Consider the following 96,827-nt stretch of genomic DNA (forward strand, 5'->3'; position numbering starts at 1 on the left):
GTCCCCCACTGCTCCGCGAGCGCGGACGTGGTGAACTCGCCCGACTCGTCCGGCAGATCACCGCCCGCGACAGGTACGGACCAGTGCCCGGTGACGTCGTGCCCGGGCGCGGGCGGCTCCTCGACGGTCCAGTGCTGGTCGGCGGCGGGCTGGTGGGGAGCGGTGTGCGGGGCGGCGTGCTGCTCGGGCCCCTGGTGCTGGGCCATGCCGTGCTGGTCGGCGCCCGGGTACTGGCCGGTGCCGGAGTAGTCGGCACCGGGGTGCTGACCCGTGTCGTGCTGCCCGGGGTGCGCGTCCTGCGGGTACGGCGTCAGCTGCGGGTCGTACGTGAAGCGGTCGCCGCCACCCTGCTCGCCCGGTACGGGCCACTGGTGGGCGTCGGCGGACGCGCCCCAGGCGCCCGGCGCGGCGGGCGGCGCCTGTCCCTCGGCCTGCGGGGCGGGGTCGATCCGGGGCGGCACATAGCCGTGGCCCGGTGCGGCCAGCGGGCTGTCACCGGACAGCAGGGCGTCGATGCCGCCCTCGGGGAGCTGGACGAAGGCGGTGGCGCCGTCGTCGTACTCGCCCTGGGGCAGCGGGTTCCACCGGCCGCCGCCCTGGGGCGTGCCCTCTCCGTGCTGGTCGTCGGTCACGACAGCGCCCTCCCCAGTGCTCGTCGGGCCAGCGCGGCGACGGTGCGCCGCAGGTGCAGTACGGCGGGTGGCAGCGCTGCCACCGTGCCGTCCGGCCCGGGGGCCGGGTCGGGGATGCAGGCCGCGGCGACGTACTCCCCGAAGGCGTGCAGCGCCTCGGGGACCAGCGCGCGGTCGTTGTCCCAGTCGATGAGCTGCGCGACCCACTGCTCCGCCTCCAGCGGGCGCAGCGGCATCGGCGCGATGGCGCCGACGGCGCACCGCACCCCGCGCCGGGCGGGGTCGAGCACGAGCGCCACGGAGGCGACGGCGCGGCCGGGCCCGGTACGGCCCGTGGCCTTGAGGAAGACCTGGGGAGCGTGCAGCAGCGGTACGCGGACGTAGCCGATGAGTTCGCCGCCGTTCAGCATCTCGACCCCGGCCAGCAGATGGGAGACCGGGATCTCGCGGCGGGCGCCGTTCAGCCCCGCGATGATCAGCGTGGCCTCCAGGGCGGCGAGCACCGGCAGCGCGTCGCCGGTCGGCGCGGCCGAGGCGATGTTGCCGCCGAGGGTGCCCGCGTTGCGGATGTGCGGCGGGCCCGCGGCGCGCGCGGCGGCGGCGAGCGCCGGGATGAGGGCGGCGAAGTCGGGGCGGCCCATGCGGGCGTGGGTGAGTCCGGCGCCGAGCAGGGCGTGGCCGTCCTGGTACTGCCAGCCGCGGATCTCGCTGATCCGGCCGAGGCCGACGAGCGCGGCGGGCCTGAGCCGCCCGGAGTTGACCGCGTGCATCAGATCGGTGCCGCCCGCGACGGGGACGGCGGTCGGGTGGGCGGTCAGGGCCGCCACCGCCTCGTCCAGTGTCGTGGGCAGCGTGACGGTCTGCGCCGCCTGCGGTGCGTGCGTGGTCAAACCGGCTGCCCCTTCCCGCTGCCCCACCTGGTCCCCGCCTGTGCTGCCGTACGGTACGGCCTGACAGGGCGGACGTGGCAACTCTGGCACATCTTCGCAAGCCCCGGACGCCGGGGTCCGCCAGGGGTGTTGAGCCGCGCCCCCGGCCGTACGACCCGGTTTCCACCGCCATCGGACACCTGGTCCGATTGACCCGCTTCGATGCCCCTCGGGGTCTTTTTCCATTACGTGTTCGTCGGCAGGTCGTTCGAGACGGCGGGGGCCGGGACCGCCGGGGCGACCGGGGCCGTCGGGGACGGCGCCGTCGGCGGTGGGCCCGGGAACGGCTTGCCCGGTACGCCCGGGCGGCGCTGCCAGGGGTGAGGGCCGGTGGGCGGCCGGTAGGCGACGCCGAGGGCGTCCAGGCGGGGGTAATGGGCGCTCATGCGGCGCTCGAAGCCCGCGAAGTCCCGCTCGGCGGGCGCGGGCAGCGGGCTCCAGGCGACCTCGGCGAAGGCAGCGAGCCGGGGGAAGACCTGGTAGTCCACGCGTCCGGCGTCCTCCATCGCCTCGGTCCACACGTTGGCCTGGGTGCCGAGGACGCGGCGAGTCTCGGCGGGGGTGAGGCCGGGCGGCACGGGCTCGAAGCGGTAGACGTCCTCCAGGGTGCGCACGTAGCCGATCGGGACCGGTTCGTCGGCGCCGGGCGCCTGGCGGTGGTCCAGGTAGACGTGCTGCTCGGGGCACATCACCACGTCGTGCCCGGCCCGTACGGCGTCCGCCCCGGCCGCGTGGCCGCGCCAGCAGGAGACGACCGCGCCGTCCGGTACGGGGCCGTCCAGGATCTCGTCCCACCCGGCGAGCACCCGCCCGCGCGCGGCGAGCCACGCCCCGAAGTGGCCGGTGAACCACGAGCGCAGCGCCTCCGCGTCGGCGAGCCCGAGTTCCCGGACCCGGGCCCGCGCGACGGCGGAGGCCCGCCACTCGTCCACCGGGCACTCGTCGCCCCCGAGGTGCACGATCCGCGCGGGGAACAGTTCCAGCACCTCTTCCAGCACGCCCTCGTAGAAACGCAGTACGGCTTCGGTGGGCGCGAGGACGTGCGGCGAGATCCCCCAGTCGTCCCGGACGGTGAGCGCGGCGGTGTCGACGGCGTCGGTGTTGCCGAGTTCCGGATACGCGGCGATCGCGGCCTGGGAGTGGCCGGGAAGATCGATTTCGGGGACGACGGTGATATGCCGTTCGGCGGCGTAGGAGACGATCTCCCGGATGTCGTCCTGGGTGTAGTGGCCGCCGTGCGGTTTGTGTTCCCACAGGGGCGAGGCGCGGTGGCCGAATTTGGTGCGGGCCCGCCAGGAGCCGGTCGCGGTGAGTCCCGGATGACGGCGGATCTCGATACGCCAGCCCTGATCATCCGTCAGATGCAGGTGCAGCACGTTGAGTTTGTGCGCGGCGAGCAGATCGAGCAGCCGCAGTACGCCTTCCTTGGGCATGAAGTGCCGGGCCACATCGAGGAGCAGTCCGCGCCAGGGGAAGCGGGGGGCGTCCTCGACACGGACCGGCGGGAGCAGCCAGGTGCGGCCGGGCAGCGGGGCGCGGCGGAAGGCGTCGGGGCCGAGCAGCTGCCGCAGGGTCTGGGCGCCCCAGAACAGCCCGGCGGGACCGCCGCCGCGCAGGTCGGCGCTGGTGGGGGTGACGGTGAGCCGGTAGCCCTCGGGACCGAGGCGGGCGGTGACGGCGGGGTCGACGGTGAGCCGTACGGTGTCGGGCCGGTCCGCGGCGGCCGGGGGCAGCGGGAGTCCGGTGGCGGCGCCGAGGGTGGTCCTCAGCCAGCGTGCGGTGCCGTGCGCGCCGTCTCCGGCCGCGATGGCGGTGCCTTCTCCGAGGGGGAATCCCCGGGTGCCGTTCTCCGCCGTGGCGACGGGCGCGGGAATCACATCCGTCACTTCTGTCCACCCCTTGTCTCTCGTCACAGGGGGGACGGTGCCCAGGGGCGGGGCGAAAAACTCGGGGAGCCGGGGAACGGCTCGGCGGGAAAGCGCGGAAACACGCGGTCCGACGATCTTGCGAACGTGCGCGCGAAACCGGTGGGGCGGGGGCGAATGGTGTTCACACGGGGCTCGCGTGAAACGTCGGGGTGCGGGGGCTCGGGTGTGAACCGGGTCAACACGTAATACGTGCGAAACATGCGGGGACGGGGGTGCGCGGGTGTTCCGGGGAAACACGAAGGCTCCCGGGGAAACGCGTTCACACGCGCGCCGGGAGCCTTCGTGAAGTCAGGTGGGAGGGAACCCCTGCTTCTTTACTTCTTGTCGCCGCCCTTGTCGTCGCCGCCGCTGCTCATGGATTCGTAGATCTCCTTGCACATGGGGCAGACGGGGTACTTCTTGGGGTCGCGGCCGGGCACCCAGACCTTGCCGCACAGCGCCACGACGGGCGTGCCGTCGAGGGCGCTCGCCATGATCTTGTCCTTCTGGACGTAGTGGGCGAAGCGCTCATGGTCGCCGTCGCCGTGGGAGACCTGCGGCGTCGGCTCGACGAGGGTTCCCGTACCAGTCCCGCGCTCGGGCTCGAGAGTGCTCATACCGCCAAGGGTACTGAAGCCGGACCGCTTCAGTTGAGCGACGGGTCGTCCGGATAGGTGGCCACCATCGCGAGTTCGTTGCGCTGCCGGCGCAGCACGTCCCGCCACAGCTTCTCGGGGGCCGGGGCGGAGATGTCCCCCGGCTCGGACTCCACCACGTACCAGGCGCCCTGGTCCACTTCGTCCTCCAGCTGGCCCGGGCCCCATCCGGCGTACCCGGCGAAGATCCGCAGCGAGCCGAGCGCGGCGGCGAGCAGTTCCGGCGGCGTCTCCAGATCCACCAGGCCGATCGCCCCGTGCACCCGCCGCCACCCCAGCGGCGCGCTCTCCCCGCTCGCCCCGCCCGGGAACACCGCGACCCCGAGCGCGGAGTCCAGCGAGACGGGCCCGCCCTGGAACACCACCCCGGGCTCCCCCGCGAGCGTCTCCCACCCCGCCAGGATGTCCCCCACCCCCACGGGCGTGGGCCGGTTCAGCACAACCCCGAGCGACCCCTCCTCGTCGTGGTCGAGGAGCAGCACCACCGCACGATCGAAATTCGGATCCGCCAGGGCAGGCGTGGCCACGAGCAACCGCCCCGTGAGCGAGGACACCTCGGTCATGCCGCCATGATCCCGCATCTCACCGCGGCATGGGGAGCGTGAGCGGGTGAATCTCCACCCCGAAAGCGGCTACGGGACATGCCCGGACACGGGCACCGCGAGCGGCCACGGGACGGGAACGGACACAGACGGAGCGGAGGTGAAGGGGCGCTGCGGCACGGAACGACCCTACGAAGCGAAGAAGCCACGCCGGACCATCCGGGCCGCACACAACTGCGACGCGCCCCCGGGACCGGGCTGGGACCGGGACCAGGGCTGGGACCGGGGCTGAGGCCGGGGCCGGGGCCGGGAGGCGGCGGCCAGAGACCGGGAGCCGGGACCAAGTGCCGGGGGCCGGGGGAGCGGTGGGCCAGGGCCGGGACCGGGGCCGGGGCCGGGGCCGGGGCCGGGGCCGGGGCCGGGGCCGGGGCCGGGGCCGGGGCCGGGGCCGGGGCCGGGGCCGGGGCNCCGGGGCCGGGGCCGGGGCCGGGGCCGGGGCCGGGGCCGGGGCCGGGGCCGGGGCCGGGGCCGGGGCCGGGGCCGGGGCCGGGGCTGGGGCTGGGACCGGGGCCGGGGCCGGGGCTGGAACCAAGGGCCGGGGCCGGTGGCCGGAGGCCCGGAGGCCCAGGGGGGGCGGAGGCCCGGAGGCCGGAGACCATGCCTCGGATCGGGCTCGATCCCGGTCCCGGTCGCGACGACCCCGTCCCGCCCGGCCGCCAGGCCGAGGCCGACGACGCCCGCGACCCGGCCCCGGCTGCCAGGCCGTCGACGCCCAGACCCCAGCCCAGGCCGCCAGGTCGACGTCCGCACCCCCGCCCGGCCACCAAGCCGACGTCCACACCCCCACCCCGGCCGCCAGGCCGACGGCCCCGCCGCACTCCCCGCCCCCCTGGCCGACCGCCAGGCCGACGACCCTCGCCACCCAGCCGGGCCGCCACGCCAACCCTCCCCGCCCCGCCCCCGGAGGGAACCGCCGTCCAGTAACCCCCCGTACCCACCAGGAAACCGTTCGTGTTGTGACACGGCGGTAGCGGGCTCGGGCTTACGGATGGGGGGTGATCGGCGATTACCCTGTCTCTCCGGCCCCTGCGCAAAGTGATCGGCCGACCCCTGCCCGACACTCATCGGAACGCGAGATACATGACCGTCAACGACGATGTCCTGCTTGTCCATGGCGGAACCCCGCTGGAGGGCGAGATCCGTGTCCGCGGTGCGAAGAACCTCGTGCCGAAGGCCATGGTCGCCGCCCTGCTGGGCAGCGAGCCGAGCCGCCTGCGCAACGTCCCGGACATCCGCGACGTACGGGTCGTCCGCGGCCTGCTCCAGCTGCACGGCGTGACGGTCCGTCCGGGCGACGAGCCCGGCGAACTGGTGCTCGACCCGACCTACGTCGAGAGCGCGAACGTCGCCGACATCGACGCCCACGCCGGTTCCAGCCGCATCCCGATCCTCTTCTGCGGCCCCCTGCTGCACCGCCTGGGCCACGCCTTCATCCCGGGCCTGGGCGGCTGCGACATCGGCGGCCGGCCGATCGACTTCCACTTCGACGTGCTCCGCCAGTTCGGCGCGACCATCGAGAAGCGCGCGGACGGCCAGTATCTGGAGGCCCCGCAGCGCCTGCGCGGTACGAAGATCGACCTGCCGTACCCCTCCGTGGGCGCCACCGAGCAGGTCCTGCTGACGGCCGTGCTGGCCGAGGGCGTCACCGAGCTGTCCAACGCGGCCGTCGAGCCCGAGATCGAGGACCTCATCTGCGTACTGCAGAAGATGGGCGCGATCATCGCGATGGACACCGACCGCACCATCCGCATCACCGGTGTGGACAAGCTCGGCGGCTACACCCACCGCGCGCTCCCGGACCGCCTGGAGGCCGCGTCCTGGGCCTCCGCGGCCCTCGCGACCCACGGCAACATCTACGTGCGCGGCGCCCAGCAGCGCTCGATGATGACGTTCCTGAACACCTACCGCAAGGTCGGCGGCGCGTTCGAGATCGACGACGAGGGCATCCGCTTCTGGCACCCGGGCGGCCAGCTGAAGTCCATCGCGCTGGAGACGGACGTCCACCCCGGCTTCCAGACCGACTGGCAGCAGCCGCTGGTGGTGGCGCTGACCCAGGCCACCGGCCTGTCGATCATCCACGAGACGGTCTACGAGTCCCGCCTCGGCTTCACCTCCGCGCTCAATCAGATGGGCGCGCACATCCAGCTCTACCGCGAGTGCCTGGGCGGCTCGAACTGCCGCTTCGGCGCGCGCAACTTCCTCCACTCGGCGGTCGTCTCCGGCCCCACCAAGCTCCAGGGCGCCGACCTGGTCATCCCCGACCTGCGCGGCGGTTTCTCCTACCTCATCGCGGCCCTGGCCGCCGAGGGCACCTCCCGCGTCCACGGCATCGACCTCATCAACCGAGGCTACGAAAACTTCATGGACAAGCTCGTCGAGCTGGGAGCGAAGGTAGAACTCCCCGGCAAGGCCCTGAGCTGATCCCAGGCCAATGGCCTCAAACGCCGGCCGGCATCTTTCAGCCCGGCCGGCGTTTGAGGCCATTGGTGAGAACAACCACGATGGGGCGGCACCCGAATCAATCCGGGTACCGCCCCATCGGCGCTTTTTACGGCTCTACAGCCAAGACACCCATCTCCACACCCCGTCATCCACGGACCGGAGAGACAGATGGCAAGGTCACTTGCCCTTGGCGGCTTCCTTGAGCTTCGAGCCCGCCGACACCTTCACGCTGAAGCCGGCCGGGATGTTGATGGGCTCACCGGTCTGCGGGTTGCGCGCGGTACGAGCGGCACGGTGGGTGCGCTCGAAGGTCAGGAAGCCGGGGATGGTGACCTTCTCGTCGCCCTTGGAGACGATGTCGCCGACGACCTCGGCGAACGCGGCCAGCACGGCGTCGGCGTCCTTGCGGGTCACCTCGGCGCGGTCGGCCAGCGCGGCCACCAGCTCACTGCGGTTCATGTTGTTACTCCCGTGTTCTTCTTGCCATTGAGGCGTGAGGTGAGATCGATGCCGATGCGCTCGCGCCCAGGGACGCATCCTGCCCCTACCTGCGGCGGGAAAGCCAATCCGGCACCCGCAGGGAGTCAGGAGAGCACCCAGGGGTGTCACGCGGACACGCCTGCCCGGCCGTCACCCTAGAGGGCGCCGGGCAAAGGACTTCCCACGACTCGCCGTGCGAGGGCCGTGTCGATCATCACAGCCCCCGCACCCTACGGTACCTGCGGTGACGCCGACGCCCCGGCGGCCTTGGCCGCCTCGCGCACCGCTCCGGCGACCGCGCCCGCGACCTTGTCGTTGAAGACGCTGGGCACGATGTAGTTGGGGTTCAGCTCGTCCTCGGTGACGACGTTCGCCAGCGCGTGCGCGGCGGCGAGCATCATCTCCGTGTTGACGGTACGGGACTGGGCGTCCAGGAGCCCGCGGAAGACACCCGGAAAGACCAGCACGTTGTTGATCTGGTTCGGGAAGTCCGAGCGGCCCGTGGCCACCACGGCGGCCGTCTGGCGGGCCACCGCCGGGTCCACCTCGGGGTCGGGGTTCGCGAGCGCGAACACGATCGCGCCGTCCGCCATGGCGGCCACGTCGTCGCCGTCCAGGACGTTCGGAGCGGAGACGCCGATGAAGACGTCCGCGCCGCGCACGGCCTCCTTCAGGGTGCCGGTCAGGCCCTCGGGGTTGGTGTTGTCCGCGATCCAGCGCAGCGCGGAACCGGCCGGGGCGTCCACCAGGTCCTCGCGGCCCGCGTGCACGACACCGTTGATGTCGGCGACGACCGCGTTCTTCACCCCGGCGGCGAGCAGCAGCTTGAGAATGGCCGTACCGGCCGCGCCCGCGCCGGACATGACGACCCGGATGCTCTCCATGGAGCGGCCGGTGACGCGCAGCGCGTTGGTGAGCGCGGCGAGCACGACGATCGCGGTGCCGTGCTGGTCGTCGTGGAAGACGGGGATGTCCAGGGCCTCGCGCAGCCGGGCCTCGATCTCGAAGCAGCGGGGCGCCGAGATGTCCTCCAGGTTGATGCCCGCGAAGCCGGGGGCGATGGCCTTGACGATCTCCACGATGGCGTCGCTGTCCTGGGTGTCCAGGCAGATCGGCCAGGCGTCGATGCCCGCGAAGCGCTTGAACAGGGCGGCCTTGCCCTCCATGACGGGCAGCGCGGCCTTGGGGCCGATGTTGCCCAGGCCAAGGACGGCGGAGCCGTCCGTCACGACCGCAACCGAGTTGCGCTTGATGGTGAGGCGGCGGGCGTCCTCGGGGTTCTGCGCGATGGCCATGCAGACGCGCGCCACACCGGGCGTGTAGACCATGGAGAGGTCGTCACGGTTGCGGATGGGGTGCTTGGACTGCATCTCGATCTTGCCGCCGAGGTGCATCAGGAACGTACGGTCCGAGACCTTGCCGAGGGTGACGCCCTCGATGGTGCGCAGCTGCTCGACGATCTGCTCGGCGTGCGCGGTGGAGCTCGCGGCGATGGTGACGTCGATCCGGAGCTTCTCGTGCCCCGAGGCGGTGACGTCGAGGCCGGTGACCGAGCCTCCGGAGGACTCCACGGCGGTGGTGAGCTGCGATACGGCCGTTCCGCTCGCGGGCACCTCCAACCGGATGGTCATCGAGTAGGAGACGCTGGGCGCCGTTGCCATGGCCGACTTCCTCTGCTTTCACCGTGTCGCGTGTTGTGCCGTCCGATCGTCGCACCTACCGACGGGTACGTGGTAGTCGCCCCCGGTTGCGGACATTGTGTTCTCCAAGACAAGAGGCCCACGTCACAGGGACGTGGGCCTCTCGCTCACTTTCATGACACCGACCCGCCATGCTCGCCTCGCGGCAAGTGGTCGCTCGTAGCGACGAAGGTTGGGCCCGGGGGCTTGGATCGAGCCGGTGTCACGACAAGGCTAACAAACAGGTGCCGAGGGGCATTCCCGTGTCCACACGGCTCGCCGGAATCAGCCGTGCGGCGGGTCGGGATCAGTCGCGCAGCAGGTCCGGCACCCCGGCCGCGTCCGGCACGTCCCGCTCGCCGGAGACCACCGTGAGCTGCTGGGTGGCGCGGGTGAGCGCGACGTAGAGCACCCGCAGGCCCGCCGGGGACTCGTCGGCGATCTCGGCCGGGGAGACGACGACCGTCGCGTCGTACTCCAGGCCCTTGGCCTCCAGGCTGCCGAGGGCCACCACGCGGTCGCCGAGCCCGGCCAGCCAGCGGCGGGCCTCCTCGCGGCGGTTCATGGCGACGACGACGCCGACCGTGCCGTCGACCAGGCCGAGGAGGCGTTCGGCCTCCTCGCGGACGGTGGTGCCCAGCGCCTGGTCCACGACGCGGAAGCGGGGTTCGACGCCGGTGGAGCGTACGGCGGAGGGGGGCTCGGCGCCGGGCATGGCGAGGGCGAGGACCCTGGAGGCCAGCTCGGCGATCTCGGAGGGGTTGCGGTAGTTGACGGTCAGCTCGAAGCGGCGGCGGGGGCGGCTGCCCAGGGCCTCGTCGCGGGCTTCTGCCGCCTCGTCCGGGTCGGACCAGGAGGACTGGGCGGGGTCGCCGACGACCGTCCAGGTGGCGTGCCGGCCGCGGCGGCCGACCATGCGCCACTGCATGGGGGTGAGGTCCTGGGCCTCGTCCACGATGACGTGGGCGTACTCGGTGCGCTCCTGGGCGAGCCGTTCGGCGCGCTCGCGCTGGGTCTCCTCGCGCACCGGCATCAGCTCCTCCAGGCCGGTGAGGTGCGCCAGGGGGTCCAGTTCGCGCTTCTTGCGGGGGCGGGTGGGGGCGCCGAGGATCGCCTGGAGTTCGTCCAGGAGGGCGATGTCGTGCACGGAGTACCCGTCGCGCTTGAGCGAGCGGGCGACCTTGCGGACCTCGCCGGGGTTGAACACGCGGCGCGACCAGCGGCCCAGGCGCTTCTCGTCGGCCATGGCGGTCAGGACGCCCTTGGGGGTCAGCTCGGGCCACCAGGCGTCCAGGAAGGCGAGGAAGGAGTCCTCACCGGTCACGTCGTCGTCGAAGGAGGCGCGCAGTTCGGCGGCCAGTTCGGGGTCGGTGTGCCGTCCCGCCGCGCCGGACTTGGCCCACAACGCGTCCAGGAGGAGTTTGCGGGCACGCGGGCGGAGCAGGTTGACCGGTGCGGTGCCGCTGAGCGCGGTGCGGCGGACGTGCTCCAGTTCCCCGGCCTCCAGTTCGAGGCGGCGGCCGAAGGCGACCACGCGGAGCCGGTCGGGCGGGATGCTGCCCGGGGTGCCGAGTTCGAGGGCGCCGCGCGCGGCCTTCCGCAGCACCTTGAGCATCCGGTACGAGCCCTTGGCGCGGGCGACGGCCGGGGTGTCGTGGAGCGTGGCCTCGACACCGTCGACCAGGGAGCCCAGCGCGCGGATGGCGACCTGGCCCTCCTCGCCTAGCGAGGGCAGCACGCCCTCGGTGTAGGCCACGAGCAGCGGGGTGGGCGAGACGATGAGGATGCCGCCCGCGTAGCGTCTGCGGTCCTGGTAGAGCAGATAGGCCGCGCGGTGCAGGGCGACGGCGGTCTTGCCGGTGCCGGGTCCGCCCTCGACGTAGGTGACGGAGTTGGCGGGGGCGCGGATGACCAGGTCCTGTTCGGCCTGGATGGAGGAGACGATGTCCCGCATGGTGTGCCCGCGCGCCTGACCGAGGGCGGCCATCAGGGCGCCGTCGCCGATGACCGCCAGCTCGTGGCCGTCCAGGCTCGCCGTCAGCTCGGGGCGCATGAGGTCGTCCTCGACGCCGAGGACGCGGCGGTTGCGGGAGCGGATGACCCGGCGGCGTACGACGCGGCCGGGGTCGACCGGGGTGGAGCGGTAGAAGGGCGCGGCGGCGGGCGCCCGCCAGTCGATGACGAGCGGGGAGTAGTCCTCGTCGAGCACGCCGATGCGCCCGATGTGCAGGGTCTCGGCGATGTCGGCGGTGTTGTCGGGGCGTACGGCGCCCTCGGCGGGCTCGACGGCGGTGTAGGCGCCGTCGGGGCCCTTCTTGCCGTCCTTGCCCTGGAGCAGGTCGATCCGGCCGAACAGGAAGTCCTCGAACTCGTTGTTCAGCCGGTTCAGATGGATGCCCGCCCGGAAGACCTGCGCGTCCCGCTCGGCCAGCGCGCCGGGTGTGCCCACCTGGCCGCGCTGGGCCGCGTCGTGCATCAGGAACTCGGCCTCGTGGATCTTCTCCTCGAGCCGCCGGTACACCCGGTCCAGGTGTTCCTGTTCGACGCGGATCTCTCGGTCACGTGCGGAATCGTGTGCGTCGTGTACCGAGCCGACCGCGGACTGCTGAACCTGAGCGGCCACCGGGCCCCCTTCTGACGTGCTGGGCAGCCGTCAACCGTACGCGAAGAGGGCCCGTCAGGGCTACGTGGCGGCTCGGTCAGGCCTTCACCTGGACCAGTTCCTTCCCGTCCAGGGTGGACACCACGAAGTGGTCGATGTCGCCGGGCTTGAGCGCGGTGCCGCCGCCGATGTACAGCGGGTTGCGGGCCTGCTCGGTCTTGGCGTCCGGGTTGCCGTACCCCCATTTGCCGACGGTCCAGGTGCCGAGCGTCTGGCGCTCGCCGTTGGTGCCGACGGCGATCAGGGAGCAGGTGAGCGGACCCTTGACGTTCTTCAGCTCCATGACCGTGTCGGTGCCCCAGTCCTTGCCCGCCATCGCGATGGTGGCGGAGACGCCGGTGCCGGAGTCGGTGCCGGAGACCTTGTGGGACAGCTGGGCGAAGTGGTCCTTGGCGGTCGCGGCGAGCGGGGTCGCGGTCTGGGTGGTGCCCGAGTTCGACACGGCCATGACGCCGACGGGTGCCGCGACGATGAGCGCTGCCGCGGCGGCGATCATGTAGAAGCTCTTGCGGCGCTTGCGAGCGCGGCGCTCGGCGACCTCGTCGACCATGCGCTCGACGATGCGCGGGCTCGGCCGGGCGGACAGCGACTCCCCGATCGCGGGGGTGCTTCCGGTGCCGGGCAGGTCCGCGAGCGCGGCCAGCATCGGCTCCATTCCGGCGAGTTCGTCCAGCTGCTGGGCGCACCACTCGCAGCCCGCCAGATGGGTCTCGAAAGCCGTCGCCTCGGTGTCGTCGAGAATTCCGAGGGCGTAGGCGCCGACGGTCTCGTGCTCGTTCGGCACCGGAGATCCCTGCATGGGGCCAGACATACCCGTACCGCTCGCTCCGAATCCCCCGTACACACTCATCACGCCGTCACCCCCCGCTCCTCCAGCGCCAGCTTCATCGACCGCAGGGCGTAGAAGACCCGGGAGCGGACCGTACCGCTGGGTATCCCCAGGGTCTGGGCCGCCTCGTTGACGGTACGCCCCTTGAAGTAGGTCTCGACGAGGACCTCCCGGTGGGCCGGGGTCAGGTCGTCGAGCGCGTCCGTCAGCGTCATCAGCCACAGCGCCTTGTCGATCTCGTCCTCCGCGGGGATGACCTCCAGCGGCGACGGATCGACCTCCTGCGGCCGGGCCTGCCGACTGCGGTGGCCGTCGATGACGATGCGCCGGGCGACCGTCACCAGCCAGGGGCGTACCGAACCGGTCGCCCGATTGAGCTGACCGGCGTTCTTCCAGGCACGGATGAGTGTTTCCTGCACCACGTCCTCGGCTCGCTGCCGGTCTCCGGCGACCAGTCTGAGGACATACGCAAGGAGGGGTCCGGCGTGCTCGCGGTACAGAGCACGCATCAGCTCCTCATCGGGTTCCGAGGGCTGCGAGGACATGCGATGTCGGGCCCTCGATCCACTTTCATTGGCCACGGCCGCATCCTTGCGCACGCCCACCTCCGGTGTCCGGGGCTTCTCCCCGTCGGTCGCTCGCCCACACGTACGCGGCACAGGGCCGGAATGTTCAAGGGGAGTTGGCGGTTTTCCCGGGGGTGACGTGACGAGCGGGACATGCGCACACATTCCCCCCGCTCGTTCTTTACATTTCCGACACGCCGTCAAGATCGGCTTGGCTGCCCGTGCTTGGCCAGAGGCAAACGCGGTGTAACGGATCTCACAGGGGGGCGAGTTCGGGCGCGTCCCGGCACAACTCCCTTACCGGACACTCAGGATCGGGCGAGCGCGGCGCGCCTGCGGTGCCGGGCGACGCGTTCGCGGTTGCCGCAGGTCTCGCTGGAGCACCAGCGGCGGCGCCTGCCGCGCGAGGTGTCCAGATAGACGAGCGGGCAGTCGTCCCCGGCGCATTCGCGCACGGCCGCGCGGGCCACCGGGTCGGTGAGCAGTTCCACCGCGTCCCGCGCGACGACGGCGAGCAGCGCGGCACACTCGGGCCGTCCGGCCAGCTCCCGTGCGAGAGAGCCGTTCTCCTGGCGCACCGCGCGCGGCACCGGAGGCGCGGCGGCGGCCAGTTCGTTCAGGCGCCCGAGGGCGCGGGCACGCGCGCGCGGGTCGGAATCGCCCTCCGCGCGCACCAACGTCCCTATATGGGCGCGCAGTTCACGGAAGCGGAGCGGCCAGGCCGGATCGGCGTGGCCGAGCGGGGTGCCGGGCGGGACGAGCCCGGCACCCGTGATCCAGGCGCACAACGGGGCCACGGCATCGAGGTGTTCGTGGGGATGCGAGGTCGCCAGGAGGTCCAGGCAGCATCGCCCGGCGTCGAAGCGCAGCTCGTACGGGGCCGTATCCCGTGCCATGTGACCGTCACCGCCTGGGCAGGAACCGTTGCGTCGCTGCCTCTCACAGTGCCTGTCCGAGGGCCCGGCCGGAACCCCTCGTACCGCTCTTCGCGCTCCGGCCGTCCGGCCACAGGCGGGGGCGCCGCTTGGCCGCCAGGTCCTCCACCCAGCCGAAGGCCAGCACGCACAGGGCGACGAGGGCCCAGGTGACGGCCAGCTCGGGCCAGGAGCTTTCCAGGAGCCAGGGGCAGTCCCGCTCCAGCGTCTCGAAGCGCCACAGCTGGTCCCACAGGGTGGAGGCGATCAGGATGCAGATGTTGTGCCACAGATAGATGGTCACCGCGCGGGAGTTGAGCAGGGTGATCAGCCGGTCGAAGGGGCGCAGCAGCCGGGGCCACACCGGCCAGGACGGGCTGAGGTGCAGCAGGAGCAGCACGGTGGCGAAGGACCACAGGGACTGGGCGAAGGGGATGTCGTCGAGGTCGTGGCCCTGCCGGAAGCCGTGCGTGAGCGCGTACCAGAGGCCGACGGCGGCGATGGCGGGCGCGACCGAGGGGACGACATAGCGCGGGATACGGCGCAGCACGCCCTGCTGGTGGGCCATGCCGAGGATCCAGCAGGCGCCGAAGGTGGTGAAGTCGGTGAGGGCGGAGGGGAAGCGGTCGCCGGGCAGGGCGGGGTGCCCGAACTCCAGGACCGCGGCGAGCGCGAGGGGCATCAGGATGGTCGCCCAGGGCAGCCTGCGCAGCGCGCGCAGCAGCAGGGGCGAGAGCAGGACGAACCAGAGGTAGGCGCGCAAGTACCAGAGGGGCCCGGCGAGTTCACCGCCCCAGTCGGCGCCGAGCACCCCGTGCACCCCGCGCAGTCCGTCCGCGTACGGCGGGTCGCTCAGCGGCAGGATCCAGTACCCGAGGTGCAGCCACCACCAGCCGGGGTGGCCGTCGGCGTCCGGGCGCCAGCCCTGGAGCACCATGCCGGTCACGCCGATGGCGCCGAGCAGCCACAGGGGCGGCAGCAGACGGCGGAGCCTGCCGCGGACGACGTCGAGCGCGGGCCGTTTCAGCGAGCGGGCCATGAGCGTGCCCGCGAGGGCGAACATCACGCCCATGGAGGGGAAGACGACGGGCAGCCAGGACCAGCCCATCAGGTGGTAGAAGACGACCCGGAACAGGGCGACGGCCCGCAGCAGGTCGAAGTAGCGGTCGCGGGCGGGTTTCCGGGGCCCGGCCGCGTCGGTTAAGGCGGTGGGCGGCCCGGGCGGCGCCTCCGCGACGGCCGTGACGGCCGTGACGGCGGGCGGTGCCGAGGGTCCGGGCAGCGGTGGCACGGTCGGGGGCGCCGCCGGGGCGGTCGGCTCCGGGCGGCGGGCGTGCCGGGCCGGGCCCTGGGGACCGGTCGTCATCGGGCCACCCTTCCGTCGGCCGCGGCGACGGCGTCCGGCTGCGGGACGCCGACCCCGCCCTTGCGGCGCAGCTTCTGCCAGCGCAGCCGGCCGCCGGTCAGGGCGGTGATCCAGGACTGGAGCAGGACGACGTACATGAGCTGGCGGTAGAGGATCTGCTGGAGCGGAAGTGAGATCAACGGAGTGAGCCGTTCCCGGTCGAGGAAGAAGGCGTACGCCGCGCAGGCCGCCTGGATGGCGAGGATCGCGAACCAGGACCCGATCGTCCTGCCCGTGGGCCCGAAGACCAGGCCGTAGACGAGGAAGATGTCGATCAGCGGGGCCAGGAGCGGGGCGAGCACCATGAACAGGGACACCAGCGGCAGGCCGATGCGGCCGAACCGGCCGGAGGGGCCGCGCTCCACGACGGCGCGGCGGTGCTTCCAGATGGCCTGCATGGTGCCGTAGGACCAGCGGTAGCGCTGGGACCAGAGCTGCTGGACGGATTCGGGCGCCTCGGTCCAGGCGCGCGCCTTCTCGGCGTAGACCACGCGCCAGCCGTCGCGGTGCAGCGCCATGGTGACGTCGGTGTCCTCGGCGAGGGTGTCGTCGCTCATGCCGCCGACGTGTTCCAGGGCGGAGCGGCGGAAGGCGCCGACCGCGCCGGGGATGGTCGGCATGCAGCGCAGCACGTCGTACATCCGGCGGTCCAGGTTGAAGCCCATCACGTACTCGATGTGCTGCCAGGCGCCGATGAGGGTGTCCTTGTTGCCGACCTTGGCGTTGCCCGCGACGGCGCCGACGCGCGGGTCGGCGAAGGGCTGCACCAGTTCGCGCACGGTGGACGGCTCGAAGACGGTGTCGCCGTCCATCATCACGATCAGGTCGGAACTCGCGTTCGCCAGGCCCCGGTTGAGGGCGGCGGGCTTGCCCGCGTTGAGCTGGCGCACGACACGTACGCCGGGGAGTCCGAGCCCTTCGACGATGCGGGCGGTGCCGTCGGTGGAGCCGTCGTCGATGACGATGATCTCCACCGGATGGTCGCTCTCGGTCAGTGAACGCACCGTGCTCTCGATGCACTTGGCCTCGTTGTAGGCCGGGACCAGCACCGAGACGGGCCGTGTCACGGGCTCGGGGCCCCAGTGAAAGCCCCGGCGGCGGGTGCGGCGGGCGTGCGCGGCGGAGAGCAGCAGCATCAGCCCGAACCGCCCGATGACCAGCACGCCGACGACCGCGAGGCCCGCCACCAGCACGTCGGTCGCGCTGTCGGCCGCCTTGATCAGCATGATCCAGGCCCGGCCCTTCCACAGCGCCGCCCCGGTGACCGGGGTGTCCGCGCTCGGCGCGTCCAGGGCCTCGGTGAGGGTCTGGAACCGGTAGCCCTTGGCCTGGAGTTCGGGCAGATAGCGGTCCAGGGCGGCGACGGTCTCGCTGCGGTCGCCGCCGGAGTCGTGCATCAGGACGACCGCGCCCTTGCCGCCCTCGGGCGTGGCCCCGCGCACGATCGCGTCCACCCCGGGCTTGCGCCAGTCCTCGCTGTCGCGGTCGTTGAGGACGGTCAGATAGCCCCGGCTGCCGATGTACTTGGTCACCGGCCAGGACCGGTCGTCCATGGCGGAGGCGAAGGAGGAGTACGGCGGCCGGAACAGCGAGCTGCGGATACCGGCCGCCCCGGCGAGGGCCAGCTGCCCCTGGGACAGCTCCCAGTCGGCGCGGCTCCTGGAGTGGTAGGAGAGGTCGGGGTGGTTGAAGGTGTGCAGCCCGACCTCGTGGCCCTCGTCCACCATGCGTTTGACCAGCTCCGGGTAGCGCGAGGTCATCGTGCCGGTGACGAAGAAGGTCGCGTGGGCGTGGTGCTTCTCGAGGATGTCGAGGACCTTCGGGGTCCAGGTGGGGTCCGGGCCGTCGTCGAAGGTGAGCACGAGCCGGTGCTCGGGCACCTTGAGGCTGTCGGTGCGCCCGCCCCGGGTGTCGATGACCGGGCCGCCGTCGAGGATCTTGCGGGGCACCTGGTCGGTCGCGGCCTCGGGGCGTACCCGGAAGTCGGCGAGGATCTCGTTGTGCACATAGCCGTGCAGGATGAGCATCGCCAGGGTCGCGAGCAGCAGCAGGAACGCGAGCGCGTAGCGCAGCGGGAAGCGGCGGCGCTCGGCGCGGGCCCTGCGGGACGGGCGGGCCGCCTGGTCGGTGCTGCGGGCTGATCGGTCGGTGCGGCGGCGGGATCGCGAAGGCATCAGAGGGCGGTTCCCGCGCGGTGGGGGCCGAGGGCGGCGGCCGGGGCGGCCGAACCGTGCGGCTCGGGGCCGCCGCCGCCCGCCGGGGAGCCGCTGGGCTCCGGGTCCGGGCTGTCGGCCGGGGCGGAGGTCGTCGGGGAGGAGCCGGTCGTGGGCTCGCCGGTGGGCGTGGGCTTCCCGGGCGGGCTGGAGACGCGGGGCGTGGTGGACGTACGCGCGGTCGGGCTCGTGCTCGGCGACGCGGGCGGCCCGCTGGTCCCCGCGGCCGGGGCGGACGGCGCGTCCGGGGCGCCGGGCGCGTCGGTGGCGGAGGTCGGCAGCGGCTCGGCGGGTCCGGTCGCGCCCCCGGCGTCCGCCGCCGTCGGCGCGGTGGAGACGGTGGGCACCGGCGAGGTGTGCACCCGCCCGGCGGGCTTGTCCTCCTTGTCCGGCACGGGCAGCCAGGGCGCGTCCGAGCTGCCGGACAGCAGTGTGGCGACGATGACGACGGCGTACGCCGCGCAGGCGACGGCGACCGCGAGCCCGATCCGCCGGACGGTACGCCCGCGACGGCCCGACTCGTCCACGAAGACGGGCCCGTCCGGACGGGCCTCCGCCTCCGCCTCGCCCCGCACGGAGTCCAGCTGGACGGTGACCTCGTGCGGATCGTGCGCGGGGTCGGCCGCGCCGCCGGTCCCGGCCGCCTCGGGGGCGGTGGGCGTGGCGGCGGCGCGCGCGTCCCAGGGGTCACGCGGCGCGGCGGGCCGCCCGGTGTCCCGTACGACGGGCCAGCCGGGGGCCGTTCCGCTCGTACGGGCAGTGGGCCGGGGCGTGTCGGTCGGCTGGACCGGTACGGAGGTCCGCTCGACGGCGGAGGCGGCGGAGGTGGCGGGCCCGGTGAAGCCGGGGGTGCCGGTGGACGCGGCGGGCAGCACGGTGGTGCGGTCCCCGGTGCCCGTGGCCTTCGGCAGGACGGCGGTGGGGTCCGCGTCCGGCGCCGTCGGCAGCACGGCCGTCGGCTCGGCGTCGGGGGCCGTCGTGCGCCGGAAGTCGGAGGCGGCGCGCGCGTTGCGCGGGCGCGGGACGACGGCCGTCTCGTCGACGCCGGTCGGGGCGGCCCGTCCGCCCCGGGGTATCGAGCCGGTACCGCTCACGGTGCCGGTGTGCGTGCCTCGTACGGCGGGCCATCCCCCACGGCCGGTCCCCGCGCTCCCCCGGCCGAGCGTCCCGGTCTCGGCGACCGTTCCGCTCTCCGGGAACGCCTGGGTCCTGCTGCCCTCGGTCACCGGCGGCTCCGGGGTCGCGGATGCGACAGCGGGCCATTCCGGTTGGGCGTCTTCTCGCCACTGTTTCACGCGTGCACATCCCCCACGGAACCGTTCGGGGGGCTACGACCCCGAGCATCACGCCGACGAACCAGGCCCCCACCAGGTCCGTGCGCCCCCTTTATCACAGTGTGCTCGGGCCCCGAATGTAGCGCATGTGAAGGTTTCGGGGTCATGATGCGTCAGATAGGACCGTTCATCACATCTTCATCGGTGGCTGGAATCCATCCATCGACAGGCCGGTCGAGCCAGCCCTCGGCGCGCGAGATCTCGGCGGCGGCCGTGCGGAGCGCGTCCAGCGCCGGATGGACCAGGCCCTTCCGCCACACGAGCGAGACGGGCGAAAGCGGGACAGGGTCGACAAGCGGTCTCAGCACCGCGCCCGGCATGGCCGAAAAGTCCACCACCGCGAGGACGGGAACACGCGTTCTCCCCATGACCCGGGCGAATTCCTCACGCCCCACAGCCATCGGAACGGGTGACGCCGGAAGGATGCCGTGTCGCTCGAAGAGCTGACGCGCCAGCCCGGTCCACTCCCTCGTCCCGGCGTTGCCCGCGCCGGCGTACACCGTCGCACCCGCCAGCGCGCGCACCGGCACCGCGGGCAGTGCGGCCAGCGGGTGGTCCTCGGGGAGGAAGACGGCCATCGGCTCGTAGCGCACGGGCTGGTGGCCGAGGCGGGCGCGGGTGGCGGGGCCGAGTCCGGCGAAGCGGCCGAAGGAGGCGTCGAGCCGTCCGGCGAGCATGTCCTCCGCCGCCCCGGTGAGCCCGCTCTCGTAGCGGGCCGTCAGCTCATGGGCGGGGGCCAGCTCCCGGGCCCGGGCGAGCACGCGGCGGGTGGTGCCCAGGCCCTCCGAGTTGAGGTCGACCAGCAGGGGGCGGGCCTGCCCGAAGGCCGCGAGCAGTTCCTCCTGGGCGTCGAGCACGCGTCGGGCCAGCGGCAGCAGTCGTTCGCCGTCGGCGGTGAGCGCCACCTGCCGCGTCGTCCGCACGAACAGCTCGGCCCCCAACTCCCTTTCCAGCCGCCGCACATCACGGCTGAGCGCCTGCTGCGCGACATAGAGCCGGGCGGCGGCGCGGGTGAAGTGCAGCTCCTCCGCGACGGCGAGGAAGGAGCGGAGCAGCCGGGGGTCCACGGAGGCGAGGGGTGTGGTCACGCCCGCGAACTTACAACGCAAGCGCGTGAATTGGGCGCCATAAAGGTGTTGGACGCGGGCCGGGGCGCCGGGCGAACGTGCATGTCATGCACCGACTCACCACCTACCGTGGCCTCTTCGCCCTGCCCGGCACCCTCGCCTTCACCCTCGGCAATCTCGTCGCGCGCCTGCCGATGGGGATGTTCTCGGTGAGCGCGGTCGTGATGATCGCGGGGGCGCGGGGTTCGTACGCGCTCGCCGGGGCGGTCACCGCGACCGGCCTGGCGGCGACGGCTCTGGCCGGTCCCTGGACGGCGCGGCTGACCGACCGGTACGGCCAGGCGCGGGTCGCGCTGCCCGCGACGCTCACCGCGGTGGCGGGCAGCGTGGCCCTGCTGCTGTGCGTGCGCTTCGACGCCCCCGACTGGACCCTGTTCGCCGCCTATGCCGCGACCGCCGCCACCCCCAACATCGGCGGCCTCTCCCGCGCCCGCTGGGCCCATCTCCTGCGCGACGACCCCGACGCCCTGCACACCGCGAACTCCTTCGAGCAGGCCGCCGACGAGCTGTGCTTCATGCTGGGCCCGGTCCTGGCGTCCTTCCTGACCGGCACGTTCTTCCCGGAGTCGGGCACCCTCGTCGGCGCGGTCCTGCTGCTGGCCGGGATGCTCCTGTTCACGTCCCGGCGCGCGACGGAACCCCCGCCGAGCCCCCGCTCGACGGCCCCGTCCCCCCTCCGCACCCGGGGCATCCCGCCCCTGCTCGCCACCTTCGTCGCCACCGGCGCGATCTTCGGCTCCCTGGAGGTGGTGACGATCGCCTACGCGGACGCCCGGGGTCACCGCGCCGCGGCGGGCGCGATCCTGGCCCTCCAGGCGGCGGGCTCCTGCGCGGCGGGGCTGCTCTACGGCCGTCTGAAGCCCACCGGCTCCCCGGCCCGGCTCCTCCCCCGGTGCCTCCTGGCGATGACCGCCCTGATGACCCTCCCCTGGCTGACCGCCGCCACGGACGGCACCCTGCCGCCCCTGGCCGCCGCCCTCCTCCTGGCGGGCATGGCCACCGCCCCCACCATGGTCACCGCCATGACCCTCCTCCAGACCCACACCCCACCCGACCGCCTCAACGAAGGCATGAGCCTCGCGGTGACCGCCCTCCTGACCGGCATAGCCTGCGGCTCGGCCACAGGCGGCTGGACAGTGGAACACCTGAACCCGGCCACGGCCTACACCCTCCCGACCGCCGCGGCGACCCTGGCCCTGCTGATCAACGCGGCGACCCGCCGCGCCACGACGGCACGACGCGACACGGCGACCCGGCACACCACGGCGGCATGACGGAGCACGACGGCATGACGGCATGACGAAGGCCCCGCCGCTCACGAGCGACGGGGCCTTTGCCCACATGGGGTACGGAAAGCTCGAAAGCTCTCCGATCGTGGAGATGGCGGGAATCGAACCCGCGTCCACCGGTGCGGAAACAGGGCTTCTCCGTGTGCAGTTCGCTTCGATTTTCTCGGCCCCGGAGATCACGCGAACAAGTCTCCGACGGGCTCAGTCACTGTTAGATTTCCCTTTTCACCCCGTGACCGGGATCAAGGTTTAGTCCCCTAGCTGATGCCAGGATCCGGGTCGGGAACAGCCCCGGGCTGACACTTCGCAAGTCGCTACTTAGGCAGCGAGGGCGAAGGAATCGCGCTTGGTGTTGGCGATTATTGGTTTCGGCCTGTGGTTTACGAGATCATGGCCGCTTCCTCGACACGCTTCCCCTGCTTCGACAGCCGCTGTCGAAACCGATCATCCCCATGTTGATTTTTCAATGCCTCCCGCAGGAGACGCGCACCCTCTGTGGAGTGCATTGCCATCGTACGTGACCAACGCACGGCAGTGCCAGCTTATTCCCGGTGGCCCGGGTTACACCCCGCGTCACGCCCCGCGCTGGCGCCGCTTGGCCGCCGCGATGGCGCGGTCCGACTCCCGGCGGTCCTGCTTCTCGCGCAGGGTCTGCCGCTTGTCGTACTCCTTCTTGCCGCGCGCGAGCGCGATCTCGGCCTTGGCCCGGCCGTCCTTGAAGTAGATCGCCAGGGGCACGATGGTGTGACCCGTCTCCTGGACCTTGGAGCCCAGCTTGTCGATCTCCTCGCGGTGCAGGAGCAGCTTGCGCTTGCGGCGCACGGAGTGGTTCGTCCAGGTGCCCTGGAAGTACTCCGGGATGTGGGCGTTGTGCAGCCACGCCTCGTTCCCGTCGATCTGGACGAAGCCGTCGGCCAGCGAGGCCCGCCCCTGGCGCAGCGACTTCACCTCGGTGCCGGTCAGGACGATCCCGGCCTCGTAGGTGTCGATGATCGCGTAGTCGTGCCGCGCCTTCTTGTTCTGCGCGACCATCTTGCGCTTGCCGTCCTTGGCCTTCGCGGCTGCCCCGCCCTGCTTGGGCTGGGACTCCTTCGGTACGTACATTCCCTTGCTCATAGTGCCCACATTTTCTCACCGGACAGGGGGTGGGAGGGAAGCGTATTTCGACGCCCGCCCCAGGGTGTCCACGACGGCTCGGGTGTCTACGACGGGTCGCCGAGCCCGGTGAGCACCGTCTCGGCCCGCTCCAGCGCCCCCGCGCCCGCGTCCAGGTCCGGGGTGATGCCCCGGCCGTCCACGGCGTGACCCAGCGGAGTGCGGTAGTGGCCCACGGTCAGCTCGGCCACCGAGCCGTCGGGCAGGTCGGTCGGCATCTGGACGGAGCCCTTGCCGAAGGTGCGGGAGCCGATCACGACCGCCCGGCCCCGGTCCTGGAGGGCGCCGGTGAGCATCTCGGCCGCGCTCATCGTGCCGCCGTCGACCAGGACGACCAGCGGGCGGGCGGTGTCCCCGCCGGAGGCGGCGTGCAGGGCGCGCTGGGCGCCGTCGACGTCGTAGGTGGCGACCAGGCCGCCGTCGAGGAAGGCGGAGGCGGTGGAGACGGCCTCGGTGACCAGGCCGCCGGAGTTCCCGCGCAGGTCGAGCACGATCCCGGTGTCGGCGGGCGCCCGGCGCACGGCCCCGCGCACGGCGTCGGCGGAGCCCTTGGTGAAGGCGGCGACCCGGACGACGGCGACCCCGGAGACCGGGTGGGTCACGGTCACGGAGTCGGTGGACAGCCGCGCCCGGTGCAGCGTCAGGCGCCACGCGCGCTCCCCGCGGCTGAGCCCGAGCGTGACCGGCGTTCCGGCGGTCGCGCCCTCGGCGTCGCCGCGCAGTAAGGAGACGGTCTCGGTGACCGGGAGCCCGTCCACCGCGCGGCCGTCCACGCTGCGCAGCCCGTCGCCCCGGCGGATGCCCGCTCCGGCCGCGGGCGAGCCGGGCTGGACCCGGGTCACCTCGATACGGCCGTCCCGGGTGCGCCGCGCCCACAGCCCGACGCCGGTGTACTCGCCGTCCAGGGCCTCCTGGAACTCCGCGTACTCACCGGAGGAGTAGACGGCGGCCCAGCGGTCCCCGCTGCGGCTGACGGCCCGTTCGGCGGCCTCCGTCGGGGACTCGCCCGCGGCCATCGCCTCGGCGGCGGCCCGGCGCACGGCCTCGTGCCGCGCCGCACTGGTGGGCTCGCTCCTCTGTGCGGCCTCGTTCTCGCGGTCCTGGCCGCGCTCCGGCAGCGTGCCGGTCACCGCGCCCGCCGCGAGCACGCCCGCGAAGAACAGGGCCAGCGCGGCCCCGCGGCGGTTGCGGCGGGGCCGGCTGAACAGCTCGCGGCCTGACATGGCGGTGAGTCTAGGACAACGCGAAGGGCCGTACGGACGGATGCCCGTACGGCCCTTCTTGGTATGTGTCACACCTTCAGGTACTTGCGCAACGCGAAGAACGCGGCAAGTGCGGGCATCAGCACGCTCGTGGCGAGGATCAGCGGCAGCTTGGTCAACACCGCGTCCCAGCCGACGAAGTTGATGAGCGTCAGCTTGTTCGACAGGGCCATGCCGTGGTCGATCGTGAAGTACCGGCCGACCACCAGGAACACACAGGCGAGGCTGCCGCCGATGAGTCCGGCGACCGCGGCCTCCATGATGAACGGCGCCTGGATGTAGAACCCGGAGGCGCCGACCAGCCGCATGATGCCGGTCTCGCGGCGGCGGCTGAACGCGGACACGCGCACGGTGTTGACGATCAGCAGCAGGGCGACGATCAGCATCATCGCCATCACGCCGAGCGCCGCGCGGTTCATCAGGTTGAGCAGCTGGAAGAGGTTGTCCAGGATGCCCTTCTGGTCCTGCACGGACTGCACGCCGTCACGCCCGTTGAACGCGGTCGCGATGACCTGGTACTTCTGCGGGTCCTTGAGCTTGATGCGGAAGGATTCCTGCATCTGGTCCGGCGTCAGGGAGCTGGCCAGCGGGGAGTTGCCGAACTGCTCCTTGTAGTGCTTGTACGCCTGGTCCTGCGACTCGTAGGTGACCTTCTGCACGAGCGTGGTCATCTTGCCGAGGTCGGAGCGGATCTGCTTCTTCTGGTCCTCGGTGACCGCGCCCTTGGCGCAGTTGGCGTCCGACTGCGCGTCGCTCTTGTTGCACAGGAAGATCGAGACGTTGACCTTGTCGTACCAGTAGCCCTTCATGGTGCTCACCTGGTCGCTCATCAGCAGTGAACCGCCGAACAGGGCCAGGGAGAGGGCAACGGAGACGATGACCGCGAAGGTCATCGTCAGATTGCGGCGGAGACCGACTCCGATCTCCGACAGGACGAACTGGGCGCGCATGGCGTCTGGTCGAGCCTTTCCGTCGTGAACTTGCTTAGTGCTGGTAGCCGTAGACGCCGCGGGCCTGGTCGCGCACCAGGCGTCCCTTCTCCAGCTCGATGACGCGCTTGCGCATCTGGTCCACGATGTTCTGGTCGTGCGTCGCCATGACCACCGTGGTGCCCGTCCGGTTGATGCGGTCGAGCAGCTTCATGATGCCGACGGAGGTCTGCGGGTCGAGGTTGCCCGTGGGCTCGTCCGCGATCAGCAGCTTGGGCCGGTTGACGAAGGCCCGTGCGATGGCGACGCGCTGCTGCTCACCACCGGACAGCTCGCCCGGTCTGCGGTCCTCCTTGCCGCCGAGCCCCACGAGGTCGAGGACCTGCGGCACGGACTTGCGGATCTCGCCCTTGGACTTGCCGATCACCTCCTGGGCGAAGGCCACGTTCTCCGCGACCGTCTTGTTCGGCAGCAGCCGGAAGTCCTGGAAGACCGTCCCGAGCTGGCGGCGCATCTGCGGCACCTTCCAGTTGGACAGGCGGGCGAGGTCCTTGCCCAGCACATGCACCTGGCCGTGGCTGCACCGCTCCTCGCGCAGCAGCAGCCGCAGGAAGGTGGACTTGCCGGAGCCGGACGACCCCACGAGGAAGACGAACTCGCCCTTCTCCACTTCGAGGGACACATCCCTGAGTGCGGGACGGGTCTGCTTGGGGTAGACCTTGGAGACACTGTCGAATCGGATCACGGATGCACCACGGGTCGCCGGGGGTAGATGAGCGTGACCATACGCGAACCGGCAGTGCCTACGCAGGGCCCGGTCGTGTTGGGCGACACTTGTGCGTTTTTGTACGGGCCACCGGGGCCGCTTTCCCGGGCGCCCGCGCTCTTTCCGGGGGAACCTGGCAGAGTGGAGGGGGAACGTTCTGGTTCCGCATGACGTTGTACGGGGTGAGGGCCTGCACGAGGAGGGCGAGCGCATGACGTACGACCGGTTGGTGTGCGCGAACTGCGCGGCTCCCGTGAGCGAGGGCCGGTGCCCGGTGTGCCGGGCCAGCCGGGAGCGGCTCCAGCAGCAGAACTTCTTCGCGGGGCTGAACCCGGTGGCGCTGATCGCGCTGCTCGCGGTGCTGATCGCCGCGGTGGCGCTGCTGGCGCACCAGACGGGGCTGTAGCGCGCGGCCGAGGGCCGCACGGACGCCGGAAGGGCCCGGAGCATGGGGATCATGCTCCGGGCCCTTCGCGTCACGTCAGTGGGCCGGTGACCGCGCTCAGGCGGCCGTGCCGCCCCGGCCGCCCGCGAGGCGCGGCAGGAAGCGGAAGGCGACGCCGCCCGCGATCATCGTGGCCGCACCGGCCAGCAGGAACATGGTCTCGCCCGCACCGGTCTCGGCCAGCTCCTTGTCGTCGCCGCCCTGCGGGGCGGTGTCCGAGCCGGTGTCGGTGAGCGCGGAGGTGCCCGCCTCCTGGGAGACGTTGTCGTTGCCGCCGCCGTCGGGGGTGGTGTTGTTGCCGCCGGTGGCGGAGCCGCCGCCGTTGCCGCCGGTGGTGGAACCGCCGGTGGAGCCACCGTCACCGCCGGTGCTGCCGCCGTTGCCGCCGGTCGAGCCGCCGTTGCCGCCGCCGGTGGTGGAGGTGCCGCCGGTGGTGTCGCCACCCGTGGAGGAGGTGCCGCCGGTGGTGGTCTCGCCGGTGGTGGAGGTACCGCCCGTGGTGGTCTCACCCGTGGTGGAGGTGCCACCGGTGGTGGTCTCACCCGTGGAGCCACCGATGGTGGTCTCGCCGATGGAAGCACCGATGGTGGTCTCACCCGTGGTGGAGGTACCGCCGGTGGTGGTCTCACCCGTGGAGCCACCGTTGGTGGTCTCACCGGTGGAGGAGTCGCCGCCGGTGGAAGAGTCGCCGCCGGTGGTGTCGCCCGGGTCCTCGCAGTTCGGGTCGGTGCCGAGGATGCCGCAGGTCGGGTCCGTGCTCGGGCCGCCCGGGTCGGCCGTCGCCACACCCGTGATCATCAGGGACGCACCGGCCGCCACCACGGCACCGGCGGCGATCCGTGCGACGCGTATCCGCGTCTTCTTCGTCATTGGTTGCTACCCCCAGTAGCTGAATCGTCCATGAGGCCGCGCGTGGGACTGGTCGTGCTCGACGGGAGTAGCCGACGGCTCCGGAACCGACGTACGCGTACGTGCCGGTCCCCAGGCCATCTCGTTCCCCCGGTTCACATGCGCCCCAACAGCTGCGCATACCGCGCTTCACCATTCCCATTTTTCAAAGCAGCGTCAAGGCCGTTGCGAGCGCAATGTCCGATGGGTGGGCGTATGCCGGGAGTTGAGGGACGTAACTGTGACGTAAGACGCCGGACATACGACAACTGCCGCCCGGAAGGCGGCAGTTGTCATGTCGACAAACTTACTTCTCCTGCTGCTTGCGCCAGCGAATTCCGGCCTCCAGGAAGCCGTCGATCTCGCCGTCGAGCACGGACTGCGGGTTGCCGACCTCGAACTCGGTGCGCAGGTCCTTGACCATCTGGTACGGGTGCAGGACGTACGAACGCATCTGGTTGCCCCACGAGCTGCCGCCGTCGCCCTTGAGAGCGTCCATCTTGGCGCGCTCCTCCTGGCGCTGGCGCTCGAGGAGCTTGGCCTGCAGCACGTTCATGGCCGTGGCCTTGTTCTGGATCTGGGAGCGCTCGTTCTGGCAGGAGACCACGATGCCGGTGGGGAGGTGGGTGAGGCGGACCGCGGAGTCCGTCGTGTTCACGCCCTGGCCGCCGGGGCCCGAGGAACGGTAGACGTCGATGCGCAGGTCCGACTCGTCGATCTCGACGTGGTCGGTCTGCTCCACCACCGGAAGCACCTCGACGCCCGCGAAGGAGGTCTGGCGGCGGCCCTGGTTGTCGAAGGGCGAGATGCGCACCAGGCGGTGGGTGCCCTGCTCGACGGAGAGCGTGCCGTACGCGTACGGGATCTGGACGGCGAAGGTGGTCGACTTGATGCCGGCCTCTTCGGCGTACGACGTCTCGTAGATCTCGGTCTTGTAGCCGTGGCGCTCGGCCCAGCGCAGGTACATGCGCTGCAGCTGCTCGGCGAAGTCGGCGGCGTCGACGCCGCCCGCCTCGGCGCGGATGTTGACCAGCGCCTCGCGGGAGTCGTACTCACCGCTGAGGAGGGTACGGACCTCCATCTCGTCCAGCGCCTTCTTCACCGCGACCAGCTCGGACTCGGCCTCGGCGAGGGTGTCCGGGTCGTCCTCCTCCTCGGCCATCTCGAAGAGGACGGCGAGATCGTCGATCCGGCCGCGCAGCGCTTCCGCCTTCCTGACCTCGGCCTGGAGGTGGGAGAGCTTGCTGGTGATCTTCTGCGCCTCGTCCGGGTTGTCCCAGAGGGACGGCGCCGCCGCCTGCTCCTCGAGCACGGCGATGTCTGCCCTCAGCTGGTCGAGGTCCAGGACGGCCTCGATCGACTCCATGGTCGAGGAGAGGGACTTCAGCTCTTCGGATACATCGACGACTGCCACGCTCCCAGCGTAACGGCTCCGCCGGGTGGCGAGGTCCGGTGGCGGGGGGTGCGGGTGGGTGCGGGGCGCTGCAGCGAGCCTCCTGGGGGCTGCCGCCCCCAGCCCCCCGCTTCGGCCCTGAAGGGGCCTCGTCCTCAAACGCCGGACGGGCTGGATGGGCGGAACCTGGGCTATGCAGCGGCCGGAGGACACGCACCGTCGCCGGTTCACGCGCCCCCGCCCCCAGCGTCCCAACCCCGATGCCTCGGCTTTCTGCCAACCGAGACGGGCGGGTGGGTGGGAAATGGGGCCCCAGAGGGTCACGGGCTTGATGTTGTCTGGGTTTCCTGGGGGGGCTGGTCGTCGCTCGATGTGGCCCAGACTCCGTAGCCGACTGCCGCTGCCAGGAGGGTGCCTGCGATCGTCAAGGTCAGCTTGCGGCGGCGGGCTGCGGCTCGGTGGCGGGCTGAGCCGGGACGGGGGGCGCCGGAGGGACGCGGAGCGCGGGCCGTGCCGTGGGCGCCCCCGGCGAGTTCGTCGGGGGCGGGGACGCGCATGGAGGTGTGGGTGTCGCGGTTGGAGTCGGGGCGGGCGCCGGGGACGAGGGAGACGGCGCCTCGACGGCGTACGGCGTCGCCCGGGGCCGTCGCGGGGACCGGTTCCTCCGGGGTTCCCTCCGCCTCCGAGTCCGGCTCGTCCACCTCCAGCGGGGGCAGGCCCGCGAGGGAGGGGAGCTGTTCGCGCAGGCGGGCGGCCAGTTCCGAGGCGCGCAGGCGGGAGGCGGGGCCCTTGGCCAGGCACTGGACGATCAGTTGCCACAGCTCCTCGGGGATCCCGGGGAGCGGGACGACCGTCTCGGTGACATGGCGCCGCAGCACCGCGCCGGGATGCCCGCCGCCGAACGGGGTGAAGCCCGCGAGGAGTTCGTACAGGACGGTCGCCAGCGCGTAGATGTCCACGGCGGCGCGGGGCGGAAGGCCCTCGACGATCTCGGGGGCCAGATAGTCCGGCGTGCCGATGATCTTCGTGGCGCGGGTCCGCTTCGGGGTGTCGATGAGCTTGGCCACGCCGAAGTCGGTGAGCAGCGCGGGGTGGGCGCCGCCGGGGCCGAGGGGGCCGCGCATGTCGAGAAGGATGTTCTCGGGCTTGACGTCACGGTGGACGACGCCCGCGGCGTGCGCGGCGGCGAGACCGTCCGCCACGTCGGCGACGATCGCGACGGCCGCCTCGGGCGACAGGCGCCGCTCGCGCTCCAGGCGGGTGCGCAGGTCGGTGCCCCGGACGAGGTCCATGACCAGGGCGAGGTCGTTGCCGTCGACCACCAGGTCGCGCACGGTGACGATGTGCGGGTGCTCCAGGCCGAGCAGCGCCGTGCGCTCCTGGACGAAGCGTCCGACCAGCTCCTGGTCCGACGCGAGGTCCTCGCGCAGCAACTTGATCGCGACGGGACCGTCCGGCCCCTCGCCCAGCCACACCGTCCCGGCGCTGCCCCGCCCCAGGATCTGGTTCGCGGTGTACCGGCTGCCGATCTTCCGTGCCAAGACTGCTCCTACAGACGCGCGTTGCCGCCGCCGCGGCATACCGGGACGCGGGGCACGCCGCGGCCCCACCCCGGGCCCCCGGCCGACATACGAGGACTCCAGAGCGACAAAACTACGCGTCCGACAGCTCCACCTTCACCGCGGAGCCGGAAATCACCCCGTGGATGTCGACAAGTCCCCAGAACCGCGTGTCCGGAGTCACGCACGGAGCCACGCCGGAGTCACGTCCGGCGCGCCTCCCGTGTCACCGGCCCGACGGCTCAGTTGCTGCCCGAGGAACTGCCGAGGTTGCTCACCCAGTCGTAGGCGTCACCCGCCCAGTTGCTCAGCTGGTCCCAGTAACCCTGCCCCTTGCCGACCCACTCGTGCAGCGGGGTCAGGTCCCAGATGAGCCAACCCGCGACGAAGAGGATGATCAGGGTGAAGAGGCAGCCCTTGAGGCAGCCGAGGCCGGGGATCTTCATGGGGTTGGCGCCGCGCTGGCGGGGGGCCCGGGGTTCGGGGGCCGGGCGCTGCGGGGCGGCGGGTGGGGCGTAGCGCTGCTGGGGCTGGGGCGGTGGGGCGTACTGCTGGGGCTGGGGGGTCTGGCGGCGCGGCTGGGGGCGCTGCTGAGGCTGCTGGGCGGGGCGCGGCGGGTGCTGGGGGCGGGCGACCTGCCGCTGGGGGCGGCGGCGCAGCGGGTCCTCGTCCGGGTCGATGTACTGGACCTGGGTCTGGTCGTTGCGGTCGCGGGCGGCGCGCAGCTGGGTCTGCCAGGGGTGCGGCTGGTCGGGCGGCCCCTGCTGGTCCTGGCCGTAGCCGCCGTACTGCCCGGGCTGACCGGGCTGGCCCGGCTGGTTCTGCGGCACCGGCGGCATGACCGCCGTCGGATCGGCCGCACCCGAGAAACCCGTGTTCGGCAGGACACTGGTGGCCGCGTTGGGGTCGTACGCCCCGAAGGGGCCCTGCGCCGCGTTGGTCGGCAGCACCTGGGTCGGGTCGGCGGAGCCGGGCACGCCCGGGACGGAGGCCGGGGCCGGGTCCGGGGCGAGCAGCGCGCCCACGCCCTCGGCGGCGGCGATCTGCGCGGGGTTGGCGTGCACCCCGACGCCCTCGGCGACGACCCGCAGCGCACGGGCCAGGTTCTCGGCGCTGGGCCGCTCGGCGGGGTTCTTGCGCAGGCAGCGCTCTATGACCGTCCACAGCGGGTCGGGGATCGTGGAGGGGCGGCGCGGCTCGGCGCTCAGGTGCTGGTGCAGCACCTCCAGGGCGGTCGCGCCGGAGAACGGCGGGCGGCCGGTGACCAGCTCGTAGAGCAGGATGCCCGCGCCGTAGATGTCGACGGCGGAGGTCTGCGGGCGCCCCTCGGCGGACTCGGGCGCGACATAGGCCGGGGTGCCGACGAACTCGTGGGTGCGGGTCAGCCCCGGGGAGTCGGCGAGGCGCGCGATGCCGAAGTCGGTCAGCATCGGGTGCATCTGCTGGTCGTACTGGCGCAGCAGCACGTTCGCGGGCTTGAGGTCGCGGTGGACCACCCCGTCCGCGTGGCTCGCGGCGAGCGCGTCGGCGACCTGCGCGGTCAGCAGGGCGGCGGCCACCGGCGAGAAGGGGCCGTTCTCGCGCAGGTAGCGGTGCAGGTCGGGGCCGTCCACCAGGTCCATGACGAGGGCGAGCAGATCGCCCTCGACGACCAGGTCGCGGACCTGGACGATGTTGGGGTGGGTGAGCCGGAGCAGCACGGAGCGCTCGCGCAGGAAGCGCATCACGATGTCCGGGTCGCTCGCCAGCTCCTCCTTGAGGACCTTGATGGCGACGGTCTCGCCGGGGGCGCCCGGCACGGCCGCCTCGGCGCCCGCGGTCTCCCGCTGCCGGGCCCGCCAGACAGTGCCCGTGGCGCCGCGCCCGAGAGGCTCCTCGAGCAGGTACTTACTGCCGACTGGCCGCACGTCACGCGCTCCCTGCTGCTTGCTGACTGCTTGCTGGCTTGCTTGCGCGCCGGTCTCCCGGCGTTCCGACCCACTGTAGTGGGGCCCTCTGGGCAGTACGTGAGCGTTCCCGCCCATGTTCGGGGGAAAGACGCTCACCTCGGTCCTCCGGTTGCCCGGTCCTGGACGTGACCGATCTCAAATGATCAACGGCGCGTTCCTGGTCAGGCACTTTTGGGGGCAGAGCTGACCAATCAAGATCACTTGACGTCGGAGCGTGGGCACGTGCCCGGCGACAGGTGCGAGGATGCCTCCAGTACTGGCCGAAGTGCCCGTGCGGGGGTGGGGGCGCCCGCGACGGGGCAGAAGGGACCGCTGACGGCGATGCAGATCCGGCTGACCGTCGTAGATCCGCTCGGCGCGTCCTCCCGGCGCGGCCGTGCCGCGAGCCGGGACGTGCTGGTCACGGCGCCCGTGGGCACCGACCTGGGCGCGGTCGCACCCGCACTGGCCGTGGCGGTCACCGGCGAGAGCGGCGCGGGCCGCGACACCGGCGGCGCCCCGGTGGTGCTGTACGCGGGCGCGGAGCGCCTGGACACCCGCCGCCACACCCTGGGCGAGCCCCCGCTGGTGGACGGCGCCGTGCTCTCCCTGGGCGCCCCGGCGGCCACCGAGCCCGACCCGGAGCCGGACGGCGCCCCGACCCAGCTGCACGTGGTCGCGGGCCCGGACGCGGGCGGGGTCCATCTGCTGCACGGCGGCCGGATAACGGTCGGCCGCTCCGCCGACGCCGACGTGCCCCTGGACGACCCGGACGTCTCCCGGCTGCACTGCGCGGTCACCCTCGCCGCCGACGGCCGGGTCTCGGTGACCGACCTCGGCTCCACCAACGGCACCACCCTCGACGGCACCCGGGTCACCGAGCGCCCCCTGCGCTTTCCCGAGGGCGCCTTCCTGCGCATCGGCGAGTCCGCCCTGCGCCTCGCCCCGTCCGCCCGTGCCGCCCGCATACCGACGGTGCCGGACGGCGAGGGATGCGTGCGGGTGCCGCTGGGCGCCGCACGCGGGTCGAGCATCCCGGGCACCGGGTACGACGGCACGGAGCCGCCCGCGTACGACGGCACGGACACCGGCCACGGCACAGGCACCGGCTACGGCACGGGCGGCGCGAGCGCCCTGGACGCCCGCCCCGGGTACGGCACGCCCCACGGCCCCACCGAGCACACCTACGGCCTCGCCACCCCCGGCGGCCCCGAGCACCGGCGCCCCGAGCGGACCGTGCCGGAGCAGGCGGGCGCCCCGCGCATCGAGAGCCGCGCCGAGGACCACCCCGGTGACCACCGCACCCACTACGCCACCGGCCCGCACGCCCCGGCCACGTCCGACCCCCACACCGGGCACCACGGCGCCCCGCAGACGGCGACCGAGGGACCGTACGCCGACGCCCCCTACGACACCCCGGGCGACGACACTCCGTACGACGACCCCTACGACGACGGCCCCACCCGCAAGAACACCCCCCTGCGCGGCACCGACCTCCCCCAGGGCGCCCGGCGCCGGGGCGGTCTGGGTGCCTGGGCGCGCAAGCTGACCGGGGGCCGCCCCGAGGAGCAGCGGGCCGAGGAGACCCGCACCGACCACCGCACGCTGGTCCAGGACACCCGCCGCCCCGAGACCTGGCCCGACCCCGCCGCGCTGCTGCTGACCGCGCTGGGCCCCGGGCCCCGGCTGTGGGAGCGCGGCCCCGGGCACCCCGAGGCGCTGACCGTGCGGCTGGGCACCGCCGACCGGCCCGCGCCGGACGGTGCGGGCCGCCTTCCCGCCGTACCGGTGACGACCGCGCTGCGCGAGGCGGGCGCGCTGGGCCTGGCGGGACCGCGCCCCCGGCTGGCGGGACTCGCGCGCGCCGTGCTGGCGCAGCTCGCCGCGCTGCACTCGCCCGAGCTGCTGGAGATCGTGCTGATCAGCGCGGACCACTCGCGCCCGTTGGAGGAACGGCTCGCGGAGTGGGCGTGGCTTGGCTGGCTGCCGCATGTCCGCCCCGGCCACGGGCAGGACTGCCGGCTGCTGCTCGCGTACGACCGCGAGCAGGCGGCGGCGCGTACCGAGGAGCTGCTGCGCCGGGTGGCGGACCCGGCGGCGCCCGGACCCGTCGCGCACCCCGGCCCGTACACGGTGGTCGTGGTGGACGGCGACCCCGGCGGGGCGGCTCTGCGCGAGGCGGTGGCGCGGCTGGCCGTGGCCGGGCCGCGCGCCGGTATCCATGTGGTGTGCCTGGCGGAGACGGCGGCCTGTTCGCCCGCCTCGCCGGTGGCGGGGACGTACGACGACGCGTGCGCGGTCACGCCGACCTTCCGGCACTGCGGCGCGGTGGCGCTGCTCAGCGGGGACGTGGCGAGCGCGCTGCGGCTGATGCGGGTGGCGCCGACCGGTCCGGTGGGTCCGGGTGCGGTGGCGGCCGTGGACGCGGTGTCGGCGGCGTGGGCGGAGCGGTTCGCGCGGGCGCTGGCGCCGCTGCGTCCGCAGGGTCCGGTGGGCGGTCCGCAGGCGCCGGTGGCCGTGCCGCTGCCCCGCTCGGCCCGGCTGCTGGACGAACTGGGCCTGGCCCGCGCGACCCCGGCCTCGCTGATGGCGCGCTGGGCGGACGCGGCCGACGACACCGAGTCGCTGGGCGGCCGGGCGCGCGCGGTGCTCGGGGCCGGACCGCACGGTCCGGTGACCGTCGACCTGGTGACCGAGGGGCCGCATCTGCTGATCGAGGGGCCGCCCGGCAGTGGCCGTACCGAGCTGCTGCGGGCGGTGGTGGCCTCGCTGGCCGCCGCCGAGCGGCCCGACCGGCTCGGCCTGGTGCTGATCGACGGCCGCGACGGCGTGGGCACCGGGGCGGGGCTCGGCGACGGGCTGCGGGTGTGCACCGACATCCCGCATGTGACGACCCATCTGCTGGCCAACGACCCCGTCCGCATGCGGGAGTTCGCGCAGTCGCTGAGCGCGGAGCTGAAGCGGCGGGCCGAGCTGGTGGGCACGACCGACTTCGCGCACTGGCACGCGGGGCGCGCGGTCTCGGACCGGATGGTCGCGCAGCGCGCCCACGGCGGGCGCCCGGGTGATCTGGAGTCGCCGCCGAGCACCACGCTGCGGCTGCGGCCCGGTGCGGCGGCCCGGCAGCGGGCCGAGGCGGCGCCCGCGCTGCCCCGGCTCGTGGTGGTCGTGGACGACCTGGACGCGCTGGTCTCCCCCGCGCTCGGCTCGCCGGGACGGCCCGCCGCCGGTTCGGTGCTGCGCGCCCTTGAAGCGGTGGCCCGCGAGGGCGAGCGGCTCGGCGTGCACCTGGTGGCGGCGACCGGCACCGACGGCCGTACGGCGCAGACGGAGCCGGTGCGGCGGGCGGCCCTGCGGGCGGTCCTCGACGCGCCGCCCTCGGAGCGGAGCGGGGACACGAGCGGTGAACCGGCGCCGGGGCGCGGCAGGCTGGCGTACCGGGACGGACGCGCGACCGGCTTCCAGGGCGGCCGGGTGACGGGCCGTATCCCGCGCACCGCGACCCAGCGGCCGACCGTGCTGCCGCTGGAGTGGCAGCGGATGGGCGATCCGCCCGCCCGCCGCCCGGTGCGCGAGCTGGGCAACGGCCCGACCGATCTCGCCCTGCTCGCGAGCGCGGTGGAGCGGGCGGCCCGGCAGGTGTCGGCCGAACAGGTGCCCTCGCTGCTCTAGGGCCTTTCGCGCACGCAGCGCTCCTCGCGCGCATACCCCCACCGTCACGAGCCGGTCACGATGCGCGGCCGTACGGCGCACGCGCTCTTGCCGCTGCCGTACGGCCCGGCGTACACCGGAGCCCGGGACCGTGTGCACGGGTGCACCGTGCGCGAGAGCGGTCCGGCGTTCAACGGAGAACGACGAACGGGGAAGTGATGCGCCGTACGAGCGACACCAGCCGGACGAACCGGGCCATGAACCGGCCCCTGAACCGGGCCGCCCGCTCCACCGCGCTCGCCGCGCTGCTCGCGGGGGCCCTGGCGCTCACCGCCTGCTCCGGCGGCGGCGGTGACAAGGACAAGGGGGAGAAGAGCGGCGGGTCCACCGGCTCGACCGTGACCCTGCCGAAGCTGGACGGCGCGCACCTGGAGGTCGCCGCGGTCTGGACCGGCACCGAGCAGAAGAACTTCAAGAAGGTCCTCGCGGAGTTCGAGAAGCGCACGGGCGCCACGGTGACGTTCGTGCCCGCGCAGGACCCGATCATCAACTTCCTCGGCTCGAAGATCGCGGGCGGTCAGCCCCCGGACGTGGCGCTGCTGCCGCAGCCGGGCGCGATCAAGCAGGCCGTGGACAAGAAGTGGGCCAAGCCGCTGGGCCCCGAGGCCCTGAAGGAGCTGTCGAAGAACTACTCCCAGGGCTGGCAGGACATCGGCAAGGTCGACGGCAAGAGCTACGGCGTCTACTACAAGGCCGCCAACAAGTCGCTGATCTGGTACAACGCGGCGGTCTTCGACAACGCGGGTGCCAAGGTGCCGAAGACCTGGCCGGAGCTGCTGACCAGCGCGCAGGCGGTCTACGACTCCGGGGTGACCCCGTTCTCGGTGGGCGGTGCGGACGGCTGGACGCTGACGGACTGGTTCGAGAACGTCTATCTCTCCCAGGCGGGCCCGGAGAAGTACGACCAGCTGGCCCAGCACGAGATCAAGTGGACCGACCCGTCGGTGAAGAAGGCGCTCACCACGCTCGCGGAGGTCTGGGGCAAGAAGGACTACGTGGCGGGCGGTGCGGACGGCGCGCTCCAGACGGAGTTCCCCGCCTCGGTCACCCAGACCTTCAGCGGGGGCGACCAGCCGAAGGCCGCGATGGTCTACGAGGGCGACTTCGCGCAGGTCAACATCGGGGAGACCAAGGCGAAGGTGGGCACGGACGCCAAGGTGTTCCCGTTCCCGGCGGTGGGCTCGACCGCGCCGGTGGTCTCCGGCGGCGACGCGGCCGTGATCCTCAAGGACTCCAAGGCTGCGCAGGCGCTGGCCACCTTCCTCGCCTCCCCGGACGCGGCGACCATCCAGGCCAAGCTCGGCGGCTATCTCTCCCCGAACAAGAACGTGCCGGACTCCGCCTATCCGAACGAGGTGCAGCGCACCATCGCCAAGGCGCTGATCGCGTCCGGGGACGACTTCCGGTTCGACATGTCCGACCAGGCCCCGCAGGCGTTCGGCGGCACCCCGGGCAAGGGCGAGTGGAAGGACCTCCAGGACTTCCTGAAGAACCCGAAGGACGTGGCGGGCACCCAGCGGCAGCTGGAGAAGGACGCGGCGACCGCGTACGGGAACGGGAGCTGACCGGTGATGTCACCGGAAGCGGCGGCCGGGGCCCCGCCGGGCCCGGCGGTGTCGAAGGAGCCGAAGAAGAGGAACAGCGGTCCGCGCGGCAGCCGCCGGAGCGTCACCGGCACCCGCAGGACCGTCGCCGCCCTCTTCCTGCTCCCCGCCCTGGTGCTGCTCGGCGCGCTCGTGGTCTACCCCATCGGGTACTCGCTGGTCCGCAGCTTCTACGACGCCTCGGGCGACCACGCGGCCGGGTTCGCCAACTACAAGGCGATCTTCACGGACGACGGCATCCGCACCGCCCTGAAGAACAACATCATCTGGGTGGTGTTCGCGCCCACCGTCTCCACCGCGCTCGGCCTGGTCTTCGCGGTGCTGACCGAACGGGTGCGCTGGGGAACGGCGTTCAAGCTGGTCGTCTTCATGCCGATGGCGATCTCGATGCTGGCCGCCGGGATCATCTTCCGGCTGGTGTACGACCAGGACCCGGACAAGGGGGTCGCCAACGCGGTCTGGGTCGGGGTGCACGACACCTTCGCGCAGTCCTCGGCGTTCCCGAAGGCGCACCCGGGCCGTGAGTCGCCGCTGGTCGCGCAGGGCGGGGGCTTCGTCACCAAGGACCCGGTGCGCGCGGGCACCCCGGTCGCGCTGCCGCTGGTCGGGGTGGCCCCGGACCAGCTGCCGGACGACGTGAAGCGGGCCGTCGCCGCGCGTCCCGAGCCCGGCCGGGTCACCGGGACGACCTGGCAGGACTTCACCCGGGGCAAGGGCGTCGGCAGGCTCGGCGCCCCGGACCCCTCGGAGGTGGGGTACGCCGGGATGCGGATCGAGGCGGTGAAGGACGGCCGGGTGGTGGCGTCCACGAAGGCCGCCGCCGACGGCACCTTCAGCCTCCCCGCAACCGCCGACGGGGCCCAACTCCGGCTCCCGGCAGCCAACTTCAAGGAGGCGTACAACGGCGTCGACTGGCTGGGCCCGGCCCTGGTCACCCCGGCGATCATCGGCTCGTACGTGTGGATGTGGGCGGGCTTCGCGATGGTGCTCATCGCGGCCGGGCTCGCCGGTGTCCCGCGCGAACTCCTGGAGGCGGCCCGGGTGGACGGGGCGAGCGAGTGGCAGGTGTTCCGCAAGGTCACCGTGCCGCTGCTCGCGCCGATCCTGGCGGTGGTCACGGTCACCCTGATGATCAACGTGCTCAAGGTGTTCGACCTCGTCTACATCATCGCGCCGGGCTCGTCCCAGGACGACGCCAACGTGCTGGCCCTGGAGCTGTACCGCAAGGGCTTCGCGGAGGGGCAGCCGGGCGTCGCGAGCGCCATCGCGGTGTTCCTGCTGCTCCTGGTGATCCCGGTGATGCTGTTCAACATCCGGCGGCTGCGGCGGGAGGAGCGGCGATGACGACGATCACCGAGAACGTCGGAGGGAAGTCCGCCGCGCCGGCACGGACCCCGCTGGGAGCCCGGCTCACCGCGCGCCTCGGTGGCTCTCTGGTGCGGGCGTTCCTGCTGGTGGTGGGCCTGTTCTGGCTGGTGCCGACCATCGGGCTGCTCATCTCCTCGCTGCGCTCACCGGAGGACATGAGCGCGAGCGGCTGGTGGCAGGTGTTCGCCGAGCCCTCCCAGCTGACCGTGGACAGCTACCGCAGGCTGCTGGAGAACGGCGACATCACGCACTCGCTGGTCAACACCGTGCTGATCACGGTCCCGGCGACGGTCCTGGTGGTGCTGATCGGCTCGCTCGCGGGGTACGCGTTCGCGTGGATGGAGTTCCCGGGGCGGGACTGGTGGTTCCTCGCCGTGGTGAGCCTGCTGGTGGTGCCGGTGCAGGTGGCGCTGATCCCGATCGCCGAACTCTTCGGGAAGATCGGCCTGTTCGGGTCGATCCTCGGGGTGATCCTGTTCCACGTCGGCTTCGGGCTGCCGTTCGCGGTGTTCCTGCTGCGGAACTTCTTCGCGGAGATCCCGCGCGAACTCCTGGAGGCGGCCCGGCTGGACGGCGCGGGTGAACTCCGGCTGTTCGCACGGGTGGTACTGCCGCTGGGCGGTCCGGCGATCGCGAGCCTCGGCATCTTCCAGTTCCTGTGGGTGTGGAACGACATGCTGGTGGCGCTGGTGTTCACCAAGTCCGGCTCCCAGCCGATCACGGTCGCCCTGCAGACCCAGGTACGGCAGTTCGGCAACAACATCGACGTGCTCGCGCCCGGCGCGTTCCTGTCGATGGTGATCCCGCTGGCCGTGTTCTTCGCGTTCCAGCGGCAGTTCGTGTCCGGTGTGATGGCGGGCGCGGTCAAGTAGCCGCGAGCAGAACGTTTTTGCGGAGCGGGGGCGGTCCTGGACGGGCCGCCCCCGTGACATGTCCCCCGTATGCCGTAGGGACCGTAACCAAGTCACCCGGACGGCCGTTGCCGGGCAGAAGGCCCGCGCCGAGCGACCCATGGATGTCCCTTGCCCAGGTTCAGCGTCATCGTCCCCGCGTACGAGGTCCAGGCGTATCTCTCCGAGTGCCTGGACTCGGTGCTCTCGCAGTCGTACGCCGATCTCGAACTGATCGCCGTGGACGACGGATCGCCGGACGCGTGCGGCACGATCATCGACGAGTACGCGGGCCGCGACGCCCGGGTCCGCCCCCTGCACCTGACCGCGAACCAGGGCCTCGGACCTGCCCGCAACGCGGGAATGGCCGGGGCGACCGGCGACTATCTCCTCTTCCTGGACGGCGACGACACCCTCACCCCGCACACCCTGCGCGCGGTCGCGGACCGGATCAGCCAGACCGGCGACCCGGACGTGCTGGTCTTCGACTACGCGCGCACCTACGGCGACGGCCGCGAGGTCCGCAACCGGGAGGCCGCCCGGCTGGCCGAGCGCGGCCCGGCCCCCTTCCGCCTGGTGGAGCGGCCGGGTCTGCTGCGGGTGCTGATGGTGGCCTGGAACAAGGCCTACCGGCGGGAGTTCGTGGAACACGGCGAGCTGGTCTTCCCGCCGGGCTACTACGAGGACACCCCCTGGACCTTCCCGGTGCTGATGTCGGCGGACACCATCGCCACCCTGGACCGGGTCTGCGTGCACTACCGCCAGCGCCACTCCGGCTCCATCCTGCGCACCACCAGCGACCGGCACTTCGACGTCCTCGACCAGTACGAGCGGGTCTTCGCCTATGTCGACGCGCGGCCCGAACTGGACTGCTGGCGCCCGGAGTTGTTCCACAAGATGGTCGAGCACTACGCGACCGTCTTCAGCCGCCCCGACCGGCTGCCGCGCCGCAGCCGCCCCCGCTTCCTGCGCCGGGCCCGCGCCCACTACCGGCGCTACCGGGTGGCGGCCCCCCGGCCCTCCCGGCCTGCCCGTCCCTCCCGCCGCGCCCGGGCCCGGCACGCGCTGATCCGCTTCGGGCTGCACCGCACCTACCGCACCCTGCTGCTGGTCTCGGCGGTGCGCCGCCGCACCCGCGCCTGCGCCACCGACCGGGTGCGGGCGCTGCGGGCCGCCGCGCTGCGGCTGCACTACCGGGTCCAGCTGCGGCTGCCGCTGCGCGAGGACGACGCGGTGTTCGCCGACTGCGGGGGCACGGGGGGCGGTGACCCGGCCGCGCTCGCGGAGGCGCTGCGCACCCACGCCCCGCACATCCGCACCGCCTGGATCGCGCACCCCGGGCAGCCCTGTCCCGGCGGTACGCGACCGCTGCGGCCCGGGTCCGCCGCCTGCTGGAGCGCGCTGGCCCGCTCCAAGTACCTGATCAGCAACGGGGTGTTCGCGCCCGGCGTGCGCAAGCGCCCGGGGCAGATCTTCCTCCAGACCGGCGACATGGCCCCGTGGACCGACACCGCTCCCGCGACCCGCCCGCACGCCCTGTGGGACTACACCCTCTCCCCCGGCCCGCACACCGCCCCGCCCGCCGAACGGACGCACCCGGTCCCCGGCACGACCCTGGCCTACGGCCGCCCGCGCAACGACGTGCTCCAGCGGGCCGCTCCGGCCGACGTGACCCGGCTGCGCACGGCGCTGGGCATCCCCGAGGGCACCGTCGCGATCCTCTACGCCCCGGGCCGCCGGGACCATCCGTACACCCGGCGCCCCGTCCTCGACCTGGAGCGGCTGGCCCGCGAGCTGGGGCCGCGCTTCGTCGTGCTGGTCCGCGCCGGGCAGGCGCCGGTGCTCTGGCGGCGCGAGATCCCGGGCGTCCTGGACGTGTCCGCGCATCCGAGCGCGGCCGAGGTGTGTCTGGCGGCGGACGCGCTGCTCACCGACGGCGCACCGCTGATGTTCGACTACGCGGGCCTGGACCGGCCGATCGTGGTGCACGCCGGGGACGGCTTCCCCGGCGCCCCCGGCGAGGTCGCGGGGGACGAGGACGAGGTGATCGGCCTGTTCGTCTCCGGCCGCTGGCGCGATCCGGGCGCGGACGGGCCCCGGGCGGCCTTCCGGGAGCGGTTCTGTCCGCTGGACGACGGCCGGGCCGCCGAGCGGATCGTGCGGCACGTCATGCTCGGCCGGGCGGACGGGCTGCCCGAGGTGATCCCGGTCGTGGACCGGCGCCCGGTGCCCTCCGCCGCCGCGCGCGCCCTCGCGCCGCCGGTCCCGGTGCCGCAACCCGCCACGCCGCGCCCCGTCACCGACGGCCGCTGAACACCGTTGGATCTCCCGGGAGTTCCCATGCCCCGCTCCACGACGCGGCCCACCCCGAGCCGGCCCTCCACCTGGCGCCCCGCGGGCCGCCCCGGCCGCGTCCGCAAGACGACAGAGAGAGCAGAATGCCCCGCTTCAGCATCATCGTCCCCTCGCACGGGGTCTCGGGCCGGCTGTCCCAGGCCCTGGACTCGGTCCTCGCCCAGTCCTTCGACGACCTGGAGCTGATCCCGGTCTGCGACGACGCCGAGTCCCCGGCCGCCCAGGTCGCGGCCGAGTACGCCCGGCGCGATCCCCGGGTGCGCCCGGTGTACTCGCCGCCGTCGGCGGGGCTCAGCGGGGCCCGCAACACCGGGACGCGGGCGGCGCGCGGGGCGTACGTGCTGTTCCTGGACGGCGACGACCTGCTGCTGCCCGGTGCGCTCGCGGCGGCGGACGCCCGGCTGACCGAGACCGCCGGGGTGGACGTGCTGCACTGCGCGTACGAGCGCGTCCCCTGGTGGGAGGGCGATCCGGCCAACCCGGCGGCCCCGCTGCTGGCCAAGGCGCCGAAGGGGGCCTTCGACCCCGCGATGGTGCCCGAGCCGTTCGGCTCACGGCTGCCCGCCTGGAGCGCGGTGTACCGCCGGGTCTTCCTCACCGAGCACGAACTCGCCTTCCCTGACGGGCACTTCACCGACCTCGGCTGGGCCGGACTGGTCGCGGTGGCCGCGCGCCGGGCCGCCGTGCTGCGCCGCCCGCTCATCAGGCACCGCGCCCGCCGCCAGGGCAGCAGGCTGAACCTGCCGGGCGCCCACCAGCACACCCTGCTGGACCAGGTGGAGCTGGTGCTGACCCGGGCCGCCGGGGCCGGGCTGCCCGCCGCACGGCGGCGGGCACTGTTCGACCAGCTCTTCGCCGAGGTCCTGAAGACGGCCTCCCGTCCGCACCGGCTCCCCTCCGGACACCGGAGGTTCTTCCGCCGGGCCGCCCGCCTCTACCGCCGTCACCGCCCCGCCGGACACCGCTTCCCGGACGGCAGCCTCGGGGTGCAGCACCGGCTGCTGGCGGTGGGCGCGTACAGCGCGTTCCGGGCGCTGCGCGGCGCCAACCGCGCCGCCGCCGGAGTCCTCGCCCGGCTCCCCCGCCCCCGCATGGCGCGCACCCGGCTGCGCTACGCCCGCGCCCTGCGCCGTCCACTGGACCCCAACCTGGCGGTGTACTGCGCCTATTGGGGCCGGGGCTATGCCTGCAACCCGGCCGCGATCCACGCCAAGGCCCGCGAACTCGCCCCGCACATCCGGTCGGTGTTCCTGGTGGAGGCGGGCCAGGAGCACACGCTGCCCAACGGCGTCGAGCACGCGGTGCTCGGCTCGCACCGCTCCTGGGAGCTGCTGGCCCGCGCCAAGTACCTGGTGAACAACGCCAACTTCGCCGAGGGAGTCGTCAAGCGCCCCGGCAGCGTCCACCTCCAGACCCAGCACGGCACCCCGCTGAAGACGATGGGCGTGGACCAGTCGACGTACCCGGTGGTGGCCTCGCGCTCGGGGAGCTTCACCAAGCTGCTCGGCCGGGTGGACCGCTGGGACTTCAACCTGTCCGCCAACCGGCACTCGACCCAGATGTGGGAGCGCGCCTTCCCGGGCTCCTACGAGCAGCTGGAGTACGGCTATCCGCGCAACGACGTGTACTGCACGGCGACTTCGGAAGACGTGGCCCGTGTCCGCCGCGAGCTGGGCGTGCCCGAGGGCCGCACCGCCGTGCTGTACGCGCCGACCCACCGCGACTGGGCGGACGGCTTCGAAACCGGCCTGGATCTGGAGGAGTTCTGCCGCGCGGCCGGTGACGACGTGGTGGTGCTGCTGCGCGCCCACTACTTCTACGACCGTGGCACGGCCCGGAGTTCGGACCGGATCATCGACGTGACCGCGCACCGCTCCGCCGAGGACGTGTGCCTGGCGGCGGACGCGCTGATCACGGACTACTCCTCGATCATGTTCGACTACGCCAACCTGGACCGCCCGATCGTGATCTACGCCGACGACTGGGAGGTCTACCGCGAGACCCGGGGCGTCTACTTCGACCTGATGGCCGCCCCGCCGGGCCCGGTCGCCCGGACGCCCGAGGAGCTGGCCCGGATCTTCCGCGAGGGCACGTACGCGGGCCCGGAGTCCCGGGAGCTGCGGGCCGAATTCCGGGAGCGGTTCTGCCAGTTCGACGACGGGCGGGCCGCCGAGCGGGTCGTACGCCGGGTGCTGCTCGGGGAGCCGCCCGAGGCGCTTCCGCCGGTGGTGCCGCTCGCGGAGCGTGTCCCCGCCCCCGCCGCCGCGACCCTCGTGAGGAGCTGACCCGCCGTGCCCCGCTTCAGTGTGATCGTGCCCTGCTTCAAGGTGCAGGGCTTCCTGCGCGCGTGTCTGGACTCGGTGCTCGGCCAGTCGTACGCCGACCTGGAGGTCATCGCCGTCGACGACCGCTCCCCGGACGGCTGCGGCGCGATCCTGGACGAGTACGCCGCGCGCGACTCCCGCGTCACCGTGCTGCATCTGCCGGAGAACGTGGGCCTGGGCCGCGCCCGCAACGCCGGGATGCCGCACGCCACCGGCGACTACCTCCTCTTCCTGGACAGCGACGACACCCTGACCCCGGGCGCGCTCAAGGCCGTCGCGGACCGCCTGGACGAGACCGCGGACCCGGACGTGCTGGTCTTCGACTACGCGCGCACCTACTGGTGGGGCGGCACCCGGCGCAACGTCCTCGCCCATGTGCTGGCGGAGTCGGGGCCCGGCACCTTCACGGCGGCCGACCGGCCGGAGATCCTGGACCTGCTGATGGTGGTGTGGAACAAGGTCTACCGGCGCGACTTCGTGACCGAGCACGGCTTCGCCTTCCCGCCCGGCTACTACGAGGACACCCCCTGGACCTTCCCGGTGCTGCTGAGCGCCGGGCGGATCGCGGCCCTGGACCGGATCTGTGTGAACTACCGGCAGCGGCGGCAGGGCAACATCCTGTCCACCACGAGCCGCAAGCACTTCGACGTCCACGACCAGTACGAGCGGGTCTTCGCCTTCGTGGAGGCGCGTCCGGAGCTGTGGGTGTGGCGGCCGTATCTGCACCGCAAGATGGGCGAGCACTGCCTGGACATCCTCGCCAAGCCGGACCGGCTGCCGCCCGCCGACAAAGCGGAGTTCTTCCGGCGCACGGCCGAGCTGTTCCGCGCGCACCGGCCCGAGGGCGCCGAGGTGACGGGCGAGACGGCGGTACTGACCGGCGGCTACCGGGCGTATCTGGTGCGCCGTCAGGCGGCGCGGGCGGCCCGCGAGGCCCGGCGGCGGGCGGGGCGGCTGCGCGGGACGGCGTCCGCGCGGGCCCGGCGCGGCTGGACGGCGCTGCACGGGCTGCGCCCGCTCGACCCCGATCTGGTGGTCTACTCGGCGTCCTCGCACCGGGGGATGCGGGGCGACCCGGCGGCGGTGTACCGCGCGGCCGAGGTGATCGCGCCCCGGCTGCGCGGGGTGTGGGTGGTCCGGGACGAGGAGACGGCGGCGGGGCTGCCGGAGGGCACCGAGTACGTCGTCGTCGGCTCGCGGCGCTACGGCGAGGTCACCGCGCGCGCGACGTTCTTCGTCAACGACGTCAACTGGCCCGGTGATCTGGCCAAGCGGCCCGGCGCGGTGCACATCCACACCCACCAGTGCACCCCGCTGAAGTACCTGGGCGCCGATCTGCTGGACCGGCCGGGGGCGCGGCTCGGCTTCGACGTGCCGAGGATGCTGCGCCGGGCCGACCGCTGGGACCACAGCCTGGTCGCGAGCCGGTACGCGGAGCTGGTGTGGGAGCGGGCCTATCCCTGCCATTTCGCCTCGGCGCGCACGGGCAGTCCGCGCAACGACGTGCTGGTGCGCTCGGGCGCGCTGCGCGGCGCGGACTTCCGGCTGCGGCACGGCATTCCCGAGGACCACACGGTGGTGCTGTACGCCCCGACCCGGCGCGACTACCAGCGCGGCGGTCATGTGGACCGTCCCGATCTGGCCCGGTTCGCGGCCGGTCTGGGGGCGGGGCACACGCTCGTGGTCCGGCTGCATCCGACGCTCGCGGCCGGTCCGGCGCGCGGGCTGGGGCTCGCGGAGCTGGCCCGGCGCGGGGTCGTGGTGGACGCCACCGACGAGCCGGACACGGCGGAGGTGCTGCTCGCGGCGGACGCGCTGGTGACGGACTACTCGTCGATCATGTTCGACTACGCCACCCTGGACCGCCCGATCGTGCTGCTCGCGGACGACCATGCCACCTTCGCGGCGAGCCGGGGGACCTACTTCGACGTGACGGCGGAGCCGCCGGGGCACGTGGCGTACACGGAACGCGACCTGGTCCGGCTGTTCGCGTCCGGCTCGTGGCGGGACGCGGACGCGGCGGCGCTGCGGGCCGCCTTCCGGGCGCGGTTCTGCGCGTACGAGGACGGCCGGGCCGCCGAGCGCGTGGTGCGCACGCTGCTGCTCGGCGAGCCCATGCCGGACGCCCCGGCGGCGCGTGTCCCCCGTCCGGCGATGGGCGACGGGGTGCTCACGCCGTCGCCCTGAGGCCGGGGTTCACTCGATGACGAGGTCGACCTCGATGTTGCCGCGGGTGGCGTTGGAGTACGGGCACACCTGGTGGGCGGTCTCGACCAGCTTGCGCCCTGTCTCCTGGTCCACGGTGTCGGGCAGCTCGACGCGCAGCGTCACCTTCAGGCCGAAGCCGTCGCCCTGCTTGCCGATGCCGACCTCGGCGGTGACGGCGGCGTCGCTGACGTCCACCTTGGCCTGGCGGCCGACCAGGCCGAGCGCGCTGCCGAAGCAGGCCGCGTACCCGGCGGCGAAAAGCTGCTCCGGGTTGGTGCCCTGGCCGTTGCCGCCCATCTCCACCGGCATGGCCAGGGCGAGGTCGATGCGGCCGTCGGAGGAGACGGCGCGGCCCTCGCGGCCGTGGGTGGCGGTGGCGACGGCGGTGTAGAGCGCGTCCATGGGGACCATCCCTCTCAGGAGTCGGGTGCGGCGGTGTTCCACCGTTCTCATGACTTCGAGTAGAGCACGCAATTAAATTGTGCGCAACCAAATGGCGCCTGCTTGGTTATCCTGGACGCATGACCGCCTCGCCCACCCCGCCCGCAGGCACCGCCCCGAGCGTCGACACCGCCTCGTCCGCCGCCGAGGCCGACTGGCTCCGGCTCGACCGGCAGATCTGCTTCTCCCTGCACGCCGCGTCCCGCGCGTTCAACGGCGTCTACCGGGTCCTGCTGAAGGACCTCGGGCTCACCTATCCGCAGTACCTCGTGATGCTCGTGCTGTGGGAGCGCGGGGATCTGCCGGTCAAGGCGCTCGGGGAGCATCTGCGGCTCGACTCGGGCACGCTGTCCCCGCTGGTCAAGCGGCTGGAGTCGGCCGGTCTGGTGCGCCGGGAGCGCAGCGCGCTCGACGAGCGCTCGGTGCGGGTGCGGCTCACCGAGGAGGGCGTGGCGCTGCGCGAGCGGGCCCTGGAGGTGCCCCGCCGGATCGCGGCCGCGACCGGCGCCGACCCGGCGGAGATCGGCGAGCTGCGCGAGCGCCTGGACCGCCTCACCTCGGCGCTGGACGCGGCGGTACGGGACCTGGAGGCGTCCCCGGAACCCCGCTGACCCCGGCCCGCCGGACGTACAGCCGTACGCTCGCGTCCGGGCTCAGGGTCTCCTCGACGGGCGTGAACTCCTCGGCCAGCAGGGCCATCTTGGCCCGCTCGGCGGCCCCGGCCGGGCTCCAGCGCCCCTCCATCAGATCCCGGTCGGCCACCACCCACACCCGGTCGAGCCGTGCCAGCCGGGCCCGCAGCAGCGCCGGGTCCGCCTCCCGGCCGTACAGCGTCCCGGAGGGGGCGACCGGCGACAGCAGGGCCACGTCCCGGACGCCCCGGAAGGCGTCCGGGTAGGCGAGGGCCGCGTTGCGCGCCTGCGCGGGCAGGAACAGCACCGGCTGTCCGGGCCGCACCGCGTGCTCCGCGACCCGGGCCACGGCGCCGAGGTCGTCCGGCCGGTTCGCGGGGTCGCGGTCGGCGCGCAGCAGCGGGAGCTGTCCCAGGTAGGCGAGGCCGAGCAGCGCGACGCCGAACGCGGCGGCGAGGGAGGGGAACCACCGGCCGCCGGTCGTCGGCAGACACCTGCGCACCACCGCGTCCGCCCCCGCCGCCACCAGGAGCGGCGCCCCCGAGAGGGCGTAGAGCACATACCGGTCGACGTACAGCGGGGACAGCTGCGAGGCCAGCATCAGGGCGGCGGGCGGCACCACGGTCAGGGGCAGGCACAGCCGCGCGAGGGTCAGTCGCCCGCGGGGTGCGGCCAGGCCCGCGAGGCCGAGCAGGGCGAGCGGGAGGCAGGTCCAGTACAGCGGGTCGCTCTCGCCGAGGAAGGCGCGCAGCAGACCCTGGGCGGTGTCCCAGGTCGGCGGGCCGAGCCAGGCCAGCTGGGCCGACTGGGCGTGCGAGACCAGGGCCATCGGCAGCAGCGCGAGGACGACCGCGCCCGCCGCGCGCCCCCAGCCGCGCCACACCCGCCGGTCCGCGCGGGCCAGCGCCAGCGACACCGCGTGGGCGAGCAGCAGCAGGACGGCGAACTCGTGCAGCCAGCAGGTGAGTCCGAGCAGCAGGCCGTAGGAGCGCCAGGAGTTGGTGCGCACCGCGCGGGTCAGGAGCAGGGTGGCGCCGGTGGCCCCGGCGGCGACGAGGGCGTAGGAGCGGCCCTCCTGGGCGTAGTGCCCGGCCATCGGGGTGATGGCGTACAGCAGTCCGGCCCACAGGCCCACGCGCGGGCCCGCGAGGCGGGTGCCGAGCGTGCCGACCAGGGCGGCGGTCACCGTCGCCGCGCACACCGAGGGCAGCCGCAGCAGGACCTCGTCGGGGCGGACGGCGAGGACGGCGTGCATGAGCAGGTAGTAGAGGCCGTGCACGGCGTCCACACTGTGCAGCAGCCGCCAGATGTCCGGCACCCCGCGCCGCGCGACCTGGAGGGTGACGGCCTCGTCCCGCCATGTCCCGCCCCGGTCCACGCCCCACAGTCCGAGCGCGAGCATCACCGCCGCGGGCACCACCGCGGCCAGTGCCCCGCGCCCCGGTGCCCGGACGGTCGCCCGGTCCGCCGCCCGTACCGGTACGACTGCCGCTTCTCCCGCCGCGTCGAGCGGCTGCGGTTCCACAAGAGGCCCGACGTTCACCACGGCCCGATCTTTTGCGATGAGACAACCTTTTATGACCATTGACGGCGTATCGGCGTGGATACACCATCCACCCGGATTACGCTCCCCCCTCGATGAAGCGCCTTGGTGTCACCCCCGGACCGGTCCTCGCCCTCACCGCCGCGTGGCTCGCCACCCGCGCCCTGATGCTGTGGCTGCTGGCCCACTCCGCCGCGCCCCTGCTGGGCGGGGGCTCGGTGACGCGTGAGGTGTCGCGGCTGTACTTCCACTGGTACGGCGTGCTGTCCAACGGCGCGTTCCCCACCCAGGACACGATGTGGCAGTACCCGCCGGGCGCCGGACCGGTGCTGCTGGCCCCCGGCGCGCTGCCCGGACTCGACTACCTCCAGGGGTTCGTGACCCTGGTGCTCCTCACGGACGCGCTGATCACGGCGCTGCTCGTGGCCGCCGCCCGGCGGCCAGGGCGGAGCCTGAAGGGCGCGGCCCTGTGGACCGGCGGGCTGCCGCTGCTGCTGCACATCCCGCTCGCCCGCTACGACGTCCAGGTCACCGCGCTCGCCGTGCTCTGTCTGCTGACGCTGGGCCGCTCCCCGCGCCTGGGCGGGGTGTTCGGGGCGCTGGGCGCGCTGGTGAAGGTGTGGCCCGCGCTCGCGCTGCTCGGTGTGCCGAGGGGCCGGGCCACCCGGACGGCGTGGGCCTGGTCGCTGGGCGCCGGGTGCGCGGCCCTCGCCCTGCTCGCGGTGCTCTTCAGCGACCCGCTCTCCTTCCTGGGCGAACAGAGCGGCCGGGGCGTGCAGATCGAGTCGCTGGGCGGCACCCTCCTCAACCTGGCCCGGCACGCGGGCTGGCCCGGCCTGGTCCGCTACCAGTACGGCGCGACGGAGCTGGTCGGCCCCGGGGTGCGCGCGGTCGCCGGGATCTCGCTGGCGCTCACGGCGGCCGTGTTCGCCCTGCTGGTGCTGTGGCGGCTGCGGGCCCGGCGCTGGAACCCGGCCACGCCGTACGACACCGCGCTCACGGCCGTGCTGCTGTTCACCGTGACCAGCCGGGTGATCAGCCCGCAGTATCTGGTCTGGCTGCTCGGTCTGGCCGCCGTGTGTCTGACCTCCCGGCACACCTCCCAGCGCCCGGTGGCCGTGCTGGTCCTCGCGGCGACCGCGCTCAGCAGCCTGGTCTTCCCGGTGTGCTACGGCGAGGTGACCGGCGGCAGCTGGGCCGGCGGTCTGCTGGCGCTGGCCCGCATCGGGCTGCTGGTGGCCGCGGCGGCGTGGTCCTTCGTGCGGCTGTGGCGATCCACGCGCCCGGCGCCGGGGCCGTCCACGCCGGTGCCCACCCCCGCGACGGCGGCCTCCCCGGCGGAACCGCGCGCCGATTCCGACCGTCTTCCGGAACGACCACTGAGTATCTCTTAACAGGGTATTACCGAATATTCCTACGCTCCCGGCTCATGGACCTCATGCTTCCAGCACCGCAGGACCCGCATCCCGCGCCCCAGGTCGCCGTCGTCGTCATCGGGTACGACGACGCCTCCCATGTGGCCGACGCCGTGCGTTCGGCGCTCCGTCAGGGGCCCGCCGTCGGCGAGGTGATCGCCGTGGACGACTGCTCCACGGACGGCAGCGCCGAGCTGCTGGAGCGGCTGGCCGAGCACGATGCCCGGCTGCGGGTGGTGCGCCGGAGCGAGAACAGCGGCGGCTGCGGCACCCCGCGCAACACCGGGATCGACGCGGTGACACTGCCGTACGTGATGTTCCTGGACAGCGACGACGTGCTCCCCACGGGCGCGGTGGACGCGCTGCTGCGGGCGGCCGTCGCGGCGGACGCCCAGGTGGCGTCGGGGCTGTGCGTGCGCCGGGAGCTGCCCTCGGGACGCGAGCAGCCGTGGCAGCCGACGCTCTACGCGGCGCCCGCCGTCCTCGCGCGCCCCGCCGACCGCCCCCGGCTGGTCGACGACACCCTGTGCGTCAACAAGCTGTACCGGACCTCGTTCCTGCGTGAGCACAACATCCGCTTTCCCGAAGGACGCTTCCTCTACGAGGACTTCGTCTTCACCGCGCGGGTGCTGGCCGCCGCCCCGCGCGTCGCGCTCGTCCCCGACCGGGTCTACACCTGGAACGTGCGCCGCTCCGCCGACCGGCTCTCGCTCTCCCTGGACCGGGACGGCATCGACAACTGGCACGCGCGCACCCGCGCCTGCGCCCAGGCCCACGAGATCCTGCTGAGCGCGGGCCAGAAGGTGCTGGCACGGGCCGCCCGGGTGAAGTTCCTCGACCATGAACTGCGCATGTACCTCCGCGAGTTGCACCTGCGCAGCCCGGAGTACCGGCGGGCCTGGTGGGAGCACACCCGCGCCTTCCTCGGGCACTACGAGGCCGCGGACTGGGAGCCGAACCCCGCCGCGCCGGGCCGACTGATCGGCCGGGTCGTCATGGCGTGCCCGGAGCCCGCCGAGCTGCCCCGGCTGCGGGAGCTGGCCGCGCGTCCGGCCCGTCTGCTGCCGCCGTACGCCCGCGCCTTCGACGGCACGCCGATCTGGTCGGCCGCGCTGCCGCAGGTGAGCCTGGCCCCGCTGCTGACCCGCCCGGCGAGCGGGCTCCCCGTCGCGGTGGACGCCGAACTCCTGGTCCGCATGCGCACGTCGAGGCTGCGGCTGCGCCTGCACGAGCTGTACGGCAGGGTCGCCGAGGCCGGGCCGCTGGCGGTGACCGTGGAGTGGCGCTTCCGCCCGACGGGCCGTACCGCGCGGCGCGTCACGATCCCCTTCGTGCCCACGGGCGCCGACCTGTGGACCGCCGAGACCCCGGTGGACCTCACCGCCCTGGGCGCGGGCGTCTGGGACCTCTGGCTGACCCTGCACTTCAAGGACGGCACCAGCCGCGAGGCCACCGCCCACGCCCGCCGCGACTCCCCGCAGCTGCGCCGCCGCGCGCTGCCCGACCCGCACCATCTGCTGCTCCTGGCCCACCCCTACGCCACCCACTCCGGCGCCCTGGCGCTGCGCGTGGCCACGGGTCCGCTGGGGGCGGCGCGAGTGGCCAAGGGCAGGCTGCAGCGGATACTGCGCTGACCCCACGGCCCGTGCCGCGCCCGCCGCGCCCTCCGCGCCCTCAGAGCGCTTTGAGCGCCCCGGTCGTGGCGCGGGCCAGGTTCGCCAGATAGCTCTTGGGCGGCTTCGGCGTGCGGATGACCACCGCGCGCCAGTACAGGGGCCCGGAGATCAGGTCCAGGGCCAGGTCGGGGTCGATGCCGGAGCGGACCTCGCCGCGCTCCTCCGCCGCCGCGAGGATCCCGCTGGCGACGCTCTCCTGGCTGTCCCGCAGGGCCTTCTGGAAGGCGTCGGCCATCTCGGGCGTACGGGCCGCCTCGGCCTGGAGGTCGGGGATGATCTGCGAGACCACGGGGTGGCGCAGCGCGCGCGAGGTCACCTCGTACAGCAGGCGCAGGTCGCCCTCCAGGGTGCCGGTGTCCGGGACCGGCAGGCCGAGGACGGCCATCGCGGAGACCACGTCGAGCACCAGGTGCAGCTTGGAGCGCCAGCGCCGGTAGACGGCCGTCTTGCCGACCCCGGCCCGCCGGGCGATGCCCTCGATGGACATGCGCGCGTACCCGACGGCCGCCAGTTCCTCGAAGACGGCCGCGCGGATGGCCTCGGTCACGTCCTCCCGGAGCACCGCGGCCCCGGCCGGGGCCCGGCGGCGCGGGCGGGCCGGGGGCTGGTCGGCGTTGGTCGTCATGCGCCCAGCATAGGGCGCGACGACGAAACGGTTGCGTTGCGACGTCGCTTGGCCCTACTCTCGCGTTGCGACGATACGGTCCCGTTCCGACGTAAGAGAACGTGAAGAGAAGCACAGGGAAACGCCGGGCGACGACCACCCCCGGCGCGGGCCGGGCGAGCGCACCCCCTCCCCCCGAGCGAAAGCAGCGGATGTGAGCCAGGTTCTCGACACACCGCCCCCGACGCGGGCCCCGGCCGACGGCACCGACCTCGCGGCCCTGGCCGCCCGGCACGGTCTCACGGTCAGCGGCGCCCGCCCCTCCGTCCCGGCCTATGTGCGGCAGCTGTGGGCCCGGCGCCACTTCATCACCGCGTTCGCCACCGCCAAGCTCACCGCCCAGTACAGCCAGGCGAAGCTCGGCCAGGTCTGGCAGGTGATGACCCCGCTGCTGAACGCGGCGGTCTACTACTTCATCTTCGGCGTGCTGCTCGGCACCAAGCACGGCGTTCCGGACTACATCCCGTTCCTGGTCACCGGCGTGTTCGTGTGGACGTTCACGCAAAGCTCGATCATGGCGGGCACCCGGGCCATCGCGGGCAACCTCGGCCTGGTCCGCGCCCTGCACTTCCCGCGCGCCGCGCTGCCGATCTCGTTCTGCCTCCAGCAGCTCCAGCAGCTGCTGTTCTCCATGGCCGCGCTGGTCGTCATCCTGCTCTGCGCGGGCGTGCCGGTCTCGCTGTCCTGGCTGCTGGCGATCCCCGCGCTGTGCCTGCAGTTCACGTTCAACGCGGGCGTGGCGATGGTCATGGCCCGGCTCGGCGCCAAGACCCCGGACATCGCCCAGCTGATGCCGTTCGTGCTGCGCACCTGGATGTACGTCTCCGGTGTGATGTGGAGCATCAGCAAGCTCACCGAGAACAAGGGCCTGCCGCACCCGGTCGTCGTCATGCTGGAGACCAACCCGTCCGCCGTCTACATCGACCTCATGCGGTTCGCGCTGATCGACAGCTTCCACGCGAGCCAGCTCCCGCCGCACGTGTGGGCGGCGGCGACCGGCTGGGCCGCCCTCGCCGGGATCGGCGGCTTCATCTACTTCTGGAAGGCTGAGGAGACCTACGGCCGTGGCTGAGCAGACCGTCGCGCACGAGCGGACCCCCGCGCACAGCGAGCAGATCCCCACCGTCGTCGCCGACCGGGTGGACATCGTCTACCGGGTCAACGGCACCGGCGCGGGCCGTGGTTCGGCCACCGCCGCCCTCAACCGCATCCTGCGCCGCAAGCAGGCCGAGAAGGCCGCCGGGGTGCGCCGGGTCCACGCGGTGAAGAAGGTGTCCTTCGTCGCATACAAGGGCGAGGCCATCGGCCTGATCGGCACCAACGGCTCCGGCAAGTCCACGCTGCTCAAGGCGGTCGCGGGCCTGCTCCCGGTGGAGAGCGGCCACATCTATACCGGCGGCCAGCCCTCTCTGCTCGGCGTCAACGCGGCCCTGATGAACGACCTGACCGGTGAGCGCAACGTCCATCTCGGCGGTCTCGCGATGGGCATGTCGCGCGAGCAGATCCGGGAGCGCTACCAGGACATCGTCGACTTCTCCGGGATCAACGAGAAGGGCGACTTCATCACGCTCCCGATGCGGACGTACTCCTCCGGCATGGCCGCGCGGCTGCGCTTCTCCATCGCCGCCGCCAAGGACCACGACGTGCTGCTGATCGACGAGGCGCTGGCCACCGGCGACCGCTCCTTCCAGAAGCGCTCCGAGGCCCGCATCCGCGAGCTGCGCAAGCACGCGGGCACGGTCTTCCTGGTCAGCCACAACAACAAGTCCATCCGTGACACCTGCGAACGGGTGCTCTGGCTGGAACGCGGCGAGTTGCGTAGGGACGGGCCCACCGAGGAGGTACTCAAGGAGTACGAGGCCTTCACCGGTGACAAGGGCGACAAGAAGGCGAAGAAGCCCGCGGCCAAGGCCGCCGCGGCGAAACCACAGGGGCCGGAAAGCCGTCTTCCGGGGTAAGAGGGGGTGAAGGCCTCGCGCCTTTGTTGACCCCGGTCGCGATTATCCCTTTCATCGCTCTAATGACAGTATGTTATGAAAGGTGCCCTCTCTGAGACGACGAGCCGAAGGAGTCCTCCGCGATGCCTCACCTCAGCCTGATCGTCTACGGGCCGAACACCCAGGGGCATCTGACGGAGCTGCTCGACTCGCTGACGGCCCACCCGCTCCCGGACACCGAGGTGATCGTCGCCGCCGTCGGTGACTGGGCGCGGGAGACCGCCGAGGGCCACACCCCGGAGACGGTCACCGTGCCGCTGCCCGAGGGCACCGACGACGCGGCGGCCCGGGCGGCGGGGGCCGCGCGGGCCCGGGGCCGCTGGCTGCACTTCGTGCACGCCAAGGACGGCGTACCGGCCGGAGCACCCCGGCTGGTCGCCGAGCGCACCGCCGAACTCGACCGGAACGACGAGCAGGCGGACGTCCTGCTCCTCGACCACCTCACCACCACCTGGCGCACCACCGGCGCCCCCTCCCGCGACGGCCGCGTCCTGGCCGCCGCCGGACGGTCCGTCCTCGCCCTGGACGAGAACCCGGCCCTGCTGCGCCTGGCCCCCCTGCTCGGCACCCGCGTGCTCACCGCCGATTTCTGGCGGGCCCACGAGGACGACCTCGGCGCCGGTGACGAGGCCCGGGTCGCCCAGACGGCCCTGCTCCGCGCGCGCCGCGTCGCCTGCCTCGACCAGGTGGCGTACGAGAACCGGGAGCTGCGCCCGGAGAGCCTGCCCCCGCTCGCCCCCGAGTCCCGGCTCGCGCTGATCGACCGCTACGAGGCGCTGCTCCCGCTCACCGAGGGCCGCCGCGCCGCCCGCGCGGTGCTCTACGACCTGATGGTCCGTGACCTGCTACGCACCTTCGCCCGCGAGGACATGCCCGAGCCCGTCGCGCGCGCCTTCTTCGCCCGCGCCTCCCGGGCCGCCGTCCGCTGGCGCCCCGAGGGCCATGCGCGCCCGGGCGGCCTGGAGGGCGTACGGCACACGCTGCTCGAAGAGGGCGCCTACACCCGCTACCGCGCCTTCCAGGCCGCCAACCGCACCCGCCGCGCCGCCAAGAAGGCCGTCCGCGCCCGCAAGCGCCAGGCCGGAGCCAAGCTCCGCGACCACTACTACCGCAGGGCGCTGGCCCGCCCGGTCGACCCCGGCCTGGCCGTCTTCTCGGCCTACTGGGACCGGGGCGTGGCCTGCAACCCGGCCGCCATCGCCGCCAAGCTCGCCGAACTCGCCCCGCACATCCGCCCGGTGTGGGTGGTGAGCAAGGAGAACGAGGCCCTGCTGCCCGCGGGCACCGACCACGTCGTCCCCGGCACCCGCCGCTACTGGGAGACGCTGGCCACCGCCACATACCTGGTCAACAACGTCAACTTCCCCAACGCCGTGGTCAAACGCCCCGACGCGATCCACCTCCAGACCCACCACGGCACCCCGCTCAAGCGCATGGGCCTGGACCAGCGCGACCACCCGGCCGCCGCCCAGGGCCTGGACTTCGCCGCCCTGCTGTCCCGCATCGACAAGTGGGACTACAGCGTCAGCGCCAACAGCCACACCACCCGCATGTGGGAGCGCGCCTACCCGGCCCGCTACATCTCGCTGGACCACGGCTATCCGCGCAACGACGTCTTCTACACCGCCACCGCCGCCGATGTGCGCGCCGCCCGCGAACGCCTCGGCATCCCGCCCGGCCGCACCGCCGTCCTCTACGCGCCCACCCACCGCGACTACGAGGCCGGGTTCACCCCCCGCCTCGATCTGGCCACCCTGGCCGACCGGCTCGGCGAGGACACCGTCCTGCTGGTGCGCGCCCACTACTTCTACGGCGGCGCCGCCTCCCCGCTCAGCGGCCTGCGCCGCTCCGGGCGCATCATCGACGTCTCCTCCTACGACCCGGTCGAGGAGCTGTGCCTGGCGGCAGACGCGCTGGTCACGGACTACTCGTCGATCATGTTCGACTACGCCAACCTGGACCGCCCGATCGTCGTCTACGCCGACGACTGGGAGACCTACCGCACCACGCGCGGCGTCTACTTCGACCTGATGGCCGAGGCGCCGGGGCACGTCGCCCGCACCCAGGAGGAGCTGACCGAGATCCTCACCTCGGGCGCCTGGCGCGACGAGAACGCGGCCAAGGCACGGACCGCCTTCCGGCGCCGGTTCTGCGAGTTCGACGACGGCCGCGCCGCCGAGCGGGTCGTGCGCCGGGTGTTCCTCGGGGAGCCCGAGGAGGCGCTGCCACCCGTGCTCCCGCCGGAGGAACGCACGCCCGCACCGACCCCCGAGGAGGCCCAGGGATGACGACTCCCGATGTCACGGTCACCGTCATCAGCTACAACGACGCGGCCCGGCTGCCCCGCGCGGTGGCCTCCCTGCGCGCCCAGACCCACCAGAACATCGAGATCGTCATCAGCGACGACCACTCCACCGACGACACCCCCGAGGTGGCCCGGCGGCTCGCGGCCGAGGACCCCCGCATCCGCTGTCTGCGGCTGCCCGAGAACAGCGGCGGGTGCAGCGCCCCGCGCAACCGGGCCATCGAGATCGCCCGCGCCCCGTATCTGATGTTCCTCGACAGCGACGACGAACTCCCGCCCCGCGCGGTCGAGTCGCTGCTCGCCGCGCACCGCGAGCGCGAGGTCGACTTCACCATGGGCGCGGTGACCCGGGTCCGCGTGGACAGCGGCCGGCGCAGCACCTGGATGCCGCATCTGGTGGGCGAGCGCCGCACCCTGGACGGCATCGCCGCCGACCCCCGGCTCTTCTTCGAGCACCTGTCGACCAGCAAGATGTACGCCCGCGCCTTCCTGGACCGGCACGAACTGCGCTTCCCCGAGGGCATCCACTACGAGGACCAGCTCTTCTCCGCGCAGGCGTACTGCCTGGCCGAGGCGTTCACGATCATCCCGGACCCGGTCTACACCTGGTACATCGAGCCGTACGCCGCCGCCGCCTCCGCCTCCATCTCCAACCAGCGGCACAAGATCTCCAACGTGGCCGACCGGGTGCACGTCCAGCGCCTGATCGACGACTTCCTGGTGGAGAGCGGGCACGCGGGGCTGCGCGAGGACAAGGACTACAAGTTCCTCAAGCACGACTTCCGGATGTACGCGGGCGACCTGCCCTACCGGGACACCGCGTGGCTGTCCGCGTTCGCGGAGATCATGAACCCGTACCTGGACAGCCTCGCCGACGGCGCCTTCGTACGGCTCCCCCGGCCCGAGCGGGTCGTCCTGGAGCTGCTGCGCGAGGGGCGCCTGGACGACCTGCGGCTCGCCGCGCGCGGCCTGGGCCAGCCGGTGGCGCCGAGGGAGGTCACCGCCGACCACGCGGGCACCTACTGGGGCAGTGCGGTGCCGTCCTCCGCGCGGGGGCGGCGCGAGCTGGACGTGTCCGACCTGGAGCTGGAGACCCGGCCCTTCTCCAGCGCGTACTTCCGCCACGAGATCACCGAGCTGACACCGGGGCCCGGCGCGACGCTCACCCTCACCGTGCGGACCTACGACCCCGGGCTGCGGCTGCCCGTCGGGCCGCAGCGGGCGGGGCTGCTGCTGACGCCGGGCAAGCGGCGGATGACGGTGCCGTTCCGGCTCGACCCGGTGCGGCCCGGTCTTTTCGAGGGGCGGGTGCGGGTGGATCTGAGCGAGGCTCGGCTGCCGGTGCAGGGGTTCGCGGGGATGCGGCATCCGCTGGTGCGGCTGCAGCAGCAGGGGCTGTCCAACGGGGGGCTGCTGCTGGCTCCGCTGTCTTTTCCCTCGTTGACGGCTCGGGTGGAGTACCGGTCGGGTGCGGCGCCACATGAGGTCGTGGTGGAGCCGGAGGGGCGGGGGGCGGGGCGGTTGCAGGTGCGGTGGCGTCCGGTGGGGGCGGCGTTGCTGCTGCGGCGGGTGGTGCGGCGGGTTGATCATCCTCGGGTTCGGGGGGCGGCGCGGCTTGTGTCGAGTGTGTTGCGGTAGTTCTCGGGGCGCGGGGTACGTTGTCGGGTGCGGGTGCGTTGTGGCCGTTCGCGCAGTTCCCCGCGCCCCTGGGGAGTTGCCCCTCGGCCCCTTCAAAGGCACCCTCAGCACCCTCAAAAACTCCCTAGGGCTCGACCTTGTACAGGATCTGGCCTGCCGGGCCTCTCTTCACCTCTCTCAGCCATGGTTCCGCCGTGGCCGGTGAGCCGATCACCCAGTGGACTCCGTATCGGCGGGCTATGGCCAGGCGGGTCGCGGAGTCGGTGGTGGGGGCGTAGTAGCGGGTGACCGCTTCGTCGCGGCCGGTTTCGTCCGGGAGGAAGAAGTCGGGGTAGCCGGGGGCGACGGTGTAGGGGCCGTAGGCGGGGATCTGGCGGGACGGGGTGGTGCGGGCCATGACCACGTCGCCGTAGCGGACCCAGGGGGTGATCCAGTGGTAACCGACCCAGGGGACGCGGTACTTGGCGGCGACCGGGGCCGGGAGGTCGGTGCGGTCGATCACATAGCCGAGCGTGCCCGCCTGGGCCCACGCGCCGACCGCGAGGGCCGCGCCGAGCAGGCACGCCCAGGCCACGCGGACGGCCCGGCGTGACGCGGAGACGGTCTCCAGCGCTGCCGCGAGCTGGGCCGGGATCAGGGCGGCGGGCAGGGCGCGGCCCCAGGAGTAGTGGCCGGTGAGACCGCCCGCCGCGAAGAGCAGCGCGCCGAGCACGAAGAAGAGGACCAGGACGTCCCGGTGGTCGCGGCGCCAGCGGAACACCAGGGCCACCACGCCCAGCAGGACCAGGCCGAAGCGGGGCAGCAGGTCGCTGTAGAGGGGGCGGTGGATCGCCTCCAGGTCGGCGCCCGCCGAGAACAGGGCGAAGAAGTCGTAATACGGCCAGAGCGCGAGGAGCAGGACGCCCGCCACCAGGGCAGCCCCGAGGCGGAGCAGGGTCGCGCGGGCGGGGCGGGCCGCGAGGACCACGGCGAGGGCGCCGAGGGAGGCGACCACGCCGGAGAACTGGTGGCACAGCAGGATCAGCGCCCACAGGAGACCGAGGCCCACCCAGGCGGGCCAACTCGTGTCGGTGCGCAGCGCCCGCGTGAGCCAGGCCCAGAAGTGGAAGGAGAGCCCGAGCGCGAGCACGCTGGGGTACGACACCGTCAGGGCCAGGGAGTTGAGGCCGAGGAAGCCGCTCCAGTTGAAGACGTCCGGGCCCCACAGGAAGACCACGCAGAGGAGCGCGAGCGCGGGGGCGGCGCGGTGGGCGCTCAGGGTGCGGACGTAGCGCCAGACGCCGGTGAGGAGCAGCGTGAGTCCGACGAGGGCGCCGATGCGGAGCACCACGAAGACCGACAGGCCGGTGACCCGGGCCAGCAGGCCGAGCAGCAGCATCCACGGCGAGTAGTAGGGGCTCGGGGTGTCGGCGTCGACCAGCGGGTTGCCGGGGTTCAGCAGGCTGTGCCGCAGCCGCTGCACGGTCGCCGCGTGCATCCCGAGGTCACCGGCCCAGGGCAGCCGGACGATCACCAGGAGCATCAGCACCAGGACGAGCGCGGCGGCGGCCCACGGCAGCGCGCGGCCGGCGCTCGCCGGGCTAGGCGGGGCGGCGCGCATCGGGCCGGGCCTCGGTGCGGTTCAAGGTCACAGGCACAGGCCAGACCCTATCCGAAAGGGACCGATTAGCAGGAAACGGTAAATTCGCCACAGGTTTTTCCCTAACCGGGGGCAAGAACACGGGTGCCCCGGAACCGTTTCTCCGGTTCCGGGGCACCCTGTGTCTCCGCGTGTCAGGAGTGCGTGCGCAGCAGCGTCCGCATCGTGCGCATCGCCACCGAGAGGTTGGCGAGGTCGAACGCGTCCGAGCTGCGGATCTCCTCCAGGGTGGCGCGCGCCCGGCTCAGGATCGGGGCGTTCTTCTCCTCCCATGCCTTGAACCGCTGCTCGGGCGTCGAGGTGCCGTTGCCCACCGCGAGCACGTCCGCCGTGAGGGCGGCGTGGGCCGCGTACAGGTCCTCACGGATGGAGGCGCGGGCCATGGACTGCCAGCGGTCGGCGCGGGGCAGCTCGATGATGCGGTCCATGAGCTGGGTGATGTGCAGCCGGTCCGCGAGGTCGTAGTAGACCTCGGCCACGTCCAGCGGCTCCCTGCCCATGCGGTCGGCCACCGAGACGATGTCCAGCGCCGGGAAGGCGGAGGAGAACCCGGCGACCCGCGTGGCGAGTTCGTCCGGGACACCGGCCGCGGACAGCTCGTCGTACACGTGCTGGTACCACTCCAGGTCCGGGCCGCGCAGCAGCTTCGGCATCTGCTGCCAGACCTGCTCGACGCGCGCCGCGAAGAACTCGACGGTCTCGGCGAGCTGGAGCGGCTGCGGCCGGTTGTTGAGCAGCCAGCGGGTGCCGCGCTCGACCAGACGGCGCGAGTGCAGCCGGATGCGGGTCTGGACGGCCGCGTCGACCTTGTTGTCCAGCTCCTCCACCGCGTCCCACACCGGCGCCGAGCAGAAGATCGCGCGGGCCGCGGTCTGGGCGCGGACGATCTCCTCCAGGGAGGCCCCGGTCTCCTCGCGCAGCCGGTGCAGATAGGTCGTACCGCCCGTGTTCACCGTGTCGTTGACCAGCACGGTCGTGGTGATCTCGCGGCGCAGCGGGTGGCTGTCGATCGACTCCGCGAACCGCTCGCGCAGCGCCGACGGGAAGTAGGCGTGCAGCAGGGTGCGCAGATACGGGTCGTCGGGCAGCGAGGTGTGCAGCAGCTCCTCGGCGACCGTGATCTTGGTGTACGCCAGCAGGACGGCGGTCTCGGGGCTGGTGAGGCCCTGCCCCTGGGCCAGCCGCTCACGGATCTGGCGGTCGGTGGGCAGGAACTCGAGCGCCCGGTCGAGGTGGCCTTCGCGCACCAGGTGGCGGATGAAGCGGGCCTGCGCGTGCAGCATGTCCTTGGACTGCGCGAGCGCGTTGGCCAGCGCGGTGTTCTGCGCGTAGTTGTTGCGCAGGACCAGGGAGCCGACCTCGTCCGTCATCTCCGCGAGCAGCTTGTTGCGCTGCTTGACGGTCATGTCGCCGTCCGTGACCAGGCCGTTGAGCAGGATCTTGATGTTCACCTCGTGGTCGGAGGTGTCCACACCGGCGCTGTTGTCGATCGCGTCGGTGTTGATCCGGCCGCCCTGGAGCGCGAACTCGATGCGGCCGAGCTGGGTCAGACCCAGGTTGCCGCCCTCGCCGACGACCTTGACCCGCAGGTCGGCGCCGTCGACGCGGATGGCGTCGTTGGCCTTGTCACCGACGTCCGCGTTGGACTCCGCCGACGACTTCACGTACGTGCCGATGCCGCCGTTCCACAGCAGGTCGACCGGCGCGTGCAGGATCGCCTTCATCAGGTCGGCCGGGGTCATCTTGGAGATCTTCTCCTCGATGCCCAGCGCCTCGCGGATGTGGCTGTTGAGCGGGATCGACTTGGCGCTGCGCGGGAAGATCCCGCCGCCCGCCGACAGCAGCGAGGTGTCGTAGTCGGCCCAGCTGGAGCGGGGCAGCTCGAACAGGCGGCGGCGCTCGGCGTAGCCGGTGGCCGCGTCCGGGTTGGGGTCGATGAAGATGTGCCGGTGGTCGAAGGCGGCGACCAGGCGGATGTGCTCGGAGAGCAGCATGCCGTTGCCGAACACGTCACCGGACATGTCACCGATGCCGACGACCGTGAAGTCCTCGGTCTGCGTGTCCACGCCCAGCTCGCGGAAGTGCCGCTTCACGGACTCCCAGGCGCCGCGCGCGGTGATGCCCATGCCCTTGTGGTCGTAGCCCGCCGAGCCGCCGGAGGCGAAGGCGTCCCCGAGCCAGAAGTCGTACTCCCCGGCGACGCCGTTGGCGATGTCGGAGAACGTCGCGGTGCCCTTGTCGGCCGCGACGACCAGGTAGGTGTCCTCGCCGTCGTGGCGGACCACGTCCTGCGGCGGGACGACCTCGCCGGCCACCATGTTGTCGGTGATGTCGAGCAGCGCCGAGATGAACGTCTTGTAGCTGGCGATGCCCTCGGCGAGCCAGGCGTCCCGGTCCACGCTCGGGTCGGGCAGCTGCTTGGCGACGAAGCCGCCCTTGGCGCCGACCGGCACGATGACGGTGTTCTTCACCATCTGCGCCTTGACCAGGCCCAGGATCTCGGTACGGAAGTCCTCGCGCCGGTCCGACCAGCGCAGACCACCGCGCGCGACCTTGCCGAAGCGCAGGTGCACGCCCTCGACACGCGGCGAGTACACCCAGATCTCGTACGCCGGGCGCGGCGCGGGCAGGTCCGGGATGGCGCGCGGGTCGAACTTCATGGAGACGTAGTCGTGCGGCTTGCCGCCCTCGGTCTCCTGGAAGAAGTTGGTGCGCAGGGTCGCCTTGATGACGGTCAGGAAGGACCGCAGGATGCGGTCCTCGTCCAGGCTGGCCACCTGGTCGAGCGCGGCGTCCAGCTCCTCCAGGAGCGCGTCGGTGATCTCAAGACCGGCGGTCTGCCGGTCCGGGGACATCCGCGCCTCGAAGAGGGAGACGAGGAGCCGGGTGGTGTGGACGTTGTTGCGGAGGGTGTCCTCCATGTAGTCCTGGCTGAAGGTGGAGCCCGCCTGGCGCAGGTACTTGGCGTAGGCGCGCAGCACCATCGCCTGCCGCCAGGTCAGCCCGGCGCTCAGGACGAGGGAGTTGAAGCCGTCGTTCTCCGCCTGGCCGGTCCAGGTCGCGGCGAACGCCTCCTGGAACCGCTCGCGGCCGTCCTCGCCGAGGTGGTCGCCGCCGCCCGCGGGCTTCGGCATCCGCAGACCGAAGTCGTAGACCCAGGCGGTGGTGCGGTCGGCGCGGCGCAGCTCGTAGGGGCGCTCGTCCACGACCTCCACGCCGAGCCGGTTGAGGACCGGGAGCACGGCGGAGAGGGAGACGGCGTCGCCCGTGCGGTAGATCTTGAAGCGGCGCTCACCGGGGGCGGCGCCCACCGGCTCGTACAGGCTCAGCGCGAAGTCGCCGCCGTCCTTGCCGTCCTCCTGCTTCAGCCGCTCCAGGTGGACCAGGTCGGCGACGGCCGCGCGCGGGGTGTGGTCGGCCTTGTAGCCCTCGGGGAAGGCGTTGCCGTGCTGGTAGCGGCGCAGCAGCTCGGCGGCGCGCTCCTCGCCGCACTCGGCGTTCAGCGCCTCGGTGAAGCCGTCGGCCCAGGAGCGGGTGGCCTCGACCAGGCGGGCCTCGATGCGCTCCTTGTCGGAGTCCGAGAGCTGGGGCAGCTCGGTGCCCTGCGGGACGCGGACGACGAAGTGCAGCCGGGACAGGATCGACTCGGTGTTCCAGGCGGTGAAGTCGACGCTGGTGCCGCCCAGCTCCTCCTTGAGGATGTCGATGATCCGCAGCCGGACGCCGGTGGTGTAGCGGTCGCGCGGGAGGTAGACGAGGGCCGAGTAGTAGCGGCCGTATTCGTCCTGGCGCAGGTAGAGCCGCAGGCGGCGGCGCTCCTGGAGGTAGAGCACGCTGGTCGCGATGGACTGCAGCTCGTCGACCGGGGTCTGGAACAGCTCGTCGCGCGGGTAGGTCTCCAGGATCTGGAGCAGGTCGCGGCCGTCGTGGCTGTTGGGCGAGAACCCGGCGCGCTCCAGGACCTCTTCGACCTTGCGGCGGATGACCGGCACCCGGCGCACCGACTCGGTGTACGCGGCGGAGGAGAACAGGCCGAGGAAGCGGCGCTCCCCGATCACATTGCCCTGGGCGTCGAACTTCTTGACGCCGATGTAGTCCAGGTAGGACGGGCGGTGCACGGTGGCGCGGCTGTTGGCCTTGGTCAGCACGAGCAGGCGGTGCTCGCGGGCCTTGGCGCGGGCGTCGGCCGGGAGCCGCTCGAAGGAGGGACTGACCGGGTGCTCGTCCTGCTCGGAGTGGTGCGGGTCGGAGCGCAGGATGCCGAGACCGGTGCCGGGCACGGCGCTGAGCGAGTCGTCGCCGCGCAGCTGGTACTCGCGGTAGCCGAGGAAGGTGAAGTGGTCGGCGGCGAGCCAGCGCAGCAGCTCGCGGGCCTCCTCGGCCTCGGGGCCCGGCAGGTCGGCGGGGCGGGGCTCGCTCTCCAGGTCGTCCGCGATCCGGATCGCGGTCTCGCGCATCTTCTCCCAGTCCTCGACGGCCTCACGGACGTCGGAGAGGACGCGGAGCAGGTCGGCGGAGATCTGCTTGAGGTCGGCGCGGTCGGTCTCGCGGTCGATCTCGACGTGGATCCAGGACTCGACGTGCGCGTCGTGCGGCAGCTCGGTGCCGGGGGCCGGCTTGGGCAGCAGCTCGATCAGCTTGCCGGTCACGTCCCGGCGCACGACGAACTGCGGGTGGATCACGACGTGGATGCCGCGGCCCTGACGGGTCAGCTCGTTGGTGACCGAGTCGACCAGGAAGGGCATGTCGTCGGTGACGACCTCCACCACGGTGTGGCTGCACGTCCACCCGTTCTCTTCCACGGTCGGGGTGTGCACCCGCACGTTGGCGGTGCCCTGGGGGCGGTTCTCGGCGAGCCGGTAGTGGGAGAGAGCGGCACCGAAGGCGTCGACCGGGTCGCGGTCGGTGAGGTCTTCGGGGGCCGTGTGCAGGTAGTAGCGCTGGAGGAACGCGAGCACGGACTCGCTGTCGGGGGCCTCGCTCGTGGTCCCGGTCGGTAGGTGCCCCCCGACCGGGCTGTTCTCAGCTACCCGGGCCGCCCGATCGAGCAGCTCGGCCTTGGCTTCGTCCAGCTTGGTCTGCATTGTCCTCTGGCTCCTGTCGCGCGCCGTTGCGTGACGTAGAAGGAAGTACGGTCTCTTTCCCTCCGGTATGACGCCACGGCCCGGGGTGTCCGGTCCGTTCCGACGCTATGCCGCGAGGTGAGCTGGGCGGGAGGAATTCGGCCATTGTCGACACGTCTGTCGGGTGCGACGCTGCGCCCAGTGCCGACGTGTCCCGTGCCGTTCCCGGCGTCCTGGAGGCGTTGGCGCCCCTGTCGCGCCCGCGAGGACCAGCGACCGCCGCCCGGTCACGGAGGTGTTCCGTGCGAACCGGGCGCAGGGCAGGGACGGTGACGTCCCCGCGAGATATCGCGCTGATCACGCCACCAGGCTATCGCTCCTGACCCGGGGCCCGTCATGAGCCGTATGTGTACAAAACCGGGGGGTGAAGTTTGACGTTCTGCACAGCGGCGTCGGGGCCGGGGGCGGGCTATGCCTGGGCCGGGAGCGGGCTAGGCCGCTATTCGGTGCGCCTCTTCGACCGCCTCGGCCAGGGTGTCCACCACCGGCACTCCGGCCTCACGGAGGCTGGCCGGGCCGTGGGAGCCGCCGGTGTAGAGCACGGCCCGTGCGCCCACGTGGCGGGCCGCCAGCGCGTCGTCCACCGCGTCGCCGATGACGACGGTGTGCTCCGGTGCGACCAGCTCGTCCAGCGACTTCAGGTGGCGGACCATGTGCTCGGCCTTGGAGCCGCCGGAGGGGCCCGTGCGGCCGTCGATCCGCAGGAAGTGGGCCTCGATGCCGAAGCCGCGCACCAGCGGCAGCAGCTCCTCGTGGCCGTACATGCTGAGCAGGGACTGGCTGTTGCCCGCCGAGCGCCAGCCCGCGAGCAGGTCGGCCGCGCCCTCGGTCAGACCGCAGCGGGCCCGCCACTCGGTGTAGTGCCGGTGGAAGGCACCGTCCATCACGTCCCACTCCGCCTCGGTGGGCAACCGGCCGAGCAGCCGCTCGTAGAACCTCGGCACCGGGACGCAGTACAGCGCGCGGTACGTCTCCAGCGTGATCGGCTCAAGACCCAGCTCGGCGAAGGCCGCGTTCGTCGCCCCGATGATCGCGTCGATGTCATGGAACAGGGTGCCGTTCCAGTCCCAGACGATGTGCGCGTTCCCCTGCTTCCCCATGCCCAAAACCGTACCCACTCCCACTGACAATCGACCATCACCGGTCCATCACCGCAGGTCAGGCGGGGGTAAGGGGGTGGTCAGCCAGCGGTCAGGGCAAGGTCAAGCGGGGGCCGAGGCGGGGCCAGGACGGGGCCGGGACACGCGGCCGTGACCGAGGTCAGGGCACGGGACTGGGGCTGAGGCCGAGACACGGGGCCGGGCCGACGCCGGGACCGGATACGGGGCCCGGAGCCGGGGGCCCGAGCCGGAGCCGGGGGACGGTGGCCGGAGCCGGAGGCCGGGGCCGGGGCCAGGGCCGGGGCCGGGGCCAGGGCCGGGGCCGGGGCCGGGGCCAGGGGCCGGGAGCCAGGAGCCGGAGGCCAGGGACCAGGGACCGGAGGCCGGGGACCAAGAGCCGGAGGCCGGGGTCGGGAGCCGGGGCCAGGGCCGGAGCCGGAGCCGGAGCCGGGAACCAGGGCCGGGGCCGGGGCCGGGTCAGGACTGGCGGATCAGGTTGGGGATCTCCTGCGTGGCGTACCAGAGCAGCTCGTGGTGGTCGGCGGTCTCCACCGCGGCCAGCTCGTGGTCGTCCCCGGCGTCCGCCTCCGCCAGCGCCTCCGCCGCCGCGGCCACGTCCCGCTCCGCGTCCTCGGCGTCGGCGTGCACCGCCGCCGCCTTGGCGAGCGGCACCTCGGCGCCGACCATGACCTCGCCCAGCTCGGCCAGCTCCGCACCGGCGTCCGGGCCCTGCCGCACGGCACGGTCCGGTACGTCGGCGGCGACCACGACCCGGCGCGGGGTGGCCGACTGGTCGGCCGCGAGCAGCCGCAGCGAGGCGAGCGCGGCGTGGCCGAGCGCCGCGTACTCCAGCTCCTCCAGGTCCTCGGAGCCGCACCACTGGCGCAGCTCGGGCGTGACGGCGTAGGCGACGAAGGAGCCGGTGCCCAGCACCCCCGTGCGGTACGCCTCGGCGAGCCCGGGGAGGGTCAGGGGTACGTAGACGCGCATTCCAGCCGCTCTTTTCCTGGTCAGAGGCTCCGCTGAGCCTCGCGGGAAGGCCCCTGCGGCCACCCCCGAAGGGCCTCCAGAATACGTGCGCCCGTCCCCTTTCGGGCGCCCACCCGCACCCCCAGAGCCGTCCACCCCACGCCGCGCTTTCACCCGCCCCCACCCTCATTTCCCGGGCTTCCCGCCGCTCTGGTCACCCAGATAAGTGAACATTCCGGCCCCTCCGCCACGGCCCCCACCGTCCTTGCCGAGCCCACGCCCACCCCCGTACAAGATCCCCACCACCGGTTACCGCCCGGTACCCACCCACTCCGAACGGGGCCCCATGAACAAGGTCATGAGCCGCAAACCCCACCCCCGCCACCGCCCCCCGAACCGCCAGGACCCCCGCCGCCCCGGCACCACCCCACTCCGCCCCCGCCCGGAAGCGACGAGGGCCGACGCGAGCACGGCAGCCACCCCGAAGCCCCTGCCCGCCCCGCACACGCCCCAGAACACAACGCCCCACCAGGACGCCACCGAACCCGTCACAACGACTCACACGGAAACCTCGCCACCCAGCGCGGCGACCCATCCGGACCCCCAGGCACCCGGCACGGCAACACGTACGGGCACGCCCATGCCGAGCACAGCGGCACAGACCGAAACCTCCCCCGCCAGCGCGGCGACCTGCCCGGACGCCCAGTCGCCCGACACGGCAACACGTGCGGACACACCCACACCGAGCACGACGGCGCACGCCGAGACCTCTACGCCCCACCCAGGCGCCTTGGCACCAGACACGGCGACGCACGCCCGGACCTCGCCACCCGACCCGGCACCGGACGTGCGACCTGCCGCCCCTGGCAGGCCAACCGGGCCCCATGCCACGGCACCCACCAGGACCGCTGAGCCGCACCCGACAGGCCGCCGAGGCACACCAGCTCCCCGCACCCCAGCCCACCCGCCTAGGACGGCTCACACCCCGTCACAGCGGCCAGGCACCCCGCCCCCGCCCACGACACCCACCCCCCGGCCGTACGCCACCACCCCCGCCGACCAACAAGACACCACCCCCCGCCCCCAACCCCGCCCCACCGACCTCTTCGCCGACCGGCTCGTCGCCGTCCTCAGCGGTCAGCGCCCCGTGCACTGGATGCTGCGGCACACCGCCGGGCAGGCGTACGACGATCTCGCGCGGCTCGCGGAGCGGAACCCCCTGCGGGCCCCGGGAATCCGCCCCGTCGTCAGCGACCTCGGTTACTTCGTGCCCCGGGAGGGCGCGCTGGAGGTGTTCGCCCGGATCGCGGCCGGGGACCGGCTGCGGGCGCTCGCCTTCCGGCTGGAGCGGGGACGGGACCTGCGCTGGCGGTGCACGGCCGTGGAACTGGCAGGCCCCCGCCCCACCCGCGAGGCGACCGGTTGAACCCCGGCAACGACAAAGGGCCGGACCCCTCACGAAGAGAGACCCGGCCCAGAGTCAGCCACTCAGACCCACCACGGGCAAGCCCGCCGCACGGCGCCCGTCACTTCTTGCGACGCCCCCGCGCCTTCGCCTGCTTGCGCCGCTCCGCGCGCGTGAGGCCGTCGGCCTCGGAGCGCACCGGCTCGTCGTCCTCCAGGTCGCGCTCGACCACGCCGCCCTCACCGTCCACGGTGGGCGCGGAGAAGTGCAGTTCGCGCCGCTGCGGCACGTCCAGCCCCTTGGCCCGGATCTCCGGACGGGCACCCGCGGGAACCTGCGCGGGCACGATGTCCTGCACGCCCCCGGCGACCGGCTCGGCGGCCTGGACCTCGACCTCCTCGACCTGCTGCTCGACCTGGACCTCCAGGTTGAACAGGTAGCCGACGGACTCCTCCTTGATGCCCTCCATCATGGCGGTGAACATGTCGAAGCCCTCGCGCTGGTACTCCACCAGCGGGTCCTTCTGCGCCATCGCACGCAGGCCGATGCCCTCCTGGAGGTAGTCCATCTCGTAGAGGTGCTCGCGCCACTTGCGGTCCAGGACCGAAAGCACGACCCGCCGCTCCAGCTCACGCATGATCTCGGAGCCGAGCTGCTCCTCGCGCGCCGCGTACTGCGCGTGGATGTCGTCCTTGATGGACTCGGAGATGAACTCGGCGGTCAGACCGGCCCGGTCGCCCGCGGCCTCCTCCAGCTCCTCGATGGTGACCTTCACCGGGTAGAGCTGCCGGAAGGCGCCCCACAGCCGGTCCAGGTCCCAGTCCTCGGGGAAGCCGTCGGCGGTCTCGGCGGCGACGTACGCGTCGATCGTGTCGTCCATGAAGTGCTGCACCTGCTCCTGCAGGTCCTCGCCCTCCAGGACGCGGCGGCGCTCGCCGTAGATGACCTCGCGCTGCCGGTTCAGCACCTCGTCGTACTTCAGGACGTTCTTACGGGTCTCGAAGTTCTGCTGCTCGACCTGCGACTGCGCGGACGCGATCGCGCGGGTCACCATCTTGTTCTCGATCGGCACGTCGTCCGGGACGTTCGCCATCGCCATGACGCGCTCGACCATGGCGGCCTTGAACAGGCGCATCAGGTCGTCACCGAGGGAGAGGTAGAACCGGGACTCGCCCGGGTCGCCCTGACGGCCGGAACGACCGCGCAGCTGGTTGTCGATACGGCGCGACTCGTGCCGCTCGGTGCCGAGCACATAGAGGCCGCCGCTGCGCTCGACCTCCTCCTTCTCGGCCTTGACCGCCTGCTCGGCGCGGGCCAGCGCGGCGGGCAGCGCTGCCGCCCACTCCTCGATGTGCTCCTCGGGGTCCAGACCGATCTGGCGCAGCTCCGCCTCGGCCAGGTCCTCGGGGTTGCCGCCGAGCTTGATGTCCGTACCACGGCCTGCCATGTTCGTGGCGACCGTGACGGCGCCCTTGCGGCCCGCCTGGGCGACGATCGACGCCTCACGCTCATGGTGCTTGGCGTTCAGCACCTCGTGCTGGATGCCGCGCTTGCTGAGCTGCTGGGAGAGGTACTCCGACTTCTCGACGGAGGTGGTGCCGACGAGGATCGGCTGGCCCTTCTCGTGCTTCTCGGCGATGTCGTCGACGACCGCCTCGAACTTGGCCACCTCGGTGCGGTAGATCAGGTCGGACTGGTCCTTGCGGACGAGCGCGCGGTTGGTCGGGATGGGGACCACGCCGAGCTTGTAGATCTGGTGGAACTCGGCGGCCTCGGTCATCGCCGTACCGGTCATGCCGGAGAGCTTGTTGTAGAGGCGGAAGAAGTTCTGCAGGGTGATCGTGGCGAGGGTCTGGTTCTCGTCCTTGATGTCCACCCCTTCCTTCGCCTCGATCGCCTGGTGCATGCCCTCGTTGTAGCGGCGGCCGGCGAGGATACGGCCGGTGTGCTCGTCGACGATCATGACCTCGCCGTCGATGACGACGTAGTCCTTGTCCTTCTTGAACAGTTCCTTGGCCTTGATGGCGTTGTTCAAGTAGCCGACGAGAGGCGTGTTCACCGACTCGTAGAGGTTGTCGATGCCCAGCCAGTCCTCCACCTTGGAGACGCCGGACTCGTGGATGGCGACGGTGCGCTTCTTCTCGTCGACGTCGTAGTCGCCGGTCTCCTCGACGCCCTTGAGCGGGTTGCCGGGCTCGCCGCGCTTGAGGCGGGTGACCAGCTTCGCGAAGTCGCCGTACCACTTGGTGGCCTGGTCGGCCGGGCCGGAGATGATCAGCGGCGTACGCGCCTCGTCGATGAGGATGGAGTCCACCTCGTCGACGATGGCGAAGTTGTGGCCGCGCTGCACCAGCTCGTCCTGCGCCCACGCCATGTTGTCGCGCAGGTAGTCGAAGCCGAACTCGTTGTTCGTGCCGTAGGTGATGTCGCACGCGTACTGCTCGCGGCGCTGGGCCGGGGTCATGTTGGCGAGGATGCAGCCGACCTCCAGACCCAGGAAGCGGTGGACGCGGCCCATCATCTCGGAGTCGCGCTCGGCCAGATAGTCATTGACCGTGATGAGGTGGACGCCGTCTCCGGAGAGCGCGTTCAGATAAGCGGGCAGGGTGCCGACGAGGGTCTTGCCCTCACCGGTCTTCATCTCGGCCACGTAACCGAGGTGGAGCGCGGCGCCGCCCATCATCTGGACGTCGTAGTGCCGCTGGCCGAGGACGCGCTTGGCGGCCTCGCGGACGGTGGCGAACGCCTCGGGGAGCAGGTCGTCCAGGCTCTCACCGTCGGCGTACCGCTGCTTGTACTCGTCGGTGAGGGCCCGCAGCTCGGCGTCGGAGAGGTCCACGAAGTCCTCTTCGATGGAGTTGACCTGGTCCGCGATGCGGTGCAGCTTGCGCAGGATCTTGCCTTCGCCTGCACGCATGATCTTCGAGAGGACGGACACGGGGGGTGGTCTCCTTGCCGGTCGGGCCTGGGACGGTCTGTTTTCCATGTGACTTGCTGAGCAACGGCCATCGTATGCGAGGACCCCGGCGCGCCGGGAGGGCCTGGCGACCCGGTGCGCGCCTCACTGTGGACAACGGACGAGCGCGGAGGATAGTGCCGCGCCTGATCGGGGATTTACGCGAATCGTGACCCCGCGCTCACGCAGCGCGAAAAGCCGTGGCGGCACGGGTGCGACGCCGCGCAGAATCGGGCGATGGACCCCGTCATCCTGACCACCGACCGCCTCCGGATGCGCGCCCTCGGCCCGGCCGATGCCGAGGCGGTGTACGCCGCCGCCCAGGACCCCGCGTCCCAGCGCTGGATCTCGTCCTTTCCCTCTCCTTACCTGCGCGAGCACGCCGACGCGTTCATCGACGGCGTGGTGGCCCGCGGCTGGGCGGACGACTCGGAGTACCACTTCGGCCTGTTCCTGCCCGACGGCGCGCTGGCGGGCGTGCTGGGTGTCATGCGGCGCGGCCTTGGCGCCGCCGAGGTCGGCTTCTGGGCCACCCGCGAGCACCGCGGCCGGGGTTACATGACGGAGGCCGTGCTCGCGGCGGCCCGCTGGGCCTTCACCGAGCTGTCCGTGGACCGCCTGGAGTGGCGCGCCGAGGTCGGCAACCGGCCCTCCCGCGCGGTGGCCGAACGCGTCGGCTTCACCATGGAGGGCACGCTGCGCGCGGCCCGTCGAACACCGGGGCGTCCGACGCGACTCGTGGGTCGGCTCGCTGCTCCCCTCCGACCTCGGCCTGACCCCGGCCGCCCCGTATCTGGCCGCGCCCGATCCCGCTGTGACCACCTGACCTGCGGGAACCTCCGGCCGATCGGCCACTGTCAGTGCCACCCTCTATCGTCGGCGACCATGACGACCCTGCCGCGCCCCGCCACCATCCTCACCGCGGACGACGCCCGCCGTATCGCCCTGCGGGCCCAGGGACTGCTGGGAGCGCCCGACCGGCGGGCGGGGGTGCGCGGGGTGCTGCGGCATCTGGGTGCGGTCCAGCTCGACACCATCTCGGTGCTCGCCCGCTCCCATGAACTGGTGCCCTACGCCCGTCTCGGCGCCGTCGGCCGCCAGGCCGTGGAGTCGGCCTACTGGCAGGACACCCGCGCCTTCGAGTACTGGTCGCACGCCGCCTGTGTGCTGCCCGTCGAGGAGTGGCCGCACTTCGCCTTCCGCCGCCGCGCCTACCGCTCCCGCCCGCACTGGAACCACCAGCTGCCCGAGGGCACCTACGAGCAGGTGATCAAGCAGCTCCAGTCCGAAGGCCCGCTCACGGCCACCGAGTTGGGCGGTGCCAAGCGCACCAGCGAGTGGTGGGACTGGTCCGGCACCAAGGTCGCCGTCGAACGCGCCCTGATGTACGGCGAGGTGGTGTGCGTCGAGCGGCGCGGCTGGAAGCGGGTGTACGACCTCGCCGAGCGCGCCATCCCGGACGCCCTGCTGCACGACGACATGGACGACGCCGAGTGCCTGCGCCGTCTGGTCCGGCTGGCCGGTGAGTCGCTGGGGGTGGGCACGCGCGCGGACATCGCGGACTACCACCGGCTCAAGGGTGAGCAGGTGGAGGCGGTGATCGCCGACTCGGGTCTGGTGCCGGTCGAGGTCGAGGGCTGGGCCAAGCCCGCCTGGGCGGACCCGGCGGCCCTCGCCACCGCGCCGCGCGGCCGTCACCGCACGACGCTGCTCTCCCCGTTCGACTCACTGATCTGGGAACGGGCCCGCACGGAGCGCCTGTTCGGCTTCACCCACCGCCTGGAGGCGTACGTCCCCAAGCAGAAGCGGGTGCACGGCTACTTCGCTATGCCGGTGCTCTCCGGCGGGCGGCTGGTCGGCCGGGTGGACCCGGCGCGCGAGGGGCGCACGCTGGTGGCCCGGCAGGTCACGCTGGACGGCCCGAAGGCGGTGGTGGCGGTCGCCGACGCGCTGATCGAAGCGGCGAGCTGGGTGGGCTGCACGGATGTGCGCGTGGAGCGCGTGACGGAGCCCGAACTGCGGGCGCCGCTGGCCGCCGTACTGGCCCGCGCGCTGGCCTGAGCCCGGGCGGGCGTCGCCGGTCCGGGGTCAGCGGATCTCGAGGATCTTCTCCCGCATCGCGTAGACCACGGCCTCCATCCTGGAGTGCAGCTGAAGCTTCTCCAGGATGTTGCGCACGTGGTTCTTCACGGTGTTCTCGGAGATGAACAACTCCTTGGCGATGTCCCGGTTGTTCATCCCCGTGGCGACCAGCTTGAGGACTTCCAGTTCCCGGTCGGTCAGCCGGGGCGCTGGCACCAGACGGCGCTCGTCGGTGCGCTGGATCATCGACTTGAACTCGGTGAGCAGCTTGGATGCCATGGACGGGCTGATCTGCGACTGCCCGTCGGCCACCGCGCGAATGGCCGTGGCCACCTCGTCGGTGGAGATCTCCTTGAGGAGGTAGCCGGTCGCGCCCGCCTTGATCGCGTCGTAGAGGTCGGCCTCCTCGTCACTGATCGTCAGCATGATGATCTTGGCGCTGGGGGCGACCTCCTTGATGGAGGTGCAGGCCTCGATCCCGCCGCGCCGGGGCATCCGCACGTCCATCAGCACGATGTCCGGCAGCAGGTCGGCCGCCTTGTCCACCGCCTCGGCCCCGTCGCCCGCCTCGCCGACGACCTGGATGTCCTCCTCGGCGGCGAGCACGATCTCCAGGCCCCGGCGGAAGAGGGCGTGGTCGTCCACGACCAGCACTCTGATCGGCTCCGCGCGTGGGGCGCCGGCTTCCGGCTCCCGACCGGGGTCGCCGTGATCGGCGTCCGGGTCACGCATGGGTCCGAAGGTGTCCGCCATCGTTCCTCCCCCTGAAGGCCGTGGCCTGTGGTCCTGTGCCATCGCCAACCCAAGGCAGCGGCCCACTGGTTGGGCCGGTGCGGTCATGATTTCATGCCCGGGCGCCGCCACGGTGCCGTGCGGGGCGTGAAGTGGTCGCACACCGGTGCCCCTGGGGGCGCACGCGCGCTCCAGGGGCACCCGTTCCGCTTCGCCGGGCCGGATCAGCCGCCCAGCGTGCCACCCGCCGCGGGCGGCTGCACCTCGGCCACCATCGGGTCCGTGCTGAGGTGGATGACGCCGTAGTCGTAGGCGTGTCGCCGGTAGACGACGCTCGGCTCCTTGGTCTCGGAGTCGACGAACAGATAGAAGTCGTGGCCGACCAGTTCCATCTCGTAGAGAGCCTGGTCAAGGGTCATCGGAGAGGCGACATGCGTCTTCTCGCGGACGACGAGGGGGCCGTCGCCCGTGACCTCCAGCGAGCCGATCTTCTTGGTCGGCACCCCGCCGTCGGACTCGGGGGGCGGAACCGGAACTCCGTCCGGGTAGAGCGTCGCCACGCCCGGGACAACGTCGGGCACCTCGGCCGCCGGGATGCGTCGTGCGCCCCGGCGCACGACTCGCTTGTCGTGCTGCTTGCGCAGCCTTGCCTCCAGCTTCTCCGCGGCCATGTCGAGGGCCGCGTACGGGTCGCTGGCGGACGCTTCCGCCCTGATCACCGGACCGCGGGAGCGGAGCGTGATCTCCACTCGGTCACAGCGGTCGGCCTGGCGGGGGTTCGGTTCCTTGGACACCTCGACGTCGAGGCTCATCACCTTGCCGTCGAGCTTCTGGATCTTCTCCAGCTTCAGCTTCTCGGCCACGTGCTTGCGGAACCGCTCGGGCACCTCGGTCTTGCGGCCCTTGACGACGATGTCCACGCAGAACTCCGTTCCCGGATCGCCCCGCGTCAGCGGCGGAGCATCTCCCTTTTGCACCAGGTCCCGGTGGGCCCCGGAACCTTCGGACTCGGTGACGTCCACCTCCTCCTCCCCCGTGGGCGAGAGCTCCATCCCGCCGGCGCGGGTGATTGCGGAAATCACGCTGCGCGGCATTCGGATATGCGAGGTCTGGCCTGCGCCTTTCCTCACAACCGAACATATCTCGCCCGGACGTATGTCGTCACCCTCTACTGCGGCGTACCTCCGTTCAGGTGAATTTCCGCTCTTGCTACCTGCAACGACGCAGGTAGGAGGTCAGTTCCTGGCTATTTCGAAAGAATCCGGAGGCGCGGCGATCACCGCCGCCCGGAGTGCCACTCCGGTGGCCTTCGGTGCCGTCAATTCCGGTGCACCCTGCACCGGGTTTCCGCTCTCCGATCGTGCCCCTGTCTCTCGTTTCCACCTTCCTTCCCGAGTTCCGCCGGGGTACACGGCCGTTCTCTCCCCGCGATGCGAACCGGACGCCGCCCGCAGGGCCCGCGCCGCCTCCGCGAGGGTCGCCCCCGTCGTCATCAGGTCGTCCACGAGCACGACCCGTCCCGCGTCGAGCAGCCGCGCCCCACCCGCCGTCACCGCCAGGGCACCGGCCAGGTTCGCCCGGCGCTCCCGTGCGTCCAGCCCCGCCTGGTCGAGCACCGGCCGCCGCTGCCGCAGCACGGCCGCCACCCGGGCCGGGGTGCCCCCGCGCCGCAGCCGCCCGGCGGCGACGAGGGCCATCCGCCGCACCGGATCGTGCCCCCGCGCCCGCACGGCCGCCCGCGTGGAGGGCAGCGGCACGAGGATCACCGGACCCGGCGGTGGTCGTCGCGCCCCGTGCGGTGGCCCGGGGTGCGGCACTCCGAGCCACCCCTGTCCGGAACCCGGCGGCCCGAGTCCCGCGCGCACGGCCTCCGCCAGGGCCGTACCCAGGGCTCCCGTGAGCGCCAGCGCGCCTCGTTCCTTGTGCGCGAGGAGAAGCGACCGCACCTCCCGGGCGTACGGCGCCACCGCGTGCACCATCGGCAGCCCCGGCGGCTCGGGCGAGGGCCGCACCCGGCGCGGTGCCACACCGCCCAGCGCTCTTCGGCACCGTGGGCACAGCACCGTGCGCGGCGCCTCGCAGCCCTCACAATCGGCCGGAAGCACCAGGTCCGTGAGGTCCCGCCACCATCCCCGCATGGCTCCACTGTGCCGAGGCTCCGGCCTCCCGGCCACCCCTGTGGACAAGGCCCTGTGGACAACGGACGCACCGGTCCGACGGCCCTCACTCACACGAGTGGAAGGGGGCAGGGGAAACCCCGGCAACGCCCGGACTCCCCAACGGAGAACGGCCCGGACCCCCAAGGGAATCCAGGCCGCCTCACCCCCGTCGAACCACCCTCACCCCGGATAGACCGGCGCCGTCCCGTCCTTGTCCACCTTCTGCCACTGCGCCCCCGACGGCAGCCGGACGATCCCGTCCTCCGAGGAGGCGACCAGCGGTACCCGTTCGTCCTCGGCGGCGGCGATCGCCGTCACCCGGGACAGCGCGGCGGGCGCCGGGCCCTCCAGCGTGGAGCCGTCGACCTGGACGTACCGCATCTGGTGCACACCGCCCTGCTCGCGGCCGACCACGACCAGTCGGCTGTCACCGGCCCAGGCCAGCGCCGTGACCAGCTCCATGTCGGGTGCGGCCGGGCGCGGATGGACGACCGCCGGGGCGTCGCCCGCGTCGTCCTCGCGCTCGATCCGGCCGATGAGCAGCGACTGTTTGTCGTCCTTCGAGGCCACGACCAGCGCGACCCGCACCCCGTCGGCGGCCACCCGCACGTCCGTGATCCGGCCGCGCACCTTGGGCAGGCTCACGGTCACCGGCTTCCCGGTGCCGCCCTGCTCCACGACGTAGAGCTGCGGCTTGGCCGGGTTCAGGTCGGCCACCCACAGGTCGCCGCGCGCGTCCCAGCTCGGCTGGGTCAGCCGCTCGCCCTCGGCGGCCCCCAGGCTGGTGACCACGGGTTCCCCGAGCGTGCCCGCAGCGGCCAGCGGCGTGACGTAGAGCGCCCGGCTGTCGGCCGAGACCCCGGCCACCGTGTGCTCGTCCCGTGAGACGGCCACCGAGTGCAGCTCCTTGGTGCCCTCGCCGAGCACGCCCGGCACCGGTGTCGCACTGGTCCCGCCCGCCCCGGTCGGCATCCGCACCAGCCGGTGCTTACCGTCGAGGAAGTAGAGGTACTGCGGGCTCTGCGCCGAGGCACGCCAGGCGACGGAGTCCACCCGGTCCTCCCCCAGATCGCACAGCCGCCGCTCGCCGGGCCCCTCCAGCTCGACCGTCTCCAGCGTCGGCGCCAGGTTCCGCAGGGTGAACAGCAGCTGGGTGGCCATCTCGCGGCAGCGGGCCCTGCCGACCTGCGTCGCCTTCGCGTTCAGCGGCACCACCAGCCGGTTCTGGTCGTCGGGCGTCAGCCCCGACACCCCGCGCTGCAGCGCCGTACCGGTCGGGAAGCTCGACCTGACCACCGGCTCGAGCCAGTCGGTCGGGCCCTGCAGCAGCGAGCGCACCATCTCGGTCATCGGGTCGACCTTGCTGCGCACGAACACCGGGTCGGCGACCGCGACCGGCCGCCCGTTCGACCCGGCCCGGGTGTGGGTCGCGAAGTAGTACTTATCGACCGACGTGTAGTTGCGCTGGAAGTCGGACTTGCCCATGACCACGCCCGTGGGCGGCGCGTCGATGCGCCACTGGCCGCTCTTGGGGTCCTTCGACAGATGCACCTTGGTGCGGTAGGCACCCGCCGCGGGCTGGTACGCGTGGTCGCCGTCGACCGAGGCGACCTTGCGGCCCTCCAGGACGTAGGTGTCCTGCCGGCGCCCGGACCCCTCCGGCGCGGCCTGCATGACGCTCGGGCCGTCGGCGAGGACGGTCGCCCGCTCCGGCCGCCAGACGCGCGCGGCAGCGGTCGTCAGATACTTGCGGGCCGTGTCGTACTGCGGATCGTCGCTGGTCAGGGCCTCCAGGAAGCCCTGCATGATCTCGTTGGACGTCGCACCCTGGGCGGGCGGCACCGCGAAGACCCGCACCCCGGTGTCCTGCCGGGGCGTGGACTCGACGTTGCGCAGATCACCGCTGTCGGGCATCGAGGCGCATCCGGACAGCAGCACGGCCCCGCACACGGCGTACGCCACCGCGCGTCCCGGTCGGCGCCGGGCGCCCCCCTCGCGGTCAGCGAGCACTCACTGCCTCCCCTGGCTCGTCGGGTCCTGCTGTGCGACCGCCCCCGGACGGCCGTCGTCCGCCTCGGGCGCCGGGCCCGGAGCGCTGTCGTCGGTGCGCCGGGCGCCGTTCGCGGGCCGGGGTACCACCCGGGCGCCGTTGCCGTTGCCGGGCAGCGCGGTCGGGTCGGCCGTGGCGACGGCCTGGCGCGGCGGCAGCGGGGCCCGCTGTGCCTCGGTCGCCTGCGCGGGCACGGTGGCCCGCTTCTGCGCCGCGCGCTCGCGACCGGTCTCCCGGTTGCGGCGCGAGTCCTTCGGTTCGAGCGGGATCGGTGAACCCCGCAGCGGCTCGTCGGCGGTCCGGGGCAGCGTCAGGCGGAACTGCGAGCCGCCGCCGGGCTCGCCCCACGCCTGGAGCCAGCCGCCGTGCAGCCGGGCGTCCTCCAGCGCGATGGACAGGCCGAGGCCGGTGCCACCGGTGGTACGCGCGCGTGCCGGGTCCGCACGCCAGAAGCGGCTGAAGACGCGGGTGGCCTCGCCGGGCTTGAGCCCGACGCCGTAGTCGCGCACCGCGACGGCGACCGCGCCGCCCGCCGCGGCCAGCTTGACCACCACGTCCTTGCCCTCACCGTGCTCGACGGCATTGACGACCAGGTTGCGCAGCACCCGCTCGACGCGCCGGGCGTCCGCCTCGGCCACGACAGGCTGCTGGTCGCCGACGACGCGTATCCGCGTGCCCTTGCGCTCGGCCAGCGGCTCGGCGCCGCCGACCACCCGCCGTACGACCTCGCGCAGATCGATCGGCTCGGCCTCCAGGGCCGCCGCGCCCGCGTCGAAGCGGCTGATCTCCAGCAGGTCCGCGAGCAGCGACTCGAAACGGTCCAGCTGGTCGGCGAGCAGCTCGGCGGAGCGCGCGGTCACCGGATCGAAGTCCTCGCGCGCCTCATGGATGACGTCGGCGGCCATGCGCACGGTGGTCAGCGGGGTACGCAGCTCGTGCGAGACGTCGGAGACGAACCGCCGCTGCATCCGCGAAAGGTCCTCCAGCTGCTGGATCTTGAGCTGAAGGTTCTGCGCCATCTTGTTGAAGGCTTCACCGAGGCGCGCGATGTCGTCCTCGCCGGTGACCTTCATACGTTCCTGGAGCCGCCCGGCGGACAGCCGCTCCGCGACCCCGGCGGCCATCCGCACAGGAGTGACGACCTGCCGTACGACGAGCCAGGCGATGGCTCCGAGCAGGACGACGACGAAGAGCCCGGCGGTCGCGAGGGTGCCCTTGACCAGGCTGAGGGACTTCTCCTCCTGCGTGAGCGGGAAGAGGTAGTACAGCTCGTAGGGGTGGCTGTTCGGGTCGTTGACCTGCTTGCCGATGACCAGCGCGGGCTGGGACTCCTTGCCGTTGCTGTAGACGATGCGGGTGTAGCTCTGCGCGGCGGTCGTACTGCCGTTGACCCGCTCGCGCAGGGCCGCGGGCACGCTGTCGGTCGGGCTGACGTACCCCGAACCGCGCGGGCTGCGGCCACCGCCGCTGTCGTCGCCGACGGGCAGGGTCACCACGTCGAAGGCGCCCGCGCCGCCGCTGGACAGCGACTCCACGAGGTCGCTCATCCACTGGATGACGTTCTGCGAGGGCTGTCCGTCGGTGCCGACGATGTCGCCGCCGGTACCGGTGCCGGTGGCGCCCGCGGCGGCCTCGTCGGCCTGCTGCCGGGCCACGGCGAAGCCGCCGGTGGCCTGGCTCTGGGATGCCTTCACCTTCGCGTCCAGCAGGCCGTTGCGCACCTGCCCGATGACGACGAAGCCGAGCAGCAGGACGACGCCCAGCGACATCAGCAGGGTCGTGGCGACGACCCGGAGCTGGATGTTGCGCCGCCACAGCCGCATGACGGGCAGCAGCGGGCGGCGCACCCAGCGCAGGAAGAGGCGCACGAACGGGCTGCGCTGGAGCCCGCCGCGCAACAGGCGCGCACGGCGCGAAGCGGTGGTGCTCCGGGCGGCCGGGCGCCCCGGACGGGCGCCGGACCGGCCGGGAGCCGAAGCGGCGCTGTCCCCGGACATGTCAGCTCGGTCCGGCCTTGTAACCGACGCCGCGTACGGTCACCACGATCTCGGGGCGCTCCGGGTCCTTCTCGACCTTGGAACGCAGCCGCTGCACATGGACGTTGACCAGACGGGTGTCGGCGGCGTGCCGGTAGCCCCACACCTGCTCCAGGAGCACCTCACGGGTGAACACCTGCCAGGGCTTGCGCGCGAGTGCGACCAGCAGGTCGAACTCCAGCGGGGTCAGCGCGATCGACTGCCCGTTGCGCTTCACGGAGTGCCCGGCCACGTCGATCACCAGGTCACCGATGGTGAGCTGCTCCGGCGCCGGCTCCTCCGACCTCCGCAGCCTGGCCCGGATCCGGGCCACCAGCTCCTTCGGCTTGAACGGCTTGACGATGTAGTCGTCGGCACCGGACTCCAGGCCCACGACCACATCGACGGTGTCGCTCTTCGCCGTGAGCATGACGATGGGCACCCCGGACTCCGCCCGGATCAGCCGGCACACCTCGATGCCGTCCCGCCCGGGAAGCATCAGATCCAGCAGCACCAGATCCGGCTTCGACTCCCGGAAAGCGGCCAGCGCCTTGTCCCCGTCGGCTACGAAAGACGGCTCAAAACCTTCACCACGCAGCACAATGCCGAGCATCTCGGCCAGTGCGGTGTCGTCGTCGACGACAAGGACTCGTCCCTTCATAAACGACATCATCCCATTCTCGTAACGACGACAGAGGCGCAGGTGAGGCAGCTCACTGGCCTGTGACGATAGTCGTACCGAGGGGTCACTGTCTGCCCCTGTCCGCCGACGTTGATGTCAGCCAAGGATGTCAGGCGGTCGGGTAGCAACTAACCGCCTGTGCACCCTGCCTGCATGATGAGGCGGCTGCGCCTCGGGATGCTGCATCAACCACTCACAGAGCGCTCGGGAGACCGTGAAACCTTACGCAATCGCCCTGATCGCCGTCGCAGGCACGCTATTGGGAAGCCTCGTTGGCTACGCGCTGCAACGTCTCCAATCCCAAGAGCAACGTCGATGGCAAACATCGGACCTGGCTCGCCAGGAGACGCTGGCGCTCATCCAGTCGACCTCTGCCACATTTGACCAGCGAGAGGCCATGCTGTGGCAAGAACGGCGGCAGCTCTACATACGCTTTCTCGCAGTGATCGACGACTGGGAGCGCATCCTCCGGGACCTCTGCGGCCAAGGCGGAATGCCGAACCACCCTGACATCCAGACTTCAGAGGATGTCCGCCTTGCGTCACCCATCGCGGCAGCACACTTGGATGCTTCTCGCCTCTTCTCCAAGTGCGACGTCGAAATGACCATGCTCGCTGGCACCCCAGTGTTGTCCGCACTGGGCGACCTTCGGACTCGCATGTACGACGCTGCCCGATCAGCCTTAACCGGGGATAACAAGTTGTCCGAGCTGGCTGCACAACGAGGACGCCTAGTGCAGGCCATGCGGCATGAAATGACCACGTCTTTCGTAGGAGATCGTCACGCGCCTCGCGACAGCTGAGGCTCGCATCAGCACCTACCACTCACCCAATCCCATCCCGTCTGCCGTCGGCCCACCCACCGTGGAGCGGGCGTGGTCCCTGGCGTCCAGGTGTAGCGCGCCGCTCTCGGGATGAGCGGCCACATCAGGCACGTGCCCCATGTGCACAAGCTCTGCCCTTCACTCCAGCCGATCACGACCGTGGTTACCTCTCGACTGACCGCGCAATACATCGATGTCCAACACCGACGCAAGCAGCCCGCACCCGTGTGACCAGAAGGCATATGTGGGGTCTACGCCAGTAAGGCCAGTCTGTAGACGGTGGTGTACTCGGTCGATCCTCGAAGGCCAGCAACGTGCCGCGGCCGTCGTCGCACGCCTACCCCGGGGTGACAGCACAACCTTTACGCTCGGGACATGGCTAATCAGCGTCGGGACGCCGCCGAGGTGCGGGCGAGCGCCCTCGCGTCGGGGGTGCGGTTGCGCATCATCCGGCTCACGCGCACGCAGGCTATGACGAACAAGGAGCTGGCCGAGCGGCTGGACAGGGATCCGGCGACCACGCTTCACCACGTACGCAAACTGGTGGACGCGGGCTTCCTGGAGCCACAGGCCCCGCGCCGGGGGAACCGGGGCGCCAAGGAGATTCCCTATCGCTCCAAGGGTCTGCCCTGGGCCCGCGGCCCCGAGAACGAAGGCGCCATCGCCGAGGCGATGTTGGCAGCCTTTCTCTCCGAGGCGGGCGAACTCGACATGAAGGACGTTCACCAGGCCCGCTTCGTACTGGACCTCACCCCGGAGCGGCGAGCGGAGTACGAACGGCGGCTGGAGGAACTCTTCGAGGAGTTCGACCATGACGCCCCCACACCGGACACCGAGCGGACGGCGGTGTACATCGCCGTCTACCCGAGCCTGTGAGGCTCAGGTACGGGCAAGGGCTTCCCCCTCCTGAACCATTGGAAACTCCCGCAGGGTGCGCAGCGGGGACAGCAGGAGTGGCAGGGGAGTCAGGGCAAGCACGGAACACGCGACCCACAGCGTGGTCCGGACGCCGATCCAGCTCCCGAGGGCACCGCCCAGCAGGCCGCCCACGGGCATCGCACCCCACGTGATGAAGCGTACGGTGGCGTTGACCCGCCCCAGCAGCCGGTCAGGGCAAATGGCCTGCCGATAGCTGACGTTGACGACGTTGAAGACCGTGGTGCCGTACGCCCTCAGCGCGAGACCGAGTACACAGAGGACGGTCAGCCAGCCTGGCTCGGCAAGGGGCACGACCAGCGCCAGGGGCGAAATAACCAGCGGAATCAGCCAGACGGCACGGACAGGACCGATCCACTTAGCGCAGCGACCGGCACTGAGCGCCCCCACCAGCCCGCCCACACTGCTCAACGCCAGAACCATCCCGACCGCACCCGGCGTCAGACCGAGATCCCGGGTGAGGAAGAGGATCTGCATCGAGACCAGAACCGTGACCGCCAGATTGGAGAGCGCGGTGGAAAGAGTGATGGCCCGCAAAGACGTCTCTCCGAGTACGAACTTCAGCCCTTCTTTCACCAGTGCGCCCACCCGACCCCCACCACGCCCCACAGGCCTGGGTTCCGCAGTCCGGATACGGAGCAGCAGGAGGCCGGAGAGCAGATAGCTGATGGCCGTCGTGAGGGCGGCACTCGCCGCCCCCACCAACTGCGCGAGCCCGCCCCCGACACCAGGGCCGACGACCTCGGCAGCGGAAAGACTCGACTGGAGCCGGGTGTTGCCCTCCATGAGCTGACCGCGCCCGACCAGGGACGGCAGATAGGACTGATAGGCCACATCGAACAGCACCGTAGCCACACTCACGAGCAGAGCCACCCCGATGAGCTGCACAAACGTCAGCGCCTCAGCCCAGGCGGCGATCGGGACACTGACCAGCAACACCGCCCGCCCGAGATCGGCCGCCACCATCACCGGTTTCCGCCGCACCCGGTCCACCAACACCCCGGCAGGCAACCCGACCAGCAAAAACGCCGCCGTCCCCGCCGCCGTCAACACCCCCATCTCCCACGCCGACGCCCCCAACACCGTCACCGCCAGCAACGGCAGCACCGTCTGCCCCACATACGTCCCGAACTGCCCAACCGTCTGCCCCGCCCACAACCGACGGAACTCCTGATGCCACCAGAGAGAGTCTCGACGCATGGCGGCCAGCATGACCAAGCGATTGGAAATCGGCAATCACTTGCGCGAAACCCGCCGTGGGCAACTTCGTTGAGCGCACACCGTGCATCGCGCGTCACCCCGAAGACACCCCGAGGACTCCAGTGATGCCATCCGGTCATCTCGGCGACCCCGCTCACCAACCTTCACCGGAGAACAACGGACCGGCCCGCTACCTGCTTCGACACCATTCGGTCCCCCTTCCTTGCGATCGAGAGCTTCCGTCACCAGGGTCAGATTCACCCACCGCATAAGCAGTGATGACACCTCCACTCGTTGCACGTCAGTGGAATATTTACCCACCACCGACCCGGCGAGATACGAGGATCAGACCAATGGCCTGAATGCACCCTTCTGCCACTGCATACACCTCGCACCCCACAGGCACCCTTGCCACAAGGTAACGGATGACCGATAGTAAAACCGCGCCAATCCACCCCAATATCGCCGTAATTTTGCGAAACCGGAAGATATGACTCGGATCTCGCTTCGCAAAATTCTGTGACTGGATCGAGGTAGCAGGAGTGACAGAAGTTCGGAGTTCTGATCGCATCCGGATCGACATGCTGGGGTCACTCCGGCTGACAACAGGCACAGATTCCCGCCACTCTGCTCGACTCACCGCACCAAAACCACGCCAGATGATCGCCTTGCTCGCCCTGCAGTCGAACCGAACGGTTCCTCTTGCTGCGATGTCCCGGGAACTATGGGGCGAACGGCCACCGGTGAGCATGCGGACCGCACTCCAAACCTATATCGTCCAGCTTCGCAAGTTCCTGGCCCGCATTCTTGGATGGTCAACAAAAGTAGTGGCAGAAAGGATCCTGGTAACCAAGCAGGACGGCTATCAGTTCAATGTGGAGCGCGGAGATCTGGACGTTCATGAATTTGAACGTCTCGCGTCCGCAGGCAACAGGGCACTGAGTCAGGGAGACGACAGGCTGGCCGAACGGCTACTGACTGCGTCATTAGATATTTGGCGAGGGCAACCGCTGGCGGACATACAGGCAGGTCCACTCCTCGAACCGGCCGTGACGTACCTGGAAGAGAGTCGACTTACGGTCCTGCAGCAACGCGTCGAGGTCAAATTCCGTCTCGGCCTCCACCACGAGCTGCCTGCGGAACTCGCAGTCCTGGTATCGGAATACCCGACCAACGAGCTATTCCACGCCCAGTACATGCTCGCACTTTACCGATGCGGGCGGTGCGCCGAAGCACTGGACGCCTACCAACGGCTGCGGGAGTTTCTTGTAGAGGAGCTCGGAATTGACCCTTCGCTGAAGGTTCAACGATTACATCGCGCCATGCTCGACGCGGACTCGACGCTCGATGGAACGGCGGGTTTCATGGCATGTACAGCTGTCCAACCAGGGTGAAGACAGCTGATTTGGCTACTCTTTGACCGCTCCTTGATCGGGGGCTGCAAGTATCAACGAGCGCTTGAAGCACGTTTCACAAGCGCGATGAGAAAGAACCCAAACGAAAGGAGCTCATCATGCGTTACGCATACTGATCCTCCGGTCGGGGGTGCCGATCACATTGGCACCCCCGACAGTCACGTCGCGGCCACAGCAGACCCTTCCGAACGGGGTACGTGATGGATTATGACCCACTGAGCCCAGCCGCAATCAACGATCCGTACCCGATATATTCGAAGCTGCGGGAGTCTTCTCCAGTATTTTGGAGTAGGCGCTTGAATTCCTGGGTGTTAACGCGATATCGCGATTGCCTGCCACTCCTCACCGATGCGGAGACTTTCGCCAGCGACTGGACGAGGGCCGGGCATGAGGAATCAGGATCGGCTGCCAGCCTTCAGGAACTGGATCCTCCGGAGCACACGCCCATTCGACGACTGTTCACAGTGGCCATACGCAACCAGCAGCTCGACCGGATCGGCTCCAACGTCCGTGACCTGGCCGACTCGATCATCAGTCGTCGGTCGAGAAGCTCCGTCAGCTTTGACTTCACAGCCGAAGTGGCCCGCCCTGCCGCACTTCTCGGCGTGTGCGAACTGCTAGGGATCGAAAAGCCGCCAGTACACAGCTTCGCTGCTCTGGCGGACGCGATGACTCGGGGAATGGACGCAGGACTGCTTCCTGAGGTGCTCGCACCGGCACTCGCGGCGCGGACGGAGCTGAATCGCCGGATCGCCGACTGGTTCGATGCCTGTGACGACCAGGGGTTGCTCAGCGAAGTACTGACCGGAGCGCAGAACGCGGGAATACCGCGGGAAGCCGTCTGGAATAGCGCGCGGGTACTCTTCCTGGCCGGGTTCAGTACAGCTGTGGGCGCTGCGGCCAACGCCGTGCTGGCTTTGGCAACCCACCCCGACGCGTTCGAGGAGCTGCGTGGGTCCGATGCCCTACGGAGCGGGGTGGACGAATTCATGCGCTTCGACGGCCCGGTCCAGGGTACGACCAGAGCCTGCGTGCATGAGACACAGATCGGCGATGTCACGATCACGCGGGGCGACCTGGTCACGGCCCTGCTGGGTTCGGCGAATCGCGACCCGGAGATGTTCAAGAATCCGGACGAACTCGTCCTGACCAGAGAACCAAATCGGCATCTGGCCCTTGGCTGGGGGATTCACGGATGCTCGGGAGCCATTCTCGCACGGATCATGATCCGTGCGCTCTTGGAAAGTTTGATACAGAACCGGGGGCGTCTATCTCTCGCGGAACCCCCCGAGAGGCTTCCTCGGGCCACTCTTCGCTATCCAGACCGGCTTCCGCTGTCCTTTCGCTGATTGGAGACGCGGCTGTGAAAGAACTCCTCGTCCACTACGACCCGCTGGCCCCCGAAACCATTCATGACCCGTACCCCACTTACAAGGCGATGAGGGAGCTGGGGGCCCCGTGTTGGAACGAGATCATGAAGTGCTGGGTCGTTACCTCTTACGATGGATGCAAGCGCGTCCTCAGCGACTATGAGAACTTCGCGGCAGATTGGCGCCGTGGCGGAGAGTCCATGCCGGAGAACGCTTTGAGCGTGCATTCGCTTGACCCGCCCGACAGTACCGTGATCTATCGGGAGTTGGCGGCCACACTGCGCCAGGTAATCGCACCGGACCTCTCCCACAGGTTACGGCAGGCCATCTCTGACAGGCTGCGCACGCTGGCCGGCCCACCGGTCGACCTGGTATCTGACTTCACCGAACCTCTTGCCTGCTGGTTCCTTTCCGAGGTTCTTGAGGTTCCGTCGCTCGACACGCCGGAGATCCGGTCCATGGGCGGGGCCATCCACCGCGCTATGGACGCCGGTCTCGTGCCCGAGGCGTTCCAGCCTGGACGGGACGCGCACCGGAAACTTGCCGCTCTCATCGAGGCATGGGTCGCCTCGATGACCCCTCAGCAGCCGCTGCGAACCCTCGTGGACAGGGCGGCCGTCGAGGGCCTGGAAGGCGCCATGACCCTGAATTCGGTAAGGACATTGATCGCGAACGCGTTCACTTCCCTGCCCGCGTCACTGGGCACCATCGTGCACGGGTTCGCACGTGACCCCGGGCTCTTGGCAGGCACGGTGAACGAGAAGCGGCTAGACATGGCGGTTCACGAATTCCTCCGACACGAGTCGCCCTCCCAGGGCACGACTCGTCTCTGTGTGGCAGACACCGTTCTGTCAGGAGCGAAGATCCGCCGTGGCGAGGACGTGCTGGTACTGGTCTCCGCCGGGAACCGTGATCCGGCGAAGTTCGACGACCCTGATCAGCTCAGGCCGGAGCGCTGGCCCAACCAGCACATCGCGTTCGGTCACGGCCCGCACAGCTGTTCCGCCGCGATGCTCTCCCGTGTCCTGCTGCGGGAATTGGTGGCCGTACTCGCCGACGGCAGCATATCGATCCGGCTCACTGGTCCGGTCACCTACAAGCCAGCGGCGACCATTCGGATGCGGGCCACGCTGCCGGCTGTGGTAACGCCTGCATCGTGAACGAGACTGGGAGCGAGGAGAACAACCATGTCCAGTCAGCCGATGCGGTCGCTGGGAATAAGTGACATGAAGATCACCCGCATCGGACTCGGAGGTGCGGGGTGGGACGCATGCGATGACAAGCAGGTCGTCGACACCATTCATCACGCTGTCGACAACGGTATCAACTGGATCGATACAGCAGCGGTATACGGCCGGGGCCGCTCGGAGAGGCTGGTGGCCAAGGCGCTGGCAGCCCTCCCAGAAAGCGATCGCCCCTATGTGTTCACCAAGTGTGGACACATCTGGGACGAGACGGGGACATCCGCGGATTTGCGAAAGGTCGGAACGCCATCGAACATCCGGCGCGAGGTTGATGACTCCCTGCGCCGACTGGGTGTGGAGCGAATCGATCTCTATCAGATGCATTGCCCTCCGGAGGACGGAACACCGCTGGCCGCTTATTGGGAAGCACTGCTCGAATTGAAGCGCACGGGCAAGGTCAATGCGGTCGGCCTGTCGAACCATCGTGCCACCCAGCTCGCCGAGGCCGAGTCGATCGGGCATGTGGACTCACTGCAACCGCCGTTCTCCGCAATCAGGCGCGACGCGGCACACGCCGACATTCCGTGGTGTGCGGACCACGGCACGGGTGTGCTCGCCTACAGTCCCATGCAGGCCGGTCTCCTGACCGGAAGTTTCACCCGCGCCCGTGCCGAGACACTAGGCAACGACGACTGGCGATCGGCCGTCGCTGATTTTCAGGCCCCGAAACTGCAGCGCAATCTCGCCCTCGCCGACTCGTTGCGCCCCATAGCGCGACGGCATCACGTCGGCGTGCCGTCCGTGGCCATCGCGTGGACGCTGAGCTGGCCCGGTGTAACGGGGGCGATCGTGGGAGGTCGGCGTCCCGAGCAAGTGGACGGCTGGCTCTCCGCCCTGCATCTGGACCTGACACTGCAGGACCTGACGGAGATAGCCGCTGCCATAAAAAGTACGGGAGCGGGCACCGGCCCCTTGCACCCCCGCTGAGGCTCGTCTTTAGGCACAGCGGTCGTCAAACCTGTCAGGGCGGGAGCAGCGCGCACGAAGGCCTCGCCGCTCCCGCCCAAGAACTCCTTGACGCTCCCGGTCTGGCCTACGTGGTCGGGCAGCCCAACGGCCGCGCCGCGATCCACGAAGATCTGTCGCAATGCGGCTCACCGAGGCATCTCTGTCTGCTCCGTCCCACGATGCGTGACGCGGGGGCTGGCTCAGCCGGCCGCTTCCCCTCCCGACCGTGTGTACAGCCTGGCCAGTGACTCCGCCGTCACAGGAGAAACGGTGCCCTCCTCGGTGACGATCGCCGTCACAAGTTCCGGCGGTGTGACGTCGAAGGCCGGGTTGTACGCCTGTGTGCCCAGCGGGGCCACGGGGACGCCGCCGCCCGGTCCCGCCACCGGCACCTGCGGCACGCTGAACTCGGTCACCTCGTACCCCGGGCGCTGCTCGACCTCGATGGAGGCACCGTCCGGGGTCGCGGGGTCGACCGTGGTCAGCGGGGCCACGACGATGAACGGCACGTGGTGGTAGCGGGCCAGCACCGCGAGCGGGTAGCTGCCGACCTTGTTGGCCACCGAACCGTCCGCCGCGATCCGGTCCGCGCCGATCAGCACCGCGTCCACCTCACCCGCCGCGAACAGCGAACCGGCCGCGTTGTCCGTGAGCAGCGTGTACGCCATCCCGCTGCGCGCCGCCTCGTACGCCGTCAGCCGGGCGCCCTGGAGCAGCGGGCGCGTCTCGTCCACCCACAGCCGCCGCAGCCTGCCCTCCCGGTGCGCGGCCAGCGCCACCGCGAACGCCGTGCCCTCCCCTCCCGACACCAGCGCGCCGGAGTTGCAGTGGGTCAGGACGCGATGCCCGCCGCCCGGCAGCAGCTCGTCCAGCAGCGCCAGCCCGTGCGCGGCCATCCGCGCACTCGCCCGCGCGTCCTCCAGGTGCAGCGCCTTCGCCGCGTCCAGCGCCGCCGTCGTCGCCACGGTCGGATCACCACTGACGGCGAGCGCCGCCCGGTACGCGCTCAGGGCCCGCTCCACGCCGACGGACAGGTTCACCGCCGTCGGCCGGGCGTCCACCAGCGCCTGCGCGGCCTCGTCCACGTCGAAGCCGCGCGCCGCGGCGAGCGCGACGCCGTACGCCCCCGCGATGCCGAGCACGGGCGCCCCGCGCACGGCCAGCGAACCGATCGCCTCCACCAGCGTGGACGCGTCGGTGCACACCAGCTCCACCTCTTCGGTGGGCAGCCTGGTCTGGTCGAGAAGGATCAGTACGGGTCCTTCGGGTGGTTCTTCCCAACGGATCACGGGTATCTCGGTCGGCCGCTTGTCCTCGCCCGGTCGCGCGTGCTGATCAGCCATGCGATGAGTCTGCCCCGTATCCGGCGGACAATTGACGGAGTACGGCTCCACCTCGGCCGGTCACACGGCGACCGCCCCATGGCACGATGGCTGCCAACCTGCCGCCGCGATCACGCGGGCACCGTTAAGGAGCTTCGATGAGTGACACTCCGGGCTGGGCCTCGCCCGGATCATCCCCTTCGCCCGACGGGCGGGAGCCGGGCGCGACCGGCCCCGCCGAGCCCACCGAGCCCGGGGCGCAGGCGCCCGACGCGTCTTCGCCGGGTACGGGCGCGAAGTGGGCCGAGGGACAGCCGCCGCCCGCCCAGTGGTCCGCTCCGGCCGGCCCGCAGGCGCCGGGTCACACCCCGCCGCCTCCTCCGCCCGGACCGGGCTGGGGCGCTCCGCGTCCCGGCGGTTACGGAGGCTACGGCGGCGGCTACGGCTCCCCCGGTGGCTGGGGAGGCGGCTGGGGAGGCCCGCCGCCCGTGGCCAAGCCCGGCATCATCCCGCTGCGCCCGCTGGGCATCGGCGAGATACTCGACGGCGCCGTCTCCACCATGCGCACCTACTGGCGCACGGTCCTCGGCATCTCGCTGACGGTCGCCGTCGTCTCCCAGGTGGCCGTGCTCCTCCTGCGGGGCTTCGTCCTCGACGACACCGCCTCCTTCGCCGACCCGACCCTCACCGCGAGCGAACTGGGCCGTACGCTCGGCCGCGACGTACTCGGCAGCCTGGTCGTGGCCGCCGTACTCCTGCTCAGTTCGATCTTCGCGACCGGCATGCTGACGACCGTGACCAGCCAAGCCGTCCTCGGCCGGCCCGTCAGGATCGGCGAGGCCTGGAGCCAGGCCCGGCCCCGGCTGCTCCGGCTGCTCGGACTGCTCCTGCTGCTGACCGCCCTCTGCGTCGGTGTCTTCGCGGTGGGCATCGCCCCCGGCATCCTGATCGGCGAGACCGGCGGCTCGGACGCCGCCATGGCGATCACGCTCTTCCTGGGCATCCTCGGCGCCTTCCTGGTCGTCGTGTGGCTGATGGTGCGCTACTCGCTGGCCCCCTCCGCGCTCATGCTGGAGCGCCAGGGCGTCCTGAAGTCGATGGGCCGCTCCACGAAGCTGGTGAACGGCTCCTGGTGGCGCATCTTCGGCATCCAGCTGCTCGCCTGGATCATCACCAACATCGTCTCCTCGATCCTGGCGATCCCCTTCGTCGTCCTCGCGTTCGCCCTGGACAGCGGCAGCATGCTGGACCCGCTCGCCACCGGCGACCCGCACCTGAGCTGGTCGTTCCTGATCATCTCCGGCATCGGCTCGGTGATCGCCTCCACGATCACGATCCCGCTGAACGCGGGCATCACCGTCCTGCTCTACATCGACCAGCGCATCCGACGCGAGGCCCTCGACCTCGAACTGGCCCGCGCCGCCGGAGTCCAGGACCACGGCACGGGCCCGGCGCCCGTACCCGGAGGCTGATGCGGTGAACCTGACGGGGGGAGTTCTCACGGCGGTGCCCGCTCTGCACACCGCCACCGCATCGGCCGCCCGCTTCCTGCTGCACGCGGCCCACCCGCTCCTGGCACTCGGCCGCTCCGGCGACGAACCACCGGTCACCGTCCCGCGCGATCCCGCGCGCGAGGCGGCCCGGCGCGAACTGTCCAAGCCGATGTACCACGAGAACGACCCCAGCCTCTTCCAGCGTGCCCTGGACGCCTTCTGGGACTGGCTGGACCGGCTGTTCGGCCGCGCCGCCACCGCGACCCCGGGCGGCACGCTGGGGCTGATCGTCGTGGTGCTGTGCGTCGTCGCCGTACTGGCCGCCCTGTGGTGGCGGCTGGGCACCCCCCACCGCACCCCCGCCTCCGCCGCACCCCTCTTCGGCGAACGCCCCCGCACCGCCGCCGACCACCGCGCGACCGCCGAGGCGCACGCCGCCCAGGGCCACTGGAACCAGGCCGTCCAGGAGCGCGTACGAGCCGTCGTCCGCGCCCTGGAGGAACGGGCCCTGCTCGACGCCCGCCCCGGCCGCACCGCCGACGAGGCGGCGGCGGAAGCCGGACGCGCCCTGCCCGACCACGCCGACCGACTGCGCTCGGCGGCCCGGGACTTCGACGACGTCACATACGGCGGCCGCAGCGCGACCGAGGAGACGTACCGGCGCCTGCGCGCACTCGATCTCGACGTCGAGCGCGCCCGCCCCGTCCTCGCGGACCACGCCGCCCACCAGGGGGACGCCGGATGACCGCCGAGGCCGTGCCGTCGCCCACGTCGACCTCCCTCACCGCCCGCCAGCTGTGGACCCGCACGCGGGGCCTCCTGATCGCCCTGCTGCTGATCCTGGCCGCCGCGGTCGCCATGGCCGCCATCCGCTCCCACTCGGTCCACGGCGAACTGGACCCGCGCTCCGCCGACCCCTACGGCAGCCGCGCCGTCGCCGAACTCCTCGCCGACCACGGGGTCTCCGCGCGCGTGGTCACCACACCCGGCGCCGCCCGCGCCGCGGCCGGCCCCCGCACCACCCTTCTGGTCGCCGCACCCGACCTGCTGAGCCTCCGCCAGCAGGGCCTCCTCTACTCGGCCACCCAGTCCTCCGGCGGCCGCACGGTTCTCGTCGCCCCCGGCCCCTGGTCCCTGGACCGGCTCGCCCCCGGCGTCAGCGCGGACCCCGCCACCAGCCACCACTCCACCCTGGCCCCCGGCTGCGCCCTCCCCGAGGCACGGCGCGCGGGCAGCGCCGACACCGGCGGCATCCGCTACACCACCTCCGTCCCCGGCGCGGACACCTGCTACCCCAGCGAACGCCTCTCCACCCTGCTCCGCCTGCCGACCGGCTCCGGCAACGGCGACACCGTCGTCCTCGGCTCGCCCGACATCCTCCTGAACAAGCGTCTCGACCAGCAGGGCAACGCCTCGCTCGCCCTGCAACTCCTCGGCTCCCGGCCCCATCTGGTCTGGTACCTCCCCTCGCTCGACGACTCCTCGATCACCGACTCCCAGGACCGCAAGAGCCTCTTCGACCTGCTCCCCTCGGGCTGGCTGTGGGGCACCCTGCAACTGTTCGTCGCCGCACTCCTCGCCGCACTCTGGCGGGGACGCCGCTTCGGCCCGCTCGTCCCGGAGAACATCCCCGTCGCGATCCGCGCCTCCGAGACCACCGAGGGACGCGCCCGCCTCTACCGCAAGGCCGACGCCCGCGACCGCGCTGCCGACGCCCTGCGCGCCGCCACCCGCACCCGACTGGCCCCGCTCGTCGGCGTCCCGGCCACCCAGGCTCACACGCCCGAGGTCCTGCTCCCGGCCCTCTCCGCCCACCTGACGGACGGCGACGGCCAACCCGCCGCGCACTCCCTCCTCTTCGGACCGCCGCCCACCGACGACGCGGCCCTCGTCGCCCTCACCGACCGACTCGACGCCCTCGAAAGAGAGGTACGCCGTCCATGACGGACCCGACCACCGACAACCCCGGAAACACCGGGGACGCGGACGCCGCCCGAGCCTCCCTGGAAGCCCTGCGCGCCGAGATCGCCAAAGCCGTGGTCGGCCAGGACCCCGCCGTCACCGGGCTGGTCGTCGCCCTCCTCTGCCGTGGACACGTCCTCCTCGAAGGCGTGCCCGGAGTCGCCAAGACCCTGCTCGTGCGCGCGCTCGCCTCGGCCCTCGAACTCGACACGAAGCGCGTCCAGTTCACCCCCGACCTGATGCCGAGCGACGTCACCGGCTCCCTGGTCTACGACGCCCGCACCGCTGCCTTCTCCTTCCAGCCTGGTCCCGTCTTCACCAACCTCCTTCTCGCGGACGAGATCAACCGCACCCCGCCCAAGACCCAGTCCTCCCTCCTGGAAGCCATGGAGGAACGCCAGGTCACGGTCGACGGCACGCCCCGCCCGCTGCCCGAGCCGTTCCTCGTCGCGGCCACCCAGAACCCCGTGGAGTACGAAGGCACCTACCCGCTCCCCGAGGCCCAACTGGACCGCTTCCTGCTGAAGCTGACGATCCCTCTGCCCTCGCGGCAGGACGAGATCGACGTCCTCACCCGCCACGCCTCGGGCTTCAACCCCCGCGACCTGCACGCCGCCGGAGTACGTCCCGTCGCCGGTCCCGCCGACCTCGAAGCGGCCCGCGCCGCCGTCGCCAAGACCACCGTCTCCCCCGAGATCACCGCCTATGTGGTGGACATCTGCCGCGCCACCCGCGAATCTCCCTCCCTCACTCTGGGCGTCTCCCCACGCGGGGCGACGGCCCTGCTCGCGGCGGCCCGCGCCTGGGCCTGGCTGACGGGCCGTGACTACGTCATCCCCGACGATGTGAAGGCTCTCGCCCTGCCCGCCCTGCGCCATCGCATCCAACTGCGGCCCGAGGCCGAGATGGAGGGCGTGACCGCCGACTCCGTCATCAACTCCGTCCTCGCCCACGTCCCGGTGCCCCGCTGATGCCGCTCACCGGACGCGCTGCCCTCCTCGCGGCCCTGGGCTCCGTGCCCGTCGGCGTCCTGGACCCCAGCTGGACCGGGCTCCTCGCGGTCAACGGCTCCCTGGCCCTGGCCTGTGCCTGCGACTTCGCTCTCGCCGCACCCGTGCGGCGCCTTGTCCTCTCTCGCTCCGGCGACACCTCCGTCCGTCTCGGCGACACCGCCAATGTCACGCTCACCGTCACCAACCCGTCCCGCCGTCTGCTGCGCGCTCGCCTGCGGGACGCCTGGCCGCCCAGCAGTTGGCACCCAGGCACCGAACTGGACGGCTCCCGGCACCGGCTGACCATCCCGCCCGGCGAGCGCCGCCGCGTCACGACCCGACTGCGCCCCACCCGCCGCGGCGACCGCCAGGCCGACCGGGTGACGATCCGTTCCTACGGCCCCCTCGGACTCTTCTCCCGCCAGGGCACCCATCGAATCCCCTGGTCACTACGGGTTCTGCCCCCGTTCACCAGCCGAAAGCACCTCCCGTCGAAACTCGCTCGATTGCGTGAACTAGACGGTCGTACAAGCGTCCTGACACGCGGTGAGGGCACCGAATTCGACAGCCTCCGCGAGTACGTCCCCGGCGACGACACCCGCTCCATCGACTGGCGGGCCACCGCGCGCCAGTCCTCCGTGGCCGTCCGCACCTGGCGCCCCGAGCGCGACCGCCGGATCCTGCTCGTCATGGACACCGGACGCACCTCGGCCGGCCGCGTGGGCGACGCCCCACGCCTCGATGCCTCCCTGGACGCCGCGCTCCTCCTGGGCGCCCTGGCCTCCCGCGCGGGCGACCGCGTGGACCTGCTGGCCTACGACCGCCGGGTACGCGCCCTCGTCCAGGCGAAGTCAGCGGGAGACGTACTCCCTTCGCTGGTCAATGCATTGGCCTCGCTGGAACCGGAACTCGTCGAGACCGACGCCCGGGGCCTGACCGCCACGATCCTGCGGACCGCCTCCCGCCGTTCCCTCCTGGTCCTCTTCACCACGCTCGACGCGGCGCCGGTGGAGGAGGGCCTGCTGCCGGTGCTACCTCAGCTGACCAGCCGTCACACCGTCGTCGTGGCCTCCGTGGCCGACCCACACATCGCGGCGATGGCACGAGGACGGGGTGACATCGAGGCGGTCTACGAGGCAGCGGCGGCGGCCCAGGCTCAACGTGAGCGCGAGCGGACGGCGGATCAACTGCGGCGCCACGGTGTGACGGTGGTGGACGCGACGCCGGACCAGCTGGCCCCCGCGGTCGCGGACGCGTATCTCGCTCTGAAAGCGGCAGGCCGACTCTGAGGGTGCGCGCCCTTTCTTCTTCGGAGAGAAAGGACCCGTTCTGAAAAAGGGTCTGGAACGCAGAAAACCCCCGCACCAACTGGTGCGGGGGTTTCCCTAAAATTTGTTCGGCGGCGTCCTACTCTCCCACAAGGTCCCCCTTGCAGTACCATCGGCGCT

69 protein-coding genes, 1 other RNA gene and 1 pseudogene (1 of these 71 cut by a window edge) are annotated in these 96,827 nt (G+C 71.9%); 31 read left to right on the forward strand and 40 right to left on the reverse strand.

Features of this window, described 5'->3' with window-relative positions; all coding sequences use genetic code 11:
- The 5 genes from B079_RS0130710 to B079_RS0130730 form a co-directional block, all read right to left on the reverse strand.
- On the reverse strand, positions 1 to 632 hold the beginning of the coding sequence (locus tag B079_RS0130710) for a 2Fe-2S iron-sulfur cluster-binding protein (RefSeq protein ID WP_018549694.1). The gene continues 1,123 nt to the left of window position 1, outside the view; only the first 632 of its 1,755 coding nucleotides appear in the window; the start codon lies at positions 630 to 632; its stop codon lies off the left edge, out of view.
- Positions 629 to 1,522 carry an FAD binding domain-containing protein gene (locus B079_RS0130715; protein WP_018549695.1) on the reverse strand — a complete coding sequence of 298 codons (894 nt, stop codon included), beginning with the start codon at positions 1,520 to 1,522 and terminating at the stop codon, positions 629 to 631. The genes B079_RS0130710 and B079_RS0130715 overlap by 4 nt, the downstream gene beginning before the upstream one ends.
- Positions 1,523 to 1,746: 224 nt before the next feature.
- Positions 1,747 to 3,447: a beta-N-acetylhexosaminidase gene (locus B079_RS0130720; RefSeq protein WP_018549696.1), complete on the reverse strand. Its 1,701-nt coding sequence runs from the start codon at positions 3,445 to 3,447 to the stop codon at positions 1,747 to 1,749.
- 356 nt (positions 3,448 to 3,803) lie between these two features.
- Entirely contained in the window at positions 3,804 to 4,085 is a 282-nt protein-coding gene (locus tag B079_RS0130725) for a DUF3039 domain-containing protein (RefSeq protein ID WP_018549697.1), read from the reverse strand.
- 29 nt (positions 4,086 to 4,114) lie between these two features.
- The gene (locus B079_RS0130730; protein ID WP_018549698.1) at positions 4,115 to 4,687 is read right to left on the reverse strand and encodes a YqgE/AlgH family protein; all 573 of its coding nucleotides are present in this window, start codon (positions 4,685 to 4,687) and stop codon (positions 4,115 to 4,117) included.
- Between the two features lie 1,119 nt (positions 4,688 to 5,806).
- Between B079_RS0130730 and murA the strand changes: the two genes are divergently transcribed.
- Positions 5,807 to 7,147 (forward strand): UDP-N-acetylglucosamine 1-carboxyvinyltransferase, encoded by a 1,341-nt coding sequence (gene murA / locus B079_RS0130735; protein ID WP_018549699.1) that lies wholly within the window; start codon positions 5,807 to 5,809, stop codon positions 7,145 to 7,147.
- Between the two features lie 198 nt (positions 7,148 to 7,345).
- Here murA and B079_RS0130740 read toward each other — a convergent pair whose 3' ends face one another.
- The 10 genes from B079_RS0130740 to B079_RS0130785 form a co-directional block, all read right to left on the reverse strand.
- Positions 7,346 to 7,627, reverse strand: a complete 282-nt coding sequence (locus tag B079_RS0130740) for an HU family DNA-binding protein (RefSeq protein WP_018549700.1) — start codon at positions 7,625 to 7,627, stop codon at positions 7,346 to 7,348.
- A gap of 251 nt (positions 7,628 to 7,878) precedes the next feature.
- Positions 7,879 to 9,309: an NAD-dependent malic enzyme gene (locus B079_RS0130745; RefSeq protein ID WP_018549701.1), complete on the reverse strand. Its 1,431-nt coding sequence runs from the start codon at positions 9,307 to 9,309 to the stop codon at positions 7,879 to 7,881.
- Positions 9,310 to 9,634: 325 nt separating this feature from the next.
- Positions 9,635 to 11,950, reverse strand: a complete 2,316-nt coding sequence (locus B079_RS0130750) for a HelD family protein (RefSeq protein ID WP_026249240.1) — start codon at positions 11,948 to 11,950, stop codon at positions 9,635 to 9,637.
- Between the two features lie 76 nt (positions 11,951 to 12,026).
- Positions 12,027 to 12,800 carry an anti-sigma factor family protein gene (locus B079_RS0130755; protein WP_420705808.1) on the reverse strand — a complete coding sequence of 258 codons (774 nt, stop codon included), beginning with the start codon at positions 12,798 to 12,800 and terminating at the stop codon, positions 12,027 to 12,029.
- 38 nt (positions 12,801 to 12,838) lie between these two features.
- Complete coding sequence (locus B079_RS0130760) at positions 12,839 to 13,423, reverse strand: sigma-70 family RNA polymerase sigma factor (RefSeq protein ID WP_026249241.1); 585 nt, start codon at positions 13,421 to 13,423, stop codon at positions 12,839 to 12,841.
- 269 nt (positions 13,424 to 13,692) lie between these two features.
- The gene (locus tag B079_RS0130765) at positions 13,693 to 14,280 is read right to left on the reverse strand and encodes a CGNR zinc finger domain-containing protein (RefSeq protein WP_018549706.1); all 588 of its coding nucleotides are present in this window, start codon (positions 14,278 to 14,280) and stop codon (positions 13,693 to 13,695) included.
- A gap of 43 nt (positions 14,281 to 14,323) precedes the next feature.
- Positions 14,324 to 15,664: an acyltransferase family protein gene (locus tag B079_RS0130770; RefSeq protein ID WP_018549707.1), complete on the reverse strand. Its 1,341-nt coding sequence runs from the start codon at positions 15,662 to 15,664 to the stop codon at positions 14,324 to 14,326.
- Positions 15,661 to 17,877: a glycosyltransferase gene (locus tag B079_RS0130775; RefSeq protein WP_018549708.1), complete on the reverse strand. Its 2,217-nt coding sequence runs from the start codon at positions 17,875 to 17,877 to the stop codon at positions 15,661 to 15,663. Before B079_RS0130775 ends, B079_RS0130770 begins: the two co-directional genes overlap by 4 nt.
- Positions 17,877 to 19,142 (reverse strand): hypothetical protein, encoded by a 1,266-nt coding sequence (locus tag B079_RS33455; RefSeq protein WP_018549709.1) that lies wholly within the window; start codon positions 19,140 to 19,142, stop codon positions 17,877 to 17,879. Before B079_RS33455 ends, B079_RS0130775 begins: the two co-directional genes overlap by 1 nt.
- A gap of 221 nt (positions 19,143 to 19,363) precedes the next feature.
- On the reverse strand, positions 19,364 to 20,338 hold the full coding sequence (locus B079_RS0130785; protein WP_018549710.1) for a LysR family transcriptional regulator: 975 nt from the start codon (positions 20,336 to 20,338) through the stop codon (positions 19,364 to 19,366).
- Positions 20,339 to 20,424: 86 nt separating this feature from the next.
- On the opposite strand from B079_RS0130785, the gene B079_RS0130790 reads away from it, so the two are divergent.
- The gene (locus B079_RS0130790) at positions 20,425 to 21,651 is read left to right on the forward strand and encodes an MFS transporter (RefSeq protein ID WP_018549711.1); all 1,227 of its coding nucleotides are present in this window, start codon (positions 20,425 to 20,427) and stop codon (positions 21,649 to 21,651) included.
- 98 nt (positions 21,652 to 21,749) lie between these two features.
- Here B079_RS0130790 and ssrA read toward each other — a convergent pair.
- The 5 genes from ssrA to ftsE form a co-directional block, all read right to left on the reverse strand.
- Positions 21,750 to 22,118, reverse strand: a transfer-messenger RNA (tmRNA) gene (ssrA, locus tag B079_RS34515).
- A gap of 121 nt (positions 22,119 to 22,239) precedes the next feature.
- Positions 22,240 to 22,782 (reverse strand): SsrA-binding protein SmpB, encoded by a 543-nt coding sequence (gene smpB / locus B079_RS0130800; protein WP_037802381.1) that lies wholly within the window; start codon positions 22,780 to 22,782, stop codon positions 22,240 to 22,242.
- 86 nt (positions 22,783 to 22,868) lie between these two features.
- Positions 22,869 to 24,044, reverse strand: coding sequence for a S41 family peptidase (locus B079_RS0130805; protein ID WP_018549714.1), 1,176 nt, complete (start codon positions 24,042 to 24,044; stop codon positions 22,869 to 22,871).
- Positions 24,045 to 24,112: 68 nt separating this feature from the next.
- A complete protein-coding gene (gene ftsX / locus B079_RS0130810; protein ID WP_018549715.1) occupies positions 24,113 to 25,033 on the reverse strand; it encodes a permease-like cell division protein FtsX in 921 nt (306 codons plus the stop codon).
- 34 nt (positions 25,034 to 25,067) lie between these two features.
- Positions 25,068 to 25,757, reverse strand: coding sequence for a cell division ATP-binding protein FtsE (gene ftsE, locus B079_RS0130815; protein WP_018549716.1), 690 nt, complete (start codon positions 25,755 to 25,757; stop codon positions 25,068 to 25,070).
- Between the two features lie 232 nt (positions 25,758 to 25,989).
- Between ftsE and B079_RS0130820 the strand changes: the two genes are divergently transcribed.
- Positions 25,990 to 26,184 carry a hypothetical protein gene (locus tag B079_RS0130820; RefSeq protein WP_018549717.1) on the forward strand — a complete coding sequence of 65 codons (195 nt, stop codon included), beginning with the start codon at positions 25,990 to 25,992 and terminating at the stop codon, positions 26,182 to 26,184.
- Between the two features lie 96 nt (positions 26,185 to 26,280).
- Here B079_RS0130820 and B079_RS0130825 read toward each other — a convergent pair whose 3' ends face one another.
- From B079_RS0130825 to B079_RS0130840, 4 genes are all read right to left on the reverse strand, one after another.
- Positions 26,281 to 27,093 carry a hypothetical protein gene (locus tag B079_RS0130825; RefSeq protein WP_018549718.1) on the reverse strand — a complete coding sequence of 271 codons (813 nt, stop codon included), beginning with the start codon at positions 27,091 to 27,093 and terminating at the stop codon, positions 26,281 to 26,283.
- Between the two features lie 325 nt (positions 27,094 to 27,418).
- Entirely contained in the window at positions 27,419 to 28,525 is a 1,107-nt protein-coding gene (gene prfB / locus B079_RS0130830) for a peptide chain release factor 2 (protein ID WP_018549719.1), read from the reverse strand.
- A gap of 299 nt (positions 28,526 to 28,824) precedes the next feature.
- Positions 28,825 to 30,045, reverse strand: a complete 1,221-nt coding sequence (locus tag B079_RS0130835) for a serine/threonine-protein kinase (protein WP_018549720.1) — start codon at positions 30,043 to 30,045, stop codon at positions 28,825 to 28,827.
- Between the two features lie 260 nt (positions 30,046 to 30,305).
- A complete protein-coding gene (locus B079_RS0130840) occupies positions 30,306 to 31,970 on the reverse strand; it encodes a serine/threonine-protein kinase (RefSeq protein WP_018549722.1) in 1,665 nt (554 codons plus the stop codon).
- Positions 31,971 to 32,333: 363 nt separating this feature from the next.
- Between B079_RS0130840 and B079_RS0130845 the strand changes: the two genes are divergently transcribed.
- The 7 genes from B079_RS0130845 to B079_RS0130875 all read left to right on the forward strand — a co-directional run bounded on the left by B079_RS0130845 (position 32,334) and on the right by B079_RS0130875 (position 46,430).
- On the forward strand, positions 32,334 to 35,663 hold the full coding sequence (locus B079_RS0130845) for an FtsK/SpoIIIE domain-containing protein (protein WP_018549723.1): 3,330 nt from the start codon (positions 32,334 to 32,336) through the stop codon (positions 35,661 to 35,663).
- 197 nt (positions 35,664 to 35,860) lie between these two features.
- The gene (locus tag B079_RS0130850) at positions 35,861 to 37,267 is read left to right on the forward strand and encodes an ABC transporter substrate-binding protein (protein ID WP_018549724.1); all 1,407 of its coding nucleotides are present in this window, start codon (positions 35,861 to 35,863) and stop codon (positions 37,265 to 37,267) included.
- A gap of 6 nt (positions 37,268 to 37,273) precedes the next feature.
- Complete coding sequence (locus B079_RS0130855; protein WP_018549725.1) at positions 37,274 to 38,650, forward strand: carbohydrate ABC transporter permease; 1,377 nt, start codon at positions 37,274 to 37,276, stop codon at positions 38,648 to 38,650.
- Positions 38,647 to 39,546, forward strand: a complete 900-nt coding sequence (locus B079_RS0130860; protein WP_018549726.1) for a carbohydrate ABC transporter permease — start codon at positions 38,647 to 38,649, stop codon at positions 39,544 to 39,546. Before B079_RS0130855 ends, B079_RS0130860 begins: the two co-directional genes overlap by 4 nt.
- 150 nt (positions 39,547 to 39,696) lie before the next feature.
- Positions 39,697 to 41,877 (forward strand): bifunctional glycosyltransferase/CDP-glycerol:glycerophosphate glycerophosphotransferase, encoded by a 2,181-nt coding sequence (locus B079_RS0130865; protein WP_018549727.1) that lies wholly within the window; start codon positions 39,697 to 39,699, stop codon positions 41,875 to 41,877.
- A gap of 125 nt (positions 41,878 to 42,002) precedes the next feature.
- The gene (locus B079_RS0130870) at positions 42,003 to 44,204 is read left to right on the forward strand and encodes a bifunctional glycosyltransferase/CDP-glycerol:glycerophosphate glycerophosphotransferase (RefSeq protein WP_018549728.1); all 2,202 of its coding nucleotides are present in this window, start codon (positions 42,003 to 42,005) and stop codon (positions 44,202 to 44,204) included.
- A gap of 6 nt (positions 44,205 to 44,210) precedes the next feature.
- Positions 44,211 to 46,430 carry a bifunctional glycosyltransferase/CDP-glycerol:glycerophosphate glycerophosphotransferase gene (locus B079_RS0130875; RefSeq protein ID WP_018549729.1) on the forward strand — a complete coding sequence of 740 codons (2,220 nt, stop codon included), beginning with the start codon at positions 44,211 to 44,213 and terminating at the stop codon, positions 46,428 to 46,430.
- 9 nt (positions 46,431 to 46,439) lie between these two features.
- Here B079_RS0130875 and B079_RS0130880 read toward each other — a convergent pair whose 3' ends face one another.
- A complete protein-coding gene (locus tag B079_RS0130880) occupies positions 46,440 to 46,853 on the reverse strand; it encodes an organic hydroperoxide resistance protein (protein ID WP_018549730.1) in 414 nt (137 codons plus the stop codon).
- Between the two features lie 119 nt (positions 46,854 to 46,972).
- On the opposite strand from B079_RS0130880, the gene B079_RS0130885 reads away from it, so the two are divergent.
- Positions 46,973 to 47,503 (forward strand): MarR family winged helix-turn-helix transcriptional regulator, encoded by a 531-nt coding sequence (locus tag B079_RS0130885; protein ID WP_018549731.1) that lies wholly within the window; start codon positions 46,973 to 46,975, stop codon positions 47,501 to 47,503.
- Here the strand turns inward: B079_RS0130885 and B079_RS0130890 are convergent.
- Positions 47,445 to 49,070, reverse strand: a complete 1,626-nt coding sequence (locus B079_RS0130890) for a glycosyltransferase family 39 protein (RefSeq protein WP_234016905.1) — start codon at positions 49,068 to 49,070, stop codon at positions 47,445 to 47,447. The two genes, B079_RS0130885 and B079_RS0130890, sit on opposite strands and share 59 nt — an antisense overlap.
- Before the next feature lie 92 nt (positions 49,071 to 49,162).
- On the opposite strand from B079_RS0130890, the gene B079_RS0130895 reads away from it, so the two are divergent.
- Both B079_RS0130895 and B079_RS0130900 read left to right on the forward strand, forming a co-directional pair.
- The gene (locus B079_RS0130895; RefSeq protein WP_018549733.1) at positions 49,163 to 50,461 is read left to right on the forward strand and encodes a glycosyltransferase family 87 protein; all 1,299 of its coding nucleotides are present in this window, start codon (positions 49,163 to 49,165) and stop codon (positions 50,459 to 50,461) included.
- 35 nt (positions 50,462 to 50,496) lie between these two features.
- Positions 50,497 to 52,116: a glycosyltransferase family 2 protein gene (locus B079_RS0130900; RefSeq protein WP_018549734.1), complete on the forward strand. Its 1,620-nt coding sequence runs from the start codon at positions 50,497 to 50,499 to the stop codon at positions 52,114 to 52,116.
- 40 nt (positions 52,117 to 52,156) lie between these two features.
- Here B079_RS0130900 and B079_RS0130905 read toward each other — a convergent pair whose 3' ends face one another.
- On the reverse strand, positions 52,157 to 52,783 hold the full coding sequence (locus B079_RS0130905) for a TetR/AcrR family transcriptional regulator (protein WP_018549735.1): 627 nt from the start codon (positions 52,781 to 52,783) through the stop codon (positions 52,157 to 52,159).
- Positions 52,784 to 52,976: 193 nt separating this feature from the next.
- On the opposite strand from B079_RS0130905, the gene B079_RS0130910 reads away from it, so the two are divergent.
- The 4 genes from B079_RS0130910 (at position 52,977) to B079_RS0130925 (ending at position 58,762) form a co-directional block, all read left to right on the forward strand.
- Positions 52,977 to 53,894 carry an ABC transporter permease gene (locus B079_RS0130910; protein WP_018549736.1) on the forward strand — a complete coding sequence of 306 codons (918 nt, stop codon included), beginning with the start codon at positions 52,977 to 52,979 and terminating at the stop codon, positions 53,892 to 53,894.
- Positions 53,887 to 54,780: an ABC transporter ATP-binding protein gene (locus tag B079_RS0130915; RefSeq protein ID WP_018549737.1), complete on the forward strand. Its 894-nt coding sequence runs from the start codon at positions 53,887 to 53,889 to the stop codon at positions 54,778 to 54,780. The genes B079_RS0130910 and B079_RS0130915 overlap by 8 nt, the downstream gene beginning before the upstream one ends.
- Before the next feature lie 122 nt (positions 54,781 to 54,902).
- A complete protein-coding gene (locus B079_RS0130920) occupies positions 54,903 to 57,107 on the forward strand; it encodes a CDP-glycerol glycerophosphotransferase family protein (RefSeq protein ID WP_018549738.1) in 2,205 nt (734 codons plus the stop codon).
- Positions 57,104 to 58,762, forward strand: a complete 1,659-nt coding sequence (locus B079_RS0130925; RefSeq protein WP_018549739.1) for a glycosyltransferase family 2 protein — start codon at positions 57,104 to 57,106, stop codon at positions 58,760 to 58,762. The genes B079_RS0130920 and B079_RS0130925 overlap by 4 nt, the downstream gene beginning before the upstream one ends.
- Positions 58,763 to 58,886: 124 nt before the next feature.
- On the opposite strand, the gene B079_RS0130930 is transcribed toward B079_RS0130925, so the two are convergent.
- From B079_RS0130930 to B079_RS0130945, 4 genes are all read right to left on the reverse strand, one after another.
- A complete protein-coding gene (locus B079_RS0130930; protein ID WP_018549740.1) occupies positions 58,887 to 60,362 on the reverse strand; it encodes a hypothetical protein in 1,476 nt (491 codons plus the stop codon).
- Positions 60,363 to 60,535: 173 nt separating this feature from the next.
- Positions 60,536 to 65,485 carry an NAD-glutamate dehydrogenase gene (locus B079_RS0130935; RefSeq protein WP_018549741.1) on the reverse strand — a complete coding sequence of 1,650 codons (4,950 nt, stop codon included), beginning with the start codon at positions 65,483 to 65,485 and terminating at the stop codon, positions 60,536 to 60,538.
- 470 nt (positions 65,486 to 65,955) lie between these two features.
- On the reverse strand, positions 65,956 to 66,624 hold the full coding sequence (locus tag B079_RS0130940; RefSeq protein WP_018549742.1) for an HAD family hydrolase: 669 nt from the start codon (positions 66,622 to 66,624) through the stop codon (positions 65,956 to 65,958).
- Between the two features lie 477 nt (positions 66,625 to 67,101).
- A complete protein-coding gene (locus B079_RS0130945; protein ID WP_018549743.1) occupies positions 67,102 to 67,614 on the reverse strand; it encodes a DUF6912 family protein in 513 nt (170 codons plus the stop codon).
- Positions 67,615 to 68,749: 1,135 nt separating this feature from the next.
- Between B079_RS0130945 and B079_RS36660 the strand changes: the two genes are divergently transcribed.
- A complete protein-coding gene (locus tag B079_RS36660) occupies positions 68,750 to 69,019 on the forward strand; it encodes an Rv3235 family protein (RefSeq protein WP_026249242.1) in 270 nt (89 codons plus the stop codon).
- A gap of 100 nt (positions 69,020 to 69,119) precedes the next feature.
- On the opposite strand, the gene secA is transcribed toward B079_RS36660, so the two are convergent.
- On the reverse strand, positions 69,120 to 71,936 hold the full coding sequence (gene secA / locus B079_RS0130960; RefSeq protein WP_018549746.1) for a preprotein translocase subunit SecA: 2,817 nt from the start codon (positions 71,934 to 71,936) through the stop codon (positions 69,120 to 69,122).
- A gap of 255 nt (positions 71,937 to 72,191) precedes the next feature.
- On the opposite strand from secA, the pseudogene B079_RS34530 reads away from it, so the two are divergent.
- Positions 72,192 to 72,780, forward strand: a pseudogene (locus B079_RS34530) (GNAT family N-acetyltransferase).
- 59 nt (positions 72,781 to 72,839) lie between these two features.
- Entirely contained in the window at positions 72,840 to 74,015 is a 1,176-nt protein-coding gene (locus tag B079_RS0130965; RefSeq protein ID WP_026249243.1) for a winged helix-turn-helix domain-containing protein, read from the forward strand.
- A gap of 27 nt (positions 74,016 to 74,042) precedes the next feature.
- On the opposite strand, the gene B079_RS0130970 is transcribed toward B079_RS0130965, so the two are convergent.
- From B079_RS0130970 to mtrA, 6 genes are all read right to left on the reverse strand, one after another.
- On the reverse strand, positions 74,043 to 74,789 hold the full coding sequence (locus B079_RS0130970; RefSeq protein WP_018549748.1) for a response regulator: 747 nt from the start codon (positions 74,787 to 74,789) through the stop codon (positions 74,043 to 74,045).
- A 203-nt stretch (positions 74,790 to 74,992) separates the two neighbouring features.
- A complete protein-coding gene (gene hpf / locus B079_RS0130975) occupies positions 74,993 to 75,688 on the reverse strand; it encodes a ribosome hibernation-promoting factor, HPF/YfiA family (RefSeq protein ID WP_106432419.1) in 696 nt (231 codons plus the stop codon).
- A 315-nt stretch (positions 75,689 to 76,003) separates the two neighbouring features.
- Entirely contained in the window at positions 76,004 to 76,906 is a 903-nt protein-coding gene (locus B079_RS34535) for a ComF family protein (protein ID WP_026249245.1), read from the reverse strand.
- A gap of 201 nt (positions 76,907 to 77,107) precedes the next feature.
- Positions 77,108 to 78,937, reverse strand: a complete 1,830-nt coding sequence (locus B079_RS0130985; RefSeq protein ID WP_018549750.1) for an LpqB family beta-propeller domain-containing protein — start codon at positions 78,935 to 78,937, stop codon at positions 77,108 to 77,110.
- Positions 78,938 to 80,974 (reverse strand): MtrAB system histidine kinase MtrB, encoded by a 2,037-nt coding sequence (gene mtrB, locus B079_RS0130990; protein ID WP_078496146.1) that lies wholly within the window; start codon positions 80,972 to 80,974, stop codon positions 78,938 to 78,940. It lies immediately after the preceding gene.
- A gap of 1 nt (position 80,975) precedes the next feature.
- Positions 80,976 to 81,665, reverse strand: a complete 690-nt coding sequence (mtrA, locus tag B079_RS0130995; RefSeq protein ID WP_190045392.1) for a two-component system response regulator MtrA — start codon at positions 81,663 to 81,665, stop codon at positions 80,976 to 80,978.
- Between the two features lie 223 nt (positions 81,666 to 81,888).
- Here mtrA and B079_RS35405 point away from each other — a divergent pair, with 223 nt between their 5' ends.
- Both B079_RS35405 and B079_RS0131000 read left to right on the forward strand, forming a co-directional pair.
- Positions 81,889 to 82,476: a hypothetical protein gene (locus tag B079_RS35405; RefSeq protein WP_018549753.1), complete on the forward strand. Its 588-nt coding sequence runs from the start codon at positions 81,889 to 81,891 to the stop codon at positions 82,474 to 82,476.
- A gap of 396 nt (positions 82,477 to 82,872) precedes the next feature.
- Entirely contained in the window at positions 82,873 to 83,373 is a 501-nt protein-coding gene (locus B079_RS0131000; RefSeq protein WP_026249246.1) for an ArsR/SmtB family transcription factor, read from the forward strand.
- Positions 83,374 to 83,376: 3 nt separating this feature from the next.
- Here the strand turns inward: B079_RS0131000 and B079_RS0131005 are convergent, their stop codons facing one another.
- Positions 83,377 to 84,645 (reverse strand): MFS transporter, encoded by a 1,269-nt coding sequence (locus B079_RS0131005; RefSeq protein WP_018549755.1) that lies wholly within the window; start codon positions 84,643 to 84,645, stop codon positions 83,377 to 83,379.
- Positions 84,646 to 85,292: 647 nt separating this feature from the next.
- Between B079_RS0131005 and B079_RS34540 the strand changes: the two genes are divergently transcribed.
- The 4 genes from B079_RS34540 (at position 85,293) to B079_RS0131025 (ending at position 89,589) form a co-directional block, all read left to right on the forward strand.
- Positions 85,293 to 86,027 carry an AfsR/SARP family transcriptional regulator gene (locus B079_RS34540; RefSeq protein ID WP_234016907.1) on the forward strand — a complete coding sequence of 245 codons (735 nt, stop codon included), beginning with the start codon at positions 85,293 to 85,295 and terminating at the stop codon, positions 86,025 to 86,027.
- Between the two features lie 317 nt (positions 86,028 to 86,344).
- A complete protein-coding gene (locus B079_RS0131015; RefSeq protein WP_158685075.1) occupies positions 86,345 to 87,397 on the forward strand; it encodes a cytochrome P450 in 1,053 nt (350 codons plus the stop codon).
- A 14-nt stretch (positions 87,398 to 87,411) separates the two neighbouring features.
- Positions 87,412 to 88,578, forward strand: a complete 1,167-nt coding sequence (locus B079_RS0131020) for a cytochrome P450 (RefSeq protein ID WP_018549758.1) — start codon at positions 87,412 to 87,414, stop codon at positions 88,576 to 88,578.
- A 27-nt stretch (positions 88,579 to 88,605) separates the two neighbouring features.
- Complete coding sequence (locus tag B079_RS0131025; RefSeq protein WP_018549759.1) at positions 88,606 to 89,589, forward strand: aldo/keto reductase; 984 nt, start codon at positions 88,606 to 88,608, stop codon at positions 89,587 to 89,589.
- Between the two features lie 221 nt (positions 89,590 to 89,810).
- Here the strand turns inward: B079_RS0131025 and mtnA are convergent, their stop codons facing one another.
- A complete protein-coding gene (gene mtnA, locus B079_RS0131030; RefSeq protein WP_018549760.1) occupies positions 89,811 to 90,953 on the reverse strand; it encodes an S-methyl-5-thioribose-1-phosphate isomerase in 1,143 nt (380 codons plus the stop codon).
- A gap of 137 nt (positions 90,954 to 91,090) precedes the next feature.
- Here mtnA and B079_RS0131035 point away from each other — a divergent pair, with 137 nt between their 5' ends.
- Genes B079_RS0131035 through B079_RS0131055 form a run of 5 tightly spaced genes read left to right on the forward strand, consistent with a single transcriptional unit; the run spans position 91,091 to position 96,668 of the window.
- The gene (locus B079_RS0131035; protein ID WP_026249249.1) at positions 91,091 to 92,404 is read left to right on the forward strand and encodes a membrane protein; all 1,314 of its coding nucleotides are present in this window, start codon (positions 91,091 to 91,093) and stop codon (positions 92,402 to 92,404) included.
- A gap of 34 nt (positions 92,405 to 92,438) precedes the next feature.
- Positions 92,439 to 93,170, forward strand: a complete 732-nt coding sequence (locus B079_RS0131040; RefSeq protein WP_018549762.1) for a DUF4129 domain-containing protein — start codon at positions 92,439 to 92,441, stop codon at positions 93,168 to 93,170.
- Positions 93,167 to 94,369: a DUF4350 domain-containing protein gene (locus B079_RS0131045; RefSeq protein ID WP_018549763.1), complete on the forward strand. Its 1,203-nt coding sequence runs from the start codon at positions 93,167 to 93,169 to the stop codon at positions 94,367 to 94,369. The genes B079_RS0131040 and B079_RS0131045 overlap by 4 nt, the downstream gene beginning before the upstream one ends.
- A complete protein-coding gene (locus B079_RS0131050) occupies positions 94,366 to 95,358 on the forward strand; it encodes an AAA family ATPase (RefSeq protein WP_018549764.1) in 993 nt (330 codons plus the stop codon). The genes B079_RS0131045 and B079_RS0131050 overlap by 4 nt, the downstream gene beginning before the upstream one ends.
- Positions 95,358 to 96,668, forward strand: a complete 1,311-nt coding sequence (locus tag B079_RS0131055) for a DUF58 domain-containing protein (RefSeq protein WP_018549765.1) — start codon at positions 95,358 to 95,360, stop codon at positions 96,666 to 96,668. The genes B079_RS0131050 and B079_RS0131055 overlap by 1 nt, the downstream gene beginning before the upstream one ends.
- Positions 96,669 to 96,827: the final 159 nt, after the last annotated feature.

The organism is Streptomyces sp. LaPpAH-108 (assembly GCF_000373625.1).
Lineage (GTDB): Bacteria > Actinomycetota > Actinomycetes > Streptomycetales > Streptomycetaceae > Streptomyces.

Excerpts from the sequence above, each read along its gene's own strand:
- B079_RS0130745 (WP_018549701.1), bottom strand. The coding sequence starts at position 9,309 with ATGGCAACGGCGCCCAGCGTCTCCTACTCGATGACCATCCGGTTGGAG.
- ftsX (WP_018549715.1), bottom strand. The coding sequence starts at position 25,033 with ATGCGCGCCCAGTTCGTCCTGTCGGAGATCGGAGTCGGTCTCCGCCGC.
- B079_RS0130900 (WP_018549734.1), top strand. The coding sequence starts at position 50,497 with ATGGACCTCATGCTTCCAGCACCGCAGGACCCGCATCCCGCGCCCCAG.
- mtrA (WP_190045392.1), bottom strand. The coding sequence starts at position 81,665 with ATGATGTCGTTTATGAAGGGACGAGTCCTTGTCGTCGACGACGACACC.
- B079_RS34540 (WP_234016907.1), top strand. The coding sequence starts at position 85,293 with ATGATCGCCTTGCTCGCCCTGCAGTCGAACCGAACGGTTCCTCTTGCT.
- B079_RS0130805 (WP_018549714.1), bottom strand. The coding sequence starts at position 24,044 with ATGTCAGGCCGCGAGCTGTTCAGCCGGCCCCGCCGCAACCGCCGCGGG.
- B079_RS0130725 (WP_018549697.1), bottom strand. The coding sequence starts at position 4,085 with ATGAGCACTCTCGAGCCCGAGCGCGGGACTGGTACGGGAACCCTCGTC.
- B079_RS0130930 (WP_018549740.1), bottom strand. The coding sequence starts at position 60,362 with ATGCGCGCCGCCCCGCCTAGCCCGGCGAGCGCCGGCCGCGCGCTGCCG.
- B079_RS0131055 (WP_018549765.1), top strand. The coding sequence starts at position 95,358 with ATGCCGCTCACCGGACGCGCTGCCCTCCTCGCGGCCCTGGGCTCCGTG.
- mtnA (WP_018549760.1), bottom strand. The coding sequence starts at position 90,953 with ATGGCTGATCAGCACGCGCGACCGGGCGAGGACAAGCGGCCGACCGAG.
- B079_RS0130790 (WP_018549711.1), top strand. The coding sequence starts at position 20,425 with ATGCACCGACTCACCACCTACCGTGGCCTCTTCGCCCTGCCCGGCACC.
- B079_RS0130885 (WP_018549731.1), top strand. The coding sequence starts at position 46,973 with ATGACCGCCTCGCCCACCCCGCCCGCAGGCACCGCCCCGAGCGTCGAC.
- B079_RS0130775 (WP_018549708.1), bottom strand. The coding sequence starts at position 17,877 with ATGCCTTCGCGATCCCGCCGCCGCACCGACCGATCAGCCCGCAGCACC.
- B079_RS0130825 (WP_018549718.1), bottom strand. The coding sequence starts at position 27,093 with ATGACGAAGAAGACGCGGATACGCGTCGCACGGATCGCCGCCGGTGCC.
- B079_RS0130880 (WP_018549730.1), bottom strand. The coding sequence starts at position 46,853 with ATGGACGCGCTCTACACCGCCGTCGCCACCGCCACCCACGGCCGCGAG.
- B079_RS0130935 (WP_018549741.1), bottom strand. The coding sequence starts at position 65,485 with ATGCAGACCAAGCTGGACGAAGCCAAGGCCGAGCTGCTCGATCGGGCG.
- B079_RS0131050 (WP_018549764.1), top strand. The coding sequence starts at position 94,366 with ATGACGGACCCGACCACCGACAACCCCGGAAACACCGGGGACGCGGAC.
- B079_RS0130770 (WP_018549707.1), bottom strand. The coding sequence starts at position 15,664 with ATGACGACCGGTCCCCAGGGCCCGGCCCGGCACGCCCGCCGCCCGGAG.
- B079_RS0131025 (WP_018549759.1), top strand. The coding sequence starts at position 88,606 with ATGTCCAGTCAGCCGATGCGGTCGCTGGGAATAAGTGACATGAAGATC.
- B079_RS0131045 (WP_018549763.1), top strand. The coding sequence starts at position 93,167 with ATGACCGCCGAGGCCGTGCCGTCGCCCACGTCGACCTCCCTCACCGCC.
- B079_RS0130905 (WP_018549735.1), bottom strand. The coding sequence starts at position 52,783 with ATGACGACCAACGCCGACCAGCCCCCGGCCCGCCCGCGCCGCCGGGCC.
- B079_RS0130895 (WP_018549733.1), top strand. The coding sequence starts at position 49,163 with ATGAAGCGCCTTGGTGTCACCCCCGGACCGGTCCTCGCCCTCACCGCC.
- B079_RS34535 (WP_026249245.1), bottom strand. The coding sequence starts at position 76,906 with ATGCGGGGATGGTGGCGGGACCTCACGGACCTGGTGCTTCCGGCCGAT.
- mtrB (WP_078496146.1), bottom strand. The coding sequence starts at position 80,974 with ATGTCCGGGGACAGCGCCGCTTCGGCTCCCGGCCGGTCCGGCGCCCGT.
- B079_RS0130870 (WP_018549728.1), top strand. The coding sequence starts at position 42,003 with ATGCCCCGCTTCAGCATCATCGTCCCCTCGCACGGGGTCTCGGGCCGG.
- B079_RS0131035 (WP_026249249.1), top strand. The coding sequence starts at position 91,091 with ATGAGTGACACTCCGGGCTGGGCCTCGCCCGGATCATCCCCTTCGCCC.
- B079_RS0130740 (WP_018549700.1), bottom strand. The coding sequence starts at position 7,627 with ATGAACCGCAGTGAGCTGGTGGCCGCGCTGGCCGACCGCGCCGAGGTG.
- B079_RS0130755 (WP_420705808.1), bottom strand. The coding sequence starts at position 12,800 with ATGTCTGGCCCCATGCAGGGATCTCCGGTGCCGAACGAGCACGAGACC.
- B079_RS36660 (WP_026249242.1), top strand. The coding sequence starts at position 68,750 with ATGCTGCGGCACACCGCCGGGCAGGCGTACGACGATCTCGCGCGGCTC.
- B079_RS0130945 (WP_018549743.1), bottom strand. The coding sequence starts at position 67,614 with ATGCGCGTCTACGTACCCCTGACCCTCCCCGGGCTCGCCGAGGCGTAC.
- B079_RS0130925 (WP_018549739.1), top strand. The coding sequence starts at position 57,104 with ATGACGACTCCCGATGTCACGGTCACCGTCATCAGCTACAACGACGCG.
- smpB (WP_037802381.1), bottom strand. The coding sequence starts at position 22,782 with ATGAGCAAGGGAATGTACGTACCGAAGGAGTCCCAGCCCAAGCAGGGC.
- B079_RS0130820 (WP_018549717.1), top strand. The coding sequence starts at position 25,990 with ATGACGTACGACCGGTTGGTGTGCGCGAACTGCGCGGCTCCCGTGAGC.
- B079_RS0130965 (WP_026249243.1), top strand. The coding sequence starts at position 72,840 with ATGACGACCCTGCCGCGCCCCGCCACCATCCTCACCGCGGACGACGCC.
- B079_RS0131000 (WP_026249246.1), top strand. The coding sequence starts at position 82,873 with ATGGCTAATCAGCGTCGGGACGCCGCCGAGGTGCGGGCGAGCGCCCTC.
- B079_RS0130730 (WP_018549698.1), bottom strand. The coding sequence starts at position 4,687 with ATGACCGAGGTGTCCTCGCTCACGGGGCGGTTGCTCGTGGCCACGCCT.
- B079_RS0130970 (WP_018549748.1), bottom strand. The coding sequence starts at position 74,789 with ATGGCGGACACCTTCGGACCCATGCGTGACCCGGACGCCGATCACGGC.
- B079_RS0130855 (WP_018549725.1), top strand. The coding sequence starts at position 37,274 with ATGTCACCGGAAGCGGCGGCCGGGGCCCCGCCGGGCCCGGCGGTGTCG.
- B079_RS0130850 (WP_018549724.1), top strand. The coding sequence starts at position 35,861 with ATGCGCCGTACGAGCGACACCAGCCGGACGAACCGGGCCATGAACCGG.
- B079_RS0130920 (WP_018549738.1), top strand. The coding sequence starts at position 54,903 with ATGCCTCACCTCAGCCTGATCGTCTACGGGCCGAACACCCAGGGGCAT.
- B079_RS0130765 (WP_018549706.1), bottom strand. The coding sequence starts at position 14,280 with ATGGCACGGGATACGGCCCCGTACGAGCTGCGCTTCGACGCCGGGCGA.
- B079_RS0131005 (WP_018549755.1), bottom strand. The coding sequence starts at position 84,645 with ATGCTGGCCGCCATGCGTCGAGACTCTCTCTGGTGGCATCAGGAGTTC.
- murA (WP_018549699.1), top strand. The coding sequence starts at position 5,807 with ATGACCGTCAACGACGATGTCCTGCTTGTCCATGGCGGAACCCCGCTG.
- B079_RS0130940 (WP_018549742.1), bottom strand. The coding sequence starts at position 66,624 with ATGGGGAAGCAGGGGAACGCGCACATCGTCTGGGACTGGAACGGCACC.
- B079_RS0130845 (WP_018549723.1), top strand. The coding sequence starts at position 32,334 with ATGCAGATCCGGCTGACCGTCGTAGATCCGCTCGGCGCGTCCTCCCGG.
- B079_RS0130860 (WP_018549726.1), top strand. The coding sequence starts at position 38,647 with ATGACGACGATCACCGAGAACGTCGGAGGGAAGTCCGCCGCGCCGGCA.